Origin of the sequence: Polyangium spumosum, assembly GCF_009649845.1 — a bacterium.
Classification (GTDB): Bacteria; Myxococcota_A; Polyangia; order Polyangiales; family Polyangiaceae; genus Polyangium; species Polyangium spumosum.
Genome location: NZ_WJIE01000019.1, coordinates 1 through 115,343, shown reverse-complemented (window position 1 = coordinate 115,343; position 115,343 = coordinate 1). Strand labels below are relative to the sequence as shown.

82 protein-coding genes, 5 tRNA genes and 1 pseudogene (1 of these 88 running past the window's edge) are annotated in these 115,343 nt (G+C 70.0%); 47 read left to right on the top strand and 41 right to left on the bottom strand.

Annotated features, from left to right (window positions below):
* From GF068_RS37985 to GF068_RS47505, 5 genes are all read left to right on the top strand, one after another.
* Positions 1 to 986: the 3' portion of an ATP-binding protein gene (locus GF068_RS37985; RefSeq protein ID WP_153824445.1), read on the top strand. It extends 121 nt beyond the left edge of the window; only the last 986 of its 1,107 coding nucleotides appear in the window; its start codon lies off the left edge, out of view; its stop codon occupies positions 984 to 986.
* An 86-nt stretch (positions 987 to 1,072) separates the two neighbouring features.
* Positions 1,073 to 1,154: transfer RNA gene (locus tag GF068_RS37980), tRNA-Leu, on the top strand.
* Positions 1,155 to 1,295: 141 nt separating this feature from the next.
* Positions 1,296 to 1,790 carry a hypothetical protein gene (locus tag GF068_RS37975; RefSeq protein ID WP_170319919.1) on the top strand — a complete coding sequence of 165 codons (495 nt, stop codon included), beginning with the start codon at positions 1,296 to 1,298 and terminating at the stop codon, positions 1,788 to 1,790.
* A 138-nt stretch (positions 1,791 to 1,928) separates the two neighbouring features.
* Positions 1,929 to 4,310, top strand: coding sequence for a M36 family metallopeptidase (locus tag GF068_RS37970; RefSeq protein WP_153824443.1), 2,382 nt, complete (start codon positions 1,929 to 1,931; stop codon positions 4,308 to 4,310).
* A gap of 180 nt (positions 4,311 to 4,490) precedes the next feature.
* Positions 4,491 to 5,246, top strand: a complete 756-nt coding sequence (locus GF068_RS47505) for a class I SAM-dependent methyltransferase (RefSeq protein WP_420814147.1) — start codon at positions 4,491 to 4,493, stop codon at positions 5,244 to 5,246.
* Between the two features lie 25 nt (positions 5,247 to 5,271).
* Here GF068_RS47505 and GF068_RS37960 read toward each other — a convergent pair whose 3' ends face one another.
* From GF068_RS37960 to GF068_RS37945, 4 genes are read right to left on the bottom strand one after another with little or no spacing between them, the layout of a single operon-like run.
* On the bottom strand, positions 5,272 to 5,919 hold the full coding sequence (locus GF068_RS37960; RefSeq protein ID WP_153824441.1) for an HAD family hydrolase: 648 nt from the start codon (positions 5,917 to 5,919) through the stop codon (positions 5,272 to 5,274).
* A 43-nt stretch (positions 5,920 to 5,962) separates the two neighbouring features.
* Positions 5,963 to 7,522: a serine/threonine protein kinase gene (locus GF068_RS37955; RefSeq protein ID WP_153824440.1), complete on the bottom strand. Its 1,560-nt coding sequence runs from the start codon at positions 7,520 to 7,522 to the stop codon at positions 5,963 to 5,965.
* Positions 7,523 to 7,581: 59 nt separating this feature from the next.
* Positions 7,582 to 8,517 (bottom strand): NAD(P)-binding domain-containing protein, encoded by a 936-nt coding sequence (locus tag GF068_RS37950; protein ID WP_338046741.1) that lies wholly within the window; start codon positions 8,515 to 8,517, stop codon positions 7,582 to 7,584.
* On the bottom strand, positions 8,514 to 10,196 hold the full coding sequence (locus GF068_RS37945; RefSeq protein WP_153824438.1) for a 1-acyl-sn-glycerol-3-phosphate acyltransferase: 1,683 nt from the start codon (positions 10,194 to 10,196) through the stop codon (positions 8,514 to 8,516). The genes GF068_RS37950 and GF068_RS37945 overlap by 4 nt, the downstream gene beginning before the upstream one ends.
* 597 nt (positions 10,197 to 10,793) lie before the next feature.
* Between GF068_RS37945 and GF068_RS37940 the strand changes: the two genes are divergently transcribed.
* Complete coding sequence (locus GF068_RS37940; RefSeq protein WP_153824437.1) at positions 10,794 to 11,903, top strand: transposase; 1,110 nt, start codon at positions 10,794 to 10,796, stop codon at positions 11,901 to 11,903.
* 20 nt (positions 11,904 to 11,923) lie between these two features.
* On the opposite strand, the gene GF068_RS37935 is transcribed toward GF068_RS37940, so the two are convergent.
* Positions 11,924 to 12,541: a hypothetical protein gene (locus GF068_RS37935; protein ID WP_153824436.1), complete on the bottom strand. Its 618-nt coding sequence runs from the start codon at positions 12,539 to 12,541 to the stop codon at positions 11,924 to 11,926.
* Positions 12,542 to 12,567: 26 nt separating this feature from the next.
* Between GF068_RS37935 and GF068_RS37930 the strand changes: the two genes are divergently transcribed.
* Positions 12,568 to 12,717 carry a hypothetical protein gene (locus GF068_RS37930; RefSeq protein ID WP_153824435.1) on the top strand — a complete coding sequence of 50 codons (150 nt, stop codon included), beginning with the start codon at positions 12,568 to 12,570 and terminating at the stop codon, positions 12,715 to 12,717.
* Positions 12,718 to 12,799: 82 nt separating this feature from the next.
* Here the strand turns inward: GF068_RS37930 and GF068_RS37925 are convergent, their stop codons facing one another.
* Positions 12,800 to 13,057, bottom strand: a complete 258-nt coding sequence (locus GF068_RS37925; RefSeq protein ID WP_153824434.1) for a hypothetical protein — start codon at positions 13,055 to 13,057, stop codon at positions 12,800 to 12,802.
* Positions 13,054 to 13,413 (bottom strand): hypothetical protein, encoded by a 360-nt coding sequence (locus tag GF068_RS37920; protein ID WP_153824433.1) that lies wholly within the window; start codon positions 13,411 to 13,413, stop codon positions 13,054 to 13,056. Before GF068_RS37920 ends, GF068_RS37925 begins: the two co-directional genes overlap by 4 nt.
* Positions 13,414 to 13,697: 284 nt before the next feature.
* On the opposite strand from GF068_RS37920, the gene GF068_RS44600 reads away from it, so the two are divergent.
* On the top strand, positions 13,698 to 14,738 hold the full coding sequence (locus tag GF068_RS44600) for a hypothetical protein (RefSeq protein ID WP_206079639.1): 1,041 nt from the start codon (positions 13,698 to 13,700) through the stop codon (positions 14,736 to 14,738).
* 105 nt (positions 14,739 to 14,843) lie between these two features.
* Positions 14,844 to 16,553: a hypothetical protein gene (locus tag GF068_RS37910; RefSeq protein ID WP_153824432.1), complete on the top strand. Its 1,710-nt coding sequence runs from the start codon at positions 14,844 to 14,846 to the stop codon at positions 16,551 to 16,553.
* Between the two features lie 21 nt (positions 16,554 to 16,574).
* Here the strand turns inward: GF068_RS37910 and GF068_RS37905 are convergent, their stop codons facing one another.
* From GF068_RS37905 to GF068_RS37895, 3 genes are read right to left on the bottom strand one after another with little or no spacing between them, the layout of a single operon-like run.
* Positions 16,575 to 16,856, bottom strand: coding sequence for a DUF5985 family protein (locus GF068_RS37905; RefSeq protein WP_338046740.1), 282 nt, complete (start codon positions 16,854 to 16,856; stop codon positions 16,575 to 16,577).
* A complete protein-coding gene (locus GF068_RS37900; protein ID WP_153824431.1) occupies positions 16,853 to 17,110 on the bottom strand; it encodes a DUF5985 family protein in 258 nt (85 codons plus the stop codon). Before GF068_RS37900 ends, GF068_RS37905 begins: the two co-directional genes overlap by 4 nt.
* Positions 17,103 to 17,486 (bottom strand): winged helix-turn-helix domain-containing protein, encoded by a 384-nt coding sequence (locus GF068_RS37895; RefSeq protein ID WP_170319918.1) that lies wholly within the window; start codon positions 17,484 to 17,486, stop codon positions 17,103 to 17,105. The genes GF068_RS37900 and GF068_RS37895 overlap by 8 nt, the downstream gene beginning before the upstream one ends.
* A 258-nt stretch (positions 17,487 to 17,744) precedes the next feature.
* On the opposite strand from GF068_RS37895, the gene GF068_RS37890 reads away from it, so the two are divergent.
* Entirely contained in the window at positions 17,745 to 23,231 is a 5,487-nt protein-coding gene (locus tag GF068_RS37890) for a HAMP domain-containing protein (protein WP_153824429.1), read from the top strand.
* 32 nt (positions 23,232 to 23,263) lie between these two features.
* The gene (locus tag GF068_RS37885) at positions 23,264 to 25,390 is read left to right on the top strand and encodes a response regulator (RefSeq protein WP_170319917.1); all 2,127 of its coding nucleotides are present in this window, start codon (positions 23,264 to 23,266) and stop codon (positions 25,388 to 25,390) included.
* Here the strand turns inward: GF068_RS37885 and GF068_RS37880 are convergent.
* Positions 25,387 to 26,463: an NnrU family protein gene (locus GF068_RS37880; protein ID WP_170319916.1), complete on the bottom strand. Its 1,077-nt coding sequence runs from the start codon at positions 26,461 to 26,463 to the stop codon at positions 25,387 to 25,389. The two genes, GF068_RS37885 and GF068_RS37880, sit on opposite strands and share 4 nt — an antisense overlap.
* 94 nt (positions 26,464 to 26,557) lie before the next feature.
* On the opposite strand from GF068_RS37880, the gene GF068_RS45795 reads away from it, so the two are divergent.
* The 4 genes from GF068_RS45795 to GF068_RS47500 all read left to right on the top strand — a co-directional run bounded on the left by GF068_RS45795 (position 26,558) and on the right by GF068_RS47500 (position 28,661).
* Entirely contained in the window at positions 26,558 to 27,028 is a 471-nt protein-coding gene (locus GF068_RS45795; protein ID WP_170319915.1) for a hypothetical protein, read from the top strand.
* Complete coding sequence (locus GF068_RS45790) at positions 27,025 to 27,996, top strand: hypothetical protein (protein WP_153824425.1); 972 nt, start codon at positions 27,025 to 27,027, stop codon at positions 27,994 to 27,996. The genes GF068_RS45795 and GF068_RS45790 overlap by 4 nt, the downstream gene beginning before the upstream one ends.
* 183 nt (positions 27,997 to 28,179) lie before the next feature.
* Positions 28,180 to 28,302, top strand: coding sequence for a hypothetical protein (locus GF068_RS46660; protein ID WP_275939328.1), 123 nt, complete (start codon positions 28,180 to 28,182; stop codon positions 28,300 to 28,302).
* A gap of 80 nt (positions 28,303 to 28,382) precedes the next feature.
* The gene (locus GF068_RS47500) at positions 28,383 to 28,661 is read left to right on the top strand and encodes a hypothetical protein (protein ID WP_240808019.1); all 279 of its coding nucleotides are present in this window, start codon (positions 28,383 to 28,385) and stop codon (positions 28,659 to 28,661) included.
* On the opposite strand, the pseudogene GF068_RS47495 reads toward GF068_RS47500, so the two are convergent.
* Together GF068_RS47495 and GF068_RS37860 are read right to left on the bottom strand one after the other, a co-directional pair.
* A pseudogene (locus GF068_RS47495) lies at positions 28,548 to 28,781 on the bottom strand (UDP-N-acetylglucosamine 2-epimerase); the annotation flags it as partial. The gene GF068_RS47500 and the pseudogene GF068_RS47495 sit on opposite strands and share 114 nt — an antisense overlap.
* Before the next feature lie 153 nt (positions 28,782 to 28,934).
* On the bottom strand, positions 28,935 to 31,946 hold the full coding sequence (locus GF068_RS37860) for a radical SAM protein (RefSeq protein ID WP_170319914.1): 3,012 nt from the start codon (positions 31,944 to 31,946) through the stop codon (positions 28,935 to 28,937).
* 73 nt (positions 31,947 to 32,019) lie between these two features.
* Between GF068_RS37860 and GF068_RS37855 the strand changes: the two genes are divergently transcribed.
* Together GF068_RS37855 and GF068_RS37850 are read left to right on the top strand one after the other, a co-directional pair.
* A complete protein-coding gene (locus tag GF068_RS37855; RefSeq protein ID WP_170319913.1) occupies positions 32,020 to 33,855 on the top strand; it encodes a radical SAM protein in 1,836 nt (611 codons plus the stop codon).
* Positions 33,856 to 33,861: 6 nt separating this feature from the next.
* Entirely contained in the window at positions 33,862 to 35,151 is a 1,290-nt protein-coding gene (locus GF068_RS37850) for a 6-phosphofructo-2-kinase/fructose-2,6-bisphosphatase (protein WP_153824422.1), read from the top strand.
* Here GF068_RS37850 and GF068_RS37845 read toward each other — a convergent pair.
* On the bottom strand, positions 35,133 to 36,278 hold the full coding sequence (locus GF068_RS37845) for a hypothetical protein (RefSeq protein WP_153824421.1): 1,146 nt from the start codon (positions 36,276 to 36,278) through the stop codon (positions 35,133 to 35,135). The genes GF068_RS37850 and GF068_RS37845 overlap by 19 nt on opposite strands.
* Before the next feature lie 84 nt (positions 36,279 to 36,362).
* On the opposite strand from GF068_RS37845, the gene GF068_RS37840 reads away from it, so the two are divergent.
* The 6 genes from GF068_RS37840 (at position 36,363) to GF068_RS37815 (ending at position 49,968) form a co-directional block, all read left to right on the top strand.
* Positions 36,363 to 37,835, top strand: coding sequence for a DUF2330 domain-containing protein (locus tag GF068_RS37840; protein WP_153824420.1), 1,473 nt, complete (start codon positions 36,363 to 36,365; stop codon positions 37,833 to 37,835).
* A 20-nt stretch (positions 37,836 to 37,855) separates the two neighbouring features.
* Positions 37,856 to 40,414: an alpha-amylase family glycosyl hydrolase gene (locus GF068_RS37835; protein ID WP_153824419.1), complete on the top strand. Its 2,559-nt coding sequence runs from the start codon at positions 37,856 to 37,858 to the stop codon at positions 40,412 to 40,414.
* 90 nt (positions 40,415 to 40,504) lie between these two features.
* Entirely contained in the window at positions 40,505 to 40,975 is a 471-nt protein-coding gene (locus GF068_RS43920) for a hypothetical protein (protein ID WP_170319905.1), read from the top strand.
* 154 nt (positions 40,976 to 41,129) lie between these two features.
* Positions 41,130 to 45,215, top strand: a complete 4,086-nt coding sequence (locus tag GF068_RS37825) for a VIT domain-containing protein (protein ID WP_153824417.1) — start codon at positions 41,130 to 41,132, stop codon at positions 45,213 to 45,215.
* A 15-nt stretch (positions 45,216 to 45,230) separates the two neighbouring features.
* On the top strand, positions 45,231 to 46,526 hold the full coding sequence (locus tag GF068_RS37820; RefSeq protein WP_153824416.1) for a hypothetical protein: 1,296 nt from the start codon (positions 45,231 to 45,233) through the stop codon (positions 46,524 to 46,526).
* 67 nt (positions 46,527 to 46,593) lie between these two features.
* Positions 46,594 to 49,968: a hypothetical protein gene (locus GF068_RS37815; protein ID WP_153824415.1), complete on the top strand. Its 3,375-nt coding sequence runs from the start codon at positions 46,594 to 46,596 to the stop codon at positions 49,966 to 49,968.
* Positions 49,969 to 50,025: 57 nt separating this feature from the next.
* Here the strand turns inward: GF068_RS37815 and GF068_RS37810 are convergent, their stop codons facing one another.
* The 3 genes from GF068_RS37810 to GF068_RS37800 all read right to left on the bottom strand — a co-directional run bounded on the left by GF068_RS37810 (position 50,026) and on the right by GF068_RS37800 (position 56,005).
* Positions 50,026 to 51,882, bottom strand: coding sequence for a Kelch repeat-containing protein (locus GF068_RS37810; protein ID WP_153824414.1), 1,857 nt, complete (start codon positions 51,880 to 51,882; stop codon positions 50,026 to 50,028).
* A gap of 107 nt (positions 51,883 to 51,989) precedes the next feature.
* Positions 51,990 to 55,322 (bottom strand): serine/threonine-protein kinase, encoded by a 3,333-nt coding sequence (locus tag GF068_RS37805; protein WP_170319912.1) that lies wholly within the window; start codon positions 55,320 to 55,322, stop codon positions 51,990 to 51,992.
* A complete protein-coding gene (locus GF068_RS37800; protein WP_153824412.1) occupies positions 55,319 to 56,005 on the bottom strand; it encodes an RNA polymerase sigma factor in 687 nt (228 codons plus the stop codon). Before GF068_RS37800 ends, GF068_RS37805 begins: the two co-directional genes overlap by 4 nt.
* 151 nt (positions 56,006 to 56,156) lie before the next feature.
* Between GF068_RS37800 and GF068_RS37795 the strand changes: the two genes are divergently transcribed.
* The 3 genes from GF068_RS37795 to GF068_RS37785 all read left to right on the top strand — a co-directional run bounded on the left by GF068_RS37795 (position 56,157) and on the right by GF068_RS37785 (position 59,097).
* Positions 56,157 to 57,014 carry an STAS domain-containing protein gene (locus GF068_RS37795; protein ID WP_170319911.1) on the top strand — a complete coding sequence of 286 codons (858 nt, stop codon included), beginning with the start codon at positions 56,157 to 56,159 and terminating at the stop codon, positions 57,012 to 57,014.
* Between the two features lie 115 nt (positions 57,015 to 57,129).
* Positions 57,130 to 58,011 carry an STAS domain-containing protein gene (locus GF068_RS37790; RefSeq protein ID WP_170319910.1) on the top strand — a complete coding sequence of 294 codons (882 nt, stop codon included), beginning with the start codon at positions 57,130 to 57,132 and terminating at the stop codon, positions 58,009 to 58,011.
* A gap of 339 nt (positions 58,012 to 58,350) precedes the next feature.
* Complete coding sequence (locus tag GF068_RS37785; protein WP_170319909.1) at positions 58,351 to 59,097, top strand: TrmH family RNA methyltransferase; 747 nt, start codon at positions 58,351 to 58,353, stop codon at positions 59,095 to 59,097.
* A gap of 2 nt (positions 59,098 to 59,099) precedes the next feature.
* On the opposite strand, the gene GF068_RS37780 is transcribed toward GF068_RS37785, so the two are convergent.
* The gene (locus GF068_RS37780; protein WP_153824408.1) at positions 59,100 to 59,660 is read right to left on the bottom strand and encodes a hypothetical protein; all 561 of its coding nucleotides are present in this window, start codon (positions 59,658 to 59,660) and stop codon (positions 59,100 to 59,102) included.
* The gene (locus GF068_RS37775) at positions 59,657 to 60,709 is read right to left on the bottom strand and encodes an AAA family ATPase (RefSeq protein ID WP_153824407.1); all 1,053 of its coding nucleotides are present in this window, start codon (positions 60,707 to 60,709) and stop codon (positions 59,657 to 59,659) included. The genes GF068_RS37780 and GF068_RS37775 overlap by 4 nt, the downstream gene beginning before the upstream one ends.
* Before the next feature lie 287 nt (positions 60,710 to 60,996).
* Between GF068_RS37775 and GF068_RS37770 the strand changes: the two genes are divergently transcribed.
* The 5 genes from GF068_RS37770 (at position 60,997) to GF068_RS37750 (ending at position 67,333) form a co-directional block, all read left to right on the top strand.
* A complete protein-coding gene (locus tag GF068_RS37770; RefSeq protein WP_153824406.1) occupies positions 60,997 to 62,832 on the top strand; it encodes a serine/threonine-protein kinase in 1,836 nt (611 codons plus the stop codon).
* Complete coding sequence (locus GF068_RS37765) at positions 62,832 to 63,899, top strand: PEGA domain-containing protein (RefSeq protein WP_153824405.1); 1,068 nt, start codon at positions 62,832 to 62,834, stop codon at positions 63,897 to 63,899. The genes GF068_RS37770 and GF068_RS37765 overlap by 1 nt, the downstream gene beginning before the upstream one ends.
* Positions 63,881 to 64,492, top strand: a complete 612-nt coding sequence (locus tag GF068_RS37760; protein ID WP_153824404.1) for a hypothetical protein — start codon at positions 63,881 to 63,883, stop codon at positions 64,490 to 64,492. The genes GF068_RS37765 and GF068_RS37760 overlap by 19 nt, the downstream gene beginning before the upstream one ends.
* A gap of 162 nt (positions 64,493 to 64,654) precedes the next feature.
* Entirely contained in the window at positions 64,655 to 66,931 is a 2,277-nt protein-coding gene (locus GF068_RS37755) for a (Fe-S)-binding protein (protein ID WP_240808015.1), read from the top strand.
* Positions 66,932 to 67,090: 159 nt separating this feature from the next.
* Entirely contained in the window at positions 67,091 to 67,333 is a 243-nt protein-coding gene (locus tag GF068_RS37750) for a hypothetical protein (protein WP_153824402.1), read from the top strand.
* On the opposite strand, the gene GF068_RS37745 is transcribed toward GF068_RS37750, so the two are convergent.
* A complete protein-coding gene (locus GF068_RS37745; RefSeq protein ID WP_170319908.1) occupies positions 67,334 to 69,604 on the bottom strand; it encodes an autotransporter assembly complex protein TamA in 2,271 nt (756 codons plus the stop codon). It lies immediately after the preceding gene.
* An 81-nt stretch (positions 69,605 to 69,685) separates the two neighbouring features.
* On the opposite strand from GF068_RS37745, the gene GF068_RS37740 reads away from it, so the two are divergent.
* A complete protein-coding gene (locus tag GF068_RS37740) occupies positions 69,686 to 70,255 on the top strand; it encodes a QcrA and Rieske domain-containing protein (RefSeq protein ID WP_240808013.1) in 570 nt (189 codons plus the stop codon).
* Complete coding sequence (locus GF068_RS37735) at positions 70,252 to 72,003, top strand: cytochrome b N-terminal domain-containing protein (RefSeq protein WP_338046739.1); 1,752 nt, start codon at positions 70,252 to 70,254, stop codon at positions 72,001 to 72,003. Before GF068_RS37740 ends, GF068_RS37735 begins: the two co-directional genes overlap by 4 nt.
* A 239-nt stretch (positions 72,004 to 72,242) precedes the next feature.
* On the opposite strand, the gene GF068_RS37730 is transcribed toward GF068_RS37735, so the two are convergent.
* A complete protein-coding gene (locus GF068_RS37730) occupies positions 72,243 to 75,572 on the bottom strand; it encodes a GAF domain-containing protein (RefSeq protein WP_153824399.1) in 3,330 nt (1,109 codons plus the stop codon).
* Positions 75,573 to 75,762: 190 nt separating this feature from the next.
* On the opposite strand from GF068_RS37730, the gene GF068_RS37725 reads away from it, so the two are divergent.
* Both GF068_RS37725 and GF068_RS37720 read left to right on the top strand, forming a co-directional pair.
* Positions 75,763 to 76,986 carry a thiolase family protein gene (locus GF068_RS37725; protein WP_153824398.1) on the top strand — a complete coding sequence of 408 codons (1,224 nt, stop codon included), beginning with the start codon at positions 75,763 to 75,765 and terminating at the stop codon, positions 76,984 to 76,986.
* Between the two features lie 36 nt (positions 76,987 to 77,022).
* Positions 77,023 to 77,592, top strand: coding sequence for a peptidylprolyl isomerase (locus tag GF068_RS37720; protein WP_153824397.1), 570 nt, complete (start codon positions 77,023 to 77,025; stop codon positions 77,590 to 77,592).
* 59 nt (positions 77,593 to 77,651) lie between these two features.
* Here the strand turns inward: GF068_RS37720 and GF068_RS37715 are convergent, their stop codons facing one another.
* From GF068_RS37715 to GF068_RS37700, 3 genes are all read right to left on the bottom strand, one after another.
* On the bottom strand, positions 77,652 to 78,635 hold the full coding sequence (locus tag GF068_RS37715) for a hypothetical protein (protein WP_206079638.1): 984 nt from the start codon (positions 78,633 to 78,635) through the stop codon (positions 77,652 to 77,654).
* A gap of 83 nt (positions 78,636 to 78,718) precedes the next feature.
* On the bottom strand, positions 78,719 to 79,657 hold the full coding sequence (locus GF068_RS37705; protein WP_153824395.1) for a CHAD domain-containing protein: 939 nt from the start codon (positions 79,655 to 79,657) through the stop codon (positions 78,719 to 78,721).
* Entirely contained in the window at positions 79,654 to 81,360 is a 1,707-nt protein-coding gene (locus GF068_RS37700; protein ID WP_240808011.1) for a ribonuclease J, read from the bottom strand. The genes GF068_RS37705 and GF068_RS37700 overlap by 4 nt, the downstream gene beginning before the upstream one ends.
* Before the next feature lie 186 nt (positions 81,361 to 81,546).
* Here GF068_RS37700 and sppA point away from each other — a divergent pair, with 186 nt between their 5' ends.
* The 3 genes from sppA to GF068_RS37685 all read left to right on the top strand — a co-directional run bounded on the left by sppA (position 81,547) and on the right by GF068_RS37685 (position 87,762).
* Entirely contained in the window at positions 81,547 to 83,277 is a 1,731-nt protein-coding gene (gene sppA / locus GF068_RS37695; RefSeq protein ID WP_153824393.1) for a signal peptide peptidase SppA, read from the top strand.
* 578 nt (positions 83,278 to 83,855) lie between these two features.
* Positions 83,856 to 87,185: a vitamin B12-dependent ribonucleotide reductase gene (locus GF068_RS37690; protein WP_153824392.1), complete on the top strand. Its 3,330-nt coding sequence runs from the start codon at positions 83,856 to 83,858 to the stop codon at positions 87,183 to 87,185.
* Between the two features lie 109 nt (positions 87,186 to 87,294).
* Positions 87,295 to 87,762: a hypothetical protein gene (locus GF068_RS37685; RefSeq protein ID WP_153824391.1), complete on the top strand. Its 468-nt coding sequence runs from the start codon at positions 87,295 to 87,297 to the stop codon at positions 87,760 to 87,762.
* A gap of 15 nt (positions 87,763 to 87,777) precedes the next feature.
* Here the strand turns inward: GF068_RS37685 and thiL are convergent, their stop codons facing one another.
* The 6 genes from thiL to GF068_RS37655 all read right to left on the bottom strand — a co-directional run bounded on the left by thiL (position 87,778) and on the right by GF068_RS37655 (position 94,711).
* Positions 87,778 to 88,740, bottom strand: a complete 963-nt coding sequence (thiL, locus tag GF068_RS37680; RefSeq protein WP_153824390.1) for a thiamine-phosphate kinase — start codon at positions 88,738 to 88,740, stop codon at positions 87,778 to 87,780.
* Positions 88,741 to 88,749: 9 nt separating this feature from the next.
* The gene (locus GF068_RS37675) at positions 88,750 to 90,204 is read right to left on the bottom strand and encodes an ATP-binding protein (RefSeq protein WP_240808009.1); all 1,455 of its coding nucleotides are present in this window, start codon (positions 90,202 to 90,204) and stop codon (positions 88,750 to 88,752) included.
* Positions 90,201 to 90,932 (bottom strand): GTP-binding protein, encoded by a 732-nt coding sequence (locus tag GF068_RS37670; protein WP_338046737.1) that lies wholly within the window; start codon positions 90,930 to 90,932, stop codon positions 90,201 to 90,203. Before GF068_RS37670 ends, GF068_RS37675 begins: the two co-directional genes overlap by 4 nt.
* A 45-nt stretch (positions 90,933 to 90,977) precedes the next feature.
* Entirely contained in the window at positions 90,978 to 92,747 is a 1,770-nt protein-coding gene (locus GF068_RS37665; protein WP_153824389.1) for a dynamin family protein, read from the bottom strand.
* 9 nt (positions 92,748 to 92,756) lie between these two features.
* Positions 92,757 to 93,650, bottom strand: a complete 894-nt coding sequence (locus GF068_RS37660) for a M48 family metallopeptidase (RefSeq protein WP_153824388.1) — start codon at positions 93,648 to 93,650, stop codon at positions 92,757 to 92,759.
* An 86-nt stretch (positions 93,651 to 93,736) separates the two neighbouring features.
* Positions 93,737 to 94,711: a homoserine kinase gene (locus tag GF068_RS37655; protein ID WP_153824387.1), complete on the bottom strand. Its 975-nt coding sequence runs from the start codon at positions 94,709 to 94,711 to the stop codon at positions 93,737 to 93,739.
* 135 nt (positions 94,712 to 94,846) lie between these two features.
* On the opposite strand from GF068_RS37655, the gene hflX reads away from it, so the two are divergent.
* On the top strand, positions 94,847 to 96,682 hold the full coding sequence (hflX, locus tag GF068_RS37650) for a GTPase HflX (protein WP_153824386.1): 1,836 nt from the start codon (positions 94,847 to 94,849) through the stop codon (positions 96,680 to 96,682).
* A gap of 60 nt (positions 96,683 to 96,742) precedes the next feature.
* Here hflX and GF068_RS44590 read toward each other — a convergent pair whose 3' ends face one another.
* The 3 genes from GF068_RS44590 to GF068_RS37635 all read right to left on the bottom strand — a co-directional run bounded on the left by GF068_RS44590 (position 96,743) and on the right by GF068_RS37635 (position 99,620).
* The gene (locus GF068_RS44590; RefSeq protein ID WP_206079637.1) at positions 96,743 to 97,702 is read right to left on the bottom strand and encodes a hypothetical protein; all 960 of its coding nucleotides are present in this window, start codon (positions 97,700 to 97,702) and stop codon (positions 96,743 to 96,745) included.
* Positions 97,703 to 97,715: 13 nt separating this feature from the next.
* A complete protein-coding gene (locus tag GF068_RS37640) occupies positions 97,716 to 98,837 on the bottom strand; it encodes a PEGA domain-containing protein (RefSeq protein ID WP_170319906.1) in 1,122 nt (373 codons plus the stop codon).
* 177 nt (positions 98,838 to 99,014) lie between these two features.
* Positions 99,015 to 99,620, bottom strand: a complete 606-nt coding sequence (locus GF068_RS37635) for a precorrin-2 dehydrogenase/sirohydrochlorin ferrochelatase family protein (protein WP_338046736.1) — start codon at positions 99,618 to 99,620, stop codon at positions 99,015 to 99,017.
* 175 nt (positions 99,621 to 99,795) lie between these two features.
* On the opposite strand from GF068_RS37635, the gene GF068_RS37630 reads away from it, so the two are divergent.
* Entirely contained in the window at positions 99,796 to 102,030 is a 2,235-nt protein-coding gene (locus tag GF068_RS37630; protein ID WP_240808023.1) for a sigma-70 family RNA polymerase sigma factor, read from the top strand.
* A 27-nt stretch (positions 102,031 to 102,057) separates the two neighbouring features.
* Here the strand turns inward: GF068_RS37630 and GF068_RS37625 are convergent, their stop codons facing one another.
* The 6 genes from GF068_RS37625 to GF068_RS37600 form a co-directional block, all read right to left on the bottom strand.
* The gene (locus GF068_RS37625) at positions 102,058 to 102,741 is read right to left on the bottom strand and encodes a hypothetical protein (protein WP_153824382.1); all 684 of its coding nucleotides are present in this window, start codon (positions 102,739 to 102,741) and stop codon (positions 102,058 to 102,060) included.
* Positions 102,738 to 104,228, bottom strand: a complete 1,491-nt coding sequence (locus GF068_RS37620; RefSeq protein ID WP_338046735.1) for a BamA/TamA family outer membrane protein — start codon at positions 104,226 to 104,228, stop codon at positions 102,738 to 102,740. The genes GF068_RS37625 and GF068_RS37620 overlap by 4 nt, the downstream gene beginning before the upstream one ends.
* Positions 104,225 to 106,156, bottom strand: a complete 1,932-nt coding sequence (locus GF068_RS37615) for a hypothetical protein (RefSeq protein WP_153824381.1) — start codon at positions 106,154 to 106,156, stop codon at positions 104,225 to 104,227. Before GF068_RS37615 ends, GF068_RS37620 begins: the two co-directional genes overlap by 4 nt.
* 48 nt (positions 106,157 to 106,204) lie before the next feature.
* The gene (locus GF068_RS37610) at positions 106,205 to 107,101 is read right to left on the bottom strand and encodes a hypothetical protein (RefSeq protein WP_153824380.1); all 897 of its coding nucleotides are present in this window, start codon (positions 107,099 to 107,101) and stop codon (positions 106,205 to 106,207) included.
* A 66-nt stretch (positions 107,102 to 107,167) separates the two neighbouring features.
* Entirely contained in the window at positions 107,168 to 107,830 is a 663-nt protein-coding gene (hisIE, locus tag GF068_RS37605) for a bifunctional phosphoribosyl-AMP cyclohydrolase/phosphoribosyl-ATP diphosphatase HisIE (protein WP_338046734.1), read from the bottom strand.
* A 3-nt stretch (positions 107,831 to 107,833) separates the two neighbouring features.
* Entirely contained in the window at positions 107,834 to 109,273 is a 1,440-nt protein-coding gene (locus tag GF068_RS37600) for a prolipoprotein diacylglyceryl transferase (RefSeq protein WP_153824379.1), read from the bottom strand.
* A 96-nt stretch (positions 109,274 to 109,369) separates the two neighbouring features.
* Here GF068_RS37600 and GF068_RS37595 point away from each other — a divergent pair, with 96 nt between their 5' ends.
* Positions 109,370 to 110,134, top strand: coding sequence for a hypothetical protein (locus tag GF068_RS37595; protein ID WP_206079636.1), 765 nt, complete (start codon positions 109,370 to 109,372; stop codon positions 110,132 to 110,134).
* A gap of 4 nt (positions 110,135 to 110,138) precedes the next feature.
* Positions 110,139 to 111,599, top strand: coding sequence for an MXAN_5187 C-terminal domain-containing protein (locus GF068_RS37590; RefSeq protein WP_153824378.1), 1,461 nt, complete (start codon positions 110,139 to 110,141; stop codon positions 111,597 to 111,599).
* Between the two features lie 134 nt (positions 111,600 to 111,733).
* On the opposite strand, the gene GF068_RS37585 is transcribed toward GF068_RS37590, so the two are convergent.
* Positions 111,734 to 112,000, bottom strand: coding sequence for a hypothetical protein (locus GF068_RS37585; protein ID WP_153824377.1), 267 nt, complete (start codon positions 111,998 to 112,000; stop codon positions 111,734 to 111,736).
* Positions 112,001 to 112,293: 293 nt separating this feature from the next.
* Positions 112,294 to 114,225, bottom strand: coding sequence for a protein kinase domain-containing protein (locus GF068_RS37580; protein WP_153824376.1), 1,932 nt, complete (start codon positions 114,223 to 114,225; stop codon positions 112,294 to 112,296).
* A 282-nt stretch (positions 114,226 to 114,507) separates the two neighbouring features.
* On the opposite strand from GF068_RS37580, the gene GF068_RS37575 reads away from it, so the two are divergent.
* The 5 genes from GF068_RS37575 to GF068_RS37555 all read left to right on the top strand — a co-directional run.
* Positions 114,508 to 114,583: transfer RNA gene (locus GF068_RS37575), tRNA-Thr, on the top strand.
* 131 nt (positions 114,584 to 114,714) lie between these two features.
* A tRNA-Tyr gene (locus tag GF068_RS37570) sits at positions 114,715 to 114,797 on the top strand.
* Positions 114,798 to 114,885: 88 nt separating this feature from the next.
* Positions 114,886 to 114,958: transfer RNA gene (locus GF068_RS37565), tRNA-Gly, on the top strand.
* A gap of 19 nt (positions 114,959 to 114,977) precedes the next feature.
* A tRNA-Thr gene (locus tag GF068_RS37560) sits at positions 114,978 to 115,053 on the top strand.
* Between the two features lie 64 nt (positions 115,054 to 115,117).
* Positions 115,118 to 115,343 (top strand): GTP-binding protein (locus tag GF068_RS37555; protein ID WP_240808005.1); only part of this gene is annotated, 226 nt, incomplete at its 3' end.

Genomic DNA, 115,343 nt, shown 5'->3' with positions numbered 1-115,343 from the left:
TCACGGTCGTGCTTGGATGGATCGACCGCGCGCGTGGTGAGATCGACTCGATGCCCACCGTCGAGGACGCGCTCACCGTCGCGGCTTCGCGCGCGCGCCATGCGCGTCAGATCGTCCGGCGCGCGATCGGCGCTGATGTACCGGACGACGCGCCGGCCTCGGTCGCGTCGATCCTCGCCGAGGCTGCGAAGGGCTGCGAGCCCGAGGCCAAGCGCGGCGGCGTCGAGCTCCGCACCTCGCTCGACCCTGCGCTCGAGGCGGCGCACCTGCCGGGCACCTCGACCATCTTGCAGATCCTCACGAACCTCCTGCTCAACGCCGTCGCTGTCTCGCCTGCGCGGGGCTCGGTGCTGCTCGACGCCTCGCTCGACGGCCCTGACGACGTCGTCTTCGGCGTGACCGACGAAGGCCCGGGCGTGCCTGTCGAGCGTCGGGCGAACCTGCTCGACGCGGGCGTGACCACGCGCGCTGGTGGCGCGGGCATCGGGCTTCGTTATGCGGCTGCGCTCGCGCGTGAGTCGGGCGGGATGCTCTCGCTCGTGCGGGCCGAGCCTTCGGCGCGGTTCGAGCTTCGCTGGCCTCGCCGCCCCTCCTCGCCGCCCACGCCGCCGCGCTCGAGCCGCAAGCCTGCGATGGTCTTCGCGGGCAAACGTTTCCTCGTCGTGGAGGACGACGACGCGGTCTTCGACCTGCTCGAGGCTGCGCTCACGAGCCGCGGCGCGACTGTCGTGCATGCGCGGACGCGGGCCGAGCTCGCCGTCGCCTTGAAGAGCGGCGGCGTCGACGCGGCGCTCTGCGACCTCTCTCCCTTCGGCGCGGACGTGCTTGGTGCGCTCGGCGAGATCCGCGAGACGAACCCTGGTGCGCGGATCGTCCTCATCTCGGGCAACGTCTCCGACCTGCCGGGTTTGCCTGCGTCCTTCCGGGCCACGGCGGTGCGCAAGCCCTTCGAGATCGGGGAGATCGTCGCGGCGCTCACGGCCTGACGGTCCGTTCTGCGTGCTCTTGAAAAAAGTGTTTGACATCGGGGGCGAAACGGGTAGGTTCCGTCGCCCGAAGCAAGCGGTTCCGAGCGAAGGTGGCGGAATTGGCAGACGCACTAGCTTGAGGTGCTAGCGGGTAACACCGTGGGGGTTCAAGTCCCCCCCTTCGCACCCCGACGCGGTTCATTCGAGCCGCGTGTCCGAAAGAAAGTGAAAAGGGCCGGTCGCCGTAAGGTGCCGGCCTTTTTCGCGTTTGGGGGTTTGATCATGTCCTCGTGTCCTCTTCGTCTGGCGTCGTGCCTGCTCGCTCTCGTGCCCCTCGCGCTCGTCGCGTGTGCGGCGTCCCCGCCGCCTGCGGCGTCCTCGGAGGTGGCGCCCGCGGGAGCGGCTGCCGAGCCCGAGCCTCCTCCGCCGCCCACGGCGCCGGTCACCTCCAAGGAGGAGCTCAGCTCGCCGGAGGCGGCCGAGGCCGAGCTCCTTCGCGCCGAGACGGCCCTCTTCGGCGCCATGCCCGTGACCGGGGACATGCGCGTGGCGGAGGCGGGCGCCGGCGCCGACGCGGAGCAGAAGGCGCCGCGCAAGCCTGCTGCGACGCCGGCGCAGCCGAGCCCCCTGTCGGCGAGCGGCGGGGCTTCTGCGTGTGAAGGCGCGTGCCGCGCTTACTCGTCCATGCAGCGCGCGGCGTCGCGTCTCTGCGAGCTCGCTGGAAAAGAAGACGCCCGGTGCGCCGCTGCGCAGGGCAAGGTCGAGCGCGCGACCGAGCGCCTCAAGGCGAGCTGCCCCGCGTGCGAGGGCATCCGCGGCTAGTCAATTCTCCGTCGCTACATTCTCGTCGGACGATTCCAATCGTTGCCCTCGCTTTCGGGGCTTCCTAGGATCGCATTCGGACACGTCCTTTCCCGTGCGTGTGCCACGTCCTCGGACTTCCCAAAGCAAGGGTCAACGATGCGCTTTTTTTCCTCCTTCTCGGCAAGCTTGATGGTCCTCGCGCTCGGCGGGACGGCGTTCGCCGCCTCCGGGCCGCGCACACTGCTCGAGGTGGGCTCCTTCTCGCCCGCGCAGAAACCGCTCGCCTCGGTCAAGGGCGCCGAGCCCGGGGCGCTCGACGCCTCGGCGCGCTCCATCCTCGCGGAGCGCGCGCCTTGGTCGCAGGGCCTCTCGCTCGGCCCCTCGCGTGAGGCCACGCTGCGTGACGGCCGGCGCATCGTGAAGATGCCGCAGATGCACCAGGGCGTGCCCGTGCTCCATCGCGGCGCCACCGTCTCCTTCGACGGGGCCGGCGTCGCGCGTATCGTCGCGGCGCGCCTCGCCGAGGACCTGCCTGCGGACGTCGTGCCTGCGCTCTCGGCCGAGGACGTCGTGGAGAAGGCCTCCAGGTCTGCCGGCCTCGACATGAACGCCAAGACCGCCAAGCTCGTGATCTGGCCTTCGGGCGGCGGCAATGTCCTCGCCTGGCATTTTTATGCGCCGGGCCTGACCATCCCGTATGCGCCCGTCGTCGTCGTCGACGCCCAGACCGGCGATATCGTCGCGCGTTACAACGCCGCGGTCTCCGTCCACCAGGCGAGCGTCTTCCCCACGAACCCCGTCAAGTCCCCCGACGTGCAGCCCGTCACGCTCGGATTGCCGGACGGGGAGACGAAGCTCTCGGGCCCCCTCGTCGTCGCCCGCAATTGCATCGACATGAAGACGACGAAGACCCTCATGGGCTTCATCACCGTCCATACCTGCGAGCTCTTGCAGACGTCCGTCGCCGACCCGGGCTCGCTCGATTTCACCGACGCGCCGGCCGAGGACACCGCGCCCGAGGATCCCTTCGCCGAGCTGCACATGTATGCGCACACCGAGATCGCGTACAAGTTTTTCCGGACCTTCCGGGCCGATTTCAAGGTCCAGGAGGGCCCGATCGACGCCGTCGCGAACCTCCGCCTGCCGCAGGGCCTCGCCACGTTCGACCTCCAGAAAATGGCGGACCCGAACCTGCCGCTCGAACCCTTCCAGAATGCGTTCTTCTCGCCGGCGGATCCCGCGAACCCCTTCGGCCAGCTCTTCGGCATCACGGGCGGCGCCATGATGTTCGGCCAGGGCCCGATCAAGGACTACGCGTATGACGGCGACGTCGTGTATCACGAGTTCACCCACGCCGTCGTCAATGCCACGATCCAGCTCGTCGGCACCCCGCACCGCGACGCGTTCGGCATCGTCATGTCGCCCGGCGGCATGAACGAGGGCCTCTCCGATTATTTCTCGTCCGCGATCACCGGCGACCCCGACGTCGGCGAATACGCCATCCTCGACGCCGACCCGAGCAGCAAGGCCATTCGTAGCCTCGCGGCCGCCGACGCCTGCCCCACCTCGATCGCCGGCCAGGTCCACCAGGACGCGACCCTCTTCTCCGCCGGCCTCTGGGACGTCCGCACGGCTCTGTCCGAAGAGCAGAGGCCCGAGCTCGACCTCGCGGTCTTCGCCGCCATGGAGGCCGCGCCCTCCGGCGACCTCCATTATCACGACATGGCGGCGCTCATCCTCGCCGAGGTCAAGACCTCGCCGCTCGGCGACGCCGTGGCGACGCAGCTCGAGGCGGCGTTCACCGCGCGCGGCGTCCTGCCCCATTGCCAGCGTATCCTCGAGTTCACGGGCGACACGATGCAGGGCCCGCTCAAGGCCGGGCTGGGCAGCGGCGGCGCCCTCGGCGTCTGGTTCGCGCCGAGCGTCCCTGCGGCGAACGTCGGCCAGAACTCCCTCGGCTGGGTGCCCGGCGTCATCCAGGTGCGCGTGCCGATCCCGGAGAACACCGAATCCCTCACCGTCGATTTCGACGGCGCGAGCATCAGCACCGGGCTCGGCGGCGGCGGCGGCGCCTTCGCGCCGAGGGTCCTCGTCCGCTTCGGCGAGGATCCCGTGCAATTCACCTACGGGCCCTTCAAGGCGACCGACGACCTCGTCGTCCTCACGCCCGACGGCGGCGGCCAGCAGGGCCTCAATGCGTACAACACCACCGCGACGGTCCCCGCGGGCGTGAAGACGGCTTACGTGATGATCGCCAACTCCGGCGAGGGTGACGGCGCCTTCACGAACCTCACCTTCACCACCATGCAATCGTCCGGCAATGGCGGCGCGGGCGGCATGGGCGGCATGGGCGGCATGGGCCCGGGTGCAGGCGGCACGGGCGGCACGGGCGCGAATCCGGCCGGCCCCGATGTCAACACCGACGCTGGCTGCGGCTGCGCCGTCCCTGGCACCTCCAGCGTGCCCGCGGGCGCCTCGCTCGCCGCCTTCGCGGCCATTGCGGGGCTGCTCGCGCGTCGCCGCCGCGCTGGGCGCTGACGCTCCGCGCCGCGGCGGGATCACCTCTCCCATCCCGCCCGAAAAACTCGCCGATCCGATAGAAATCCCCGCCCTCCTGCGCGGGCCTCCTCCACGCTACGACCTCCCCGTGGCGTGGGTGGAGGCCCCGCCGGGGTGGCTCGTGGGTTTCTCACGTCGGACACGAAAGGCGAATTCGAAATGCTCGACCGCGTTGGAAAGATGACCGAACGACTGCTCCGCGATGCGGGTGTCGGCGCCGGCATGCGGGTGCTCGATGCTGGTTGCGGGCGGGGTGATGTGACGTTTCTGGTCGCTCGCCTCGTCGGTGATGGTGGCCGCGTGCTCGGCATCGATCGAGACACGGGGGCCCTGTCCATCGCGCGCGAACGGGCGCGAGAGCTCGGGCTTTCGAACGTCGAATTCATGGAAGCCGATCTCGCCGCGCCGGATCCTGATCGTCATGGATTCGACGCGGTCGTCGGACGGCGCGTGTTGATGTACCAAGCGGATCGTGTCGCCGCGGTCCGAGCGCTCTCTGCCGCGTTGCGCCCCGGCGGCGTCATGGTCTTTCACGAAGTCGACGCGACGATGGTGCCGGCGTCGCGGACGCCGCTCCCGCTCCACGCGCAGGTACATCGCTGGATGTGGGAGACCGTGGCACGCGAGGGAGCCACGACCTCCATGGGATTCGAGCTGCCGTTCGTCCTCGAGGAGGCGGGGCTCGTCGTGGAGGACGTGCGCGCCGAGGCCGTCGTGCAAACGGCGAAGGCACGTCACGGGGGAGCGCCCATCCTTCGCGCCATGATGCCGCGGATCGTCGGCCACGGGGTCGCGACGGAGGCCGAGATCGACGTCGACACGCTGGACGAACGCCTCGCCGACGAACTCCGACGCTCGAACGCCGTTTACATCGGCGACATGGTCTTCGGCGCATGGGCGCGTAAACCCGGATGAGTCACGCGCCTCCCGGCGCCGGCCGCTACGGCAACCGCACGAGCCCCCGCGCCTCCTCGAGGCTCCTCACCACCACGTCCGCGATCTCCTCGAACGCCACGAAATCTCCCTCTGGCACCGCGATCACGCGCATCCCCGCGGCCTTCGCGGCCCGCGCCCCGTTCTTCGAATCCTCCAGCGCGAGGCACGCTGCCGCCTCGACCAGAAGCCGCTCCGCCGCGCGCTGATACACGTCCGGCCACGGCTTTGCCCGCGGCACCTCCTGCCCGCTCACCGTCACGTCGAAATGGTCCGTGATGCCAAACCGTTTCAGGCTCGCGTCGATCAGCCGCCGCGGCGACGACGACGCGAGCCCGATCGGCAGCCGCCCGCGCGCCTCGTCCAGGAAAACGCGGGCGAACGGCTTCAGCGAGAGCGTCTCCACCTCGGCGAGGAAACGATCCTCGAGCTCGGCCACGTCGCGCGCCTCGTCCACCTCGAAGCCGAATCGCTCCCCCATGATGTGCACGATCCGCCCGATCCCTTGCCCCGTGCAGGCGAGCGCCATCTCGTCGGTCCAATCGCCCCCGCGCGCCGCGCAGAACGCGCGCTCCACGTGGTGCCAGAGCGGCTCCGAGTCGACGAGCAGCCCGTCCATGTCGAAGATCAGCGCGCGCGGGGAGAATCGGCTCATGTCGAGCCGGCGAGTAGCACGGCGCGCCGCCCCGGCAAGCGCTTCATCTCGGCGGCGTGTTCGTCGCGGCGGGCGAGACCGGCCCGGGGCTCGGCTGTTTTGGATCTTGTGACGCCGACGCCGCCGGCGGGGGCGGCGGCGCCTGGGTTTGTCGGAACCTCAAGGCCACGAACGCGCCCACCGCCGCGGCGAACACCACCACGAGGGCCACGATCAGCCGCAATCGATCGGAACCTCGCTTCGACTCGGGCTCGGCCTCGGCGAGCTCCGCCCCCGGCGCGGCGGGCGCTTTTTCGTTCGTCTTCGCCCGCGGCGCGGGCGGATCGGTCTTCGGCAAGACGTCCGCCCGCCGGTCCAGCGTCGGCGTGACCGGCGGCGGCTCCATGGCGAGCGCGGCGGGCAGCCCCGGCGGCCGCGGGATCTCCGGCGTGAGCACCTCGGCCGACTCCCCCGAAGGCGGCATGCTCCGCAGGTTCGGCAAGATCGACGCCCCCGCGTCGCTCCCGCCGTGCGCCGTATCCATCCGCAGCACCCGCATCGACGACGCCGGCACCTCCTCGGGGGCCGGCGCGGCGGCCTCGATCTCGATCTCGCTCTGCTTCAGCTTGGCGATTTGCTTCTCGATGACCTTGCGGATCTCGGCGCGTTTGTCCGCGTAGACCGTCGAGACGTATTTGCCGATGTCCTCCGGCGTGACCCAGAGCCCCGCGCTGTCGAGGTAATCGAGGATCGCGGCCCGCATCTTGGCCGCCGTCGGGTATCGATTCACTGGATCGTACGAGAGCGCCTTCCCGCAGATCTTCGCGAGCTCCGGGGCGACGTCCGGGCGGACCGACTCGATCGTCGGCAGATCCCCCGTCGCCAGCTTGTGGAGCACCTCCATGTCCGGCGCCTTGTTGTCCCACATCTTGCGGCCGGCGAGGATTTCCCAGAGCACGATCCCCGCGACGAACACGTCGGCCCGCCGGTCGAGCGGCCGGCAGCGCACTTGCTCGGGCGCCATGTACCCGAGCTTGCCCTTCATGATACCCGTGCGCGTCTCCATCATCCGCACGTCCGATTTCGCGATCCCGAAATCGAGCAGCTTGGCCTGACCGTCGTACGACACGATCACGTTGTGCGGCGACACGTCGCGGTGGACGATGTTCAGCGGTTTTCCGTCGTAATCGCAGAGCTCGTGGGCGTAGTGCAGCCCCGCGAGCACGTCCGCCAGGATCCGCAAAAGCACCCCGGGCGGCGGGGCCGCCTTCGTCCGCGCGCGGTTCACGAGCCGGTTCAGCGGCGCGCCTTCGAGGTACTCCATCGTGATGAAGTACGTGTCCTTCTCCGCGTGCACCTCGAACGTCTGCACCACGTTCGGGTGATTCAGCCGCGTCGCGATCCGCGCCTCGTCGAGGAACATCTCGAGCCGCTCGGGATCCTCGGCGAACTCGGCGCGCAGCCGCTTCACCACCTGCAGCTTGTTCACGCCGAGCGGCCCCGCGACGACCGCGAGGAACACATCGGCCATTCCTCCGCGCCCGAGGTTCGCGATGAGCTTGTACTTACCTATGCTCACCGGCTGCTTGTCGGGGAGGCTCTGCGCGGCAGACACGCAGCCCATGTTCGGTCCGATCGCGCGCCCGTGCAAGCGGGATCGGACCGACGAGGGTTTGCGCGAGATCAGCCCGAGAACATGCGATCCAGCATCGCCTGTGGACGGCCGCCGGCGAGGATGTCCGAGAGCGCACGGAAGGTCGCGGCGTCCACCTTCCGTTCCTCCGCGAACCGCGCGATCCGCGGGATCAGCGGGATCGCCTCCACCCGGAGCTTCGCCATCCCGATCGCCTGCTCGAGCGGCACCTTGCGCGCGAGCGCCTTGCCGAGCACCACCTCGGGCCGGTCTTCGAGCGCGATCGACGCGAGCAGGTCGCCGTAGCCGCCGAGCCCGAACATCGTCCGCTCCTCGCAGCCCGCGGCCGCCATGAGCCGCGCCGCCTCCTCGACCCCGCGCGAGATCAAGGCCGCGAGCAGCCCCGGCCCCGCGCCCGCCTCCTCCGCGTAGCCGACCCCGATCGAGAGGCAACCGACGAGCGCCGAGGCCCACTCGAGCCCGCGCAGGTCGTTTGTCCCGTACACGCGCAGGCTCGGGCCCTGGAAGGCCCGCGTCACGGCCGCGATCACCTCCGGGAACCGCGACCCGATCACCATCGCCGACGGCCTGCCCTCGATGAGCTCTCCGGCCTGCACCGGGCCTCCGAGCGCGCCGAGGCGCCGCGCGGGCGTCTCCTCGCGCACGAGATCGCTCACCGTCTCGAGCCCCTCGGCGCCGAGCCCGCGCACCCCGTGCACGACGAGGTGCTGTCCGCCGAGGTGATCCCCGAGCGCCCGGAGCACGCCCCGCGCGACCGGCGACGGCACCGCGATGACGACGAGCCGCGCCCTCGCGACCTCCGCGTAATCGACCGTCACGGAGAGCCCCGGATCGTCGTCCTTCTGATCGCGCCGCGAATGCAGCACGACCTCCGCGCCCGCCCTTCGCGCCGCCGTCGCGAGCGCCCGTCCCCAGGGCCCGCCGCCCACGACCCCCACGCTCGGCGCCTGCTTGTGCTCCGTCACGACGCGCCTCCTTGCGCTGCCTCCTGCGCCGTGGGTTTGTCGAAGACCGGCGGCCGCGCGGGCGGCATGCCCGGCGGGGCGATGACGTCCCAGGCCATCCCGTGGGCGGCGAGCCGGTTCTGGTAATAAAACAATAAATTCGTGTCCACGATGGCGATCCCGTCCGAGCGCGGCGCGAGCACGGGCGAGGCGTGGTAGCCGGCGAAGGCCCGGAGCGCGCGCTCCACGATGTCGCCGCCCGAGGCCGTGCGCAAGTAACCTCCGACCACGATCCCGCCGCGATCCGCGAGCTCGACGAGCCTGTCGCGTAGCTTCACCACGTCGCGGGCGAGGTCGTCGCGTGGCACGACCACCACGTCGCGCTGCCGGAGCACCGTGAAGAGATCCCCGGCGGGCGAGGCGCGCCGCAGCCGCTCGAAGCTTGCGGCCGCCACGACGTGTGTCTCCAGCACCACCGTGTCGCGCAGGTACGCCTTGCAGATCTCCTCGCCGAGCTCACGCGTGTACTGCGCGTCGCGCACGGGATCGAGCGTCACGCGCCCGGCTTCGTCCTTCACGTAGCTCGCCGGATCGACCTCGCGGCCGCGGCGATCGAACGACCGGCAGCGCTCGTCGACCACGTTGCCGAACGGATCGATCGGCTTGCCGAAGCGGATCACCACGGCGCCCTGCATGTCGAACATCTTGCGCATGAACGCGGTCACGCGGCCGAGGCGCGACGACTCGTCGTCCTCGATGATGAAGCGCCCCTTGCCTGCCTCGGCGAGGAAATCCGCGATCAGCGTCTCGGCCTCGAGCGTGATGAGGTAGTTGATCGTGGCGGGCACGAAGTAGACGCGCCGCTCCTTGTTCGCGAGCAAGGTCCGCGCGTACGCCTCGATCGCCGTGCCCATCAGCCCGAGCTTGAGCCGCCGCTCGACCCCGCCCGATCGCGAGCGTGTCCCTCCCGGGAAAAACAGCGAGTGGTAGCCGCGCTCGAGCAGCACGCACGAGTACGTCTTCAGCACGTCCTTGTACAGGTTGTGCCGGATCCGCCGGTCGACGCGGTAGGCGCCGAGGTTGTGCATGAAGAACGAGAGCACGGGGTTCGTGAACAGGTTCTTGCCTGCGCCGTAGGTGGCGGGCGGCAGCCCGGCGCGCTCGAGGGCGTAGCCGAACACGATCGAATCCATGTTCGAGAGGTGCGTCGGGACGTACACCGCCGTCCCGCGCCGCGAGAGCTCGCGCAGCTCCTCGACGGGCCCTTCGACGCGCACCTTGTCGTCGAGCGCGGACAGGCTGACGAGCCGCCGCGGATCCCGGGCCAGGCGCGCGAGCGTGCGCGGCGCGAGCAGGTAGGTGACGATCGGGGGCAGGAGCTTCGACGAGACCTTGAACACGCGGGGATCGAAGTTGCCGGCCACGTCCCAGCCGATGTGCTCGACGAAGGAGGCGAGCTTCTCGCGCCGCTCGCCGTCGTCCATGCGGCCGAGGGCGCGGGCGAGCCTCTGCCACTCGGCGAGCTCCTTGTGCTCCTCGGGCGAGCGCTTCTGCGCCTCGAGCCGCTTGGTCTCGTGGTAGGCCGCGTCGTTCAGCGCGAGCAGCGGATCCTTCGTGGAGAGCACGACGCGCGAGACCACGGCCCGCACGATGTCCTCCCGCGCCGCGTTGAACCCGAAGATGGGGGCGTCGTCCTGCATGGCTCATCCTGTGTAGGAAATTTCGCGACCGGGCGCGAGAGAGATGTGCGCGGGGAACCCTCCCACGCGACCCCGAGGTCTCGCCCGCGCGACCTGGAGACGCGCCGGGTGAGCTTCCATGCCTTGCCCACGCGTCTCCAGGTCTCGCCCACGAGACAAAAAGTCTCGTCCACACGACCTGGAGACGCGCGCGGTGAGCTTCCATGCCTCGCCCACGCGTCTCGAAGTCTCCTTCACGAGACAAAAAGTCTCGTCCACACGACCTGGAGACGCGCGCGGTGGTGGTGGGGTAAGTACCCCACTCCGCGTTCAAAAGGGCCCACTCTAAGAGCGCCGATCGGGCCCACCTCGGAGCCCTGAACGGACGGCGCGGACGGCCATCGTCCGATCGGCACGGCTGGCACGCTTGACCCCGCCGAGATCCCATACCACGTACCCGGACGAACCATAGCGCTAGGACAATGCGTGTCCTACCTATGACAGAAAAACCCGCGAAACCTAGGCGTTTCGTGGTAGATTGGTCTCATCACTTGAACCGCTCCGATGAGTCGGGCGCCGCGAGACGCGGCCCGATGCCGGAGCGCTGGCGAGGGGACCATGGCGAACGTCCTGGATCCGGAGAAGCGTCTCCGCGTGCTTGCTGCTTTGGTCGACGGCAACTCTGAACGTGCCGTCGAGCGCATGACCGACGTGGATCGGAAGACGGTCCGCCGCCTCGCGCTGACGTTCGGGCAGGGCGCCTTGAATCTGCACAACGCGCTCGCGCGTGACCTCCGGTGCTCGCTCATCCAGTGCGACGAGATTTGGAGCTACGTCGGGAAGAAGCAGGCGCGCGTGACCGAGGAGGACGGGCCCGACGTCGGCGAGGCGTACACGTTCACGGCCTTGGACGCGTCGAGCCGCTTCGTGATCGGCTGGTACGTGGGGAAGCGCGACGAGCAGAGCGCGCGGGAGTTCATGACCGACGTCCGGGCCCGGCTCGTCGTGATGCCCATGGTCGCGACGGACGGGTTCGCGCCCTACGTGGCCGCGGTGGGCGCGTCCTTCGGGCCCGGCGTCGACTACGCCGTCATGTCGAAGAACTACACGAGCAAGCGGCGCCGCGACGATGACCACCGCTACGAGCCGCCCCGAGACCCCTTCATCACGAAGAAGCCCATCTTCGGGGCGCCCGACATGGGCAAGGTGTCAACGGCCTACGTCGAGCGCCAGAACGCCACCATGCGGCACACGATCGGTCGGCTGCGCCGGCTCTGCTACGCGTTCAGCAAGAAAGCCGAGAACCACCGCGCCGCGATCTCACTTGCCTACGCGTACTACAACCTCTGCCACGTGGTCTCGACGCTGCGGGTGACGCCTGCGATGGCCGCGGGCGTCACCTCTCACGTGTGGTCGCTGGAGGAGTTCATGCAAGCGATCCTCTCGGCTGCGCCCGTCGAGAGGCCCGAGAAGAAGCCGCTGGCCCCGCGCGTGCCGGAAGGCCCGGCGCGAGAGCTTCCGAACGGTCGAGGTTTCTTGCGGGTTGTGGACGGCGGCAAGGCCAAGCCGAGCGAGGTGCAGAAGCCTCCCCCGCCGTCTCCCGTTCCGGTCCGGTATCCGACGCCGCACGTGGAGGACTACGAGGAGCGGTGGGAGCAGATGGATCTGCTTCTGTGGCGGAAGAAGGAGCGGCAGCTTGCGTTCTTCAATGAAGACGACGACTCGTAATGCGCGCATTGGGCGGGCAATTACCCCGAATTCTTTGCGCACAGTTCAACGAGTGTGGAGATCGTTGGACCGTACGCGAGTAGATATTCGTTGAGCGTGTTTGCATAACTCCTAATCAGAGCCATCTTGGGCTTCGCAGACGTAGCTTGCTCTTGAAAAGCATCCACAATCTCCTTCGCCTCTTCCCGCTTTTCCGGCGGAAGGTCCTGGAGTCCGGCTCGCAACTTGTCGAAAAGTGCCAAGACGTCCGAGGTCGCCGCGGCGTTTACCTGTTGAGCGACGCGATCGATGTTTCCTCGGCCGGTGTGAATTGCACCGACGTTGCCGCCGTAAATATTCATATTGACAATCGGGGCAAAGTGCTCCGTCTCCTTCTCCGGATGGCGTAACGAGTCCTCGATCTCGTCTGCGCCATAGCGAGTAAGTTCAAAATAGCCTGTCGCGAACCGCGCTAACAAATCGCGGTCGACGAGCCATTCAAAGGCGGAATCGGTCTCCTCTCGGGAAAGCCCGATCGATTCGCTGCACTTGTAGAGCCCCTCGTAACTGTAGGATCCCGGCTCACCGTTGGCCATTTCGTATACGGCGCGGAGCAGGGCATGTCGTTGCGCATCTCGCTTTTGCACTAGGTTCTGCATGTAACCCCATGGAGGTAGATAGTCCGATGAATGAACAACGTACGGAACGTTTGGTCGAAGTGATCGAGACCGCGCGCAACGAGGTGAGGGAGGCTCGAAAAGTTCTGGCGACGAAGTTGATGACGTTGGAGGTCTTGGTCGAACAAGCGTTGAAGAACGCCAAGCCGAGCGAGTAGACCCGACGAGCCCGGGATGGGCGCGCCGACCGAGCGGCGAACCGCCCGGCGCGGGCATGGATGGTCGGTTACAGACGGGGCGTCAAGAGGCGGGAGACGGGGCAGGCGCGGCGGCGTCGATCCGGGCTTCCAGTTCGCGGATCCCGCGGAGGATCTCCCGGCGCAGGAAGGCACGGGCGTGGACGCGTTGCGACGGCGCAGTGGTCGCATCTTCGGCGAGGGCCCGAAGGTTCGCGACAACGGGGCGCAACTCGCCCGCGTAGGCCGCCAGCGCGGCCGGGTCGGTCGTCTCGACGGGCGCCCGAAGGCGCTCACGTTCCCTCACGCGGGAGCGCTTCATGCCGCCCTCCCGATGACGGGCGTGGTCACGACGAGCTTGCCGCCGAGAAGGACCTCGACCGCGACGCCCGCAGCGGCGGCGATGCGGATCGCGAGCGTGCCAGTGGGGGAACTCTTCGGGTTCGCGGCGCGGCGCAAGGTGCTCGCCGGGATCCCGGTCATGGCGGAGAGCGCGCGGAAGCTCCCGAACGCGCGGCGGAGCTTGCGGACGGCGACGCGCACGTGGCGCGCTTCCTCCGCGGAGAGCATGAGCGCGCCCGACTTGCGGCGGCGCGGCGTCTCGGTTTCGGGTGCGTCGGGCGGGCAGGGCGGATCGTTCTCTTGGCCGTACGAGCCGGGCCATGACAGATCGTGCATGGGCGTGACCTCGTGTGAGCGTGGTTGCGTCAAGTCGCCCCGGACGGTTCCCAGACCTTCCGGGGCGGCGCCTTTTCCAGGCCCGGCAAACCTACGACGTCACGCAAGGTTTGTGGGCAAAAGGGCCCACTTTGCCCGAAAGTACCCCACTACCCGCGCGGTGAGCCACCATGCCTCGCCCACACGCCTCGAAGTCTCCTTCACGAGACAAAAAGTCTCGTCCACACGCCCCGAAGACGAGCCCGAGCGACCCCGTGGCCCCTGCTTGCGGTATGTTTTCTCGCATGCGCCGCGCCCTCCCCGCGCTTTTCCTGCTCGTCTCCTGCGCGAAGCCCCCCGCGCCCCCCGACCCGGCGCCCGCCGCCGCGACCGCTCCCGCCGCGACCGCTCCCGCCGCGACCGCTCCCGTTTCCGCTCCCGCGTCCGCTCCTGCGCCGGCCGCCCCCGCCCCGCCGGCCATTTCGGCCAATGACGCCGTCATCCTGCTCTTCCCCGACGTCGTACCGCCTCCGAATACCTGCCTCGAAGCCGACGAGCCCGCGCGGATTCGTTGCCTGCTCGCGAGACGCTACGAGGGGCACGCCTCCGCCCTCGCCACCGTGCTCTCCCTCTACGAGAAGACCGGCAGCGTCGTCGGCGTCGAGCAGGCCTACGTCATGGATGGCGGGTTTCGCGGCGCGATCCGTATCGTCCCGGAGCTGCCCGTCGGCCGCCACGAAAAACACCTCGCCTGGATCGCCGCGTCGAGCGCCGATTTCGATGCCTTCTTCAACGGAATCGCCGCCCGCGCGAAGACGAGCGTCCAGTATCGACATCGCCCCATTGCATGGAAGTTCTTCCGCTCCGTCGGCCGCACGACCCCCTCGGCCTACGCGAGCGGCTGGAGCATCGGGTACAACGTCTCGGGCTCGCTCCACCACACCGCCGAGGCCGTGCGCGAGACCCTGTTCCACGAGATCTTCCACCTGAACGACGCCACGCGCCTCCCCGGGCCCACGTCCTGGTCACGAAAGACGCTCGGACCGATCCACGACGCCATCCTCCAGAAATGCGGCACGCGCGCCCCTTGCCTCGCGCCTTATGCGCCCATGCCCACGATGGTCCGCGGCGGCACCTATTATGCCTTCCAGCCGAACAACGGCGACGCCGTGAACGAGTACGGCGCCGACCTCGCCGCGCGGTATTATCGCGAGACCCGCGCCACGCTGCGCGGGGAGAAGCTCGGCAAGCCCGCGTTCAAATGTGGGCCCGAGGAGAACACGCGCGCCTGGAAGAGCCTCGTCGACGCGTTTTTTGGTGGCGTGGACCTCGTCCCGGAATGCTAGCTGACATTCCGTTTCGTTACCGCTTTTCCCCTCCCGCCTGCACAATACGATCGCCTCGTGCGCGCCGGTCTGGTTTCATGCGGCTGACGGATCGGAGGGATGGCCATGAACGTGACGAACAGCCGACGCGTGCTCCGCGTGAGCCTCTTGCTCTTCCTTTTGCCGGCCGGCGTTGCTTGTGGGGAGACGCAGCCGGGCGGGGGGGCTTCGACCGGGCCCGCGCCCGAGCCCGAGGTGGTGCTCCCGCCGCCGCTCGACCCGCTGCCGCCCGGAGAGCCCGCGAGCACCGATCGCTTCGCCACGAGCGGCCAGTGTGGGCAATGCCATCTCGCCGGGCCGGAGACGACCGTGATGCACGACGCCGCGGGCAACGACATCTCCCCGGTGTACCTGTGGCGCAGCTCGATGATGGCCTTCGCCGCGCGGGATCCCTATTACCTCGCGGTCTTCGGCGAGGAGCTCGTCGAACACGCGGGGAAGGAGGCGTTCGTCGAGCAGACGTGCACGCGTTGCCACGCCCCCGCCGGGTCCGAGGAGCACGCGCAGGGCGGCGGACACTTGAGCTACGAGGCCCTGGTCGCGGGCGACGGCGAGGAGGCGCTGCTCGCCCGCGACGGCGTGACGTGCACGTTATGCCACCAGATCGCCGACGAGGGGCTCGGCAAGACGTCGAGCTTCGGCGGCGGCTTCGTCATCGGATACGAGCGGGAGATCTATGGCCCGCACCTCGTGCCCAAGGTGGACCCGATGCAGCTCATCGTGAATTACACGCCCACCGCCTCCACGCATATCACCAAGAGCGAGGTCTGCGCGACGTGCCACACCGTCCTCGTGCCCGTCATGAAGGGAAACCAGAAGGTGGGTGATTTCCTGGAGCAGGCGCCGTACCTCGAGTGGAAAAACTCCACCTTCGAGCCCGGGGTCCCTTGCGGGACGTGCCACATGCCCACGCAGGACGGCGCGAAGATGGATATCTCCTCGCCCATCGCCAAGTGGCCCGAGGGGCTCGGCGCGCGCAAGCCGTTCGGGCAGCATCGGTTCAGCGGCGGCAATGCCTACATGTTGCGCATCCTCGCCGACAACACGGAATGGACGGGCGGGGGCGTGCCCAAAGAAGAGCTCGAGCAGGCCGCCGCGCGGGCCGAAGAGCACATTCGAGAGGGCGCGGTCGTCAGCATTCTCTCGGCGTCCCTCTCGGGCACGGCGCTCGCCGTCGAGGTGCAGGTCGAGAACCACGCGGGGCACAAATTCCCCACGGGGTATCCGAGCCGGCGCGCGTGGCTCCACCTGCGCGCCGAGGGCGCGGGCGGCGAGCTGCTCTTCGAATCGGGCGCCTTCGACGCGGCGGGCGCACTCGTCGACCGTCATGGCGCGCGGCTCGACCGCGGAGATACGGTCCTGCCCCATCGAGACGTCATCACGAACGAGTCCGAGGTGCAGGTCTACGAGGCCGTCCCCAGGGACGCCTCGGGCGCGCCCACGCACAGGCCGCTCGCCGCGGTGGGGTATACCAAAGACAATCGCCTCTTGCCGCTCGGCTGGTCCAGCGCGGACACGTGGATCGAATGGATCGGGCCGGTCGGCGTCGCGGGGGACGCCACGTTCCAGGCCGGCTCCGACCGGGTCCGGTACGAGATTGGCGGCGGCGCGGCCGTCCGGCGCGTGACGGTGGAGCTGCTTTATCAGACGGTGCGTCCTTCGGAGCTCGAGGCGCTCGCGAAGGTGCCTCAGCCTGCGGCCGTGCGGTTCTCGGGCATGGCGAGCGCGCGCCCGCCCGTCCCCTCGGTCGCGGCGCAGGCGTCGATCGACCTCTGAAGGAAATGACGGAATGCCCCGTCAACGCGGCCGCGGCCCGAAGCGGCGGGGCTGTCCGCGGTTCTTGTCGACGATGCCCACGATGAGGAGCACGAACGCGAGCAGCCGGACGAGGAAGATGAGGTGCCGGCTCTCGTGCCCGGCGGGGACGAACGCCAGCACGGAGCGCTCGATCGAGAGGAGGGCGAAGATCAGCGCGAGCAGCGCGAACAGCCGCTCGTGGCTCTTTCGCCAGAATTGAAAGAAAAAGAGGCTGATGGCCAGGGCCATGCCGACGAAGGCGCCCGACAGGACCTGGATCACGTGACCTCCGTGATCATGCCGTACAGCAGCAGCCCCGCGGCGATCACGGCGGTGGCGACGCGCGGGATCGCGAGATCGGCGAGCTGCCCGATCAAGAGGTCCGTGAGGAGCAGCAGGTTGTTCAGGGCGAGCGCGGAGAAACAGAGCCCCGTCCACAACATGAGGCGCAGCCGGGTGTGCCGGTAATTCTTGAGCAGCAGCGCTGCGCAGACCAGGCTGGCCACCAGGCAGAGGGAATAGACGAACTCAGCCATCCCGATCCTTTCTGAACCGGAACCCCTCGGCGTAGACGTGCAGGTTGGAGATCGGGTTCGAGAAGATGCTGTCGAGCACCTTGTAACGCAGCTCCGTGTAGGCCGACGATAGGTTCGTGACGCCGTCGCGCAAAGCGTCCGTCGCAGGAGCGTACTGGTAGACGCGTTGCGCGGAGCCCGGGCGGGAAGCGACGAGGCCGCCCGACTCCAGATCGGCCAGGCGGCGGCTCACCGATTGCTCGCTCGTGCGCAAAGATTCGGAGATCGCGCGGGCCGTCCACTCCTCCTCGGGTGTGCTGCGCAGGAGCAACAGGATCTCCAGTTGCTCCACCGAAGTGATGTGGTCGGCGATGAACCGCGCGACCTCGTCAGGCAATCGCCGCTCCTCGGTCAATTTCGCTCCCGGGGCGAGTGCGTACCACCCGCGTGCATACCCTGCAACCGAGCTGCGGAGCGCGGCGAGGCAGGCGGAGGCGTGCATTCTCGTGTCACGACGTGACGGCCTCATGCATTAAGGTGCGGGCACGGTGTCTCGAACCAAGCTAAGCCTGTGCCCTTGGCCACACTGGGTCAGGACCGCTCACTCCGAGGAGTGGTCGTGTGGCGGACCAAGCATGTCCCGGGGGAACGAGGAATGAGCACAAAAGAGGTCGTCGTCTCGAAGCAGAGCCGGACTGCGCGTCTCCATGGCGCGCGCAAGACCCCGAATGGCGAGAGCGGGAGCACGCGGAGCCGCGGAGCTGCCTCGGCCATCGCGGAGTGGGAGCGGCTCTCGGACGACAACCGCGCCGAGGTCGAGCACCTCCAGGAGGTCCTGAAGGCCGTCAAGCAGGGCGATTTCACCGTCCGCTTCGAGTACCAGAAGGACGGCATCCTGAGCCGCACGGGCGAGCTCCTGAACGATATCATCGGCCTGAACGAGCACATGACGAGCGAGCTCGTTCGTGTCGGCAAGGTCGTCGGTCAGGAGGGCAAGATGCACGAGCGCGCCTCCGTCGGCCCCGCGAAGGGCTCGTGGGCGAGCTGCATGTCGTCGGTCAATCAGCTCATCTCCGACCTCGTCGCCCCGACGAACGAGGTCGCCCGCGTGATCACCGCCGTCGCCCGCGGCGACCTCTCGCAGAAGATGGTCCTCGAAATCGACGGTCGCCCGGTCCGCGGCGAATTCCTCCGCATCGGCACGACCGTCAACTCGATGGTCGATCAGCTCAACTCGTTCGCCGCGGAGGTCACCCGCGTCGCGAAGGAGGTCGGTAACGAAGGCAAGCTCGGCGGGCAGGCGGACGTGAAGGGCGTCTCCGGCACGTGGAAAGACCTGACGGACAACGTCAACGGCCTCGCGGCCAATTTGACGGCCCAGGTGCGTAACATCGCGAAGGTGACGACGGCGGTCGCGAAGGGCGACCTCTCGCAGAAGATCACGGTCGACGCGCGTGGCGAGATCCTCGAGCTCAAGAACACGATCAACGTCATGGTCGACCAGCTCTCGTCGTTCGCCGCGGAGGTCACGCGTGTCGCGAAGGAGGTCGGCACGGAGGGAAAGCTCGGCGGCCAGGCGGACGTGAAGGGCGTCTCCGGCACGTGGAAGGACCTGACGGACAACGTCAACGGCCTCGCGGCCAATTTGACGGCCCAGGTGCGCAGCATCGCGAAGGTGACGACGGCGGTCGCCAATGGCGACCTCTCGCAGAAGATCACGGTCGACGCGCGCGGCGAGATCTACGAGCTCAAGAACACCATCAATACGATGGTCGACACGCTCCGCTCGTTCGCGGCGGAGGTGACGCGCGTGGCGAAGGAGGTCGGCAACGAGGGCAAGCTCGGCGGGCAGGCCGAGGTGCAGGGCGTCTCCGGCACGTGGAAGGACCTGACGGACAACGTCAATGGCCTCGCGGCCAATCTGACGGCCCAGGTGCGTAACATCGCGAAGGTGACGACGGCGGTCGCGAAGGGTGATCTCTCGCAGAAGATCACGGTCGACGCGCGCGGCGAGATCCTCGAGCTGAAGAACACGATCAACGTGATGGTCGACCAGCTCTCGTCGTTCGCGGCGGAGGTGACGCGCGTGGCGAAGGAGGTCGGCAATGAGGGCAAGCTCGGCGGTCAGGCCGAGGTGCGCGGCGTCTCCGGCACGTGGAAGGACCTGACGGACAACGTCAACGGCCTCGCCGCCAATCTGACGGTGCAGCTCCGCGACGTCTCCAAGGTCGCGACCGCCATCGCGAACGGCGATCTGACGCAGAAGATCACCGTCGACGTCAAGGGCGAGATCCTGCAGATCAAGGACGTCATCAACAAGATGGTCGACCAGCTCAATTCGTTCGCCGCGGAGGTGACGCGCGTGGCGAAGGAGGTCGGCACGGAGGGCAAGCTCGGCGGTCAGGCCAACGTGAAGGGCGTGTCGGGCACGTGGAAAGACCTGACCGATAACGTCAACGTGCTCGCGGCCAATCTGACGACGCAGGTCCGCAACATCGCGAACGTGACGACGGCGGTCGCGAAGGGTGATCTGTCGCAGAAGATCACGGTCGACGCGCGCGGCGAGATCCTCGAGCTGAAGAACACGATCAACGTGATGGTCGACCAGCTCAATTCGTTCGCCGCGGAGGTGACGCGCGTCGCGAAGGAGGTCGGCACCGAGGGCAAGCTCGGCGGGCAGGCCGAGGTGAAGGGCATCTCCGGCACGTGGAAGGACCTGACCGACAACGTCAACGTGCTCGCGGCCAATTTGACGGTGCAGGTGCGCAACATCGCGAACGTGACGACCGCCGTCGCCCGCGGGGACCTCTCGCAAAAGATCACGGTCGACGCGCGCGGCGAGATCCTCGAGCTGAAGAACACCATCAATGTCATGGTCGGACAATTGCGCTCGTTCGCCGCGGAGGTGACGCGCGTGGCGAAGGAGGTCGGCACCGAGGGCAAGCTCGGCGGGCAGGCGGACGTGAAGGGCGTCTCCGGCACGTGGAAGGACCTGACGGACAACGTCAACGTGCTCGCGGCCAATTTGACGACGCAGGTCCGCAACATCGCGAAGGTGACGACGGCGGTCGCGAAGGGGGATCTCTCGCAGAAGATCACGGTCGACGCGCGCGGCGAGATCCTCGAATTGAAGAGCACCATCAACACGATGGTCGACACGCTGAACTCGTTCGCCGCGGAGGTGACGCGCGTGGCGAAGGAGGTCGGCACCGAGGGCAAGCTCGGCGGGCAGGCCGACGTGAAGGGCGTCTATGGCACGTGGAAGGACCTGACCGACAACGTCAATGCAATGGCGTCGAACCTCACGGTCCAGCTCCGCGACGTGTCCAAGGTCGCGACGGCCATCGCGAACGGCGATTTGACGCAGAAGATCACCGTCGACGTCAAGGGAGAGATCCTCCAGATCAAGGACGTCATCAACAAGATGGTCGATCAGCTCAATTCATTCGCCGCGGAGGTGACGCGCGTGGCGAAGGAGGTCGGCACCGAGGGCAAGCTCGGCGGGCAGGCCGAGGTGAAGGGCGTCTCCGGCGTCTGGAAGGACCTGACCGACAACGTCAACGTCATGGCCGCCAATCTGACGAAGCAGGTGCGCGGCATCGTGAAGGTCGTGACCGCGGTCGCCAATGGGGACCTCAGCCAGAAGTTCGTCCTCGAAGCAAAAGGCGAGGTCGCCGCGCTCGCCGAGACGATCAACAACATGACCGACACGCTGCGCACGTTCGCCGATCAGGTGACGACGGTCGCGCGGGAGGTCGGTATCGAGGGCAAGCTCGGCGCGGAGGCGAAGGTGCCGGGCGTCTCCGGCGTCTGGAAGGACCTGACCGACAACGTCAACATCATGGCCTCGAACCTGACGAAGCAGGTGCGCGGCATCGTGAAGGTCGTGACCGCGGTCGCCAATGGCGACCTGAGCCAGAAGTTCGTCCTCGAAGCGAAGGGCGAGGTCGCCGCGCTCGCCGAGACGATCAACAACATGACCGACACGCTGCGTATCTTCGCCGATCAGGTGACGACGGTCGCGCGCGAGGTCGGTATCGAGGGCAAGCTCGGCGGTCAGGCGAAGGTGCCCGGCGCGGCCGGCACGTGGCGCGACCTGACCGATAACGTCAATCAGCTCGCCGGCAATCTGACGGCGCAGGTGCGCGCGATCGGCGAGGTGTCCACCGCCGTCGCGCAGGGCGATCTCACCCGATACATCACCGTCGAGGCGCAAGGCGAGGTCGCCGCGCTGAAAGACAACATCAACCAGATGATCGGCAACCTCAAGGACACGACCCACAAGAACCAGGAGCAGGACTGGCTCAAGACGAACCTCGCCAAGTTCTCCAGCATGATGCAGGGCCAGCGCAGCATCGTCTCCGTCGGCCGGCTCATCATGTCCGAGCTCACGCCGCTCGTGGACGCCCAGCACGGCGCGTTTTACATGATGGAGAGCGACCCGAGCGGCGAGTCCGGCCTGCACCTCATCGCGAGTTATGGCTTCGGCGGGCGCAAGAACCTGTCGAACTCGTATCGAATGGGCGAGAGCCTGATCGGGCAATGCGCGTTCGAGAAGAAGCGCATCATGCTCCACGACGTGCCCGACGGGTTCATTTACATCGCGACGGGCATGGGGGAGGCGCCGCCGCGCAGCGTCGTCGTCCTGCCCGTGCTCTTCGAGGGCGAGACGAAGGCGGTCATCGAGCTCGCCTCGTTCAAGCCGTTCATCGCGAACCACCTCGCGTTCCTCGATCAATTGATGGATTCGATCGGCGTCATCCTCAACATGATCTCCTCCAGCATGCGGACGGAGGAGCTCTTGCAGCAGCTCAAGAAGTCGAACGCGGAGCTCGAGGCGCAGGCCGCGGAGCTCAACGAGAAGGCGAAGTTGCTCGAGATCAAGAACAACGAGGTCGAGCTCGCGAGCCTCTCGCTCGAGGAGAAGGCCGAGCAGCTCCAGCTCATCTCGAAATACAAGTCGGAGTTCCTCGCGAACATGTCGCACGAGCTCCGGACGCCGCTCAACAGCCTGCTCATCCTGTCGAAGATGCTCGCGGACAACCAGGCCGGCAATCTCACGGCCGAGCAGGTCCGCTTCGCGCAGACCGTCTACACGTCGGGCAACGATCTCCTGGCGCTGATCAACGAGATCCTCGACCTGTCGAAGGTCGAGGCGGGCAAGATGCCGATCGATCCGAGGACCTTCCGCCTCGCAGACGTCCGCGATTACCTGGAGCAGACGTTCCGACATGTCGCCGACCAGAAGGGGTTGTCGTTCGAGGTGCGCATGGATCCGCGGCTGCCCGAGACGCTTTACACGGACGTCAATCGGCTCCAGCAGATCTTGAAGAACCTGCTCTCGAACGCATTCAAGTTCACGAGCGAGGGCGGCGTATCCATGACGATCGCCGTGGCGCCGGGGGATCGAGGCGAGACGATGATCAGCTTCTCCGCGCAGGACACGGGTATCGGCATCCCGCCGGAGAAGCAGAAGCTCATCTTCGAGGCCTTCCAGCAGGCCGACGGGACCACGAGCCGCAAATATGGCGGGACGGGCCTCGGGCTCACGATCAGCCGCGAGATCGCGCGCCTGCTCGGCGGGACGATCGACGTCGTGAGCGCGCCGAACCGGGGCAGCACGTTCACGCTGTACCTGCCGGCGAATTACGTCGGCCCGGAGATCCCGGACCGCGAGGAGTCGAGCTCGGCGCCGCCGTCCACGGACAACCTCGTCCGGCTCTTGCCGCCGGGCGCCGATTTCGGCGGGATGAAGGTGCTGCTCGTCGACGACGACAACCGCAACCTGTTCGCCCTGCGCACGGTGCTGGAGGCGCGGCAGATCGAGGTGCTCCACGCGGAGAACGGGCGCGTCGCGCTCGAGTTGCTCCAGGAGCACCCGGACGTCGACCTCGTGCTCATGGACACGATGATGCCGGAGATGGACGGCCTCACCGCGACCCGCGCCATCCGCGACATCATCCAGTTCCAATCGCTGCCCATCATCTCCCTCACCGCGAAGGCGATGAAGGGGGATCGCGAGAAGGCGCTCGCGGCCGGAGCCTCCGATTACGTGACGAAGCCCGTCGACCCGGAGCGGCTGCTCGCCGTCATCCACGGCTGGCGCTTCAAGAAGCATGTCTGCCCGAGCCCCACGGGTTGATGGGATTGCGAATGTTGGCCCCCCAGGAGATCATGAACGCGGAACAACGCACGCCGCTGGCGAGCGTCCTGCTCGTCGACGATACCCCCGCAAACCTGCTCGTCCTCGCCGCGGTGCTGAAGCCCCTCGGGGCCCGGCTCGTGGAGGCGAAATCGGGGATCGAGGCCCTGGAGTGCGTGCGTCGTGAGCCGTTCGCGGCCGTGCTGCTCGACGTCCAGATGCCGGACATGGACGGCTTCGAGGTCGCGCGCCGCATGCGCGAGACCGAGTATGGCCGCGAGGTGCCGATCCTGTTCTTGACGGCCATCCACCGCGACGAGGCGTACGCGCGCCGCGGGTATGCGAGCGGCGCCGCCGATTACATCACGAAGCCGTTCAACGTCGACGTGCTCCGCGCGCGGGTGAAGGCGTTCGTGGATCTCTTCCAGCAGAGGGAGGAGATCCGCAAGGCGCAGGTCGAGCTCCGGACGCGGGAGCGCGACGAGGCCGTGCGCCGGCTCGTGGCATTCGAGCGGATCGCGACGGCGGCGCTCGAGACGGACGAGCTCGGCGTGCTCTTGCGCGAGCTGCTCGATGTCTTCCTGGGCGCGGCGGACGCGGCGGATTCGGCGATGGTCTTGCTCCGCGAGGGCGAGGACCTCCGCGTGCGCGCCGTCGTGGGCCCGCACGAGGTCGACGAGGGTTTCTCCGTGCGTATCGGAGAGGGCTTCTGCGGGACGATCGCCGCGGGCAAGCAGCCGGTCGAAATGGAGGGCGCCCTGTCGTTCCCGGATTGCGCGTGCGTGAAATCCAGGGGCACGCGGGCGCTTTATGGCGTGCCGCTCCTCCATTTCGGGGAGGTCGTCGGGGTGGCCGTCATCGGATCGAGCCAGGCGAGCCGGTTCGCCGATCTGGACAAGCGGCTCTTCGCGGCGATGGCGGAGCGCGCGGCCTGGGCCGTGGCCCGGCACCTCCAGCGCTCGGCGCACGAGGCCGAGCGCGCCGCGCTGCTCGAGCGCGAGCGCGCCGCGCGCGCCGAGGCGGAGCTCGCGAGCCTGGCCAAAGACCAATTCCTCGCGACGGTCTCGCACGAGCTCCGGACGCCGCTCAACGCGATCCTCGGCTGGGCCGTCCTCGCGCGCCAGAAGGCGCCGCCGCAGGTCGAGCGGGCGCTCTCGGTCATCGAGCGGAATGCGCGGGCGCAGGCGCGCATCATCGACGACGTGCTCGACATCTCGCGTATCGTGAGCGGCAAGTTCCGCCTCGATATGGTGCCGACGAACCTCGTGGAGGTCACCCAGGCCGCCGTCGAGTCGCTCCGGCCCGTGGCGGAGTCCCGCGGCGTCAAGCTCGTGGTCCGGCTCGGGCCGCTCGGCTTCACGCTCGGTGATCCCGAGCGGCTCCAGCAGGTCGTCTGGAATCTTCTGTCGAATGCGATCAAATTCACGCCGAAGGACGGCGAGGTCGAGCTCAGCGCGTGTCTTCGCGGCTCGAAGCTGCTCCTCCGGGTGCGCGACACCGGGCAGGGGATCGATCCTGCGTTCATGCCGCATCTCTTCGAGGCCTTCCGGCAGGCGGACGGATCGACGGCGCGGCGGCATGGAGGGCTCGGGCTCGGGCTCGCGCTCGTCAAGCAAATGGTCCAGGCGCACGGCGGGACGATCCGCGCCGCGAGCGACGGCGTGGGCAAGGGCGCGACATTCACGGTGGAGCTGCCCATCCGGAGCACGCCGGCGACGCGCGCGTCCGAGGACGAGAGCGCCGCGCCGACCGAGAAGCAGGTGCGTTTGTCGGGGCTCAAGGTGCTCGTGGTCGACGACGAGGAGGACGCGCGTTCTCTCTTGCGGCGTGTGCTCGAGGAGCGGGGCGCGACCGTGACGCTCGCCGCGTCGAGCGACGAGGCGCTCGACGACCTCTCGCGCTCGCGGCCCGACGTGCTCGTGAGCGACATCGGCCTGCCGGGGATGGATGGTTATGCGCTGATTCGCAGCATTCGCACGTTGCCGCCGGAGGTCGGCGGGCGGACCCCGGCGATCGCGCTGACGGCTTATGCCCGCAGCGAGGACAGCCAGCGCGCGTTCGCCGCGGGGTTCCAGCGGCACGTGCCGAAGCCGGTGGACCTCGGGCGGCTCGTGTCGCTCATCGCCAATCTGTGCGGGATTCCGCTGACGGAGGCTTAAGGCATCGCCGACACGCCGATCAGCATCCGGTGCCCGTGCAGCATGCCGACGTAAAGCAAGATCACCACGACGAACCGCACGATACCGATCTCGGCGAACGCCTTGCCCACGCCCCCGCGGGCGAACGGCACGATCGAGGTCTTCTCGGCGAACGGCGCCCACGCCTCGCCGAGCGTGGCCTTGCGGCGGCTGTCGATGTGCAACATCCCCGCGATCGCGAGGCAAACGATCCCGCCGAAGAGGCAGACCGACGCCACGTCCCCGTTCGGCGGGATATGGGCCAGGCCCCAGAGCGCGAACGACCATAACCCCGGGTGCCGCGTGATGCGCACGATCCCGCGTGGCTCGGCGCCGATCGTCTTCTCCTGGCCCGCCGCGGTGGGGTTCTTCGTGGTGAAGCCGCAGACCATGAAGAAGAACGCGATCGGCATGACGACGAGCGGGATCCCGCGCGTCCACGGCGGCGCGCGCCAGAGCTCTTCGTGAGGCGCCGCGCGATAAGCGAAGATCATCCAGACGAACGCCGCGAGGACGAGGATCGAATAGATTCCCTGGAATCCCTTGTCGCCGAGCTTCTGGATGAGCGGGCGCCGGATCGTCAGGCTCGACAGCCCCACATGGCCGAGGAAAAAGGCGAGCGTCGCGGCCGCGAGCACGCCGAGGCTGCCGTCCTTCGCCTTCGTGGCCACCTCCGCGGGTTTCTCGGGCGTGCCGATCTCCACGATCGCGGCGACGAGGTGATCGACGTCGCCCTCGCGCATCGCGAGCCCCGGCATGGCGCCGGGCATGTACCCCTCCACGATGTCGTGGTTCGGCTCGAGGATGCTGCGGCGGATGTAGGCCGCGTCCGCGACGAGCTCGCGGGGTTTTTCCTGGGTGATGACCTTGCGGGTCTTGCCCACGAGGCCCTGATAGGTCGGGCCGGGGCGCGCGGAGCCGTCGAAGGAATGGCAGGCCGCGCATCCGCGCTCGAAAAGGAGCTGCTTGCCGCGCGCGGGGTCGCCCTCGGCGAGGGCGCCGGGGGCGAAGAGCAGGGCGACGCCCGCGAGGGCGAGAGCCGGGAGGGTACGCATGGGGCGGGAGGTTACGCCGGGCGGAGCCGATGTGCCAGCGCCCTCGCGAGGGAGGTGTTGCGCGCGTCGATCCGTGAATGGTAGGCTCCCGCCAATGTCGCTCGCGGGCGGGCATCGGGACGAACGCCACAAGCTCGCCATGGTCGCTGCGTGGGCGATTGCGATCGCCTATCTGCTCGCGGCGAGGGGCGTACGCAATTTCTTCCCGCTCTCGGTCTTCGACATGTACCAGGGGCGCTCGCCCGACGTCGCGTCGCGGGTCCTCGTGGTGATCGACGCCTCGGGCGAGGCCGCGGAGATCACGGCGTTCGACGCCTTCTCCTGCGCGCCCGCGTGGCCGAAGCTCGACGACGTCCGGCACTGCGCGCACCATGATCAAGGGCGCGTCGAATACGTCGCCCGCGACCTGCAGGTCCACTTCGACGCGCACGTGACGTCCGACGCCTCGGGGATGGAAGGCGCGCGCCTCGTCTGGCGGACGTGGAAGCTCGAAGATCGCCCGGGGCCGCCGGCGATCGACGATTGCGAGATCGCCGTTTGCCGCGTACGCCGGAGGGCGCCTTGAGCCTCGCGTACGGCTCCCCGTGGGATGGGTATTCGCGCGCCCCGCTGCGTATCGGCCTCGCCGCGATCGCGGGGCTCGTCTTCCTGGGTGAGGCCTGGTCCGTCGCGCGGATGGCGAGCGACCCCCATTTTGCGCCGAAATCGCCCGGGGTCCTGCAATTCTTGCCGAACACCCCGGCCCTCGCCTGGGCGCTTTTTGGCCTCGCCGCGGTGGGCCTCCTCTTCGTCGCCCTCGGTCGGTGGACGATCGCCGCGGGCCTCTGGGCGATCACGTGGATGGCCGTGTTGAGCCAGTGGCAGATCGAGCTCTTCGGCACGCCGTCGCGGAACTGCTTCTTCCCGGGGGCGATGCTCTTCGGCTGGGTCCTCGGCGCCGTCTGGGCCCGCGTCGTCGCGGGGCCTATCGCCGAGACGCCCGAGGGGCGCCCGTTTCGCGAGTCGCTCGCCGAGGCGGGCGCGATGGCCTGTATCGCGGCCGGGTACGTGGGCTCGGCGCTGAGCAAGCTCTTTGCGTCGGGGTTTGGCTGGGTCAATCCGAGCCAGATTCGCTGGCTCGTCCTCTCGCAGGAGCCACTCGCGGCGTGGCCGTGGCTCCTCTCGTACCGACAAGCCCTCGTCGAGAGCCCGGATCTCGCGCGGCTCTCCGCGCTGCTGACGCTCGTGATCGAGGGGGGCTCGTTCGTCCTCCTGTTCGGCGCGCGCTGGCGCCTCGCGTGGGCGTGGGTGATATGCGCGCTGCACGTGAACATCATCCTGCTCTGCACGATGCCGTATTTCGAGCCGATGTCGCTCCTGCTCCTCTTCGCGCTCCCCTTTCCGCGTATCTTCGGGCGCCCCCGGATCGAGGATCCGCTGCTCGAGCGCAGGCCCGCGTTTGGCAAGGCCATCATCCCGGACGCGATGTGGATCCTCCTCTGCGTGCTGATCGTGCTCGCCTGGATCGCCCCCGTGGGCTGGGGTGCGGGCTGAATCAGGCGGGCTCGGGCAGCGCCGGGCTCGCGCCGGAGGGGGCGGGGCGGACACGCCAGATGCGGTGGTCGAACCAGTAATGGGCGAGGTTGACGCCGATCATGGCCGCGGCCCAGGGAGGAAATACAGATATTGAACATAATGCCCGCTCGCGAGGGCATACAGCGGGACCAGGTGGCCGCCATGTGCGCGAGGTTCAGGCCGACGAAGCTCGAGGAAAAGACGTACAGCGCGGCCGTCTCGCCGACGATGCCGGCGCGCGTGGCGAGGGCGAGGCAGACACCCGGCAGCGCCGAGGCGGCGTAGCAGATCCACTCCGCGGGGCCGGAGGTGGCCGCGGCGCGGCTCATGCGGGGGCTCCGTTTGCGTTCGTGCTCGCGCGCGCGATGGCGCACCCCGTCGGCGAGCGCGCCGAGGACCGTGCTCGCGAGGTGCTGGACGAGCGGACGCGGCAAGTTGCGCTTCGGCGTGAGCAGGCCCTTCGTGGTGACGTTCGGGATGTCCTTGCGGCCGAAGCGATTCGTCTCGGCGCACTCCACGAGGCCGTGCTCTCGAGCGCGCGGCAGCGCGGCGTGCAGCGCGGCGATCATCACGTTGCCGACGAAGCGGATGCGCTCGCGTGGCGTGCCTTCGCGCAGGAGGTTCGCCTCGGCGTCGATCGATGAGGTGAGCAGGAGGTCGGCGACGCCGTCCGTGACCACGCGGTTGATCTCCTCGGGCATCGTCCGATCGAACGAGCGGAGCCCCGCCTCGGCTTCTCCTGGGGATGCGACTGGGATCCCGAGAAACGCGCCGTGTACGCGGCGATCGCCTCTTTCGGGATCCTGCACACGATCGATTACGACACGGGCGCGAGCGTGGACACGACGTGGACCGGGATGGGCTCGTGACGTCGAACGTGGGGGTCGTGGAGATCGAGCTCGGGGCGTGAAGCCTCGTCAGCCGACCCGATCCCGGAGCGGGACCGAGGCCACGCGCTTCGGCTCGGCGGCACGATCAAACGGCGCACCGGAGGCCTCCAGCGCTGTGATCACCTCCGCGGCGAGCCGCATCGCGCGCGCGCCGTCCTCCGCCGTGACCTTCGGCCGATCGCCGCGGAGGACGCTCTCCCGGAACGCGACGCAGAGGCGCGCGAGGTCGCCGCCGCGCGGCGGCGTGCGGGTCCGTTTGCCGCCGGCGTCGCTCACCTCCACGAGGTCCCGGCCCTCGGACCGTATCCACGACACACGCCTTCCATCGGCGAGGCGCGCGCGTACTTCGAGCGCGTCCGCGACCTCGGCGAGCAAGAGCTCGATCGTCACGTCGGGCTGCAGAGGGCCTTGTCCACGCGCGCGGACGGTCACGCGCTCGGGCCTGCCGCCGCCCTTGGCCGAGGCCTTTCGCACCCGCAGGTCCTCGCCGGCCACGGCGCGCGCGAGGTCGCCGAGGTGAATCAGGAGCTCGTAAAGCGCGGTGCGCGACCACGCGTGCAAGCTCGCGGGCGAGGAGGGCGTCGCTCGATGGATGACCTCGATTTCGACGGGACGCGTGGCCCCGCTCCGATCCGCGAGCACCGAGAGGACCTCTTCGAGCCCGCCCGCCGCGCGGAGCTGCTGCGCCACCGTGATGCGCTCCTTGGCCTCGGCGGCGAGCGCTTCGGCCTCCGCGAGCGTCGCGCCGAGCGGTTTTTCCACGAGGCAGGGCAGGCCCCGGGCGAGCGCGTCGCGCGTGATCTCCGCGTGCTCGCGCGTGCTCGTGGCGACGATGACGGCGTCGATCGGGGCGCGCGCGCAGAGCTCGGCGAGCGAGCGCGCGCGTGGAACATCGGCCGCGATCTCCGGCAGGTCCTTGTCGGGCGCGTGTGGCGAGGTGATGCCCGAGAGGACGAACCCGCCCGCTTGCTCCAGGGCCTTCGCGAAGGCGAGGCCGCGCCGGCCCGTGCCGACGATCGCGACGCGCAGGGCCGGCGACGTGGCTTCGGTCGGGGCCACGGGCAGGTGGACACGCTCGCGGGGCGCTTCGGGGAGCGGGATCTCGGCGCTGTGCGGGACGCGGCCGTCGCCGAAGCGCAGCTCGTCGAGGCGATCGATCCCGGGCCGGAAGCGGGCGATACGTGGCTCGTTCAGGCATTTCTCGGGCGTGATCTTCTCGCCGGGGATCGCCCGGAGCTCACCCGTGCCGAAGACCGCCGCATAAGGCTTCCACACGCCCGTGCACACGAGGTCGAAGCGGCAATCGGCGCAGGCCGGGCCTTTTTGCTTCTGCGGGAGGTCCTCCGTCAGCGCGCCGCTCAAGGAGACGAGCACGTCGCTCCACGGCATCATCTCTTCGAGCTGGCACGGCGGCACGCCCTGGCGCGAGCCGACCACGACCTCGACGCCGAGCTCGCTCGCCCGCGCGATCGCGCGCTTCAGGTAGGGCATGACGTCCGAGAAACGCGGGACGTGGTCGGCGAGGCGCTCGAGGGCCTTGTATTGCGGCGTGACGTACGCGAACGAGATGCCGATCCGCGCGCCGAACTCGGCGTGTATCCACTCGACGAAGCGCACGAGGTGGCGGAAGTTCTGCGCGGAGACGACGTGGTTCACGTCGAGCCGGAGCTCGTCGTGGCGCGCGAAGAGGTGCAAGGCCCGCAGGGTGCGCGCGTGGTCGCCCATCTTGCGGGTCATCTGCCGCGCGAGCGCCTCGTCGTGCGCGTGCAGCGAGACGAAGACGTTCGTGAGGCCCGCGCGGACGAGCGCGTCGACCTTCTCGGGTTTGTCGAGGAGGACGGCGTTCGTGACGAGCTCGATGCTGCGGACGCCGGTCCGCTTGGCGACGGAGACGTAATCGACGAGGTGGCGCGAGAGCGTGGGTTCGCCGCCGCTGAACGAGATCTGCTCGACGCCCGTCCGGCCGAGCCGCGCGATCCTGCGCATCATCCGGCCCGGATCCTCCTCGACGTTGTGCGAGGTCTCGTTCGCGCTGCAGAACCAGCAGTCCTGGTTGCAGTGGACCGTGGGCCGAAGGACGGTGAAGAAGGCCGCGCGCGCCGCGTTTTTCCGGGTCTCGTCCCAGCGCTCGCGCGGGCGCTGCTGCGGGGCGCGAGGCAAGGGGGACAAACCCGCGGCGCCGTGCGTGGCGAGGTAGAGCGTCGTCGTGCCAGGACAGGCGCGCGAGGCGCCGCAAGAAGCCTCGCAGCTCGGCGCGAGCGAGGAGGTGGCGTGGCGCGGGATCGGCCGGCCGCCGCGATCCGCGAGCAGGCGCTCGGGGATCACGACCGAGCCGTCGGGGTCCTTCGTCGCGACGGCGCAGAGCGGGATGCCGTCCCGCTCGGTCAACGTGATCTCGAGGCCTCTTTCGCGGGCGAACGTGATCGCCGCGAGCAGCGCCTCCCGCGCTCGATCCCAGCGCGGCGGCGAGAGCTCACGCGGCGTGCGACCATCCACGGGGCGGAGCGCGGAGGGCGTGTACAGGCGGACGCGACGCGTGCTCGGCGCCGTGGTCGCGAGCAGCGCGATCGTCCCGCGGAGATCCTGGATCGACGGGTCGAGCACCGGCACCTCGAACACGACGTCGAGCCCGGTCGCCGCGATCGCGCCGAGGCCCGCGAGCCCCGCGGAGAAGGCGCCACGCACGCGGGCGATCGCGTCGTGTACGGCCGCCCGGTCGCTCGCGAGGAACAACACGACGCCCGTGAGGCCCGCGGCGCGGAGCTCCTCGGCGCGCCCCTGCGCGGCGTAGGCCACGCCGTTCGTCCGCGCGTACACCGCGCCCCAGCCCGCGTCACGCGCGGCTCGTACGGCCTCGCCGAGATCCTTCAGGCGTGAAGCTTCTCCGCGCAGCTCGAGCACGCCGCCGCCGCGCCGGAGCTCGCGCTGCCGCGTGCCGAGGTCGGCCGGTTTGCCGCGGCAATCACAGACGGGGCAAGCGAGGTTGCAACCCGGCGCGAGCAAGAGGCTCGTGTCGGTCGTGCCGGCGCGGGGGCTCATGCGTACCCGCATTCTTCGCCGCAGCAGAGGTCGCGCGCAAGAGGCACGGGCTTGGGGTAGGATGATGCCCTCGATGCGCGTCGCGCGGGTGCTCACCAACGAGACCTGCAACCAGGGTTGCAGCTTCTGCTCGGCGCGAAGACCGGCCGAGCGGCCGGAGCTCGTTCGCCCGAGGTCCGTGCTCGCCCGCATCGACGCCGCGCTCGCGGAGGGCGCGCGCGAGGTCGTCCTGACGGGCGGCGAACCCACGATGCGCCGGGACCTCGCCGCCCTCGTGAAGCACGCCCGCGCGCGCGGGGCCGAGCGCGTCGTGCTGGAGACGAACGCGGCGCTCGTCACGGAGAGCCTCGCGCGCTCCCTCGTGGACGCGGGCCTCTCGATCGCGCGCGTGCACATGCCGGCGTTTGGCCCCGAGGCGGACGTGATCACGCGGGACGAGGGCGGGTTCTCCGCCACGCTCGCGGGCGCGCGTGCCCTCGTCGCGGCGGGGATCCCGCTCGAGATCGCGACGCCGATCGTCCGGGAGAACCTCGAGCTCGTCGCGTCGATCCCGGGCCGCCTGCGCGCCGCGGATCTCCCGGTCTCGCGCCTCGTCGCCTCGGTCCCCGTGGACGCGCCCGATCCCGCGACGCTCGCGCCCCTCGAAGGCGCCGCGCGCGCGCTCGAGCGGCTCGATCAAGCCGCGCGTGAGGCCGCGATCCCGCTCTCGCTCGACCCCGGCGCGGCGATCCCTCCTTGCTCGTTCGAGCGCCCCGCGCGCCTCGCGCACCTCTACGCGTTGAGCCCCGGCGGCGCCACGCGCCCGGGCCACGCGCGCGTCGCCGCGTGCAGCACGTGTGTCGTCGCGGATCGTTGCCCCGGCGTGCCGAGCCCGCTCCTCTCGCGTGAACCCGCGTCGCGCTTCCGTCCCCTCACGGAGGACCGGGTCCGCCGCAAGCTCACGGTGATCTCGTCGATCCGCGAGCAGATCGATCGCGAGCTCGTCACGCGTGACGTCCACCGCACGCCCGACGGTCACCTCGTGCCCTCGTACATCGTGCGGATCCAGTTCCAGTGCAACCAGGCCTGCGATTTCTGCTTCGTCTCGACGCACCTGCCGGCGCCCGAAGAGGAGGACGTGCGCCGCGCCATCCTCGAGGTCGGCCGCGCGGGCGGCGTGTTGCAGATCTCGGGCGGCGAGCCGACCTTGAACGGCCGCCTCCTCGCGTACGTCGAGCTCGCGAAGCGTGAGGGCGCGATCACCGTGGAGCTGCAGACGAACGCGGTGCGCCTCGCCGACGCGGGGCTCACGCGCAGCCTCGAAGAGGCCGGGCTCGATGTGGCGTTCGTGTCGCTGCACGGATCACGCGCCGAGGTCTCGGACGTGATCACGCGCGCGCCGGGCACGTTCGAGAAGACGGCGCGGGGCCTCGACGCGCTCGCGCAGACGAAGATCCAGGTCCGGCTGAACTTCGTCTTTTGCGCGCCGAACAGGGCGGATTTCCCGGATTTCGTGCGCCTCGTCGCGGCGCGCTGGCCGGCCGCGCAGATCAACGTCTCGGTCGTCGGAGGGTTCACCGACCTCGTGCCCCGCACGGAGAGCCTGATCCCGCGGTACGGCGATCTCTTGCCCGCGATGCGAGAGGGCCTCGAGATCGCGCGCGCGGCCGGCATTTCCGTGCTCGGGTTCGAGTCGATGTGCGGGATCCCGCTCTGCCTCGCGCCCGTCGATCCGCGTGGTTTCTTCGACCTCGCCGAGATCCCCGCGGGGCACGACGGGGGCGAGTTCGTCCGCGCCGAAGCGTGCGGGCGGTGTGAGCTGAATACACGCTGCTTCGGGTTTCGGCGGAGTTATGCCGAGCTTCATGGAACGGCGGAGGCGAGAGCGGTCGTGCGTGGAGCGCATTCGTCCTTCCCGCCTCCCTCGTAGGGCGGTATGGAGCGTGCCGTGTCGGGGGTACGGAGCAAAAGGGTGCCGGGCGAGCGAGACAAGGCGACGACCGTTCTGTCCATGGTCGGCCTCCCCGCGCGGGGAAAGACGTACATCGGGCGCCGCGTGGCGCGTTACCTGAGCTGGCTCGGCCATCCGACCCGCGTGTTCAACGTGGGCAGCTACCGCCGCCGGCAGATCGGGGCGAGCCAGCCTGCGGATTTTTTCGCGCCGACGAACAAGGAGGGCCGGCAGGTCCTGCACGACCTCGCCATGACGGCGCTCGACGACATGCTCGCCTGGCTGCGCGAGGGCGGCGAGGTCGGCATCTTCGACGCGACGAACAGCACGAAGGAGCGAAGGCGCTTCGTCGAGGAGCGGTGTCGCAAGGAGGGGCTGCCGGTCGTCTTCATCGAGTCGTTCTGCAACGACCCGGCGGTGATCGAGGCGAACGTCCGCGACACGAAGCTCAAATCACCCGACTACGTGGACATGGACCCGGACGCGGCGGCGCAGGACTTCCTGCGGCGCATCGCCCACTACGAGTCCATGTACGAGACGCTCGACGATCCGAACCAGAGCTACATCAAGATCATCGACGTCGGCCGGCAGGTGATCCTGAACCGGATCCACGGCTATCTGCCCGCGCGCCTGGCGCCGCTGCTCATCGACCTGCACGTCTCGCCGCGGCCGATATGGCTGACGCGGCACGGGCAGAGCGCCTACAACCAGCACGGCCGCATCGGCGGCGACCCCGAGCTCTCGCCGGCGGGCGAGGAGTACGCGAAGCACCTGGCGGAGTTCGTTCGGAAGAACGCGAAGCGGGATCAGGAGGTCGCGGTCTGGACGAGCACGCTCCGGCGGACGATCCAGACGGCGACGAAGATCACGCGCTCGCCGCGGACGTGGCGCGCGCTCGACGAGATCGACGCGGGGGTCTGCGACGGGATGACGTACGACCAGGTGCGGATCGAGATGCCGGACGTGTGGGCCGCGCGGAGCGCCGACAAATTCCGGTATCGTTATCCCCGCGGGGAATCGTACGAGGACGTGATCCAGCGGCTCGACCCGCTGATCATCCAGCTCGAGCGCCAGCGCTCGCCGACGCTGGTGATCGCGCACCAGGCGGTGCTCCGGTCGATTTACGCGTACCTGATGGACCGGCCGCCGGGCGAGTGTCCGTCGATCAGCGTGCCGCTACACACGGTGATCCAGTTGACGCCGACGGCGTACGGCTGCGAGGAGAAGCGGTTCGCGTTGCCGCCACACGTGGAGGATCAGGGGGCGGGGGGGTAGGGCTCGAGGGGCTCGGCCGGGCCGCCGGGGTGCGCGGAGAGGCGGCGCTCCTCGTTCGCGAGCGCCTCGACGTGCCTGAGCGCCGCGCGCGTGGGGAGCACGAAGAGGGCCGGCGCGAGCGCGAGTAGCAGCGTCACAAGCAGGGAAGGGCGCGCGCGGGAGAGGGCCACTCGTAGCCCACGCGGCGGCATCGCGGCGAACGTCGTGAGGACGAGCGGAAGCACGAAGATCACGCCCGAGGCCGCGAGGTCGAGGCTCTTGCCGCGGAGGTCGTGCGCGGCGCGCGCGAGCTCTTCCAGGGGGGTGCCGGGCGTCGAGAGGGTGATGGCCTCGCCCATCGCCGGCGCGAGCGCCGCGAGCAGCACGCCCCCGATGCCCGCGCACGCCGCGGCGAGCAGGCGCGTGGCGGCGTAACCATCGCCGCGGTTCGTCCGCGAAGCGCCGAGCACCACGGCGACGAGGCCCATGCCCGCGGGCAACGCCGCGACCCAGCTCCCGACCGCGTACCGCCCGAGGTCCTCCTCGCCGAGCAGACGCGCCACGAGCGCCGCGCCCGGGAGCGAGAGCGTCGCGACGACGAGCGCGGCGAGCGGGCGTTTGTCCTTGTTGATCGAGGCCGTGGCGCGGGCGGGGCGGAGCGCGAGCGCGGCCGCGCCGAGCGTGATCGCCGCGGCGAGCAGGCCCGCGTCGTAGACGGCTGCGCGGACCGTGAGCGCGAAGGCCGCGGCGCGCGCGCGCTCGCCGAAGGGGAGGTCGGGCAAGGGCGAAAGCGGATCGGGCAGCCACGAGAGGCCGGCGGCGAAGGTGATCGCGGCGAGCAGCGCGGGCGGCAGGCAGACGAGCGACGCCGGGGCGCGCCGATCGGCGACGAAACGCGCGAGCCCGGCGGTCGCGGCGAGCGCGAAGCCGATCGCGAAGCCCACGGCGAGGGCGGCGCGTGGCTCGGCGAGGTGCAGGTTGAAGAGCGCGATCCGCGCGAGGCCCGCCTCGGACTCGGCGAGCAGGACGAGGGCGACCGTGATGGGGACGAGGAGCGTTATCGTCGCGACGGCCAGGTTTTGCCGCGTGCGTCGTGATGCGCGGCGGGCTCGCACTTCGGGGCTCGCCGCGGCGTCCTTGTCAGCCACGTCGCGCAGCGTATCCGGACCGGGCCCTCTCTCGCGAGGGAAAAACCGTGACAACGCGCCGCGGCCATCGATACCCTGCGGGGCATGCGCGCCGCGGGCGTCTTCGCGTGGGCCTTCTCGACGTCGATGGTGCTGACGTCACCGGCCGACGCGTTCCCGGGTTTTTACGTGGGCCGCGCGGAGGCGAAGCTCGAGAGCGGCGCGGCGAGCGTGGTGCTCGCGCGCAGCGGGACGCGCACCGTCGTTTCGATGCAGAATGACTACGCGGGCCCGGCCGAGGCGTTCGTGATGGTCGTGCCCGTGCCGGTCGTGCTCTCCGCGGACGCGGTGAAGACGCTGCCGAAGGGCCTCTTCGAGCGCCTCGACGTGATCAGCGCGCCGCGGCTCGTCGAATCGTGGCAGCAGGACCCTTGCACGTACGCGGACATCACGTCGGGGCTCGCGTTTGCGCCCAGCGGCGAGGGCCCGCCGCCGGACGTGGGCCTCGTGGGCGCGGGCATGCAAGGGCGCCGCGTCGAGGTCGAAGCAAAATTCACGGTCGGCGAATACGACGTCGTGATCCTCGGCGCCGAGGATCCACGCGGGCTCGACGCCTGGCTCGTGGATCACGGCTATCCCCTTCCGAGGGACGCCGCGCAGGCGCTGCGGCCCTACGTCGAGGCGGGAATGAAGTTCTTCGTGGCGAAGGTCGACGCCTCGAAGATCGATCTGCGGGACGGCCGCGCCGTGCTCTCGCCGCTCCGGTTCGAATACGACGAGGAGACGCTCCGGCTGCCCGCGCGCCTCGGGTTCGTCAACGCGGCCGGCGCGCAGGACCTCGTCGTGCACGTGCTCGCGCAGGACCGATACGAGGTCGCGAATCATCGGAACGTCACGATCCCGACGAACATCGAGGTCGAGGAGGCGGCCCGCGCGCGTTTCGGCGAGTTTTACGCGGCGCTCTTCGACGCGACGCTCGAGAAGAACCCCGGGGTCATCGTGACCGAATATGCGTGGGACACGGGGTCGTGTGATCCGTGCCCGGGCCCCGTGCTCTCGGCCGAGGAGCAACGGCTGCTCGGCGCGCCGCCGGGCATGCTCGTGCATACACGTCTCCACGCGCACTATGGCAAGGACGAGCTCGGGGAGGACCTCGTCTTTCGGGTCGCGCCGCCGATACAAGGAGGGCGCGGCGGCGAGGGCCAGGCGGCGGTGCCCGCGGAGGTGAGCACGTTTCAGGGGCGCTACATCCTCCGTCATCGATGGCAGGGCCCGGTGACGTGCCCGAACCCCGATTACGATATCTGGGGCGGGCCGCCGAGCGGGGATCGGGCGAGCGTGAAGGTGGCCGCGGGGCCCTTCGACGTGACGCGCGGAGAGGTCGATCTTTCGACGATGGTGCTCGACTCCGTGCCCGCCGCCGGGATCGTGGCGGCGCCGCGGCCCGAGCCCGTCGGGGCAGGGAGGCGATTCTTGCTCGGCCTCGGCCTCGGCGCGGGCGCGGGGCTCTTCGGCACGATCGGCGTGGTGCTCGCGGCGACCCGGTCGAGGCGTGGTCTGCGCAGGAATGCGCAATAACGATGGAACGGGAGCTCACGATGAGACGATATCTTGGTTATTCGGTCCTCGCTTCGTTCGCTTGCCTCCTCGCGATCTCCGCGGGGTGTGAAGGCGAGGATCTCAACACGGGCGGCGCGGGCGGGAGCGGGCTCACCCCGAATACGGGCGGCGGCGGCGCGGGCGGGGGCACGGGCGGCGCCGGCGGCGCGATGCAGGAGAGCTTCATCCGGATCCATTACCGCCTGCAGGACGGCGGGGATCCGAAGACGTGGGGCGTGCATTTCTGGGGCGCAGGCTCGGCCTCGCCGATGTGGGGCTCGCCGCAGATGTTCGACGGGACCGACGCGTTCGGCGTGTACACCGACGTGCGGGTGACCGTGACGGGCGAGGCCGACGACGCGTGGCTCGGGCTCATCCCGGTGCAATGCTCGAACGGCGATTGCAAGAAGGACGTGGAGACGGGGGTTCGTTTCGCCGACCTCACGAAAAACGCCACGGATCCGAGCATCGCCGAGTGCTGGATCACGCAGGGGCAGGCGGTCTCCGTCGCGCCGCCGACGGCGTCCGGGCCGGCCTACGAAATCTCGCGCCCGAAGGATTTCATCGACCTCGGCGATGGCAGCGTGCGCCTGATGTTCCGGGTGGCGAAGGGCTCGACGGGCACGGTCGAGTACGGCGCGGCCGCGGGCACGCTCGACCAGACGGCGACGTGGACGGCCGCGGACGACATCAACAAGGATGGCCTCGTGATCACCGGCCTGACGCCGGGCCAGCCGGTGTATTACAAGATATCGACGTCGCTCGACGTGAATGGGGAGCTCCTCGCGGACACGTCGGAGGTGCTCGACCTGACGCCGATCTCCTATGCGCCGATCACGGACGCGGCCGACTGGGCGTCGTGGGGCGGCAAGGGGATCATGTATCAGCTCATCGTCCGCACGTTCGCGGACGGCGGCGCGACGAAGGCGGTGGGCGATTCGAAGACGGAGAGCGGCATCGACGAGACGAAGACCGACGGCGTGGGTGATCTCGTCGGGTTGCGCAAGGCGCTGCCGTACCTGAAGGACCTCGGCGCCGACGCCATCTGGATGACGCCGGTGTTCAAGGCGAAGAGCTACCACGGCTACGACACCACGGACTTTTACGACATCGATCCGTCGGTCGGCACGATCAAGGATTTCACCGACCTCACGGAGGCGGCGCACGCCGAGGGGATCAAGATCATCCTCGATCTCGTGCAGAACCACGTGGCCGACGTGAACCCCTGGTTCGTCGCGGGCGCGGACCCGAAGCACGCCGATTACACGAAGTACCACGACTGGTTCGTCTGGTCCGATCAGTATTCGAACATGCTGGCGGACGGGCACCCGTGGGACGGCTCGGCCGTGATGTGGGCGTGCAAGAATTACCAGTGTTACCACCAGATCTTCGGCGGGCCGATGCCGGAGCTCAATTACCGTAACCCCGAGGTCCGCGCGGAGATGAAGAAGATCGCCGAGCACTGGATCGACCTCGGGGCGGACGGGTATCGCCTCGACGCGTCGAAGCACATCGACCAGTTCGACGACAACAACACGATCGCGCTCGACAAGCACGGCACGCACGTGTGGTGGAGGGAGTTCAACCATTTCGTCAAGAAGGACGTCGTCCGGCCCGCGGGCTCGGCGGCGGTGCTCCTGACGGGCGAGAACCGCTGGGACGACCCGGCCCAGTACGGCAAGATGGTGCCGTACGGCAGCGGCATGGATTCGCAGTTCGACTTCCCGTTCCGCAGCATCGTCGGCAATTTCGTGAACGGGGGGACGGGCGACGCCGTCGATTTCGTGGGGTACGTGAAGAAGCTCCAGGCCGAGCTCGCGGCGGGCGGTAATGGCGGCAGCCCCCACCATTACTTCGAGCGTTTCCTCTCGAACCACGACCTCGAGCGCCCGGCGACGCAGTTCGAGGGCGCGGGCGCGGCGCTCTCCGCGAAGCTCGCGCAGGCCGCGACGATCGTGCTCACGGTGCCCGGCATGCCGGTCGTCTATTACGGCGAGGAGTTCGGCAAGAAGGGCAAGCGCGACAAGTACATCGGTGACGAGGCGTGGGACCGCGACGAGTTCATCCGCGAGCCGATGAGCTGGTTCCAGAAGAACGTGTTCGTCGGCGACAAGACGACGGGCTGGAACATCGACGCCGCGGCGACGAACACGATGAACGACGGCGTGCTGCCCTTCGCCGGCGTGGGCATGACGGTGGCGCCGAACCCGGATTATCCGTTCGTGAAGTTCATGTCGGAAGAGGAGCCGGCCTCGTGGGCCGCGCAGGAGGCCGACACGTCGAGCCTCTTGCACCACTACCGGAAGCTCATCGGGATCCGGAAGGCGCACGCGGTGTTCACGGACCTCGACGCGACGATCACGCTGGTGAAGAACGCGGAGGACGTCTACGAATACAGGCTCGAGAAGGGCGCGGCGTCGATCTCGGTCGTGCTGAGCCGGACGTCGACGCCGCAGACGATCACGTGGCCCGCGGCGGCGACGGAGCTGCTCTCCGGCGCGACGGGAACGTCGTTCGAGCTGCCGGCGTACGGGGCGATCATCGTCCAGAACAACTAGAAACGTACCGCTGAGAAAAACGGAATGGCGGGGGGCTCGACGTCGAGCCCTCCGCCATGATACGGTCTGCGCGTCGATTGAAGCCGCATCATGAGTGAAGGATCACGGGTCTTCGAGCGGGTCGCGGACGAGCTCGAGCGGCTTTCGAAGCTGAGCCGCCTGGAGGCGCGGGGGACGTTGCGGTTCGCGCTGCGGGAGGCCGGGTTTTTGCCGAGGAACGTGACGCCTCGGCAGATGATCGTCGTGCTCGAAAAGACGCTGTCCTCTTTGCTCGTGAAGCGCGGCGTGCGGGAGGGCGCGACCATCTGTCACCAGATGGGGATCCTCGTGCGCGAGACGATGGGGATGGAGTCGTCCGAGGGGGAGACGTCGGAGCGGGTGGCGGCCCGGATCGCCCGCGCCTCGGTCCCGCCGTCCATCCCGCCGTCCATCCCGCCATCCATCCCGCCATCCATCCCCCCCTCCGCGCCAGGGCGGGGCTCGGCGGCGCCGGAGGGCGTGAAAATCCCGACCGGCAGCTTCGCGCCCCTGCCCGGGTACGAGAAGAAGACCGACGAATAAATTGCCATAACCTGGCCCATTCGCGCGGCGACACGAAAGAGTTCTTTCCCCCGGGGCGCGGAAGGCGCGAACATGGTCCGCGCGGTCGGGGGATCACGAGGTGTCAGCTCCGAGCCCCCAGGGCCGTTCGTGCCTTCGTCGGCTCCGGAGAACCATGACCTCGCTGGATCGAATCAGGGCGCTCGCCAAGAATCACCCCCTGCCGCTGCGCGCGGCGATCGGACTGCTCGTGCTCGTCGCGAGCCTCGTCGTGTTCATCACCACCCAGCGCGTCCCGCCGGTGCGCGCAGGTGTGGTCGACGCGCGGCTCGAGCTCGCCGCCGGGGAGGTGCGGCTCGTCGAGACGGGCAAGACGAGTACGGTGATCTCGGGCGCGCCGCTGCCCGCGGGCGCGGAGCTCGCCACGGGCGCCGGGGCGCGGGCGCTCGTCCGGCTCTCGGACGGATCGTCCCTGTTTTTGCGCGGGGATTCGACGGTGCGCCTCCAGCCGGAGGGCGCCGAGATCGTGGCGGGTGAGGTCTGGCTCGACGCGCCGCCCTCGGAGCGCGGGGGCCTCGAGCACAAGGCCGGCGACGCGACGATCGCCGCGGCGGACGCGGGCCTGTCGATCCGGCGCGCGGGCGCCGAGGTCGTGGTCGTGGTGACGCGTGGGCTCGCGGTGCTCACGTCGCCGGGCGGGCGCGTAGAGGTGAGCGCCGGTGAGCAGGCGCTGGCCGCGGGCAAGGACAAGCCCAAGGTGAGCCCGGTCCTCTTCTGGGACGACTGGACCGGCGGCATGGGCGACGGCCGTCCGCTCGCGGGCGCGGGCAGCGGCGCGGGCAAGATTTACGGCGTGAGCCCGAATCTCCCTGGCGAGAAGGCCAAGGTCCTCGAGGTCAGCCGCCAGTCCGTGCGGGCGGTGGTGCGCGAGGGGCTCGCGGAGACCGAGGTCGATCAGACCTTCGGCAACCCGGGCGGCGGCGTGCTCGAGGGCTGGTACTGGTTCAGCGTGCCGGAGCGGGCGATCGTGACGTCGTTCGCGGTCGAGACGGACGGCGTGCTCGTCGAGGGCGAGGTGACCGAGCGCAAGGAGGCGGCGGCGAAGTACACGACGGCCGTCTCGACGGGGCACTCGCCGGCGCTGCTCGAGTGGGTCGACGGGCGCACGTATCGCTCGCGCATCTACCCGATCCCGGCGTCGGGCTCGCGGCGCGTGGTGCTGCGGTACCTCGAGGTCTTGCCTTCGCAGGGCGGGAAGCTCGAGTACCTCTATCCGATGCGCTCGGAGGATCCGCCGCGGATCGGCGAGTTCTCCCTGGTGGTCGATCTCGGCGCGGCGGGCGCGAAGATGCGGATCGCGAGCCTCGCGGACGCGGTGATCGAGGAGGGCGGGCGGCGCGTGACCATGCGCCGGAGCGGGTACCTGCCACGCGCGGATTTCCAGCTCGAGGCGACGCCGATCGAGCAGGAGAAGCGCGCGCCGCTGACCGTCGGGCGGTTCGCGGCGGGCGCGGATCGGGCCGATTACGTGATGGCGCGCTACGTGCCCGACATCGACTGGAGCGGGGTGCCCGAGCCGCCGGGGGACGTGGCGGTCGTGGTCGACACGTCGGCCTCGGGCGACGAGGCGGTGCGGCAGCAGAAGGCGGCCGCGGCGGAGGCGATCCTGCGGGCGCTGTCGCAGAAGGACAGGTTCGTGCTCATCGCGATCGACTCGGCGCCGACGGTGCTCTGGCCGAAGGAGGGGCTCGCCGAGGCGACGGAGAAGGAGATCGCGTCGGCGCTGGCGCGGCTCGCCGAGCACGCGTCGGGCGGGGCGACGGACCTCGGCGCGCTCTTCGACGCGGCGCTCGGGCGGCTGCACGGCGCCGAGCAGCCCGCGGTGGTCTACATCGGTGATGGTCTGCCCACGTCGGGCGAGGTGAACGGCGACCGGCTCTCGGAGCGGTTGCGCCGGAGTTTGTCGACGTCGCGGGCGCGTCTCTTCACGGTGGCCGTCGGGACCCAGAGCAACGTGGGGCTCTTGCGTGAGCTCGCGCGGCAGGGCGGGGGGCAGAGCTTCCGGATCGATCGGATGGAGACGGCGACGAGCGAGGTGCTCAGGCTCGCGAGCGCGATCAAGACGCCGACGATCACGGAGCTCGCCATCGACCTCGGCGCGGGGCTCGACGAGGCGATGCTGACGGCGAGCGGCAAGGTCTCGCGCGGCGAGGAGGTGCTCCTGTTCGCGCGGACGCACCACGCGTTGCCGGCCGAGGCGACGGTGAAGGGGCGCGTGGGCGGCAAGGACTTCGAGAAGAAGTACCCGCTCACGCTCGCGCAGGGGACGAGCACGAGCCTCGTGCCGCGGCTGTGGGCCGCGGAGAAGGTGCGGCGCCTGCTCGGCGAGGCGACGGACCCGGAGGAGCTGCGCGGCAAGATCGTGGAGATCGGCCTCGAATACGGGCTGATGACGCCGTTCACGAGTATCCTCGCGCTGGAGAGCGAGGCCGCGTATACGCGGCAGGGCATCCGGCGGAGGCACTCGCCGCTGCGGGGCGTGCGGCTCACGGCGCTCGAAACACGCACCGAGCGGGCGCTCGTGGATGCGGCGCTGAACCCGGCGTCCGCGAGCGCGCTCGGCTGCTCGAAGCGGGAGGACGCGCCGGCGTCCGTGGAGACCGTGGCGGTCGAGCCTGCGCCGTTGCAGCAGGCGCCCACGCCCACGCAGCTGTCGACCGAAGAGAAGCCGGCCGAGGATCAGGAGCAGAAGCGTGAGGCCATGCCGGTGATGGCGGCGGCGACGGCCACGCCCGCGGAGCTCGCGACCGCGACGGGTTACGTCGCGCCGCCGCCGCAACCCCTGAGGCCCAGGTCTCTCTCGAACGACGAGGATCTGCCCGCGGCGCCCGCGCCCCCGAAGTCCCGCGCGCCCGCGCCCGCCCCCACGCTCCAGGCCGAGGCGACGCGCAAGCCCGAGCCCCCGAGGGCGCCGCCGCTCACGCCGTGCAGCGACGTGGCGCGGCGGCCGCTCGCGGACCGCATCGTGATGTGGTCGAAGCGCCTGCGCGGCGAGCTCGACGGCAAGACGCTGGTCTCGCGTTACCAGGCCGCGCGGGGCGCGTGCGAGATCCCCGACTGGCGCGCCGAGCAAGCGCTGCTCGACCTCCTCCAGCAGAAGGCCCGCACCGAGGACGCCGTGATCACGCTGCTCGCGCACTTCGCGGGCGCGCCGGACACGCGGGCCTACGTGGCGCAGGCGATCCTGCGTCGCACGGTCGATCCGCGGATCGCCGCGTCCGTGCGGCGCACGCTCTTCGGCGAGACGATCGCCTGGGATCAGGTCGACGCGGAGCTCGCGGCGATCGACGGCGTGGACGCGAAGCTCGCCAAGTTACGCGAGCGCATGCTCGTCGCGCCGGGCGATCCCGAGGGGGATCTGCGGGTCGTGCGGCTGCTCGCGGAGGCGGGCAAGAAGGACGACGCGCTCGCGCATGGTCGGAGGTTGCGCGACCGCGGGTTCATGAGCCCCGACCTCGCGCTCGCGCTCGGCGATGTGCTCGCGGCGCAAGGGTTCCCGGACGAGGCGCTGCGCACGTACTCGGAGATCGTCGAGTTCGACGCGCAGAGCCCGGCGTCGCGGCGGCTGCTCGGCGACGTGTTCCTGCGGCACGGCTGGTACGGCGCGGCCTACCGGCAGTACAAGACGCTCACGGACGCGCCGAGCGCGGACGCGCCGAGCTTCTTGCGCCTCGCGCTCGCGGCGGCGGGCAGCGGGCGCGTGGACGAGGCGCTGCGTATCGAGCGGCAGGTGGCCTCGGCCGAAGGCACGCCGGGGCCGCGGGATCCGCGCCTCTGGGCGAGGCTCTGGGCCGCGGCGCACCTCGCGCGGCTGCTCGAGGGTGAGGGCAAACCGGTGGAGCCCGGCCTCGCCGAGGGCCTCTCGCGCAAGCTGAAGGAGCTCTCGCTCTTCAGCGGCCCGAGCGCGCTCGTGATCCTGACGTGGGAGGACCTCGACGCGACGCTCGGGCTCGTGGGCAAGGAGGGCGAGGCCGAGGCGACACTCGCGGAGCTCTCGGACGCGGCGTCGATCGGCGTCTCGGCGGCGGAGCTGCCGCTCGGCGACGAGGGGCGCCTGTTGTTCCTGGCGCGCCTGCGCAAGGCGCGCCCCGGGCGCGAGGTGCCCGTCGTGCTGCACGCGATCGCCTGGGATGGGAAGGCGTTTCGTGTGACGATCCGCAAGGCGAAGCTCGGGGCGAAGGACACGGAGGTCGCGCTCTAGTTCGAGGAGACGCGCATGATCGAGATCACCTTTCTCGGGCAGATCGTGGCGACGCTCGCGGGGGCCGTGGCGTTCGTCTCGTTGCTCCTCGTGCTCGCGGCCGGCGCGTACGTGCTCGCGGCGGCGGCGGAGGGGCTCGAGCGGCTCGCCGCGCCGCCCGGCGTTCGTCCGGAGCTCGTCGCGGGGCGCGCGCGGATCCTGCGCGCGATCGCCGCGGTCCTCGGCCTCGGCGCGGCGGGCCTCGTGATCGCGACGTCGACCGTCGGGGGCACGCTCGGCACGCTCGCGTTTGCCGTCACGCTCGGCGCGCTCGCGCGCGGCGGGACGCTCGCGCTCTCGATGCTCGGCATGCGCACGGCCGCGAAGCTCGAAGGCGCGCGCGCGGGCCGCGTGAAGGCGCTCTCGGCGGCGAAGGTGAAGGAGACGGCGGCGCTCGAGGCGAAGGTGAAGAAGCGGCTCGCGGGGGACGATCTGCGCGCGGAGATCACGACGGCGGACGCGGCGCTCGGGCGGCTGCGCGAGGCGCTCGGGACGCTCGTCGATACACGCGCGGCGCTCGGGCAGAAGCTCGCGATGGTGAAGGGATCCAGCGGCGTCGCGAAGCTCGAGCCGGAGGTGGCGAAGCTCCGGGACGAGCTCACGTTGCGGATCGAGCTCGGCGAGCGGGTGCTCGCGGCGGGCGAGGCCGCGGCGTTCCGGCTCGCGTGCGCGATGCCGATCAAGAAGCTCGTGCGCAGGCGGCCCGCGGAGATCGCGGGGCTCGACCCGAGCGCGCCGGGCGATCCGGAGGCGCGCCTCGCGGCGGCGACGTCGGCGATCGACGGGTATCTCGTGGCGATCGCGGAGGCGCGGGCCGAGCTCGAGGAGGTCGCGACGCGGCGGCCCACGGTCCCGCCGGCCGCGGTCGACGATGACGATGATGACGACGACGACGACGATGTGCGCCCGAAGGATCCGCTCTCGCACGCGCGTGCGGACCTCGACGTGATCGAGTCGGCATACCGGTCATTGCGGGAGCGAGCGGAGCTCTCGCGGCTCGGCCAGCGCGCGCAGCGGGGCCTGGCAGAGGTGGCGAGCGCGGCGGGGGCGATCTCGAAGCAGGCGCGGGCGTTTGGCCTGGACGAGCGCGAGTTCGGGCTCCTGCTCGACGACGTGGCGCGGGCCGAGCGGGTCTCGTCGATCGAGCCGCCGGTGCGCGACGAGGATTTGCGGGCCCTGGTGGAGGCGCTCACCCGCGGGACGAGCGCGCTCGATCAGGATGATCGGGCATCGCTGGGAGGCGTGGTCGCGGCGCTCAGGTCGATCGGATAACGTCGCCTCGTCGAATTTGCGTCTTTCGGGTTCATCTATTTCATCTTTACAATGTAAGGTCAAATAGATGAACAAGCCAAACGTTCCCAGCATCCGATCCCTCACGAAACGCACGGCCCTTCTCCTCGTCGCGGGCGTCGTGGTCGCGTGTACGAAGGCCCCGGATCCGGGCACTTCGGCGGCGCCGCCTGCGCGGGCGACCGGGGCGCGGGTCTCTTCGCCCGTCGACCTCGGCGCGGAGGCGCGTGTTGCGCGGCGGTCGTTCCGCGCGGAAGGGGGCGGGTGGGTCGGCGCCGGGCCGGCGCATCGCGTCTCGGCCACGGTGGAGGGCGTCGAGGTCGCGCCCGTCGTGCCCTCGCGTGCGGCCGGGGCGAAGGCGCGTGCGGGCGCGGCGTTGCGGATCAAGCGGGCCCGCGTCGAGCGCGGCGGTCGTGATCTCCTGGGCGAGGGCGCCACGGGGCGCATGGAGCGGGCAGACCACCTCGCCATCACGGCGGGGGACGTCACCGAGCACATCGAGAACCGCGAGGAGGGCGTGGAGCTCTCCTGGGCGTTCGCGCGTGCGCCCGAGGGCGAGGGGGATCTCTCGGTCGTGCTCGACACCGAGGGCGAGCGGTACGTCGGCGCGACGCCGCGCGGGTTGCATTATGCGGACCCGGCGACCGGGCTCGGCGTGCGGTTCGGGCGGGCGACGTGGATCGACGCGCGTGGCAAGAAGTCCAGCGTCGAGGCGCGCGCCGAGGGCAGCCGGATCGTCCTGCGTGTCCCTTCCCGCGTGCTCGCCGCGTCGGCCTATCCGGCGGTGCTCGATCCGCTCTTGAGCTCCGAGATCGCGATGGACGAGCCCGTCAATGGCCTCGGCACGGGGAACCACGACGATCCGGCCGTGGCCTGGAACGGCACCCAGTACCTCGTGGCCTGGCAGGTGCGCCGGTTCCTCGATCCGGTCATGGAGAATCATATCTATGCCGCGCGTGTCGGCGCCGACGGCAACGTGCTCGACCTCTCGGGTTTCCCTCTGGGGAGCGGGAGTTATCCGCAGCTCGCGAGTGATGGGGCGGGATTTTATCTCCAGGTCGGCACGACCGGCCGGCTGCTCGACGCGAATGGCCAGCCCATCGGCGCGCCGATCTCCGTGGCGCCGAGCGGCGGCGGCAGCTCGGTGGTGTTTGACGGGACGAACTATCTCGTCACCTGGGGCGGCGCGAACGCCACGGGTTATTATGCCCGCGTCACGCCGTCCGGGCAGGTCCTCGATCCCGGCGGCGTCGCGTTCGGGGCGGGGACGGTCCAGCACCTGCGTGTCGCGTCGAGCGGCGCGGGGGCCTTGCTCGCGTGGGACACCCCTGGATTCCCCCGAGCGTATGTCGCGCGGATCGACGCCCAGGGCGCTCTGCTCGATCCGATGGGCATCCCCTTCATGCACGACGCCGTCGGTCAGAATACCCCCACGCCCGTGTGGACGGGGGAGTCGTACCTCGTGGGGTACATCGTGGAAAACAACGACGCTGAGCGGAACGTCGTCGGGGCGCGCTTCGACGCGCAGCAAGGCGTGGCGCTCGACGCGACGCCCATCCAGGTCGCTGGTCCTTTCGGGAACTCGATCTACGAGATCGACGTGACGACCGACGGCACGAACGCCGTCATGACGTGGAGTGATTACCTCGACGACCTGGTGGTCCATCCGCTCTTGCGGGCGCGCGTCACGCCGCAGGGGACCGTGCTCGACCCCGATGGCTTCCAGTATGCGCCGCTCGGCACCGTGGCGCGGGGCGCCTCGAATGGCGCGCACGCGTTCCACGTGTGGAGGAATGGGTACTTCGACAATTTCGCCCCCTCTGCCCTCACCATCGAGGGCAGGCGCTTCGATCCGAATGGCCAGGCGCTCGACGCCGCGCCCATCGTCGTCTCGCGCGGGGCGAGCGAGCAGCGCGTGCCCGCGGCGGCGTTCGACGGGCAAAACTTCGTCGTGGGCTGGCAGGACAGCCGCGATTTCACCGCGAAGAAGGAGACGAACCTGTACGCCGTGCGCGTCGCTCCCTCGGGGATGGTCCTGGATCAGAACGCCATTCAAATGGAGAATGGGGCGTACGACGTGGTCCATCCGATGGCCGCGTTCGACGGGACGAACACGTTGTTCTCGTGGTTCGAGTGCGACATTTATTACGACGGTCAATTCTGCGACCTGCGCGCGAGCCGGCTCAGCCCGCAAGGCGTCGTGCTCGACGCGGATCCGATCGTGATCCCGGACTTCCAGGAGGGCGGGGAGCACGTGGCGCTCTCGGCGGGCGGCGGCGCGACGCTCGTGGTCGGGGGCAACTACGAGAGCCTGATCGCGACGACGATCATCGGCGCCACGCCTTCGGGCTTGTCCACGCCGGTCTCGCCGGACCTCCGCGCGCCGGCGCTCAGCGCGTCGTTCGACGGCGTCCATCACCTCGTCGTGTGGCAAGACGAGGCAAAACAGATCGTCGCCAGGCGCGTCACGCCGCAGGGGAGCGTGGTCGATCCGGCGCCGATCGTCCTCTCGGGTGTCCTCGCCGCGCCGGCCGGGGTGTCCGTGTCCTTTGACGGGACGAACCATGTCGTCGTCTGGGTGGACGGGGAGGGCCTCTTCGGGGCGCGCGTGGATCCTGCGGGGACCGTGCTCGATCCCGTGGCCGTGCAACTCGCGAGCACGCCGGGCTGCGCGTACGTGGGCCTCGCGGGGCGCGGCGCTGTCGCTGACGGGGGCCGCACCGTGATCGGGTATCGCACGTGTGCGCAGGGCCTCACGGACGTGCTGGCCATCGTCGTCGACGGCATGCTTTCGCCGATCACGTCCCTCCCGATCACGAACGACGCTCGGCCCGAGGGCCTGCCCGCGCTCGCGTCCACGAACGCGGGCAAGGTCCTCGTGGCTTACCCGCAATTCGTGACGGAGGCGCCTCTCGGGACGTCGCGGGTCCTCGCGAAGATCGTCGACTTCACGTCCTGCACGATGGACGCGGAATGTAATGGCGGCGTTTGCACCGGCGGGGTCTGCGTGGGTGAAGGAAATGGATCCGGCGGGATGGGCGGCATGGGCGGCGCTGGTGGCTCCGGTGGTTCCGGTGGTTCCGGCGGCGGCGCTGGTGGAATGGGCGGTGCCGGTGGTTCCGGTGGCGCCGGTGGAATGGCGGGCGCCGGTGGAATGGGCGGCGTGGGCGGCGTCGGCGGCGTGGGCGGCGCTGGTGGAATGGGCATGACGGGTTCCGGCGGAATGGTGGCTTCCGGCGGAACGACGGGCACCGGCGGCGCGGGCGGCGTCGCGACCGTGCCGGGAGGTGGCACCGAGTGTGGTTGCCGCGCCGCGGGCAACGGTACGACCTCCGATATGCCGTTCGCCGCGACGGCGATCGGGCTCCTCGCGGCGCTGGCCAGGCGTGCAGGCCATCGACGCAAGGCGCGCTCGTCGAATTGAGCGGTCGTCACCCCGCCTTCCCCCGGGGCGCCTCGAGCGGGCGCCCCGGGGGAGGGATCACCATATCGGACACAGCATCTTGCAGGCGTACCCGCCGCAATCCGCGCTGCTCGAACATGGGAATCCTGTCTCCGGCCCGCTCGAACAGCACATCTCCTGCGGGATGAGGCATGCCTTGAACTCGTCGACGAGTCCATCGCAGTCGTTGTCGAGCTCGTCGCAAACCTCGATGCTCGGCTCCTGAACCTGCGCGCAACTCTGCACGCCGTTCACGCACTGCGTGACCCCCTGGGCGCAGACGCCCTGCTTACCAGGCACGGTGCACGGGTCCCCGCCCTTGCAGCCCGACGTGATGGAGAGCTTGAACGAGCCACACGTGTTCTGCGGCGGCGCCCCATACCCCTCCACGACCGCGAGCACCCGCTGGCCGCTCGCGAGGTTCACCGTGACCTTCGATTGCTTGGTGCCGGGCGCATCGTCATTACACGCGAGCCCCCCGCCGCTGCTCGCGAGCGGCGCGTCCGTGCGCGCGTCGAGCACGTAGAGGATCGTGTCCAGCGTGAACCCCGCGTCGATCGTGCTGAACACGTATTCCCCCGCGGAGGGGGCCTGCCAGAGGTAGGCGCGCTCCTCGTGGCTGTACGAGGTGCACGACGGCGTGAAATCATGGTTCCCGCCGCAGGTATTCCCTGTCACCGCGACCGTCGCGCTGGAGCCGAGGTTCGCGTCCACCGAGAGCCGGGAGATCTCCACGCTGGTGAGCGCGGTCGTCCCCGCGCCCAGGCCGCCGATGAAGAGCACGCGGTCCCCCTGGAGGTTCAGGGCGATATGGTTGCTGCGGGCGTTTTGCAGCAGATCCGTCGTCTGCCACGTGTTCGTCGCGGGATTGAAGAGGTGGGCGCTGCTCAGCGGCGATCCGCTCGCGTTCCGGCCGCCCGCGAGCAGCACCCGGCCGTCCGGCAGCAGGCTGGCCGAATGTGCATACCGTTGCGCGGCCGAGCCGACGATGCTCGTGAACGCCCCCGTCGCCGGATCGAAGATCCGGGACCCGATGGCATTGCCATCAAAATCGAGCCCGCCCGCGATGAGGACCTTTCCATTGGCGAGCCGGGTCGCCGTGTGCGAGTGTCGCTCGCCGCTCGACCCGCTCACGAGGCTCCAGGTCCCCGTCGCCGGATTATAGATCTCCGAGGTGTAGCTGACGTCGAAGCCACTCGTGGTGGCCCTCCTCCCGCCCGTCACGAGGACCCTGCCGTCGTCGAGCAGCACGGCCGTGTGCAGGCGGCGGGCCTCCGCCATGCTCCCCGTATTCGCCCAGGTGTTCGTCGCCGGCGTGTAGAGCGCCGCGGTTTTGTGGTTCGTCGCCCCGCTCCCGCCGCCGACGACGAGGACCTTGCCATTCGCGAGCAGCGTCGCGGTGTGCTCCTCGCGCGCCACGGACATGCCCGCGCCGGTGGTCCATGCATTCGTGCTCGGGTTGTAGAGGTACGACGTGCTGGCCGTGTTGCTCCCGGTGCTCCCGCCTGCGACGAGGACCCGGCCGCCTCCGAGCAGCGTCGCGGTGTGCCGGGTGCGGGCCGCGGGCAGGTTCGCCGCGGACGACCACGCATCCGTCGCCGGATTGTAGATCTGCGCCGACGAGAGCGCCGCCGAGCTGCTGTTCCGCCCGCCGGCGACGAGCACCCGGCCATCGGGGAGCACGGTCCCGGTCGCGGCGTATCGCGCCGTGCTCATGGCCTTGGCGCTGTAGGTGATCGCCTCGATGGACGTGGCGGTCTCCCCCTCCGCGAGCTCGTTCCACCCGGCGTCACCACACCCGGAGGCGAGGCACGCCGTCATCAGCGAAGCAAACAGGACGCCCGTGGAGACACGCGTCCGACCGAGCCGCGCGTACGCGGCGAATGAAGCACCCATGCGACAACCTCTCGATGGTCCATGCCGTGCGTCGCGCACGTCATGTCCCGGTAGTCGCCGATCCCCCCGCCCGGGATTTGAAAATCAGCACGCGGGTTCGTCCTGCATCACCGCTCACACCCCGACGCCCGCGCCGCCGCCGCCGTCGCGTCCTCCCCGAGCAGCTTCATGCGTTGCCGCGCCGACAAACACGCCCGCGTCGCCTCCCGCAGGCGTTTTTGCAGGCGCTCCACCGGCTCCTCCGTCACGTCCCAGCTCCGGACCGTCCCATCCATCGACGCCGTGATCACCCGCCGCCCCTCCCGGGCGAATGCCGCATATCGCAAGGGGCCCCAGTGACCTCGCAACACGCGCGGCGTCGTGGGCTCGTCCAGGTTCCATAGCCGCGCCGTCCCGTCGTACGATGACGTCACCACGCGCCGCCCCGCCCCGTCGAATTCAGCCCATACCACCCAGCCCTCGTGCCCCTTCAGGACAACCGGCGCCTCTTCCCCCTCGATCGGCCATATCCGCGCCGTCCCGTCCGCCGAGCTCGTCACGAGCCTTCGCCCATCCGGGCTGAAGCGCGCGTGATACACCGCGCCTTCATGCCCCACGAGGTCCCGCGGCGCCGTATCGAATGCCGGGTCCCATACACGCACCTTCCGATCCCGGCCCACGCTCACCAGCCTTCGCCCATCCGGGCTGAACGCGAGCGCCTGCGCCACGTCGCCGTGCGCCGGGATCACCCGGGGCGCGCGCGAGACCTCCGCTCCGCCATTCTCCCACAGGACGAGGTGACCACTCGCCAGCGCCGCCACCCCGAGCCGCCCGTCCGGGCTCAGCGTGATGTGATTGACCTGCGTCGGGATCCCCTGCTGGCGCGCCTGGCAATGAACGATCTCCGGCGCGCCGCCCTCGACACGAAAACGCCGGATGCAGCCGCGCTTCGACCCGGTGAACAACGCGCGGCCGTCGGGCGCGAACGAGAGCGCATACGCCCACTCCTCGTGCCCGTCGAGCACCACCGCCGCGCCGCTCCCGTCCGTGTTCCAGAGACGCGCCTTGCCGTCGTTCGAGCTCGTCGCCACCCGCCTGCCATCCGGGCTGAACGTCGCGAGAAACACGCGCGTCGCCGGAGCGCTCGGTAAAACCGCCGCCTCGCGCGGCGCGCCCGCCTCCCCGATGTGCCAGATGCGCGCCGTCCCGTCCTGGGACGCCGTCGCCAGCCGGTCGCCATGCACCTCGGCCGCCCAGATGGGCGCGGCATGCCCGAATGCGTGCGCCGTCGTGGCCGAAGCGAGCCGCCAGGCCCGCGCCGTGTTGTGAATCGAGCCGCTGAACGCCCACGTCCCGTCGGGGCTCAGCGTGACGTGGCCCCCGTCCTCGGCGTGACCCCGGAGCACCACGACCTCCCGCGTCGCGAGGTTCCAGGCCCGCGCCACACCCGTCTTGTCCATCGACCCCGACAGCAACACCCGGCCCTCCGCATCCATCAGCGCTCGCGTCGCCTCGTGCGCGGGCAGCACCGTGGGCGTCTCCCGCGATTGTGGGGTTTTCACGTCCCATACACGCGTCGTCCCGTCCTCCGCCCACGCCGCGAGCCGCTCTCCCGCGTCGCTGAAGCGGACGTGCCGGATCTTGCTCGTGTGCCCCCGGATCGTGATCGGCGCGCGAGACCCCGCGAAGAAGAGGCGAAGGCTCCCATCCTCGAAGCCGACGGCCGCGTCTCCCGAATTCGAGAGGGACGCGGCGGAGAACCCCTCGCGCCCGACCTCCAGCCGACGCGGAGGCGCGCTCCCTCGGAGAGGCCAGACGTCGATCGATTGTCCCGGCCAGAACACGCCGACCACACCCGCCTCGGGCAGGATCGCCGTCGACGCGATCGTGCTCGTTTTGCCCACCGTCCGCAGCACAGCCGGCGCCGCGGGGCGCGTCTCGTCCCAATGCAGCACCGAGCCGTCGGTCGCGACCGCGAAGAGCTCGCGCCCCTGCCCGACCGACACCGCGGCGAGCTTCGGGCTCGCGCCGCGCCACGACGGCGCCTCCGTCGTTCGTCCGAGGGGCCACGCCTCCAGTCCTTGCCGCGTCTGCACGAGCAGCTCGTCGCCCCGCGGATGGACCATTCCCCACACCCCGCCGCTTCGCCGCAAGAGCTCCCGCCCGCTGTCCGGGGAGCGCGCGAGGAGGGCCCCGTTCAGGTCGTGCAGCAAGACCACGTCCTTGCCCGGCGTCGTCGTCGAGAGCCGCGTGTCGTTCCAGATGAATCGAGCGAGCGGCTGGGAAAGCACGTCCGCCGCCAGCGCCGACCATTCCCGATGCCGCTCCGGCGCCTCCACCTCCAGAAGGAGCAGCGCCGCCACCGTCGGATCCCTCGGCGCCACGCGCCGCGCCGCCGAGAGGAGGGCCGCGTCGCGCGGCGCATCGGCGTACGTGAAGGGCGGCGCCTCCTGCGGGACGGGGACGTTCGTCCTGCCAACCATCATCGCGACCCCGAGCCCCAGGGCGGCTGCGAGCGCGCCGCCCGCGAGCGACGCCCCGCGGGGAAAGGCCGGCCGCCCGGCCGCTTCGAGCGCGTCGAGCAGCGCGTCCATCGACGGATAGCGGGCCTCGGGATCGGCCGAGAGCCCTCGACGGACCACCTCGATCACCCGGCGAGGCGGGGTTCGGCCCTCCGCGGGCGGCGTGACGTCCCCTTCGTGGATGCGCCGCCGCCGCTCCGCCCGCGCCTCGCCGGCGAAGGGCGAGGCCCCGCAGAGCGCCTCGTAAAGGGCCACGCAAAAGCTGAATTGATCGGCGCGCGCGTCGACACGCGCGCCCTCCAGTTGCTCCGGCGCCATGTACGCCGGTGTGCCGAGGACCGCGCCCGTCGCCGTCGAGAACATGTCCGCGATCGCCGGGCTCTCTCCTTCATTCGACGAGCTCTCCCCCGTGAGCCGCACCAGACCGAAATCGGCGACCCGCGGCCGTTCGTCCTCGCCCACGAGCACGTTTCCCGGCTTGAAATCGCGATGGATCAAGCCACATGTGTGCGCGGCCGCGAGCCCCCGGCCCGCGGCCAGGAACATCCCCAGCGCCTCGCGTGCGCCTCGCGGCCGCGCGTCGAGCCATTCCTGGAGCGTCCCTCCGCGCACGAGCTCCATCGCCACGAAGAGCCCGCCCTCCCAGAGCCCCGCCTCGTACACCGTGATCACGTGGGGATGGGAGAGCCGCGCCAGGGCTCGCGCCTCGCGGAGCAATCGGTCCGTGCGCGCGTTCGCCTCGTCCTCGCGCCGCACGAGCTTGATCGCCACCAGCCGATCGAGCTGCGCGTCGTGCGCCTCGTACACCGCCCCCATGGCGCCGGCGCCGATTCTCCTCCGCAACATGAACCGACCGATCCGCGGAGCGTCGTGCGGCTCGCCGAAGAGCTTCGCTTCGAGCACGGCCTTGCGAAGGCGCTCCTCGGCGTGCTCGTTCATGAGGCGCGCTGGAGGGGCTGCTCGGCCTCCGTCGTCGAGGGGCGCTCGCCTCGGGTCTTTTCGAGGCGCGGACGCACCCGCGCGGCCCATTGTTCGAGATCGTCGAGCGTGCTCTGGAGGGACTCCCCGGACGCATCGATCCTGGAGATGGCGATTTCGAGCGCGTGGCGGCCTTCGCGGAGCCGGGTCTTGGCCGTGCCGAGCGGTATGCCGAGGGCGACGCCGATCTCGGCCGCGGTGAGCTGCTCCCAGTAATGCAGCTCCAGCGCGACCTGATGACAGAGCGGGATCCGGCGGAGGGCTTCGAGCAGGATTCGTTGCTCCTGCCGCTCGACCATCGGCCTCTCCGGCGATTGCCCCAGATCGTGGACGGACATGCTGTCGACGTCGAGCGCCGGATCCTCGCGCCGGCCTTTGCGGGCGCGCGTCCGCAGGTGATCCCCCAGGACGTGGTGGGCGATTCCGAAGAGATACGTCTTGAAGCTCGCCTCTCCGCGAAAGCGACGAAGGTTCTCCAGACAACCCAAGAACACCCGCTGGACGAGCTCGTCGCGGGCTCCGTCGTCGACCTTGTTGTGGAAGAACCGGGCGATGGCGGCGTAGTGACGCTGGAAGAGCATCGCGCCGGATGGGCGGTCGCCGTCCCGCCATCGCGCGAGCAGATCGGAGTCGGTGGGCAGCATGAGCGATGAAGAGGCCGAAAGCGCCGAATTTGTCCAGAAACCTGCCAAATCCATCGTTCGCGGCCCTCACGACGGGGCGCGCGGGTACAGTCCCACTGTCCTTATCATGTGGGTATGGACAGCGCGCGCTCGCTGGGGGATGTACGAAACGATGGGCGCTCAGTTCGACCAGGGCGGAGAGGTGGCGGAGCTTCGTGCACGGCTCGAGGCCGTCGAGAAGGAGCTCGCGTCGGCGCGTGAAGCCGAAGCGGAGCTCCGGGCCATGTTCACGGCCATGACGGACATCGTGATCGTCATGAGCGGGGAGGGGCGGTACCTGAAGATCGCGCCCACCGTGCCGGATCTCCTCTACAAGCCGAGCGACAACCTGCTCGGCAAGACGCTGCACGAGGTCATGCCGAAGCCGATGGCGGACTTCCTCCTGTCCAACGTCCGCGCGGCGCTCGCGCGGAAGGGGCTCGTCACGGTGGAGTACACCCTGCCGGCGGGTGATCGGGAGGCCTTCTTCAGCACCAACATCACGCCGATGTCGGACGACGTGGTGGTCGTCGTCGCGCGCGACATCAGCGATCGGAAGCGGGGCGAGCAAGCGTCCGTCGAGGCCGCGCGGAGGCAGGCGGTGATCGAGGCGCAAGCGGCGGCCCTCGCCGAGCTGTCGACGCCGCTCATCCCCATCACCGACGAGATCATGGTGATGCCGCTGATCGGCATGCTCGACTCGCAGCGGATGCAACAGGTGATGGACGTGTTGCTCCGAGGCGTCACCGAAAAGAGCACGCGGACGGTGATCCTCGACATCACGGGCATCGCGGTGGTGGATACGCAGGTGGCGGATGCGCTCGTCCGGGCCGCCCGCGCGGTGCAGCTCGTCGGGGCGCGGGTCGTGTTCACGGGCATCCGCCGTGACGTGGCGCAGGCGCTGGTGGGGCTCCAGGCCGACATGGGCGGCGTGGTCACGCGGGCGACGGTGCAGAGCGGGATCGCCTTCGCGATGAGCGCATCGCGTTGATTTCGGGAGTCCTGCGAGGCCGCTCGGCAATCGCACGCACGCCATATCATTGACATGCCTGCGCCTTGTTTTCTCGGGCTTTACAAGCTGTGCGGCGTGCGGGAAGGACATGATCATGACGTCCTCGACGGAGCGCTGCGTGCACGACGAGAAGGATTGTTCGGCGGAGCTCGAGGCTCTGCGCGCCCACGTCGCGGCGCTCCAGGCCGAGCTCGTGACGGCGCGCGCCGCCGCGTCGGAGCTCCGGGCGATGTTCCTGGCCATGACGGACGTGGTGATCGTCATGAACGGGGAGGGGCGGTACCTGAAGATCGCGCCCACGTGCCCCGATCTTCTCTACAGGCCGAGCGAGGACCTCGTCGGCAAGCGCCTCGACGAGGTCATGCCGCCGGAGATGGCCACGTTTTTCCTGGAGCACATCCGCGCGTCGCTCTCGGCGAAGGCGCTCATGACGGTGGAGTACTCGTTGCCCATCGGCGACAAGGAGATCTTCTTCAGCGGCAACATCTCGCCGCTGTCCGACGACGCCGTGATCTTCGTCGCGCGTGACATCACCCTTCGCAAGCAGGCGGAGCAGGCGCTCGTCGACGCCGCGCGGAGGCAGGCGGTGATCGAGGCGCAGGCGGCGGCGCTGGCGGAGCTCTCGACGCCGCTGATCCCGGTGACGGACGAGATCGTGGTGATGCCGCTCATCGGCGTGCTCGACTCGCAGCGGATGCAGCAGGTGATGGACGTGCTCCTCCGGGGGGTGACGGAGCGGCGCGCGCGGACGGTGATCCTCGACATCACGGGCGTGGCGGTGGTGGACTCGCAGGTGGCGGACGCGCTCGTCCGCGCGGCGCGTGCGGTGCAGCTTTTGGGCGCGAAGGTGGTCTTCACGGGCATCCGCCGCGACGTGGCGCAGGCGCTCGTCGCGCTGCAGGCCGATCTCGGCGGCGTGGTGACGCGCGCGACGGTGCAGAGCGGGATCGCGCATGCGATGAACGGGGGGCGGTGAGGCTGGTCGGCGAGGCTCGGGGCTGACCCGGGTGAGGTCGAAGGCTGGTCGACAGGGCTCGGAGATGGCTCGGGCCAGCTCGAAGGCTGGTCGGCGAGGCTCATGAGCTGACCCGGGTCATCTCGAAGGCTGGTCGGCGAGGCTCGGAGATGACTCGGGTGAGGTCGAAGGCTGGTCGGCGGGGCTCGGAGATGGCTCGGGCCATCTCGAAGGCTGGTCGGCGGGGCTTGGGGGATGGCTCGGGCCATGTCGAAGGCCTGTCGACAGGGCTCGGGGATGGCTCGGGCCATCTCGAAGGCCTGTCGACCGCCGCTCCCCCCGTGCTATCCCCGCCCCGCGATGCGCCGCAGGACCCCTCACGCCATCCAGGTCGAGCTCGCGCAGAAGCGCCTCCTCGCTCGGCTCGCCGGCCTCGACCATGCCGCGATCGTCCGCGTGCTCGGTCCTTTCCTCACGCCCGAGCGCAAGGCTCGCTTCGACGCGGTCTTCTCCTCCCGCCTCGGCTCCGTCACCGTGCTCATGGACGCGCCCTACGACCCGCACAACGGCGCGGCCGTCCTGCGCTCCTGTGACGCGTTCGGCGTCCAGCGCCTGCACGTCGTCGAGCGTGGCGGCATCTCCTTCCTCGCGGCCCGCCAGGTCGCCCGCGGCTCCGAGCAGTGGGTCCACGTCCGCACCTACCCGACCAGCCACGCCGCCCTCGACGTGCTCGCCGCCTCCGGCCACGAGCTCGTCGCGACCCACCCGCAGGGCGAGCTCTTGCCCGAGGACCTGCGCTCGATCCCCAAGCTCTGCCTCGTCCTCGGCAACGAGCGCGACGGCATCCACGAGGAGCTCGTCGCCGCCTGCAAGCGCAGCGTGCGCGTCCCCATGCGTGGCTTCGTCGAGAGCCTGAACGTCAGCGTCACCGCCGCGATCCTCCTCCAGCACGCGACCTCCTCGCGGCCCGGCGATCTGCCCGAGGACGAGCAACGCGCTCTGCAGGCCCGCGCGATGATCCTCACGATCGATCATGCGGCGGAGATCCTCCTCGCGAACGGGATTTCGCTCGGGGAGGATGCGCTCGCGGTCGAGGAGGCGGGGTAGTGTCAGCCGGGGCCGCCGCCGACGCCCGGTAGGTTTTCGGCGTCCACGTCTGCAAGAACCGCGGGTTCGAGTCGGCTCGCCACGTGGACGCGGGGCGTGAGCCAAGCGAGGCGCTGGCGGAGCTCCTTGGCCCGCGTGTTTTGCCACATGAGCCTCTTGCCGAGGGGTTCTGGCGCGCGAAGGTCCGGGTCCTCGATCCAGGCGATCACGTGGACGCGCCGCTTGGCGTTCAGGAGCAGTTGGGCGCAGGTCTCGACCCACGACTCTCGACCCTGCCTGTTTGCTCCGACCAGGCCGGCGACGGTGTCGCGGACCTTGCAGCCGATGGCCAGGGGGAGCTCTTTCGGCTGGCGCTTCTTCGTCTCGATGGCGTGGCCTCGGAAGTCCTTCACCTCGATCAGGTAGAGGTCGCCGCCCCGCACGCCGACGATGTCCACGGCCTTCGTGCCGTCGAGCCCATGGATGCCCTTGCGGTACGGAGGGCTGTCGTCCCACTTCTCGACCACCGTCCAGCTCTCGCCGAACGAGAAGCGGATGCGCTCGACGTCGATGGTCCTCTTCACTGCGCCGCTTTCTCGTCTGCGAAGAGGGCCTCCTGCTCCCGTGCGTGCAGCGACGCGAGCGCATCGAGGATGGCGTTGTTCTGGAGCTCGGCGAGCTTCTCTCCACGCTCCGCGACGACCGAGGGGCCTTCACCAGCGCGTCGGAGCGCGTGGAACGCGGCTTCGCCTGCCCCGAGCGCTCCGGTGTCGACCTTCAGGGAGAGCTCGGAGGTGAGCGCATAATCGTGCGTCGCGAGGAAGACCTGCGCGCCCGCGTGGGCGAGGCCCGCGGCCGTGTCGCTGGTCAGGCGGGCGCGCTTCGGGTTGAGGTTCGCCTCGGGCTCGTCCCAGAGCAGGTAGGCATTCTCCGAGAGCGAGCCGTTCATGAGGAGCCAGGCGATCATCGCGAGCTTGCGATCCCCCTCGGCGACCATGGGCATCTCCATGGGGAGCCCGTAGTCCAGGTAGAATCGTCCTTCCTGCATCACGACCTTGCCTCCGAGCTCGTCCTCGATCGGGTCGAGCAGCGCTTTCGGCCCTCCCTTGCGGAGCGGCTTGAGGCCAAGCGCGACGCAGAGATCGAAGTACGTCCGATCGAACGCCGACTCGCGGTTGAGCCAAGCCTCGACGAACCCCGGGAAGATCGAGAGCACCTCGCGTGGCGGGATGAAGAGGGGCCGGCCCACCTCGGCGATCGAACCCTCGGCGGTCGCCGTCACCGTGGATCTCGGACCGGCGTCCAGCGTGACCTCCAGCCGGGCGCGCTCCCATTCGAGCGTGAGGGTCGAGTGGCCGGGGACCGTCTGGAGGAAGCTACTCAAGGCGTCCGGCTGGAAGACGCCCATCAGCATGCCCTGGACCAGGTGGGGAAGCGTCGGTTCGAGCCCGTCTTCCAGGCTTCCACGCGCGGCAAAGCGGCGGGTCGCCTCCGTGAGCGCATAGATGAGCTTGAGGACGTGGGACTTGCCGGTCCCGTTCTCGCCGATGAAGACGTTGACCCCAGGGGCGAACTCGAAGGTCACGTCCGAGAACACCGTGAAATTTCGCAGTCCGAGCCGGGTCACCTTCATCTTGCGCGCCGAGTCTAGTGAACTCGGAGGGCCCTCGCGAGAGCCGCGCAACGGAAAGAGCGCCACGAGGCGAGGCGCGAGCACCTCGCTTGCCCCCTTCGTCGAAAACCTATAGCCTCTGCGGAACGACGATTGTCGGCTGCTTCGATCGTCCGGGAGTCCTCGTGCCTGCTCCTCCGCCGCCGAAACCGCCCGCGCCGCCTCGCGCTTCACCCGCCGCGCCCGGTACTCCTTCGCGTCCGCCGCCGCCTCCCAGGCCGGCCTCGGCACGTGGGGGGACGGCCCCGATGCCCGCCGCGCCGGCAGCGCCCGCGCCGCCCGTCTACGCCGCCGCGCCCGTGCCCTCCGCCGTCGCCACGGTGCCCTTCCCGAGCGCCGCGGACGCCGCTCCGGAGCCAGCCGCCGCGCGCCCCGCGCCCCGCCCCGCCGCCGGCGCTCCGGCCGTGCCCGACGTCGGCGAGCCCGTGAACCCGCAGGCAGGGGATCTCCAGCCCGGGCTCGTGATCCAGGGCCGTTATCGCGTCGAGAAGCTCATCGGCCGCGGCGGCATGGGCGCCGTCTACGCCGTTCGTCACACGAACACGGGCGAGATCTGCGCGCTCAAGCTCCTGCACCCGTCGGTCGCGAACAACCCCGGCGCCGTCGAGCGCTTCCGCACCGAGGCGCGCGCGCCCGTCAGCATCGGCAGCGAGCACGTCGTGCGTGTCATCGACGCCGACGTCGCCCCCGAGATCGGCGGCGTGCCCTTCATCGTGATGGAGCTCCTCAAGGGCCGCGATCTCGGCTCGGAGCTCAAGCAACGTGGCGCCCTGCCCGCCGGCGAGGTCGTCGTCTACCTGAAGCAGGTCGCGCGCGTGCTCGACAAGGCGCACGCGCTCGGCATCGTGCACCGCGATCTCAAGCCGGCGAACCTCATCGTCACGCAACGCGAGGACGGCACGCCGCTCGTGAAGATCCTCGACTTCGGCATCGCCAAGCTCGTCGATCAGAGCGACGCCAAGGAGCTCACGCAGGACGGCGCGATCTTCGGCACGCCCTGGTACATGTCGCCCGAGCAGGCGCGCGGGCAGGCCTCGAAGGTCGGGCCGGCCGCGGATCTCTGGGCCCTCGGCCTCATCGCGTACCGCTTGCTCACCGGGAAAAACTACTGGTCGGCCGAGGGCATGGCCGCGCTCATCGGGCAGATCCTCTACGAGCCGATGGTCCCGCCGAGCACGATGGCGCCGCACCTCGGCCCGCGCTTCGACGCCTGGTTCGCCAAGGCCTGCGCCCGCGAGGTCGAGCATCGGTTCACGAACGCGGTCGAGCAGACCCAGGCCCTCGCCATGGCGCTCGGGGTGAACTACGCCGCGCAGCCGACGAGCCTGGACATGCCGAGCCCGGGCGATCTCTCGGCCTCCGCGCAGGTCCGGCAAGCGCTGCAAGGCATGCCGATGTACGGCATGAGCGTGGCGGGCGGGTCGATCCCGCCGGGCATGTCGATCCCAGGCACGAGCGTGCCCGCCGCGGGCCTGTCGCAGTCGGGCATGCCCTTGCCGCCCGGCATGAACCCCGCGGCGGTCTCGCAGTCGGGCGCCACGGCCGCGCAGCTCGCGGCGATGGGCCTGTCGCAGTCGGGCGGGCCCATGCCCCGCGTGACGATCCCGCCGGGGACGACGGGCGCGCCGCTCTACTCGACGCAGGCCGGCGCCACGACGCAGTCCTCCAAGCCGAAGCTCGGCGCCGTGTTCGCGGGTTTCCTCATCGTGCTCGGCCTGGCGGGCGCAGGGGGCCTCTACTTCGTGTTCAAGGGCAAGGCCGCGGGGCCCGCGCCCGCCGCGCAGGCGACGACGACGCAGACGGCCGCCGCGCCGACCGCCGAACCGGCCCCGCCGCCACCCGCGCCGCCGCCCGCGCCTTCGCCGACGACCGAGGCCACGGCCGCGCCGACGGCCGAACCCGAGGCGACGGCCGAGCCCGAGGAGATCGAGCTCGAACCCGCGGCCACGGCCGAGCCGTCTGCCACGGCCGCGCCCACGACCAAGCCCACGGGTGTGGTGGCCGCCACGGCCCCCAAGATCGGCGGGGTCAAACCGAAGCCTTCTAGTACCGTCGCTCCGAAGGTCGGTAACATCAAGTTCTGATGAACGAGCTCTGCCGGCGTTCGCTCGCCATTGCCTTCGTCGCCACTGCCTGCCTCGCCGCGCCGCCGCTCGCACGACCGGCCGCGGCCGACACCCCGCAGGCCCAGATCCAGCTCGCGCGGCAGGCCGCTTCCGAGGGGCTCCAGGAGTACCGCGCGGGCCAGTTCGAGAAGGCGCTGAACCTCTTCGAGCAGGCGAAGGCGCTCTACCCGAGCGCGCAGATCATCCGCATGATCGGCTACTCGCTACTCGCGCTGGAGCGGTGGATCCCCGCGGCCGAGGCCATGGAAGCCGCGCTCGCCTCGGACGTCGCGCCCTTGTCGGAGGAGGACAAGACCGACGTCAACGCCGAGCTCGCGAAGGCGATGGCGCACATCGGCGTGCTCGAGGTGACGTCGAAGGTGCCCGGGGCGAAGCTCGCGGTCGACGACAAACCGGCCGTGGATCTGCCGCTCTCGAAGCCGCTCTGGATGGAGCCCGGCAAGCACAAGGTCGTGGTGAGCGCGCCGGAGCACGAGGACGACGTGCAGGAGATCGAGCTCGAAGGCGGCAAGCCGCTCGCGCTCTCGATCGATCCGAAGGAGATCAAAAAAGAGCCGCCGCCTCCGCCGCCTCCGCCGCCTCCGCCGCCGCCGGCCAAGAAGAACTGGATCCCGCATCAACGCACGATCGGGATCGCGACGGCGGGCGCGGGCGTGGGGCTCGGGCTCGGCGCGCTCGGCGCGGGCCTCGTGTCGATGCACCTCGCGAACAACGTCGCCCGCGACATCGAGATCCACACGGCGGAGTACGGGGCGAACTGCAACCGCGGGGACGCGGCGTTTTGCCAGCTCGATCGCCAGGTGATCGAGGCGGATGGAAACGACGCGCGGACGTTGCGCACGGTCAGCCTGGGCCTCGGCATCGGCGCAGCGGTGCTCGCCGCGGGGGGCGTGGTGCTGACGATCTTCGCCGTGGATGAGCCCGCGAAGCCGAAGGACGAGGCTTTGCCGGCAAAGACCGGGATCCGCTCGTTCGGCTGCGGGCCGCTCGGGGGCCTCGGGGTGTCGTGCGCGGGCACGTTCTGACGAGCCGCCGCCTGGGCGCGGCGCTCGTGTTGTTTGCGTTCGTGGCGCCTGCTTGTATCGAGGTGCCGCCTCCGCCGCCGCGGGACGCGCTCAAGGTGCGCGACGTCAAGGCGAGCGAGGGCGTGGTGCTCGAGACCGCGTGTACGCCGACGGGCGTCGAGATGTGCTTCGACGCGCGGGACGACAACTGCAACGGCGTCATCGACGAGGGCTGCGGGCTGCACACGGGCATCCTGCAGTTCGTGATCGCGTGGGAGGTGGTGGAGGCGGACGTGGACCTCAACGTCTACGACGTCGGCGGCGAGCTCGCGCGGGTCGGGGAGCCGACCTCGACGGGCCTCGTGAAGGACCGGGATTGCCCGCAGTCCGAGAACGAGTGCCAGGGCCAGAACGTGGAGAACGTCTTCCTCTCCGAAGGCGAGCCGAAGCGCGGCCGGTATCGCGTGGTCATCCGCCTCGACAAGCTCAACGGCGCGGCCGCGCCGGTGCGGGTGCGCCTCGGCGCGCGCGTGGGGCAGCGGCCGTTCGGCATGGTCGTCGAGCTCTCGCCCGGGCCGGGCACCGAAGAGAAGTCGTTCGAGTTCACGCTCTGATCGCGGTCCGATTTGGTCAACGCTTGGGGGCTACGCTCGGACAAGCCGAGCTACGCCCCCAAACCCCCGTGACGCGCGGCATCGCTCGGGTTGACGCGCCGCCGCTCCGCCACCTACAACAGGGACCGTTTCCCCGGGAGAACGCGCGCCATGAATCCGCTCATGATGTTTCTCATGATCCTCGGCCTCGCCGGGGCCTTCGCGTACAGCGCAGGCCGGCGGTGGGAGCTGCTCCGTGTCGGGCGGCCGGAGGATCGTTTCGACGACGTCCCGGAGCGCGTGAAGGGCACGGCCATCTACGCGCTCGCCCAGAAGAAGATGCATTATTACCGGCTCGCCGGGGCCGCCCACATGCTCATCTTCCTGGGCTTCGTGGTGCTCCTGGCCCGGTCGATCATCCTCTGGGGGCGCGGCTTCGACCCGTCGTTCAACCTCTTCATCCTCGGGCCCGAGGGCTTCCTCGGCTTGCCCCTCGGCCACGCGTACGAGTTCCTGAAGGACGTGATCGCGTCGCTCGTGATCGTCGGCGCGCTCGTCTTCCTGTACTTCCGCGTGATCAAGGTCGACCCCCGCATGACGAAGTCGGGCGAGGCGATCCTGATCCTCGGCATCATCATCACGATGATGGTGGCGGACATGCTCTACGACGGCGCCGCCATGGTCCTGCACCACAAGGGCCTCGCGGGCTGCACCGGCTCGAACCTCGAGCCCGAGTACTGCGCGAAGGTGCGTGACGTCGTGGCCCCGCTCGGGCCCGCGCCGACGCAGGCGCTCGGCTGGGCGCCGTTCCCCTCGCCGGCCGGCTCGCTCTTCGCGACGCTGCTCGCGGGCGTGCCACGCGACACGCTGATGATCCTCGCGAAGGCCGGGTTCTGGACACACGCCACGCTCGTCCTCGTCTTCGCGAACATCCTTCCGTACTCGAAGCATTTCCACGTCATCACGGCGGTCTTCAACGTCTTCTTCCGCGACGTGACGCCGCGCGGCCGTCTGCCGCTGATGGCGCCGAGCGCGGAGGCCATCGGCGAGATGGTCATGAAGACGGCCGAGGAGCCCGAGAAGGCCGAGCCCGTCGGCGCGAACAAGATCCAGGACTTCACCTGGAAGGCGATCCTCGACTTCTACACGTGCACGGAGTGCGGGCGTTGCTCCGACAACTGCCCCGCGCACAAGACGGGCAAGCTCCTCTCGCCGAAGCAGTTCACGCTCAACCTGCGCGACCACCTCTACGAACACGACAACGAGCTCATCGCGCAGAAGCACAAGAAAGACGTGATCGGCGGAGCGCTGCCGCGGCCCGAGGGCGAGGTCTCGGAGGAGGCGCCGGCCGAGGCGAGCGGCGAGAGCAAGGCGAACCAGGATCTCGTGGCGAACGTGATCCACCCGGACGTGCTCTGGGCCTGCACGACGTGCCGGGCCTGCGAAGAGCAGTGTCCCGTGATGATCAGCTACGTCGACAAGATCGTGGAGATGCGGCGGCACCTGGTGCTCGTGAAGGGCGAGTTCCCGGCGCAGCTCAACGGTCCGTTCCAGGCGATGGAGGTCAACGGCAACCCGTGGAACCTCGCCCGCATGGATCGCGCGAACTGGGCCGAGGGGCTCGACGTGCCGATGATGAGCGACAACCCGAAGGCCGAGGTCCTCTACTGGGTCGGCTGCGCGGCGAGTTACGACGACCGGGCGAAGAAGATCGCGCGGGCGACGGCGCGGCTGCTCCAGGCGGCGGGCGTGGACTTCGCGATCCTCGGGCAGGAGGAGACGTGCACGGGCGACCCGGCGCGGCGCGCGGGCAACGAGTACCTGTTCGCGATGCTGGCCGAGCAAAACGTGGCCACGCTGAACGGCTACAAGGACCAGGGCGGCGTGAAGAAGATCATCACGGCCTGCCCGCACTGCTTCAACACGATCCTGAACGAGTACCCCGACTTCGGTGCGAAGTTCGAGGTCGTTCACCACACGGACTACCTGCTCGGGCTGGTGGCGGAGCGGAAGCTCAAGCCGAAGAACGCGGTGAAGGGCAAGGTCGTCTTCCACGACTCCTGCTACCTCGGCCGCTACAACGACGTGTACGAGCAGCCGCGTGACATCCTGAAGAGCATCCCGGGCGTGGAGCTCGTCGAGGCCGAGGGCTGGAACCGCAGCAAGGGCCTGTGCTGCGGCGCGGGCGGCGCGCAGTTCTGGATGGAGGAGCAAAACAAGGACCGCGTGAACGTGAAGCGCACGCTCCAGCTCCTGCAGACGGAGGCGAAGACGATCGCGACCGCGTGCCCGTTCTGCACGACGATGATCTCCGACGGGCTCAAGGCGCACGGCAAGGAAGAGAGCGTCCGTCAGCTCGACGTCGCCGAGCTCCTCCTCGAGAGCTGCCTCGAAGGCGGGACGAAGAAGGAAAAGTCGAAGAAGGCTGCGCCCGAGGCGGAAGCTCAGGCCGAGGCCTGATCACGCAAGCTCCGCGATTCCCTCGATTCCAACCAGGAATCGCCTGGTCCACCCCCCCTCGTTCCGGAGCACGTGCGTCCGACGAGAGCCTGAGCTAGATTCGGGCGGTCGCCGGACCGAGGGAGGCAGATGGAGCAACCGCGAAACATGGTTTTTTCCATGGCCATCGATTCGCTGGCCGACGTGGCGCTGAAGGCGCGCGAGACGCCGGAGGATGCGAGCGAGCTCCGGTGCGACGCCTGCTCGGAGCCCATCGAAGGCGAGCCGGCAGGGCGAGGGCTGTACGTGTGGACCCGAGGAGACGAGGTCCGCTACGAGGAGCCGCCGCTCTGCGTGTTGTGCGCGACGGCCATCGGGATCACCGCGCTCGCGACGTGGAGCGTCGAAGAAGAAGAAGGCTGATCAAAAAGCCTCGCCGATCGCGATCGTCGTGACGATCGGAAATCCCCCCGTATAACCGAAGACCCCGACGTCGTAGCCGAGCTCGGCCTCGTCGCAGATCCCGATCTGCTGGGCGCAGGGGACGCGGTAGCCGACGTCGACACGCACGGGCCCGACCGGGGTCGCATAACGCAAGCCGAGGCCCGCGGACAGGTGCGGGCGGTCGAGGCGAAGCTCGGCGAGCCCTGGCCGCACGTCGCTCGCGTCGAGGAAGAGGATCGCGCCGAGGTTCTCGGTGAACGAGAGCCGCAGCTCGAGCGCGGATTCCCACAAGGTCAGGCCACCCGTCGCGGCCCACGGAGGCACCGAGCCACGCGCCGTGTCCCGCAGGGGCACGCTCGCGTGCATGCCGACGCCGTTGTAGACGTAGCCCCGGTTCGAGTTGGGGCCGCCGCTGTAGAAGCCGCGGAACTGCAGGAGCTGCAGGGAGCGGCGCAGGTCGTCGAGCGGGATGTTCGTGCCGTCGACGACGCCGTCGTCGTTCGCGTCGGGCCGTTGCCGGGCGCGGGCCTTGGGCTCGATGATGGAGAGGGCCCGGGCGAAGTCGTCCGAGCGCGGGATGAGGAAGCCGCCGCCGAGGCGGAAGGCCAGGGTGACGCGCTTGGCGACGGGCACGTAGGCCCGGAGCTCGGGGCGCAGGCGGACGTCGTCGGCGTCGCCGGGCAGGAAATACCCCGCGAGCTGGGCGTTGAGGTTCAGGTACACGCCGCGCCGCGGGGCGATACGATCGACCTCGCCGCGGTCGTTCTGCCGGAAATCGAGGGTGCCCACGGTCTCGAGGTAGGTGAAGAGCAGGCGGGTGAAGCCCTCGGGGACGGCGTCGTTCCAGTAGAGGAACGGGTCGTCGTATTGCACGTGGATGAACTGCCCGAGGTAATGCGTGAAGTCGGAGAAGCGGCGCTCGAGGCCGAGGGTGACGGCGGCCTCGCGGTAGCCGAGGGGCGGCTCCTTGGCCTCGGGTGAGCCCGGCGCGGGCGCGGAGATGATGTTGAGCGGGCGATAGACGTTGGCCGCGCCGCGGAGGACGGCCTGCGTGCGTGGCTCGAAGACGCCGGGCTGGCGGAGCTCGAAGCGCAGGCGGATCTCGGGCAGGACGTAACTCGGGCGCGCGACGACGAGGTTGTAGAGGGCGTTCGGGTAGAACACGAGCCCCGGGCGGGCCTCGATGGCGAAGCGGCGCAGGCCGCCGAGGAAGTTGCGGTCCTCCCAGCTCGCCGAGCCGTGCGCCTCGACGCGGCCGCCGGCCTCGGCGCCGAAGCCGAGCTTGACGGCGCGTAACGCGGCGGGCTCGACGAGGATGGTGATGGGGATCGTGCTCGTGCGGGGCTCACCCTCGGGCGGCAGCTCGGGGCGGACGTCGATGGCGCCGAAGATGCCGAAATCGGCGAGGGCGCGCTCGGCGGAGGCGAGGGTCTTCGTGGAGAAGGGGTCGCCTTTTTTGAAGCCGAGGGCGGCGCGGATGGGTTTTTCGGGCAGCTCGCCGAGGCCAACGATGCGGATGTCGCCGAAGGTGGCGCGGGGGCCGAGCTCGATCGTGTACGTGACGTCGGCCTTGTGCGCGACGAGGTCGACGTTCACGTCGCCCCGGACGCTCGTGTAGGGGAAGCCGCGGTCGGTGAGGGTGCGGGTGATGGCCTTCTTCGTGGCCTCGTAGCCGTCCTCCTCGAAGCGCTTGCCGGGGTCGAGGGTGTTCTTCGCCTCGGTGACGGCGCGGGTGACGTCGGCGGCCTCGGGCAGGCGCCAGTCGACCCAGGCGAGGTCGACCTTGCGGATCGTGACGGGTTTGCCCTCGCGCACGACGATCTCGACGCGTAGCTTGCCGTCGGACTTGCGGCGCATGACGCGCCCGGCCGTGACGTGGGCCTCGTAGAAGCCGCGGGTGCGGTAGTAACGCTCGATGCGGGCGAGGTCGCGCTCGAGGACGAAGCGGTCGAAGCGCTCGTACTCGACGGCGAGCACGTCGCTGAGGCCGAGGATGGGGATGCCCTGGAGGACGCCGCCGAGGGGGTGCGAGCTCTCGGCGGTGGCGATACGCTCCTTGATGGCGGCGTCGGGGATGGTCTCGTTGCCGAGGACGTCGACCTCCTCGATGATGCAGCCGGAGAGGTCGCGCGGGTTACACGTCGGGGTCTTGGGCGGCGTGGTTTGGCACGCCGTGGACGTGACGAGGAGCAGGGCGAGCGGCGGGAGCCTGCTCGAGGCGACGCGGGACCTCTTCCTGTTCTGCGTCAAGTGGCCTCCCCCTCGGTTATCCTTCGGGCTGCCGCGCGAGAGCGCGCGTGGCGGAGGAGAGCCTACGAGATGGCGGAGCCAATGCAAAACGACCTCGGCGTCGAGCCGCCGCGTGCCGATCGCCCGGACGAGCCGTCGCGCGTGGACGGCGGCAGGCGTGGAGCGCTGAAGGTGCTCTGCGCGCTGGGCGGCGCGGCTTATGCGGGCGCGATCGTGGTCCCGGCCGTGAAGATGCTGGCGCCGTCGTCCGAGGGTGGCGCGGGCGCGGCGCGGTGGATGCGGGTTTGTCGCCTCGCGGACCTGACGGAGGGCGAGCCACGTCGGGTCGTGGTCGTCGGCGACGAGCGCGACGCGTACACGGTGACGAGGGACCAGCTCCTCGGCTCGATCTGGCTGACGAAGAAGGGCGAGGGCGTGACGGCGCTCAGCGCGGTGTGTCCACACCTCGGCTGCTCGATCGACCTGAACGCCGACAAGAAGAGCTTCTTTTGTCCGTGCCACACCTCGAGGTTCTCGCTCGCGGGCGCCGCGGAGGCCGGGCCGAGCCCGCGCGACATGGATCCGCTCACGGTGCGTGTCGTGGAGGGCAACGTCGAGGTGGACTTCAAGCTCTTCCGCCAGGGGATCGCGGAGCGAAAGGAGGTCGGGTGAAGCTCGGCGATTGGCTCGACGAACGCACGGGCTACCGCGCGATCGTCCGCAAGCTGGTGGAGGCCACGGTGCCCGGCGGGGCGCGCTTCGCGTACGCGTGGGGCGCGGCGCTCGGCTTCGTGCTCGTGCTCGTGGCGGTGACGGGCGTCCTGATGATGACCGTGTATTCGCCGAGCGCGACGACGGCGTGGGCGAGCGTCTCGTACCTGCAGCAGAAGGTGCCTGGGGGCTGGGTCGTGCGAGGCCTGCACCAGTTCGGCGCGCAGGCGGCGATCGTGCTCGGGGTGATCCACGTGGGGTACGCGATCGTGCGGGGCGCGTATCGCAAGCCGCGCGAGGTGACGTACTGGCTCTCGCTCGCGCTCGTGGGCGTGATCGTGGTCGCGGCGCTGACGGGTAACCCGTTGCGCTGGGATCAGCGGGGCTTCTGGGGCCTGCGCGTCGAGACGGGGATCATCGGGACGGTGCCCGTGGTCGGCGGCGTCTTGCAGCAGCTCCTGCTCGGCGGGGGCACGCCGGGGCACATGACGCTCTCGCGCCTGTACACGTTGCACACGGTGGTCTTGCCGCTCCTGCTCGGCGGGATCGCGGCGAAACACGTGTGGCTCTCGCGCAAGCACGGGCCGGCGCTGGCGAAGCCTGCGGACGCGGTGAAGTCGGACCGGTACTTCCCGACGCAGGCGGCGCGGGACGTGATCGTGGCGCTCGGCGCGCTCGGGGTGATCGTGGCGCTCACGTGGATGAAGCACGGCGCGCCGCTCGACGCGCCCGCGGATCCGACGAGCGACTACCCGGCGCGGCCCGAGTGGTACTTCCTCGCGCTCTACGAGATGCGCAAGCCCTTCCCGGGCAAGCTCGAGCTCATCGCGACGGTGGTGATCCCGGGGCTCGTGGCGGGGTACCTGTTCGTGTTGCCGCTGCTCGACAAGAAGGCGGATCGTGGCGTGATGAAGCGGCTGCCGCTGCTCGTGCCGGTGGGCCTGTTTGGCCTGGCGGCGGGTGTGTTGACGTTCGCGTCGATGCGCACGGACGCGGCCGACGCGGCGTTCGGCAAGGCGGTGGCGAAGGCCGAGGCGCAAGGCGCGAAGTCGCTCGTGCTGGCCGCGGAGGGCGTGCCGCCGGAGGGCGCGCTCGCGATGTTGCGCAACCACCCGGAGACGCGTCGTGTCGCGCTCTTCGAGCAGCACTGCGCGAGTTGCCATCGCATGGGGGATCTGGGTCCGCCGCAGGGCAAGGACACGGCGCCGGATCTGACGGGCTTCGGGACGAAGGCGTGGGCGAAGCGGGTGATGGAAGAGCCCGACCACGACACGCTCTTCGGCAAGACGCCGTTCAAGGGCGAGATGCCGAGCATGACGAAGCCACCGGCGGACCCGGAGGCGGCGGCGGCGTTCACGGCGATGAAGCCGGAGGACCTCGAGGCGATCACGGACTTCCTCGCGGCGCAGGCGCAAGGGAAGAAGGGCGAGGGCATGCCGGGCGAGAAGCTCGTGTCGCAACGATGCACGAGTTGCCACCGGCTCGACGGCAAGACGGACGACGAGGACACGCTCGGGCCGGAGCTGCGCGGCTGGGCGTCGGTGCCGTGGATCCTCGCGCAGATCGATGATCCGGGCAGCGGCGCGGCGTACCCGAAGGGCGCGATGGATCCGAAGCTGGAAGGGCACATGCCGGCGTTCAAGGAGAAGCTTTCGGAGAAGGATCGGAGGCTGCTCGCGGCGTTCGTGCAGGAGCAGGCGGGGAAGTAGGGTGGCGGCGGGGGGGGGTTTTGAGCCCCGGGAGGTTGTCGAGAGGCGCCGAAGGCAAGTTCGTTAGCCCCGCTGGGCTGTCGAGAGGCGCCGCGGGGGGGTTTTTGAGCCCCGTGTGGGCTGTCGCGAGGCGCCTCGGGGGGGGTTTTGAGCCCCGGGGAGGCTGTGGAGAGGCCCCGAAGGCAGGTTGTTTAGCCCCGGGTGGGCTCTCGAGAGGCGCCGTGGGGGGGTGGGTGAGGTCAGGCGAGCAGCGTCCGCAAACTCGCGATCGTCACCACGAGCTCCGTCGGGTCCACCGGCTTCGGCACGTGCATCTGAAACCCCGCGTTGAGCGCGCGCACCCGATCCTCGGGGCGCGTGTACGCCGTCAGCGCGATCGCCGGCACCGTCGCGATCCGATCCGGCGTGCGGCTCCGGATCTTGCGGATCAAGGACAGGCCGTCGTCGCCGGGCATCGCGAGGTCCGAGACGAGAACGTCGGGCACGAAGTCCGACAGGATGCGTAACGCCTCGGCCGCGTCGGCGGCCGTCTTCACGTTCGCCCCCGCGAGGTCGAGGATCTCCGAGAGGATCTCCCGCGCGTCCGGTTCGTCGTCCACGACCAGGATCGACAGACCCGCGAGCGCGCGTTTTTCGGCGCGGCGCTCGTCCGCGGGCGGGCCCTGCGCCGGGATCGAGCGCGGCTTGGCGAGCGGGAGCTTCACCGTGAACTTCGCCCCCGTGTCCGGCCCGTCGCTCTCGGCCCGCACCGTGCCGCCGTGCGCCTCGACGAGGTGACGCACGATCGACAGGCCGAGGCCGAGGCCACCCGAGGCGCGCGTGAGCGTGCCGTCGCCCTGCCGGAACCGCTCGAAGATGTGCGGCAAGAGCTCGGCCCGGATGCCACGGCCGCTGTCGGTCACGACGAGCACCGCCTCGTCCCCCGCGCGCGCGAGCCGCACGTCGATGCGCCCACCCTTCGGGGTGAACTTGATCGCGTTCGAGAGCAGGTTCCACACGACCTGCTGCAGCCGGCTCGGATCACCGAAGATGGGGACGCTGCTCGGGTCGACGAAGGTGTGCAGCGTGATCTCGCGGTTCGTCGCGCCAGGCGTGACCGAGTGGACCGCGGCCTCGACGACGGGCCCGAGCTCGAGGATCGAGGGGTCGAGGCGGAGCTTGCCCGCCGTGATACGCGAGGCGTCGAGCAGGTCGTCGATGAGCTTGGCCTGATGCACGGCGTTGCGCTCGATCGACTCGAGCGCGCGAGGCTGGTTGCCCTCGCGGACGGCGCCGGTGCGCAGCATGCGGGCCCAGCCGAGGATGGCGTTCAGCGGCGTGCGCAGCTCGTGCGAGACGACCCCGAGGAACTCGTCCTTCACGCGGCTCGCCTCCTGCGCCTCGTGGAAGAGGCGCGCGTTGTCGAGCGCGAGCGCGGCGCGCTGGCCGAGCTCCTCGGCGAGGGCGAGGTCGGCCTGCCCGTAGCGGCTGCGCGCGCCGCAGACGCCAAACGAGAGCACGCCGAGGGCGTGGCCCCGCGCGATGAGCGGCACGACGATCGAGGAGGTCGTGTCGACGTGGCGGAGGAGCTCGAGGTGCTCCGCGTCGGCCGCGATGGCGCGATGGACGCTGTCGTCGATGACACGCGAGAGCTTGGCCTTGCCCGTGCGCGCGGCCTCGGTGATCGGGTGGTCCTTGCCGAAGGGGTACCGCGTGCGCATGTCGCGGAGCAGCGCCTCTTTCTCGGGATCCTCGTGCAGCGCGTTCACGAACTGCGGGGTGCTGTCCTCGTCGAGGCTGCAGACGATGCAGTAACTCGCGAACGTCGGCACGGCGACGCGCGCGAGCGCCTCGGAGATGGCCGCAGGGTCGAGGGAGGCGGCGAGCACGGCGCTCGCCTCGGCGAGCAACGCGAGGCGCCTGCGCTCGACGTCGGCCTCGGCGCGGGCCTTCTTCTCGGCCTCGTAGAGGTAGGCGCGCTCGAGCGACTGGGTGCAGGTGCGGGCGAGGTGCAGGATGAAGGCGTTGTCCTCGATCGCGCGCTGGCCCGATCGGTGGAACCGGAGCGAGAGCCCGCCGATGGCGCGGTCCTCGACGACGAAGGGCACGGCCGCGATGCAGATGGGCTCGTCGACGGCCCCGCTCACGAGGTGCGGGTAACGCGCGCGGTAGGCCTCGAAGTCGTCGAAGAAGAGCGGCGCCTGGGTGCGGACGGCGTCCGTGAGCGGCGAGGCGAACGCGAGCTTCGTGGAGTCGTAGCGGTCGAGCGTGTCGCGCGTGTGGCCGATGGCGCGGACGAGGTCGAGGTGGGCGCCGTCGGCGGACACGGTGGCGACGATGGCCTTGCAGTTCGGCAGCATGTCGCGCACGTGGTCGACGATGGTCTCGGCGACCTTGATGCGGCTCATCGTGTCGGAGAGCGCCGCCGTCATGCGCTGGAGGGCGACGAGGCGCGAGGTCGCGAGCTCGGCGGCGGCGCGGGCGCGCTCGGTGGCCTCGTAGAGGCGCGCGCGCTCGATGGCCTGCGACGACTGGCGCGCGAGCGTGAGCAAGAACGAGCGATCCTCGTGCGAGAGGGCGCGCGGCTCGCGGAAGCAGAAGGCGATCGCGCCGATGGCGCGGTCCTCGAGCAGGAGCGGCAAACAGGCGACGGCCCTCGGCGGATCGGGGCCCTCGGGGTCGAGCTCGGCGCTCGGGCCGAGCTCGGCGAGCGCGGCCTCGGACTCGAGCCAGAGCGGCTGCTTGCGGCGGACGGCCTCGGCGAGCGGGCCACGCGCGTCTTCGGGCAGGCGGGCGCCACGCGAGAACCGGCCGGGCGAGACGCCGAGGGAGCCCGTGACCTCGAGGCCGCCGTCCTGCGTGCGCAAGGCGAGCACGGCGGCGCGGGCGTCGACGGCGACGAGGCCCTGTTGCAGCACGGCGTCGGCGACCTGCGCGGGCGTGAGGGCCGCGGAGAGGCTCGAGGTGAGCGTCTGCAGGCGCGAGGTGCGGGCGGCGGCGCGCTCGGCGACCTCGCGGGCGTGGTGCTCGGCGGCGTGCTGGCGCGCGTTGTCGATGGCGAGCGCGGCGCGCCGGGCGAGGTCCTGGGCGATCGCGAGGTCGGCCGGGCCGTAGCGCCGGCCCGAGTCGGCCGTGGCCAGCGTGAGCACGCCGAGCGCGCGGCCGGAGGCGACGAGCGGCGCGCAGATCGAGGAGATCGTCCCGAGGGTGGTCGCGGGCAGGAAGGGGTGGCTGCGGGGGCCGGGGCCGCCGTCGTTGCTGGGCGTGAGCAAGAGCTCGCCACACGTGAGCAGCCTCGGGCCCACCTCGGCGAACCAGGGGCCGCTCTCGCGAGGCGACGGCGGGCCCGCGAGGAGGTGCTCCTTCGCGGGGTCGACGTGGATGGCCTCGACGCGGCGCAGGTGGCCGTCTTCCTCGAGCAGGTCGATGACGCAGTAGTCGCAGAGCGTCGGCACGCTCAGGCGGGCCAGGTTCGCGAGCGTGGTGCGCAGATCGAGGCTCGTCGACAGCCGCTCGCCGGCTCGCGCCAGGAAGGCGAGTTGCTCCTCGGTCGGACCGGGCTCGCGCGCTCGATGCTCGGTGCTTTGCATGGCGATCCGTCGTTGCGCGGCGCTCCCCCCACGCGTTGACGTCTCGAAAGCGTACCCTCATTCGCACCGAAATACGCGGCAAAAAGGCTCGTCGGAGGCGTGCCGCGGCCGCACCATCCGTCTCCGACGTTCGATGGGTCTCGTCACGAAGCTTTGCGAAGCTTCGGGGCTTGGGACTAGAGTCCCTCCCATGAGCACGCGATCGACTCTTTTGCCTCGGCCCGTCTACGTCGTCGACGCCGTCCGCACGCCGATCGGCCGGTACGCCGGGGGCCTCGCGAGCGTGCGTCCGGACGACCTCGCGGCGCACGTCGTGTCGGCGCTCGCCAGGCGCAACGAGGCGCTCACGGCGCGGCTCGATCACGTGGTGTTCGGCGCGACGAACCAGGCGGGCGAGGACAACCGCAACGTGGCGCGCATGGCGCTCCTGATCGCCGGCCTGCCGTACGAGGTGCCGGCGGTGACGGTGAACCGGCTCTGCGGCTCGGGCCTCGAGGCGGTGGCGGACGCGGCGCGGATGATCGCGGTGGGCGAGGCGTCGTGCGTGATCGCGGGCGGGGTCGAGAGCATGACGCGCGCGCCGTTCTCCATGCCGAAGCAGGCCCAGCCCTTCGACCGCAACCCGCCGCCGGTCTACGACACGACGCTCGGCTGGCGTTACGAGAACCCGCGCATGAAGGCGCGTTTCCCGCTGATCTCGATGGGCGAGACGGCCGAGAACGTCGCCGAGAAGTACGGCATCGGCCGCGAGGATCAGGACCGCTTCGCCGTCGAGTCGCAGCGCCGCGCCGCCGAGGCGTGGAAGAGCGGGGCCTTCGCGGCGGAGGTCGTGCCCGTGCCGATCCCGCAAAAGAAGGCGGATCCCGTGCTCTTCGAGCGCGACGAGTCGGTGCGGGAAGGCACGACGCTCGAGGCGCTCGCCAAGCTGCCCGCGGTGTTCAAGAAGGGCGGCAGCGTGACGGCGGGCAACGCGTCGCCGATCAACGACGGCGCCTCGGCGCTCTTGCTCGCCTCGGCGGAGGTCGTGGAGCAGCTCGGCGTGACGCCGCTCGCGCGTCTGCTCGGCAGCCAGACGGCCGGCGTGGACCCGAGCCTGATGGGCGAAGGGCCGATCCCCGCGGTGAAGAAGCTGCTCGCGCGCGCGGGGCTCTCCGCCTCGGAGGTGGACCTCGTCGAGCTGAACGAGGCGTTCGCGGCGCAGGCGCTCGCGTGTGTGCGCACGCTGGAGCTCGACCCGTCACGCGTCAACGTGAACGGCGGCGCGATCGCGCTCGGTCACCCGATCGGCTCGTCGGGCGCGCGGATCGCCTGCACGCTCGTGCACGCGATGAAGGCGCGCGACAAGAAGCTCGGCCTCGCGTCGCTCTGTATCGGCGTGGGGCAGGGGATCGCGGCTCTGTTCGAGAAGGTCTGAGGGGGACGACCCCGGGTAGAGGAAGAGGAGAGAGACATGGAATTTCCGGCCATCAACGTGCCCGGCCAAGGGCAGCTCCACGCGCGGCTCGTGACGACGCAGGGCGAGATCGTGCTCCGGCTCGAGGAGGAGCGCGCGCCGAAGACGGTGCAGAACTTCGTCGCGCTCGCGACCGGGGCGCTCGCCTGGAAGGACCCGAAGACCGGGCAGACCCAGCAGGGCCCGCTCTACGACGGCGTCCGCTTCCACCGCGTGATCCCGAACTTCATGATCCAGTGCGGCGATCCGCTCACGCGTCACGCGGACATGGCGCCGCGCTGGGGCACGGGCGGGCCGGGCTACCGCTTCGAGGACGAGTTCCACCCGGAGCTGCGCCACGACGGGCCGGGCGTGCTCTCGATGGCGAACAGCGGGCCGGCGACGAACGGGTCGCAGTGGTTCATCACGGAGAAGGCGACGCCGCACCTCGACCGAAGGCACTCGGTCTTCGGCAAGGTCGTGAGTGGCCTCGACGTGGTCAACAAGATCGCGAACGTGCAGCGCGGGCCCGGGGATCGGCCGGCGCAGGACGTGATCCTCGAGCGGGTCGAGATCTTCCGGCAGTAGTCGCAGCGCGAGCGAGCGCCGGGCCTCCGCGGAGACCCGGCGCCGCGTCGCCTACGTCGTCAGGGCGCGCAGGTCTTGTTCGCGCCGCCCATGCAGTTGCCGCTCGCGCACTGCCCGCCGTTCGTGCACGTCTCCCCATTCGCCAGCTTGCACACGCCGGCGCCGTCGCAGGCCATCGTGCCCATACACGCGGGCGTGTCGTCGGTCATGCCTTGCGGGACGTTGGTGCAGGTCCCCTCGCTCCCCGTGAGCTTGCACGACTTGCAGTCCCCGTCGCAGGCCGCGTCGCAGCAGACGCCGTCCGCGCAGAAGCCGCTCTTGCACTCGGCGTTGGCCGCGCATGCCTCGGCGGGGCACTTGCCGCACTTGCCGCCGCAGTCGACGGCGGTCTCGTCGCCGTTCATCTCGCCGTCGCTGCACGAGATGCAGGTGTTGTCGGGCAGGCAGGTGGGGTTGTCGCCCGTGCAATCGCCGGCGTCGACGCACTCGACGCACATGCCGGTCCCGTTGCAGACGCCGTCGGGGCAGGTGTCGCCCTGCGGGTCGTTCACCTGCATCGGGATGCCGGCGACACAGGCCGCGGTGGTGCAGGGGTTGCCGTCGCCGCCCGGCGGGTCGGCGTCGTCGACGACCTCGACCGCGTTGCCCATGCCGTCGCACTCGAGGTCCTTGCAGTCCCCAGCCATCGGGTCGGGCAGGCCCGTGCCTTCCGCCTCGTCGTCGGCCGCGCACATCCCCTGGACGCAGCTCCAGTCGCGGCAAGCCGTGTCCATCGGGCAGTCCGCGGGAGATTGGCAGGGCATGCCGCCCATGCCGCCGGCGCCACCCATGCCGCCGGCGCCACCCACGCCGCCCATGCCGCCGGCACCCCCCACGCCGCCCATGCCGCCCATGCCGCCGGGGCCGCTCATCGTGCTCGACGAGCTCCCGCCGCCTCCAGGGCTGCCGGTGGGCTCGAACTGGTTGAAGTCTTGGGTACAGCCCAGGTAGGTCAGTCCGAGGGCCGACAGAAGCGTTGCGGTCAGGATCGCGGAGCGTTGCACGGCATCACCTCGCTCGGGCGCGCGGGCCCGACTGGAAAGGATGCGCCGACGGTACCACGTCGAGAACGGACGCAGGAGAGCGCTCACACGGCGACAGGAGGCTCGTCGTCCGGCACACGATCCGCGAGGGTCCGCGCCTTCACGAGGTGCGGCTCGACCTTCGAAGCACACGCGACCCGAGAGGCGTGGAGCGCCGCGACGACCGCGCCTTTCGTGGCCGGGCCCAGGCCGCGCGCGCGAGAGAGCGTGAGCCGCGCCTGGTCGATGTCGTGCAGCTCGCCGAGGTGCTTCTGCATGCGCGCGGCCTGCTTGGCGAGGCGCGTCGCCGTCGCGCCGAGCGGCGCCGCGAAGAGGTCGGCCGTGTACCGCAGCCGCTTGTAACGGATGCGCAGCTCGTGCATCGCGTCCGCGTCGGCGACGTCCCGCAGCGCCCACTTCGCCACGTCACGCGCGGCGCGATCGAGCACCACGTGCCCGAGGTCCGAGGTGGGCACGAGGCGCGGCGCGTCGCCGTCGAGGCGCGCGGCGAGCGCTTCGAACGAGCGCTCCAGGCGACGGACACGTTTGCCGCCGGGGAAGGCCAGGACCCGCTCGCGTGGGCCGTCGCGGAGCAACCGCGTGACGGCGGCGTGCTCGTTCTTCACGGCGCGGGCGCGACGGGCGAGCCAGGCGTCGAGCTCGGCGCGCGCCTCCGGGGAGAGGTCGAGCGCGCCGAGCGTCTCGCGCAGGACCTCCTCGTCGCGCAGCGCGCCCGTGGCCTGCGCGTGGTACCGGATCTCGCCCTCGATCCGCGCGAGCCGCTTGCGCCGGAAGAGCTCACGCGCGACGCGGAGGATCGTGCGCATCCGCCGGAGCGCGACGCGGAAGTCGTGCAGCGCCTCCTCGTCCGCGCCGCTCTCCGCGGACCCTGCCGGAGGAGAGGCCGACGTCAAAAGCACCCGCTCCCGCGCGGCGCGCGCGTCGCTCATGAGCGCGTGGAGCGCCGCGGCGACGAGCTCGTGGGCGAAGCCTTCCGTGTTCATACCCGCGACAGCGTGACCAGCACGATCGGCCTGCGCCCCGTCTTCGCCTCGATGACGCGGCGCGCGGCGAGCCGCACGACCTCGGTCATGCCCTCGTCGCTCGCCCGCGTTCGCCCGTCCGCGTCCGTCACCGCGCGCGAGACCGCGAGCGACGCGGCGCGCATCACCTCGGAGGCCCCTTCTTCGTGATCGACGACGCCGCGCTGCACCGCGCGGGGCGGGGCGGCGACGCCGCCGCGGCGGTCGAGCACGAGCGACACCATCACCACGCCCGACCGACCGAGCTGCGCGCGCTCGCGGATCACCTCGTCCGGCAGCTCGTCGCCGCCGTAGGTCGCGACCTTGCCGACGGTCACGCGCGCGGCCTTGGCGAGGGACCGCTCCTCCCCGAGCTCGACCACCTCGCCGTTCTCGGCGACGAGCACGTCGGAGACGCCGACCTCGCGGGCGAGCGCGGCGTGCCGCACGAGGTGGTGGTAGGTGCCGTGCACGGGCACGAACGAGCGCGGCCGGCAGAGCTCGATCATACGCGTCTGCTCCTCGCGGTGCGCGTGCCCGCTCGCGTGCACGCCGCGGTCGGTCAGCCACGTCTTCAGGTCGACGCCCATCCGCAAGAAGTCGCCCATCATCTCGAAGACCGGCCGGTCGTTGCCCGGGATGATGCGGCTCGAGAGCACGACGACGTCGCCCGGGTCGAGGCGCAAGAGCGGGTGCGTGCCGGCCGCGAGGCGGACGAGCGCGCTCATGCGCTCGGCCTGCGTGCCACTCGCGACGATGAGGACGCGGTCGCGGGGCATCGAGCCGAGGTGCTCGGGTGGCACGAGCAGGTCACTCGGGAAGCGGAGGCGGCCGACGATCTCGGCGGCGCGGACGTGGGCCTGCACGCTGCGGCCGAGCAAGCAGATGCGCCGCCGCGTGGCGACGGCGACCTTCGCCAGCACGGCGAGGCGCTGCACGTTCGAGGCGAACATCCCGATCACCACGCGGGTCTTCGCGCGCGTGACGATCTCCTCGAGCGTCTGGCCCACGGAGAGCTCGCTCGTCGATCGGCCGGGCGAGTCCACGTTCGTGCTGTCGGAGAGCAGGAGCGAGACGCCCTCGTCGCCGAGCTCGGCGAGCCGCGCCTCGTCCGTCAGCTCGCCGTCGGGCGGCGTGGGGTCGAGCTTGAAGTCGCCCGTGTGCACCACGAGGCCCGCCCTCGTCCGGAACGCGAGCGCCACCGCGTCGACGATGGAGTGCGTGACGCGGATGGGCTCGAACGAGAACGATCCGGCCTCGTACGTCTTGCGCGGGGCGACCGGGATGAGCTCGACCTCGCCCTCGCCATACCCGTGCTCCGCGAGCCTGTGCTTGACCAGCTCGAGCGCGTGCGCCGGCCCGTAGACCGGGACGTCCTCGTCGAGGTGCGCGAGCAGATAAGGCAACCCGCCGATGTGGTCCTCGTGCCCGTGGGTGAGCACCACGGCGCGGACGCGGTCCTTGTGTCCGATGACGTAATCGAAGCGCGGGTGGTACGTGTCGATGCCGAGATCGGTCGTCGGGAACGTGACGCCGCAGTCGACCAGGACGACGTCGTCGCCCTGCTCGAGCGCCATGCAGTTCATCCCGATCTCGCCGAGCCCGCCGAGGGGGATGACGCGCAGGGATCCGTCGCCTTTTCTGCGCGGGGGAGGGGGGGCTGTGCCGCTCTGCGGGTCGTTCAACGAAAAGCGCTCCTTCTCGCCAGGTCGCGTTCGAGCGCCGCCATCGGCCCGCTCGCCGCCGCCGAGCATAACGCGCCCTGGGCGGTCTGGCCCTTCCTTCCCACGACGAAGCGCCGGCCGATCTACCGCCTCGGCCTTCGAGGGTCTACGTTGCGCCGGTCCCTGCCGAAGGATGCGAAGGCCCCCTTGCTGCGCTCCGTCCTCACGAACCTCCTGCTCCTCCTCGTCTTGCCCCTCGCGTGGCTGCGGCGCGCGTTCGCCATCCCCAAGGGTGGTTACGTCGTGCTCGACCTCGACGGGCCCGTCGTCGACACCTTGCCCGTGCGGCCACGCGGGCTCGCGCGGCTCGTCCAGCGCGCGCGGCATCCGCTCTCGGTGACGCGGGTGCAAGAGCTCTGCGGGCTCCTCCGCGACGACGACCGGGCGGCGGGGCTCTTCGTGCGGCTCGACGGCTTCGGCGCGGGCCCGAGCGTGCTCGCCTCGTTGCGCAAAATCTTCGCGGACCTGCGCGCGGCGGGCAAGGACGTCGTCTTCTACCTGCCCATGGGCGCGGACAACGACGCGATGTACCTCGCCAGCGCGGGGCGCCGCGTCGTGGTCGGGCCGGAGACGCTCGTCGCGCCGATCGGGTACGCGGCGACGGGGCGGTACTTGCGCCGGGCGCTCGCCGAGATCGGGGTCGAGCCCGAGGTCTTCGCCCGCGGCACGTACAAGGCCGCCGCCGAGCCGCTCGTGCGGGACACGATGAGCGAGGCGCAACGCGAGCAGCTCGGGGAGGTGCTCGGGGCGCGGCATGACGCGCTCGTCCGGGCGCTCGCGGAGCGCTGCGGCGGAGACGTCTCCGCCGCGTCACGCTGGGTCGACGAGGCGCCGTACCGAGCGACCCGCGCCGTCGAGCTCGGCCTCGTGGACGCGGTCGCGTACGAGGACGAGGTCGAGACGTTGCTCGGCAAGCAGCCTCCACCCTCGGCGCGCTGGGTGCCTGCGGGTCGGTACTTCGCGGCGCGTCGGAAGCTCGCCTTCCGCCCGCTCTTGCCGAGGCCGGTCGTGGGCATCGTCGAGGTGCACGGGCCCATCGTCTCGCGCAGCCGCTTCGCGCTCGGCAAGCTCGCCGTCGAGGAGCGTATCGTCCGGGCCTTGCGGGCGGCGCGGCAGAGCCCGCGTGTCGCGGCCGTCGTCCTGCACATCGACTCGCCTGGGGGCAGCGCGGTCGCCTCGGACCGCATCCACCACGAGGTCGAGCTGCTCGCGAAGGAGAAGCCGGTCGTCGCGTACCTCTCGAACGTCGCGGCGAGCGGCGGCTACTACGTGGCGGCGGCGGCGCGCGTCATCGTCGCCGAGCCCCAGGTCATCACCGGTTCGATCGGCGTCGTGTCGGCGCACTTCGTCTTGCGGGGGCTCCTCGAGAAGGTCGGCGTCTCGACCGACGTCGTGAAACGTGGCGCGCGCGCCGACCTGTTTTCGCCGGTCCGGCCGCTCGACGCGTCCGAGCGTGGGGTGCTCGAGTCCGAGGTCGACGCCTTCTACCGGACGTTCGTGGGCGTCGTCGCGCGGGGGCGGGGCCGGAGCTTCGAGGACATCCACAAGCTCGCGCAGGGCCGCATCTACAGCGGGTCGCTGGCGCGGTCGCACGGGCTCGTGGACGAGCTCGGGGGGCTCTCGGACGCGGTCGCGCGGGCGTCGTCGCTCGCGGGGGTCGGGGCGCTTTTGCCTCGGCTCGTGCAGCCGCCGCGGGGGGAGGTGCCGGCGCGGGCGGCTTCGCGTGTGGCGCGGGCGGCGGCCTCGGCGCTTGGCGTCATCGGCCTCTCGGCGCTGGCCGAGCGCGCCTTGCTCGGGTTGAACCTCGCGTCGAGCGAGCGGGTCCTCCTCTACGAGCCGTGGGGTTCGGATGGACGAACCTGGCTCGACGTCACGTGAGATTTCCCAACGGATCCCGCTGGATCCGCGTTTTTCTGGTTCCGCTCCGTGTGCGGGTGGGAACGACGCTACGCACGTCACGCGCGAAAACGTCCACGCATCGTGTTGTCAATGCGAAGTTTCCCGACACTCGTCAGGTCCACACAAATCAACCGAATTGGAATTGGTGTGGGATGATAAACGGAATTTTCCTGCCAAGCGGGGCCACCTGAAGTGAAACCGAGGCGCTCCAGATCTCGGTCTTTGTTCAGAAAAACCAGGGTGGAGCGGGACAAATCCACAGGGGCGCAGCGGTTCATGTGGTTTCGTGTGTGAAACCGGCGCCTCGCTCGTGAGGGCTTGCCTGGACGCTAGGGGTTGGGCTACGACGGCGACCTGGACACTGCCTGTGGGGTTCACCCCTCGGCAGCGGGGCAGCCCGCCGGGTCAGACGAGCCCGGCGCGGCAAACGAATTCGAGTTCCTCCTGAACAAACGCAGAGGCAGGGCCGCGGGCCTGCCGAAGCAGCGTCGCCACTGTACGATTCTCGGAGCGGTTCGTACGGACGGGCGACGTTTTCCATCTTGGGAGACAGGTAGATGGCGCAGCCGACGATCGGTGAGGATGACGGGAAGGTGGCGAAGGCGTCGGGGGAGGGCACGAAGCGCGCGGCCCGGGCCTCCGATCGGCCCAGCAAGCCGGGCAAGGCCGCGGCGGCCGCGCCGGCGGTCGGGTCGAAGGAGGCGAAGAAGGCGACGCGGGCGCGTGGCCTCGCCTTCGACCGGGTCTTCACGCATCGGGGCCAGAGCCCGCTCGACGAGGTCACCTGGGAGCGCCGCTCGAGCGTCATCAACAACCCCGACGGCTCGGTCGTCTTCAAGATGGAGGGCGCGGAGGTGCCGGCGGGCTGGTCGCAGCTCGCGACGGACATCGTCGTCTCCAAGTACTTCCGCAAGGCGGGCCTGCACGGCAAGAAGGAGCTCGGCGAGACGAGCGTGCGTCAGGTGGTCGAGCGCCTGGCGAAGACGATCCGCGAGCAGGGCGAGGCGTTCGGCGGCTACTTCGCGAGCGCCAAGGAGGCGGACACCTTCGAGGCGGAGCTCACCTTCCTGCTCGTCCACCAGTACGGCGCCTTCAACTCGCCGGTCTGGTTCAACTGCGGCCTGTGGCACCGCTACGGCATCACGGGCGCGGGCGGCAACTACGCCTGGAGCGGCGACGACACGGACGGCGACATCGCGGAGATTTCGAACGCGTACGAAAAACCGCAGTGCTCGGCGTGTTTCATCCAGTCGATCAACGACGACCTGATGAGCATCTACGAGCTCGTGAAGAGCGAGGCGCGGCTCTTCAAGTACGGCTCGGGGACGGGCACGAACTTCAGCACGATCCGGGGCAAGCAGGAGAAGCTCTCGGGCGGCGGGACGAGCTCGGGGCTGATGAGCTTCCTCGAGGTCTTCGACCGCGCGGCGGGGGCGACGAAGAGCGGCGGTACGACGCGGCGCGCCGCGAAGATGGTCTGCCTCGACATGGACCACCCCGAGATCGTCGACTTCGTCCAGTGGAAGGTCCGCGAGGAGCGCAAGGCGCAGATGCTCATCGCCGCGGGCATGTCCTCGGACTTCAACGGCGAGGCCTACCACACGGTGAGCGGCCAGAACTCGAACAACTCGGTGCGCGTCACGGACGAGTTCATGCGCTCCGTGTCGACGGGCGGGGCGTGGGAGACGCGGGCGCGGACGACGGGCGAGGTCGTCGAGACGCTGAACGCGAAGGACCTCTGGCGGCTGGTGGCGGACGCGGCGTGGGCCTGCGCCGACCCGGGCGTGCAGTACGACTCGACCATCAACCGCTGGCACACCTGCCCGAACTCGGGGCGCATCAACGCCTCGAACCCGTGCTCCGAGTACATGTTCCTCGACGACACGGCCTGTAACCTCGCGAGCCTGAACCTCACGAAGTTCTTGCGCGCGGACGGCTCCTTCGACATCGAGGGCTTCCGCCATGCGACGCGGGTCTTCTTCGTGGCGCAGGAGATCCTCGTGGACTTCTCGTCCTACCCGACGAAGTCCATCGCGCGGAACTCGCACGATTACCGTCCGCTCGGGCTCGGGTACGCGAACCTCGGCACGCTGCTCATGCTGCTCGGCATCCCGTACGACTCGGACGAGGGGCGTTCGGTGGCGGGGGCGATCACGGCGATCATGTGCGGGCATGCGTACAAGGTCTCGGCCGAGATGGCCGGTTCACGCGGGCCTTTCCCGGGGTACGCGAAGAACCGCGAGCCGATGCTGCGGGTGATGGGCCTGCACCGCGACGCGGCGTACGCGATCGATCGGGAGAAGTGCCCGGAGCCGCTCTGGCGTGCGGCGTGCGCGGACTGGGACGAGGCGGTGCAGCTCGGCCAGCAGAACGGCTACCGCAACGCGCAGGCGACGGTGCTCGCGCCGACGGGGACGATCGGGCTGCTCATGGACTGCGACACGACGGGCATCGAGCCCGACTTCGCGCTCGTGAAGTTCAAGAAGCTCGCGGGTGGCGGGTACTTCAAGATCGTCAACCAGTCGGTGCCGGAGGCGCTGCGCCGGCTCGGCTACAGCGAGCACGAGGTGCAGGAGATCGTCGCGTACGTCTCGGGCACGAACACGCTGCTCGCGGCGCCGAACGTGAACCGCGCCTCGCTCAAGCAGCGCGGCTTCACGAACGAGGACCTCGCGAAGATCGAGGCGGCGATCCCGGGTGTCTTCGACCTCGGTCTCGCGTTCAGCCCGTGGGTGCTCGGCGAAGAGGCGTACGTCCGGCTCGGCATCACGCCCGAGCAGCGCCAGACGCCTGGTTTCTCGTTGCTCCGCGCGCTCGGCTTCTCGGCGGCGGAGATCGCCGAGGCGAACGAGGTGATCGTCGGTCGCATGACGGTCGAGGGCGCGCCGCATCTGCGCGAAGAGCACTACGCGGTGTTCGATTGTGCGAACCGGTGCGGCAAGATTGGCAAGCGTTTCCTCGCGCCGATGTCGCACGTGCGCATGATGGCGGCGGCGCAGCCGTTCCTCTCGGGCGCCATCTCGAAGACGGTCAACTTGCCGAACGAGGCGACCGTCGAGGAGGTGCAGAAGATCTACGAAGAGGGCTGGCGCCTCGGGCTCAAGGCGGTCGCGCTCTACCGTGACGGTTGCAAGGCGTCGCAGCCGCTCTCCTCGTCGAGTGATTCGAAGGAGGAGAAGGCCGAGAAGGCCGAGCGTGCCGAGAAGGCTTCGGCTCCGGCTGAGGTCGTGGTGTCCACGCAGGCGCCGGCGGGGCCTGCGCTCCGGCCGACGGGCGCGCGTGTGCGACTCCCGAAGAAGCGCACGGGCTTCACGCAGGAGGCCACGGTGGGTGGGCACAAGATCTACGTGCGCACGGGTGAGTACGTCGATGGCACGCTCGGCGAGATCTTCATCGACATGCACAAGGAGGGCGCGGCCTTCCGTTCGCTCATGAACTGCTTCGCCATGAGCGTCTCGCTCGGCTTGCAGTACGGGGTGCCGCTCGAGACGTTCGTCGATCAGTTCACGTTCACGCGTTTCGAGCCGCAGGGCATGGTCGAGGGGCACGACTACGTGAAGCTCTCGACCTCGATCGTCGACTACATCTTCCGTGTGCTCGGCATCGAGTACCTGCACCGGTACGACCTCGCGCACGTGCAGCCGCAGCCGACGGCGGCGATCCAGGATCCGACGGAGACGCGGGCGCAGGAGAGCTCTTCGGCTGCGCCGGTGCTCCCTGCCTCGCCTCGCGCCGAGGCGCACGAGCGCGTCACGAGCGCGCTCGATGCGCAGCTCGAGGACATGATGGGCGACGCGCCCGTGTGTGATGGCTGCGGCCACATCACGGTCCGCAACGGCGCCTGCTACAAGTGCCTCAACTGCGGCAACAGCATGGGTTGCAGCTGAGCCTCACCCCGAACCCCCTCTCCCTCGCGGGAGAGGGGGCAAAGAGGCCCTGCTCGCGCGACCTGGCGCAGAAGTAGCGGCCGCTCCGAAACACGGCTAAACGGCGGACATGCTGACTTCCGCTCGCGTGTGCTCTGCTCTGCTCACGTTCGCCCTTGGCGCGCTCCTCCTCGCTGGTTGCAAGAAGGAGGAGGAGGCGCCCCAGGCCGTCCCGATTCCCACGGGCGCTCCTGCGCCGGTCAAGGCCACGGAAGACACGCCGCAGGCTGCGGAGGGCTCGGCGGCTGGTAGCGCTGCGCCCGCGGAGGCTGCGCAGGCGCAGCCGGTCGCTCCCACGGCCACGGAGGCCCCGAAGCCGGCGGGTCCGCCGCCTTCGATTGATGGGTGTTGCTCGGCTCTCACGGCCTTGTCGAAGGACGCGAAGGCCAGTTCGACCGTGAAGGCGAAGGCCGCCGTGGCCGCTTCGATGTGCACGAGCACCTCGAAGCTCGTGAAGGAGGGCAGGGCTCCGCGCTCGAGCGCCCTCGCCCAGATTCGCGCCACCATGGCCGGGAGCGCGCCGGCGGCTTGCAACTAGTTTGAGGGCGTACGATCAGCCGAAGTGGTCGTAGCCGCGCTCGTCGATGGGGACGAGTGTCCCGTCGGGCTGCTCGAGCGTGACCAGACGCGCGCCGGGTTCGGCCGGAAGAACGCGCCCGATCCGCTCGAACTCCTTCTCGGGGAGACGGTCCTCGGGGACGGTGATCACGACCGCGTAGTCTTCGCCTCCGTGAAGCGCGAGGGCGAGGGGGTCCGCGCCCGCGAGCGTGGCTGCCTTCGCGAGCGCGGGCCGGACGAGCGCTGTCGGATCGAGAGCGATGCGCACCCCGCTCGCGCGCGCCAGGTGGCCCACGTCTCGCGCGAGTCCATCCGAGACGTCGATCGCCGCGCTCGCCACGTCCCGCGCTGCGAGCCCTGCTGCGATACGCGCGACGGGCCTGCGGTAGGCGCGCACCGCTGGGGCTGCGTCTGCCTCGCCTTCGCGGCCTCGCTCGATCAGCACGAGCCCTGCCGCCGAGAGCCCGAGCGGTCCTGCGATCGCCACGACCTCGCCGGGCTTCGCGCCCGATCGACCGAGCGGGCGCGGCGTCTCGCCGAGCACGGTCGTCGTGATCGAGAGCTCCCGGCCGCGCGCGAGGTTGCCGCCGATGATATGTGTACCAACTTCTTGGGCCGCCTCGTGTTGTCCCTCGGCGATGGCGCGCAGATCGTCGTCGGAGACGTCCTCCGGCAGCACGAGGCCCGCGAGCATGCCGAGCGGCGAGGCGCCCATCGCCGCGAGGTCACTCGCCGCGGCCATCGTCGCGCGGTAGCCGAGGTCTGCCATCGAGACGAGGTCGCGCCGGAAGTGCACGCCTTCGACCTGCGCGTCGACGGTCCACACGAGGGGCTGCGATCCGGGCGTGATCACGGCTGCGTCGTCGCCGATGCCGAGCATCGTCCGGCCCGAGCCGTCCGTGCCGAACACGCGCGCGAGCAGGTCGACGCGTGCTCGCTCCGAGCTTCGAGCTGTCATGCCTCGACTTTACGCGAACCGGACCGAGATCGCCGCCTTCGACGGCGGCGCCGACGGGCGTGACGCGGGCAAACGCACGACGAAGACGGCTCCGCTCGGCTCGTTGCCCTCGATGTGCACCGTGCCGTGGTGCGCCTCGACGAGGCGCTTCACGATCGACAGGCCGAGCCCCGTGCCGCCGTGCTCGCGCGTCGACGACTGGTCCACCTGGTAAAACGGGTCGAAGACCTTGTCTCGCTCGGGCGCCGGGATGCCGATGCCCGTGTCGGTCACGCGCACCTCGACCATCTGCCGCAGCGGCGCGAGCAGCACCATGCCGGGCTCGTCGTCCGCGCCGTCGTCCGCGTGCGTGGCCACCTGCCGCGCGATGAACTGCACCGTGCCGCTCGGGGGCGTGAACTTGATGGCGTTCTCGCCGAGGTTCACGAAGACCTGCCGGAGCCGCTCCGGATCGCCGAGCACGAGCGGCAGATCGCCGGGCGCGTCCACGGTGAGCGTGACGCTCTTCTTCGTGGCCGTGGGCGCGACCGTCGACGCGGCCTCGGCGAGCACCGCGCCGATCGCCACGTCGCTCCTCCGCATCATCACCGTGCCGCTCTCCAGCTTGGAGAGGTCGAGCAGGCTCATGATGAGCTTGAGGAGCTGATCACTCTTCGAATGGATGATCTGCACGAAGTCGAGCTGCGGCCCCGTGAGCTCGCCGGCGATGCCTCCCACGAGCATCTCGCTGTAGCCGAGGATCGAGGTGAGCGGCGTCCGGAGCTCGTGCGAGATGGTGGCGAGGAAGTTCGACTTGAGCTTGTCGAGCTCCTGCTGCCGCTCGTAGGCCTGCTCGAGCGCCGTGTTTTTCTGCGAGAGCTCGCGGTAACTCTCGCGCATCGAGGCGATGTGCATCTTCGACGTGAGCAGCGCCTTGTGGCCGCTCCAGAGGATCACGTCGAGCACCGAGACGAGGTGCCTCGCGACGGTCTCCGCGGTCGCCTCGCTCGCCCGCGCCATGTGCGGCAGGAGCTCCGCCGCGCGGGCCGGGTCGACGCCGTCGATGGCGAGAAGCGTGTCGGGCACGCTCTCGACGGAGAGAGGCAGGTACGGGCCGAGGATCGCGCGGCCGATGGTGCCGCCATCGTACTCGATGGGCACGACGCGGTAACGCGCGCCGGTGAAGCAGCCGTGCGAGGCGCCGTCGCTCGACGTCACGCGCAGGCGCTTCACCTCGGAGACGATCGCGCCGCACGCGCGGCGGCCCGCGGGCTCCTCGTTGATCATCGCGCAGAGCGGGGCCTCGTGGGTCGAGCTCGCCAGGCTCACGCCCGAGTTCGAGACGATGCGGAGGGGGAGGCCGAAGACCTGCTCGATCGAGGCGACCATGCCGCGCATCGCCTCGCGGTCCACGAGGTCCTCGAGCCTGAGAGGTCCGAGCCCGAGGCCGAGCGTGTCGACGTCGACCGAGCGCTCGTCACTCAAGGAGCGCCTCCGGGCGCGGCGCCTGCCGCCCGCCCGCCCATCCGCGCCGCGATGAGCTCGCGGAACGGCGTCGTCACGCCGAGCTGCTGCGCCGCGGTCGAGACGAGATCGTCGCCGTCGATCGAGAGCTTGCGCGAGAGCTGGTGGCTCTGGTCGAGCGAGCGCCACGTGAGCCAGAGCAGACAGATGAACGTCTCGACGACGCCGATGCCGCGGGTCGCGACCGCGCGGAAGACGGGCTCCTTGCCGCGCGCCGCGAGCCTCGCGAGCTCCTCGTCGCTGCGGATGTCGGGCAGGTCCCGCTTGTTGAACTGGATCACGAGCGGCATCTTCGAGATCTCGATCCCGTTGTCGCGCAGGTTCTGGCGGAGATCGAGGAACGCGTCGGCGTTGCGTTGCGTCTCGGAGACGCGCGAGTCGGCGATCAGCGCGACGCCGTCGGCGCCTTGCAGGACGAGCCTGCGGGTCGCGGCGTGGATCGGCTGGCCGGGGACGGTGAAGAGCTTGATGCGCAGCGAGGTGTCGCCGTCCTTCGACCGGAACGTGAGCGGCAGGAGGTCGAAGAAGAGCGTGCGATCGTCCTGCGTCTCGAGCGTCATGAGGCGCCCGCGCGCGTCGGTGCCGGCGCGGCCGTGCAGAGCGACCAGGTTCGTGGTCTTTCCGCTCAGCGCAGGACCGTAATAGACGAGCTTGATCGAGATCTCGCGTGATGCGAAATCGAGCTGCACGGCTTCAATATCGCATGGCCCGAGGGCCCAAGTCCCCCGGGATCGTCACGTCGCGGCCACGTCCGTGGCCCAGAGCGCGCGGCGGAGCGACTCGAGCCGCTCGACCACGGCGCCGAGCTCCTTCGCCTCCGCGTCGCAGACCTGCGTCGCGGCCTCCACGCCCGGCGCCTTGCCCGCTCGCTCGGTGCGCGCGGCCTCGAGCACCTCGATGACCTCGCGGTGCAGCTCCTCGCCCGCCGTGACGACCCACGCGTCGAGCCGCTGCGCGAACTCGCCGATCATCTCGTCGAGCTTGGGGCCGACGCGCGCGGCGGCCTCGCGCAGCGCTGTCGGGGCGAGCTCCTTCGCGCGTTTCTTCGTCTCGACGTCGATCCTGCCCTTCACGTACATCGCGAGCACGGGCGAGGCGGCGATGAGCAGGCCGCCGAGCAAGACGTTCGTGAACAGGACGCCGATGCCCACGGTCATGAGCGCGAAGATGCCCACGTCGTAGCCGAGCCTGTCGACCTCCACGCTGGGCGCCCGGACATCCGCGCCGAGCGCTTGTCCCACGCGTTTGGCGACGTCGTGCGCGTCTTCGCGAACGAGCGCGATCGTCTTCTCCGCGAGCGCCTCGAGCGCGGTCGCGATCTCCTTCGTCTCGGCCTGCGCCCAGTCCGCGAACGTCTTCTCCAGGAAGGGGCCGAGCCATGTCTTGAGCTCGTCCGGGTCGGCGTTGTCCACGATGTCGGGGATCTGCCGCGTCACGTCGTCGACGAAGTGATCGAGGTCGCGCCGCACCCAGGCGCGGATCGCGGCGACCTCCTCGCGGATGCCCGCGCGGCGCTCCTCGATCGTGCGCGACTGGCCCGCGAGGTCCTTCTCGAGCAGCTCGATCCTCCGCGCGAGCTCCTCGCTCGACATCTGCGCGGCGCGCCTGCGCGCGTCGATGCCCTTGCTGAGCATCCGGGCTGCTTCGAGGCCCTCGCCGAGGGCGTTGTCGAGCAGGATGCGACCTCGCTCCTCGGCGAGGAACTTCGTCAGGTGCGAGAGCAGCTCCGGCATGCCGCTCTCCGCGGCTTGCCCCTCGGCCGCGCGCTTCGCGCTGACGGCGAAGACCATGGGCGTGCGGATGAGCTTGGCGAGCTCGGTGCGGATGTACGCGAGCGCCTCCTCTTCCTCGTCGTCGCTCCAGATGTCCTTCTTGGTGACGACGAAGATGATCTTGTCGCGCGACTGTCCGAGCAGCTTCTCGTTGAGGAAGACGCGCTCGCTCTCCTTGAGCGGCTGGCCCGCGTCGATGAGGAAGAGCACGGCGTCCGAGCGCGGGATGTAGCTGTAGGTGATGTCCGCGCGCTGGAGCGAGAGGTCGTTCACGCCTGGGGTGTCGACGAGCACGACGCGCTCGCGCAAGAGCTCCGCCGGGTAGAAGACCTCGAGGTGCTTCACCTCGCTCGTCGCGCTCTCGGAGCCTTTTTCCTGGCCGACGGCGAACTTGCGGACCTCCTCGAAGGGCATGTTCGTGCGTTCGCCCGAGACACGCACGAGCTCGGCGCGGGGCTCGGGCGCGTACTCGAGGTGATGGATGACCGCCGTCGTCGGCGTCACGCCGACGGGCAGCACCTCGGCGCCGAGCAGCGCGTTCACGAAGGTGGTCTTGCCGTGGTTGAACTCGCCGACGACGACGAGGTGGAAGCGATCGGCCTCCAGCTTGTCGACGACATCGCCGCCGAGGCGGCCCGCGAGCGATCGGGCGCCGACGCGTCCGGCGATCGAGAGGATCCCACGGAGGGCTCGGGTGACTTCGACCTGACGTGTGCGGAATGTCTCGAGCATCGTGCGCTCCTACCCAACCACCTTGATGATTTCGTGCACCTTCTCGTCGACCTCTTCCATCGTGAGGCCGGGGCCTTCCTGGCCGACGTGCTTCTTGTAGAGCTCGCTCTCGGCGAACGTGCGCAGGGCCATCACGCGCTTCGGCAGGTAGGGGTGGCTCGCCATCAGCTCGCGGTAGCGACCCACGCCGTCCTTGCCCTCCTCGTACTGCGCGAGGAACGCGTCCATGTTGAGCTCGGCATAAAGCTTCGTGGATCCGAGCGCGAGCTTCGCGAAGGTCCGCGTGGCGACGTCGAGGCTCTTGCAGCAGAGCAGCCCCGCGCGATCACACGTCACCTCGGCGCGGCGCGACCAGCTCGAGAGCGCGATCATCGCCGGCTCGACCAGCGGGCCGAGCCAGCGCGACGCCATGACCTTCAGGTAGTGCATCGCCGTCAGGTACACGACGTGGCTGTTGTGGATGTGGCCGCACTCGTGGCCGATGACGTTGCGCAGATCCTCGTCGGAGAAGTGATCGACGAGCGCCGAGTGGACCATGATGAACGAGTCGTCGTTCGTCCCGTACGTCGCGGCGTTCATGCGCGGGTCGTTGACGATGTAGACGGTGGGCGTCGTGATGCCGAGCGTCTGCGCGCACTCGGCGGCGATGCCGTGCACGCGCGGGAACTGGTTCGGCCCGACCTTCACCGCGTGGCCGAGCAGGTCGCTCTTGCCGACGGCCTTGAAGAACCGGACCGAGGCGGCGACGGCCAGCTCGACCGGCTTCATCTTGTCGAACGCGGCGCGCGTGTTCCGATCGGAGACGTACGCATACGCGTGTCCACCCCCGTCCACGCCGCCGGCGCGCTTCTCCTTGCGGTCCTCGATGAAGCCCTTGAAATCGAGCGTCCCCACTTGTGCCATGGTCCTCGAAGGTAACGGGGCGCCTCTCACGGCGCAACCGCCGCCCCGGGATCGAACCAGAAAATCAAGAGAGCTTTACACGTCCTTCACACATCGAGCATCTCGACGAGCCCACGCGCGGAGAGCGCATCGATCGCCGCGGCGCGCGCCAAGAAGCGACGGTAATCCCTGAACATCGATCGTCCACGCGGGCGCAGCTCGTAGTCCGTGATGCGCGTGATCGTGAAACGAAGCGCCGCGAAGAGCGCGGCGTCGAGGAGCGCCGCTCGCTCGTCGTCCGAGAGGGCGCGGACCGCGGAATATCCGGACGCGAGCGCGCGCGCGAGGCCTCGATCGAGCTCGTCGCCGAAGCACCACGCGAGCACCGTGACCATGAGGTCGAACGCGGCCGAGCCGCTCGACGCGCTCTCGAAATCGAGGACCGCGGCGAGCGCGCCGCCCTGGAAAAGCACGTTGTCCCGGAACAGATCGGCGTGAATCACGGGCACGGTCGGGCCGAGGTCCGACGGCGAAGAGAGACGTTCGAGCCGACGATCGAGCTCGGGGAGGACCACGCGGACGTGCCCCGGGACGTCCGTTCGTTCGTGCAGGCTCGCGAGCCGCGCCGCGAGGTCCGCGGGGCCGAAGCGCGTGACGAGCGGCTCGGCGAAGCTCGCGCCTGCGAGGTGCACACGCGCGAGCGCCTCCCCGACGGCGCGCGCGTGCGCGTCGGTCACGCCGCGCTGGCAGATGGACGCTCCGTCGATCCACGGCAAGACGATCGCGGGTTTGCCCGCGTGCTCGGCCACGAACGACCCGCTCGTGCAGGCGAGGGGCAAGGGCGCGGGCGTGGGCACGCCGTGCGTGGCGAGGTGCACGAGCAGGCGCGCCTCCTGCGCGGCGACGCCCGCGCTCGCGCCCTCGTAGATCCGCAAAAAGACCCGGCTCCCGCCTTCGATCGTGAGCTCGTAGCTCGTGTTCACGCTGCCCGCGTCGAGCCCACGCGCGCCCGTGACCACGAGGCCGAAGCGCGCGCCGAGCGCCCGGGCCTCCTCGAGCGACAGTGCCGTGAAAACACCCATGTCCGGCTGCACGGTACCAAGGCGCTGCCTCTCGCGCGCCGGGGATCCGTGCGTTATGTAAGGAAAGGAAGCACGAAGTCATGCTCGGGGGATCTGCTCCGTCGCTCGGAGCTTCGGCCCTCGAACCACCCTCGAATGCAACAGATCTACGGAAACACCACGGGCCTGAGCCCGCACGCGGTTCGATTGCTCGAGCGTATCTACCGGCGCAGGGTGCCCCTCGAGCACGTCGCCACGCCGGAGCTCGTCAAATCCCTCGCCGAGGCCTCGCACGAGACGGGCCGTCAGGTCGGCGCGCTCGTGCATCGATCGGGCGTCATCGACTACGTCATCGTCGGTGACGCGACGAAGCTCATGCTCCCCGACATCGGCCGCCTGCGCGCCGCCGAGGGGCGCTTCCGCGCGCTCCGCCTCGTCCACACGCACCTCTACAACGAGCAGCTCACGCGCGACGACATCGTCGACCTCGTGCGCCTGCGCCTCGACCTCGTGGCCGCGATCCAGCTCTCGCCCGAGGGCGAGGCGAAGACGATGGATCTCGCGTACAACACGCCGCCGTCGCCGGTCGCGGAGGGCGAAGATCCTCGAAATGGTTTGCCCTATCGGCGCGTGGATCCGCTGCCGATCGGCCGCATCGATCTCAACTTCGGCGAGCTCATCAGCGCGCTCGAGGACGAGTTCGCCCGCCGGTCGCGCATCGTCACGCACGCGAAGGACGGCCGCGCGATCCTCGTGCACGTGGCGGAGAAGTCGAAACAAGGCGCCTACGCGGAGGCCGAGGACAGCCTGCGCGAGCTCGCCGAGCTCTCGCGCACCGCGGGCGCCCTGGTCGTCGACTCGGTCGTGCAGCTCCGCGAGAAGATCGATCCGCGCCTCGTCGTGGGCAAGGGCAAGCTCGACGACATCGTCTTGCGCGCGGCCGAGCTCGACGCGACGACGCTCGTCTTCGATCGCAACCTCACGCCCTCGCAGGCCTCGGCGATCGCCAAGCACTCGGACCTCAAGGTCATCGATCGGACGCAGCTCATCCTCGACATCTTCGCGCAACGCGCCGAGTCCGCCGACGGCAAGCTCCAGGTCGAGCTCGCGCAGCTCAAGTACGCGTTGCCGCGCCTCGCGATGAAGGACGACTCGCTCTCGCGCCTCACGGGCGGCATCGGCGGGCGCGGCCCCGGCGAGACGAAGCTCGAGATCGGCCGCCGCCGCGCCAAGGAGCGCGTCTCCTTCCTCGAAGCGCAGCTCAAGAAGCTCTCGCGCCAGCGCGAGCAGCGGCGCCGCAAGCGCGCCCGCAAGGACGTGCCGATCGTGAGCATCGTCGGCTACACGAACGCGGGCAAGAGCACGCTGCTCAACACGCTCACGGGCTCGGACACGATCGCGGAGAACAAGCTCTTCGCCACGCTCGACACGCGCTCGCGCCGCATCCGCTTCCCGGAGGAGCGCGAGGTGATCCTCACGGACACCGTGGGCTTCATCCGCGAGCTGCCGAAGGACCTCTTCGCCGCGTTCCGCGCGACGTTCGAGGAGGCGGCCGACGCGGACCTGATCCTGCACGTCGTCGACGCGAGCGACCCGGCGTACGACCAGCACATCGCGACGACCGAGGAGCTGCTCGGCGAGCTCGGGCTCTCGTCGATCCCGCGGATCCTGGTCTTCAACAAGGTCGACCTCGTCGAGAAGGGTGAGGCGAAGAGGCTGCTCTTCGGCCACAAGGGCGCCGTGCTCGTGTCCGCGACGAGCCGCGAGACGACACGCGCGTTGCTCGCGACGATCGCCGATCGACTGAAGGATCGCTGGGAGCAGGCGAGGACGGTGCCGGCCTACGACGTGGAGGAGGACGCGGCGTCGGAGGAAGCTCCGGGCAACGAGGCCGCGGAGGGCGAGTCGGCCGAGCCAGAGGCGACGTCGCTGACCACGCTCGCCGAGCTCACGTCGGGGAAGCGATACCGGCGGACGACGCTGCGGGTTTGAAGGGAAAAACGCGGGGGGCTCGCTCAACTCGTCCGAGCGCAGCCCCCGCGCGTCAACAACTCACGGCTGGCACTCGTTGTTGAGGCACTGGTTGGAGATGCACTCGTCGTTCGTCGTGCACTGCGAACCGGCGATCTTGAGGCACGTCGTCGCGTCGCTGCACGCCTCGCCTGCGCCGCAGGCCGGATCGGGCGTGTTCGCAGGGACCGGCGTGCACATGCCCACCGTGCCCGCGACGTTGCACGCGAGGCAGAGGCCGTCGCACGTGCTGTTGCAGCAGACGCCGTCCGTGCAGAAGCCGCTCTGACAGGCGTTCGACATCACGCAGGCGGCGCCGTTCGTCGCCTTGGGCGCGCACATGCCGCCGTCGCAGTACGCGTCGGCCGCGCAGTCGCCGTCCACCGCGCAGACCGTGTTGCAGGCGGTCGCGCCGCACGCGTAGGGCGCGCATGCGACGTCGTCGTTCGCCTGGCACGTGCCTGCGCCGTCGCAGGTGTCGGGCCCGTTCGCGACGCCGTTCGCGCAGGACTGCGTGGCGTCTCCGCACGTCGTCCCCGCGGCCTCGTCGGTGACCTCTTCGGCGCCTGCGCCGTCGCACGTGTGCTGCTTGCAGTCGCCCGCCGCCTCGTTCGAGGAGGGCGAGCCTTGCGGCGCCGGATCCTCGGCGCAGTTCTGGTTCGCGTCGCAGATCGCGGCCACGCACGGGCCCGAGGGCGCGGGACAATCGAGCGCGGGATCCACACACGATCCCATGCTGCCACCCGCGCCGCCCATGCCGCCGGAGCCACCCACGCCGCCTTGGCCGCCCTGACCGCCCTGACCGCCCTGACCGCCGGAGCCACCCACGCCGCCTTGGCCGCCCTGGCCGCCCGTGCCACCGGCGCCGCCCGCGCCGCCTTCGCCGACCGGGATCTTCTCCCGATCGACCGACGCGACGAGCTCGCAGCCCGTGCCGACGGAGAGGGCAAAACCCGTGGCGAGCGCGAGTTTTGCCCAGGTTCGAGTGCTCCGTGCCTTCATGGCGCTCGCTCGATCAGAACTTGAACGACACGACGCCGCCGCCGCCCGTCGGGCCCACGAAGGGCGCGACGATCGGCTTGTAGAGCTTCGTCGTGGCCGTCTGCTGCGCGGGCTTGTCGTCGCCGCCGAAGAGCAGCACCGCGCCCGTCACGCCGAACGTGAGGGCCACGGCGAACGACATGTCCGCGATGAGCGCGTTGCGATCGGTCCTGTCGGCGTTGTCGACCGTCGGGTCCGATTCGAAGTCGCTCTTCGCGCTGAGCGCCGAGACGCCGAAGATCGTGCCGACGACCGCGCCCACGCCCGCGAGGCCGAGCGTCACGTACGCCGGGACGTACGACTTCGGCGGCGGCGGCGGGACGGCCGGCTCGGGCGGCGGAGGCGGCGGAGGCGGCGGAGGCGGCGGAGGCGGCGGAGGCGGCGGCTCGGCTTCGAGCGCCGGCGCCGGGAGCTCCTTCGTCTCACCGAAGGCGACGTCGACCTCTTGCGGCTGCGACGTGATGAAGCCCTTGGCCGAGTACACGAGCGTGTGCTTGCCCGGATCGAGCTTCATCTCGCCGGCGGGCACGGGCTCCTTGCCATCGACCGCGACCATGAGGCCCTGCGCCGTCTCCGGCGTCGTGGCGAACTTGACCGTCGCGGGCGTCTTCTGCAGCGCCTCGATCCGGCCCTTCGCCTCGTTGACGCGGTCCTCCCACTTCTTGGGATCGAACTTCTTCTTCTTGTCGGCGGTCTGCTCGTCGATCGCCGCGATGAAGCCCTGGTAGGCCGCGACGGCCTCCTGCACCTTGTTGAGCTTCTCGAGCGCGACCGCGGCCTTGAACTTCGCGTTGAGGCCCGGCAGCGTGTCGTCCGCGCCCTTGTACGCGTCGTACGCGGCCTGGTACTCGCCCTTCTCGAAGGCGGCGTCGCCGTCCTTCATGAGCTTCGTGGCGAGGTCCCTCTTCTGCTTCTCGGTCAGAGGCTTCGCTGGCTTCGCGTCCTTCGCGGGAGCGGCGGCGGCCTTCGCGTCCTTCGCGGGAGCGGCGGCGGCGGCCTTCGCGTCTTTCGCGGGCGCTGCGGGCGCGGCGGCAGGAGCCTTGGCCTGCGCGAACGCCGCCGGAGACGCCGTGAGCGCCAACAGACTCGTGAGCACTGCTGCCGTGTGCAACGACGTCAGCCGGCCCGAACTCGATCGCATATCTAAGCCCTCCTCACTCGTCTCTGCTTGGAACTCTGAGTTTCGCTGAGATAACTCCCGCGGCCCGCGCGACACAAGAGGTTTGAGCAGCCCTGGACGCATGGTCCGTGGCCTTTCCACCAGGCGGGTGCGTCAGGGCTCCTCGCCCCGATCGATCCATTCGGGAAAACGAAGCCTCGCTTCCACGGCAAACCCCTTCACGGCCTCGGCCATCCGCGCCGCGCGTTCGCCTCGGGGGAGCCGCTCCCGCAGGCCCGCGAGGGCCTCGAGGAACCGCGCGAACCTCGGATCCGCGAAGAGCGCTTCGAGGTCCTCGCGGATGCGCCGCAGCGCCCCCGGGCTCGTGCCGCCGGTCGCGAACGTCATCGTGAGGCCCGCGGCGCGCACGACCGCCGGGTTCACGAACGTCGACAGCTCGGGCCTGTCGAGCGTGCACACGAGCCGCCCCTCCACGAGCCCGCGGGCGTGAAACGGCGCGGCGCGGCCGTCCTCCGTGGTCGCCACGTACACGATCACCTTGCCGTCGATGTCGGCCGCGGAGGCCTCGCGCCGCTCGAGCGTGACCCGCCCCTCGGCCGCGAGCCGCGTGATCGCCGGATCGACCTCCCCCGACGCGACGACCACGACCCGCGCCCCCGCCTCGAGCAGCCGCTCGACCTTGGACACGACCTCGACGCTCGCGCCGACGACGAGCGCCTCGCGCCCCTGAACATCCACTTCCACCGGCAAGTACCGCACGAGGTCCCGTTTACCACACCTCCCGGTTGTACAAGCTTGGTTCAACCTTTGCGCAATCTTAATAATTTCCGACTTGACACTGGAGGGTGCGTGCCTTCAGCCTTTGTATAACGTTGACGAGACGCGAGTATGTTTGTCTAGTGTTCAGGTGGGGGCAGGGAGGTCGGTCGTGGAGATGAGCGTGACGATGCCGGCGGCGATTGCAGACACGCCCGAGCGGATCCCGGGCGCCGCGTTCCGAGCTGCGGCGGCCCTGCACCTGCAGCGGAGCCCGAGCCTGTCGCGAGAGGCCCTCGCGCGTGAGCTGCGCGAGCGGCTCGCCGGGCGCGGGATCCGCTACCACCTGCGCACGCTGAAGCGGCAGCTCTCGGGCTCCGTGGCGACGGTGCCGCCCGAGGTGGAGCGCGCGCTGCGCGAGGTGATCGCGGACGCCGGCGGCGAGGACGCCGTCACCGCGATCGAGCAGGCCCTCGCCGAGGCCGGGCTCTCCGGCGCGTCCGCGGCGACGACGCCGACGTACATCGCCTGCGAGCGGATGTTGCCCCTCGCGCAGCTCTGGCTCTACCTGCACCCCGAGCGATCGAAGCGCGCGCTCGCCTTCCGCCTGCGCGAGGAGCTCGAGCAGATCGGGATCCGCCTCAACGTCGATTCGCTGCAGAGCATCCTCGCCGGCAAGCAGCGCCTCGTCCGGCGCGAGATCCAGGACGCGCTCTTCTCGCTGCTCTGCCACGACGGGGTGACGTCGCCGGCCGACGCCGAGGCGCGGATCGAGAGCATGTCGCGCGAGATCCGCGGCGCGCAGGAGGGCCGCGCCTTCGAGAACGCGCGCCGGATCCACGAGCTCGCGAAGGCCTGGAAGATCGAGCGCAAGGAGCCGTCGTCACGCAGGCTCGCGATCCTGCTGAAGCAGAGGCTCGCCGAGCGAGGCATCGTGATCGGGCTGCCGCACGTCCAGAAGCTCGTCGACGGCCGCGCGCGTCGCGTGAGGCGCTCGATGTCGAGCGCGATCGAGTCGATCCTGCGCGCAGACACGGCGACGAGCGCGTCCCAGGACCTCGAGACGAAGGCCCCGCCGCCGGCCGGCGCCGAGCTCGATCTCGCGTGGGTCAAGGCCGCGCCCATCGCGGAGCTCGCCCGCAAATACGTGGTCACGCACCCGGGCATGACCATGCGCAAGCTCGCGATCCAGATCTCGCGCGAGGTCGAGGCGCTCGGCTACACGACGAGCCCGAACACGATCCAGCCGATCCTCGGTGGTCACAAGAAGCGGACGCGCGGCTTTATTTACCGCGCCCTCTTGCACCTCGACGGCGCCCCGGCGACACGCGTGCCGAACGAGCACGTCTTCGGAGCAGCGGCGCGCGACGAACGCGCAGCCGAGCCGCCACCCTCGTCGGATCCACCTGCGGACTCCGAGGTGCGCCCAAGGAGCGGCCTCGCCCCAAAAGCACCGCGCCCTGATTCGGCGCTGCAGAGGCCGCGGTCCGAGAGCTCGCTCTCGGCCTCGGCGCAGTCGCCGTTCGGGGCATATCGCGCGGCCATTCAGCGGTATCAGGTGCTCGATCGCGAGGCCGAGCTCGAGCTCGCCTGGCGTTATCGGCGCGAGGGAGATCATGCGGCAGGGAACGCGCTCGTGGAGAGCCACCTGCAGTTCGTGGTGAAGGTGGCCTCGCAGTACCGGGGCTACGGGATGCAGCTCGCGGACCTCGTGGAGGAGGGCAACCTCGGCCTCCTGGAGGCGGTGCGGCGCTTCGAGCCGTCGCGCAACCTGCGCTTCAAGACGTACGCGATCTACTGGATCCGCGCCTATATCGTGGACCACCTGCTCCGCGAGTGGAGCATCGTCGGCGGCGGGACGGGGGCGCTCGTGTCGAGGACGTTCTTCCGGCTGCGGCGCGAGCGGGCGAAGCTCGAGATGCAGCTCGGCGAGGGCGACGCGTCGATCGACGCGCTGCTCGCGACCCGGTTCCAGACGACGGAGGACTCGATCCGCTCGATGTCGCAGAGGGTCGGGGCGCGCGACGCGTCGCTCGACGCGCAGTCGCACGCGGATGGAGGGCCCACGCTGCTGGAGACGCTCCGGGATCCGTCGTCGGATCCGGAGCACCTCACGGCGAGCGCGGAGCGCGACGCGTTCGTGCGCGGCGTGGTGGGCCGGGTGTGGAAGGCGCTCGATCCACGAGAGCGGCTGATCGTGGAGGAGCGGCTGCTCTCCGAGGACGACGAGGTGAGCCTCGCGGATCTCGGCCGCCGCCTCGGCGTCTCACGCGAGCGCGTGCGCCAGCTCGAGGCCCGCACGAAGTCGAAGCTGCGCAGCGCGTTCGAGGCCGTCGTGCGGGGAGGCGACGAGGCCGCCGAAGCGCCCCACAGGATGGAACGAGAGCCCGAGATCGCGGCGCTCTGCGCCTGAGCGCGCTCCCAACCGACCTTCCTTTTTTCAAGGCTTCTTCTCGGGAGGCGGCGGGTTCGGCGGGGTGAACACCTGCGTCCGGAACGCGAGCTTCCGATCCGCGTCGCCGATCCGCGCGACGAAGAGACCCACGAACGAGCCGAAGAGCGAGTCGCCCGGGCCGATCGCGGCCGAGCCCTTCGGGCGCGTCACCCAGCGCTTGATGCGCTCCTGCGTCTCCTGGCTGATCGGGTTCACCTCGACGAGCGCGGCCACGAAATAACGGCCCGCGTCGTCGAGCTGCGAGCGCTCGATCAAGCGAAGCTTCCGGGCCTCGGCGCACTGGCGCAGCACGCCCTCGATGTTGACGGCGACGGTGTCGACGAGGCCTCCGGGCTGCGTGATCTGCACGCGGAACACCTCGTCCCAGAGATCGTAGACGACGCGGCAGGTCTTCGCCGTGAGCGCGACGGGCTCGGCGCCGCCCTCGCGGAAGATCCAGGCGCGGAGCACGATCACCGTGGGCAGGCCGCTCGAGAGCTTCTTCTGGATCTCGGCGTCGACCACGTCGCGGAACGCCACGCTGATCACCGCCTGCTTGGCCTCGAGCGCGAAGGTCGCGCTCCTCGACGGCAGCGACGCCGGCGTCTTCGGCGGCTCCGCGCGCGCGGTCTCTGCCCGGGCGAAGAGGGCGGCGAGGGCCAGCGCGAAGAGCGCCGCCCGCCGCGTCATTTGCGTTCCCCGTTGCGCGCGGCCACGAGCCCGAGCACGTTCGAGAACGCGAGCGAGACGCCGCCGAGCTTCGTGTCGAGGCGCAAGCCGAGGTTGCCCGTGACGTCGACGGGCAGGCGCGACCAGCCCTCGTAACCCGTCGGCGGGTTCGTGATCTCGCGATGCGTGGCCACCGCGTAGAGGCCCGCCGAGGCGAAGAGGTCCACGCCGTAGACCGACTCGCGCCCCGTGTAGAGCGGGATGCGGTACTCGCCCTCGATCTTCGCGGCGAGATCGCCGTAACGGACCTCGATGATGTCCGTGCCGAGCAGGTTCGGCGGCTGCCTGCGATCGGGCGCCAGCGCGAGCAGGCGATCGGGCAAGAGGTCGGTGAAATCTCCGACGTAGAACTGCTCGAAGAAGGGCGCGTCGCCCGCGATCGCGCCGGCGTACACGTCGAAGCGCACGACGTGCCGCCACGGCAGCCGCCACCAGCGCCGGAGCGTCGCCTCGAACTTCTGGAAGCTGTAATCACTGCCCGGCAGCCCCACCGTCACGGAGGCCTGCGCGAGCGTGCCACGCGCGGTCAGGAACGGCGCGTCGCGCGTGTCGTACGTGAGCGTGCCGCGCACCGTGGAGAGCACGCTGCGGCCCGGCTGGATCGAAAAGTCGATCGGCTCGCGCGAGAGGCCGCGCATGTGCGAGGCCGCGACGGGCACGGTCGCGTCGATCTGCTCGAGGTGGTAGTCGAACGCGAAGGACGAGGAGACGCCGAGATCGTGGCCCGTCCCGACCGTGGCGCCGAAGCGGCGATAGGCCACGACGGCGTAGTCCGTCACCTCGCGTTGCGCGATCTGCGGCGCTTCGAAGAGGACCTCGCGGTTGCCGAAGAAGTCGCGCGCGTCGTTGTAGAGCACGGTGAGCGCGGCCGACCAGCCCGTCCCGACGAACGAGGGATCCACGAAGCTCGTGCGCAACGCGTACTGATCGGCGGCGAGCGCGACGCCCGCGCCGAGGGTGATGCCCGTGCCCGCGAGGTTCGTCTCGGCCACCTGCACGCCGAGGAAGGCCGAGAGCGGGCGGGCGTTGCCGGCCGTGTCCTCGTCCGCGGCGACGCCGGCCCACAGGTTCTGCACGACGAGCGTGTTGCGCTCGACGACCTCGATGATGAGCACGGCCGCCCCGCGCCGCGATCCCTTGCGCAGGCTGAGATCCACCTGCGCGAAAAACCCCGTCCCGAGCAGCCGGTAGCGCGTGAGCTCGAGCTCCGGGTCGTCCACGTCGAGCAGATCCCCCGCGCGGAACTTCACGTAGCGCAGCACGACGCGCCCCGCGGTGCGGACGTTGCCGCGCAGCTCGATCCCTTCGAGCGTGTACCGGAGGCGCGCCCGCTGCGGCGCCTCGGGAGCAGCCGTCGCGCTCGCGGGAGGATCGGCCGCCACGGCGAGCGAGGGCGTCGCCGCCGTGATCACGAGCGCAGCGATGAAGACGAGCGAACGCGCGCTCACTTCACCTTGGGGATGTACTGCGGGATGACGAAGTACACGAGCTTGATCCCGTTCTTGCCGCCGAGGACCTGGCCCTCGGGCGTGCGCACGCGGATCAAGGCGCGCATCACGAGCAAGGTCGCGGGCTTGATCGTGGTGTTCTCGGCGTGGACGCGGAAGCTCACCGGCGCGTCGCCCTGCAGCGCGTAGAACGTGCTCTCCGTGCGGCTCGCGTAGGGCAGGGGCATCGCCGGGCTCTCGAGCGTCTCGATCTTCGTGATGAGCGTGCTCGCGTCGAAGGGCGCCATCCCCTGATCGACCGGCGGGTTCTGGTAGGCGAGGTCCGGCACGCCGTCGCCCGTGCAATCCACGCCGCCGTCGCAGGCGTAGTTCTCGTGCGCCGTGGTCACGTCGTGCAGGCCCGAGCCCGCGAGCAGGCCGAGCAGCCGCACGATCTCCGTCGACACCGAGCCGCTGCCCACGTCCGTCTTCGGCACGAGCGGGTAGTCTTTCCCGCCAAACGCGGGGTCGTGGTAGAGGCTGCCCGTCTTCGTGGCGAGGTCCGTGAGGTCGGCCCGCGCCGCGCCCGGGCTGCCCGTCGCGACGGGCACGCCGACGACCTTCGCGTTGATCGTGTTCAGCGCGCTCACCGCGTCGCCGTACGTCTTCACGGTCCCGCCCACCTTCGCGCCGTCGTACTGGTTCACGGCGTTTGGCCCGTTGTGGAACGCGGCGTCCGTGACGAGCACGAAGATCGGCAGCGACTCGGGCCGGAAGCAGGGCGCGCCGAAATGGCCCGCGAGCGGGCAGGTGTAGTGCGGGTAGTTCCAGATCCCGCCGATCGTGAGCGCGTAGTTGTTCGGGTTCGTCGCCGCGAGCCAGAGCGCCTGCGTCGTGCCCTCCGGCGCGTCGCCGCCGCCCCCGGCCGTGAGCGTGCCGAGGATCTGCTTCGTCGCGGCCGGCGCCGTGTACTTCTGCCCGTCGAACACGGGCGGCGCGACGTCCCCGGCGATCGTTTGAGCACCAACCTGGAAGCGGTACCGATAGAGGGCATCCCCGTCCTGCCCGTACGGGAGCCAAGGCACGTCGCGCACCTCGCCCACGCCGATCCACGCGTCGCCGATCGCCGGGATCGGCGGGCTCGCGGCCGGGTCGCCGTTCAGGATCGTCGGGATGATCTCGGTGTCGATCGACGTCTTGAGGTTGTCGATCGCGGGCTGCATCGACGCCGTCGTGTCGATGAGGAAGTAGATGTCGGCCTTGGCGACGCCGGTCGAGAAGGTGAAGTCCTTGCTCTGCGGGCCGCCCTGGTACGGCAGGACGAAGTAGAGCCCCGCGTCCGCGGGGACCGAGCCCTTCTCCGTCGGGCTCGAGCCTGCCGCGATCTCCACGAGATCGATGACGCCATCCTCGTCGCAGTCGATGCGCACGCGGCAGCCCTTCGTGCCGTCCGCGTCGTAGCTCGACTCCTGCGTATCCGAGACGCCGTCGTTGTCGCTGTCGAGGTCCCGCACGTCGGGATCGCCGTCGCCGTCGGAGTCCGCGAGCGGATCACAGGCGTCGTCGCGGGTCTGTCCAGGCTCGTCCGGGAGCAGGAAGGGGTTCGCTGCTTCGTCCGCGTCGAGCACGCCGTCGTCGTCGCTGTCGTTGTCGAGCGCGTCGGGCGTGCCGTCCTCGTCGGTGTCCTTGTCCGGGCCGAGCTCGAGGAAATCGGCGATGAGGTCCTTGTCCTTGTCGGTCGGATCGCCGCACGTCCCGCCCGAGTCCACGAAGAGCGAGCCGCCTTCGCCGCCCGCGCCCGCGCCGGACGAGGACGACGACGCGCCGCCGCTCGCGCCCGCGCCGTTCGGCGTGATGCCGGAGTCGGGCGAGCAGGCCAGCGGGATCGAGGCGGCGGTCGCGAGCAGCGAGAGCCCGAGGCCGAAGGAGCGCAAGCGGGGGAGCTTCATCGTGCACCTGTGCCGGCAGAAGGCAGAAGGAAGGAGCAGAGCGCCGGCTCAGGGTATCACGTCGGCCCGCCGTTCCCTCAGTCGCCTCGCCCGCGCGTGGTTCTCTTCGTGCTGGGCCTCTTCCTCGGCCGCGCCCTCGTCCACCACCCCGCGCGGCTCGGACGCGAACCTCTGCCGCGAGCGCCGCCGGAGCGGCTCCCTGCCGCGCGCGCCCGTCGCCTCGTCCTTCGGCGGCAGCGGCGCCGCGTCGAGCGCCACGAGGTCCGCTTCGGCCACGGACGGCTCGTCGAGGTGCTTCGTCGCCCGCACGAGCAGGCTCCGCACCTCGGCGCGTAGGGCGGCGTCCCGCGTCCACCCGGGGCGCGCCTGCGCCACGATGGCCCGCGCGAGCAAGAGCTCGGCCCGACCCCGCACGTCGTCGGGGATCCACGTCGCGAGCGCGGGCTCTGCGGCCGCCGCGAGCGCGCGCCGGAGCGCGTTGATCCGCCTCGGCCCGAAGCGCGCGGCGTCCTCGGTCGCGCACGTCGAGAGCCGCGCGAGCCTCTGCGCCACGAGCCGCGCGGCGTGCCCCACCGGCTCGCCCTCGCAGGTGGGCAGAGGCCGCGCGCGATCCAGCGCGCGGAGCACGGCCGCGAGGCAGGCGCCGGCCGCGATCACGGTGGCCACCACGATCGCGACCTCGAGGTGCGAGCGCGGCAGCCACCCCGTCGTGACCGCGATGAACGCGGCGCTCGCGGCGAGCACGAGCCCCGTGCACCCGAGCGCGCCTTGCGTGTGCGCCGCGCGCCGCGCGGGTGCTTGCCGCACGATGCGCCCTCCGCTCGGCAGGCGCTTCATCACGCGTGACGCGGCTTGATGCAGCCCGACCGACAAGGGTCCGAGCTCCAGCTTCGGAGGCTCACGGAAGGGGGATTGCGGCGCCCCCGCGGGCCGAAAGCCGGTCATCGCAGACCGACACTACCAGACCCGCGGCCTCTTCCGGCAGCATGGTCGAGCCTCACGTCGCGTCTGTCAGCGAGGCTCGGATCGTTTCGCTTTTTCCTCGTGCCCGCTCGTGCCCGCGCGCGCCGCGAGCACCTGCACGACCTCGCGCATCGCGACGCCTCGCGACGCGAGCCCCACGAGCACGTGGTACACGAGATCCGCGGCCTCGCTCGCCACGCGCCCGTCGTCCTCGCCCTCGATCGCGCGGACGAGCTCGTCCGCTTCCTCGCGGATCTTCGCGCCGATCTTCGCCGGCCCTCCGTCGAGCAGCGAGCGCGTGTAACTCCTCTCCGCGCTCGACGTGCGCCGCGCCTCGATCTCGCGCTCGAGCACCTCGAGGAACGCCGCGGCGTCCACGCCGGTCTCCGCGGCGCCCCCGCCCTCGCCCACGCGGCGGAAGAAACACGCGGGTTTGCCCGTGTGGCACGTCGGCCCTTTTGGATCGACGAGCACGAGCAGCGCGTCGGCGTCGCAGTCCGCGACGATCGCCGCGACGGCGAGCGTGTTTCCGCTCGTCTCGCCCTTCTCCCAGAGCGCGCCGCGGGATCGGCTGAAGAACGTCGCTCGCCCGGTCTCGATCGTCCGTTCGAGGGCTGCGCGGTTCATGTACGCGAGCATGCGCACCTGCCCCGTGAGCCTGTCCTGCACGATCGCGGGGATCAGCCCCGCCTCGCCCCAGGCGAGCTCCACGTGTCAGCTCTCCTCGGACGGCGGCGGCTCGGAAGAGCGCTCTTCCTCCACCGGCTTCTTCTTCTTCTTCTTTTTCTTGGTCGCGACCACCTTCGGCGCCTCGTCTTCGTCCTCGTCCTCGTCCTCGTCCTCGTCGGCGACCTTGCTCTCGGACTTGTCCTCGTCGGCTTCGTCGTCGACGATCGTCGGCAGCGGGATCGCCATCGCGGCCTCGGGGTGGGCGAGCGCGGCCTGGTGATACACCGAGAACGCGAACGCCGCCGCGACGCCCGTGCCGAGCGCCACCGCCTGGGACGTCGAGAGCTGGATCGTCTCCGATGTGCCGAACGACTCGGGCCGGAGCGCGAAGAAGAGCACGACGGCCGGCACGAACGCGAGCACCTGCGTCAGGCGGCGCATCGTCGGGTTCTCGACCATCTTCGAGACGCCGACCACGTAACCCACGCCGAAGAGCACGAAGGCGAGCGGGATGAGGATGTGCTCCGGCAGCGAGGGCGGGATCCAGCCGCGCTCGTCGTCCGCGCGCAGCATCTCCAGCGAGAAGCGCCCGACGCCGTAGGCGAACGTGAAGATCAGAAAGATTTGACCCCGAAACTTCTGGTACCGCCGCGAGACGAGCAGGAGCACGAGCAGCGACACGCCCACGAGCGACTCGTAGATCTGCGTCGGGTGCACCGGGAGCGACGCCGTCGCGTCGTCCTCGATGAGGTGCTTCTTCACGTGCTGGATCCACGCCGGCGAGCCGCCGGGCGCGCCGGTCGGGGTCGGGATCAGCGAAGGATCCCAGCGCGGGAACGTGCCGAGCTTCTGCAGCCACGCGGGCGCCGTCTTCGAGAGCGTATGGCCGAAGTCGCAGCCGAAGAGGTAACAGCCGACGCGCGTGATCATCAGGCCCGAGGCCAGGCTCGGCACCGCCACGTCGGCCCACGGCAAGAGCGGGATCCCGTGCCGCCGCAGGAACACGAGCGATCCGATGAACCCGCCGAGGAAGCCGCCGTACGCCACGAGCCCGCCCTTGCGCACGTCGAGCATCGCGCCGAGCGACTCGAACTCGCCGAGGTTCGTGACGATGTACAGGATGCGCGAGCCCACCACCGCGGCCACGGCCGTGACCACGTAGTTGTTCGCCATCAGCTCCTTCGGCAGGCCATCACGCTCCGCGAGCCCGAGCGTCAAGTACCAGCCCACGACGAGCGACAGGCCGAGCATGACGCCGTAGCTGTAGATGGGCAGCGGGCCCACGGGCACCGTCGTCTCGCGAAACACGAACCCGGCGGCGCCGAGGGCCAGCGCCGCGCCGCCCGCGCCGATCGCGAACGACCTGTTCTTCGTCACGAGCTGGTAGATCGCGACGATCGCCGCGACCCCCGCGAGCGCGCAGAGGACCCAGAGGAGGGGCAGCGTCGTGCTCGGGAGCGGCACGCGAAACAGGATCGGATGCATGGCCGCCCTTCCTTACGCTTGCCCCAAGGGCCGGGCAAGCGTCGCCGCCGATCGCGGCCCTTTTGGTGGAGCCCCACCTGCTGCTACGATGCCGCCGTGCTCAGACGAGCGACCACGTTCGGCGCGTGCGCCCTCCTCTCGCTCACGCTCGTTTCGTGTGTGCCCGAAGGGCCTCCCACGACGGCCGACGCCGGCGCCGCGCAGCCCGCCCGTCCGGCCTCCACGCGCCCACAAACCAAGGCTCCGTCCGCTCCCCTGGTCCCGCCCGGCCCGCCGATCACCGCGCCCTGGGAGGACACCTTCGACCGCGCCGAGCTCGGCGAGGACTGGAACGCGCTCTCGCCCGGCTGGCGCATCGACGGCGGCAAGCTCTGCGGCAAGAACGCGCGAAACCGCGGCGTCTGGCTGCGCCGCAGGTTGCCCGTGAACGCGCGCATCGAGTTCGACGCCTACGCCGAGAGCCCGATCGGCGACCTCAAGGTCGAGCTCTGGGGCGACGGGCAGAGCGGCGCCACGAGCACGTCGTACACGAACGCCACGAGTTACCTCGCGATCTTCGGCGGCTGGCGCAACTCGAAGCACGTCCTCGCGCGCATCGACGAGCACGGCGACGACCGGCTCGAGATCGACGTCGACCCGAAGAGCGACGACGAGCGCGAGCGCCCCGTCTCCGCGGGGCAATCCTATCGGTTCAAGATCGAGCGCGCGGACGGCAAGACGATCGTGTGGTCGATCAACGGCGTCGAGTACTTCACGTTCACCGATCCGGAGCCGCTCGCGGGCCCTGGGCACGAGCATTTCGGCTTCAACGACTGGGAAGTCCCGGTCTGCTTCGACAACCTGAAGGTGACGCCGCTCTGACCGCATGGAACACGCCGAGGTCGAACGAGCCCTGGAGGATCTCGACAGCCGACTCGAGCGGGTGCGGGCGCTCTACGAGCAGTACTTCCTCGGCATCGAGAAGCTCGAGCCCCTCGTCCCGCGCAAGGAGCTCGAGCGGCGCATCATGCTCCTGCGCCGCGCGCAGATCCGGAACACGGCGCTGCGCTTCAAGTTCCAGACGCTGATCCAGCGCTACAACACCTTCCAGCAGTACTGGGGCCGCGTCGCGCGCGAGATCGAGAACGGCACCTACCAGCGCGACGTGCTCCGCGCGGCCGCGCGCTTCGGCGCGAAAGACGCGCTCACGATCCTCGGCAAGAAGCAAAAAGAGAAGTACACGAAGCTCGCCGCCGCGCAGGAAGAGCGCCGCGCCCGCATCCGCAAAGAGGCGCTCACGATCGACGAGGAGATGCTCGCCGACGAGGACCTGCTCGCCGACGACGCCGAGGAGCTCACGGACGAAGAGCTCGCCGACGACGCGCTCGAGATCACGACCGCAGAGCCTCCGCCCGCGAGAGCCGCGCCGCCGCCGCCCCCTCTGCCCCCGAAGCCCGCCGCGCCGCCGCCGCCGCCCGTCGGAAGGCCGCCGCCGCCGCCACCCGCGCCCAGCCGACCGGCCGCACCACCACCGCCGCCGCCGCCCGCGGGCAAACCGGCCGCGCCGCCGCCTCCCGTGCCCGCGAAGAAGCCCGAGCCCGTGCCGCTCATGATGATGATGCGCCGCCCCGTCGAGGCGCCGTCCGCGGCCAAACCCGTGGAAATGAAGCCCGCCGAGGCTCTGCCGCCGGCCGAAACGCCGGCCGCGCGACGTCCGCAGCCGTCCTCGCCCGACCTCGGCAAGCGCCGCGTCGCCGAGCTCGCGGCCCAGGCCAAGCAAGGCAAAGCGGCCATGGCGGGGCCGGCCTCTGCGCGCCCGCTCGACCTCGATTTCGACCTCGACGCCCGCGAGCCGAAAGCGCCTCCCTCGCGACGCCGGCCTTCGAGCACACGCACGCGGGCCGTCCAGATCCCGACCGTCTCCGACGAACCCGCGCCGAGCGTGGCGGCGCCGTCCTCGCGTCGAAAGAGCAGCCGCAACATGCGCGCGGTCGTCGCGCCGCCGCCGCCCGAGCCCCCGGCCGAAGCGCCGCCGCCGCCTCCGGAGGCCTCGGCCTCACCCGAGCCGCGCCCGCAGCCTGGACCTCGCCCCGCGCCGCAGCGTCCTCGCCCGCCCCAGGGTTCGTCCGAGGACCTCTCCGACGCGCGGATCCGCCAGATTTACGCGCAATACGTCGAGGCCAAGCGCGCGGCGAAGGAGTCGACCGCGGGCGTCACCTACGAGGGGCTCGCCAAGCAGCTCCGCCAGCAGGCCGAGAAGCTCAAGGCCTCCCACCCGCAGAAATCGGTCGACTACAGCGTGGTGATGAAGGACGGCAAACCCACGCTCAAGCCGATCCTTCGTTAGAGCCACCATCGCTGGAGCTCAAACGATCGACCCGACGCGCTCGGGGGAGCGTCCTTCGGGGCGGCTTCTGATTTCGGGGTTTCGGAGGAAAAAAGGAGGGGGAGTCGAGGCGGGATCTCGGCCGATCTGTCTGTCTACCGGTGCGCTGCACCTCGCGTCGGCGCGGCGGCCCGCCTGGGGGCGGGCGGCGCGAACGAGTCGTCTTCGCAGTACAGGATCGCGCAAGCCGTCCGGTCGGACTCGCGCATCCTGCTGCATAACTCCCCGAGGTCCTCGTCGCTGTCGACGACGTCGGCCTGCTGGGGTTGGGACGACCCGTCTTCGTAGTCGATGTTGTCGAGTGCGACCCACCGCCCCCGATATTCGTCGGAGCGGCACATGTCGAGCCACGTCATCCGCATGGCTCCGCGGCGTCTACTGCCCATTGCCCGTGAACGACCTTCTCCTCTGCCGCTCGGCATCGGCGCCGACTTTGGCTGCGATGTGCAGCTCGTCGCCTTTGACACGCTGCGCCGAACCGGCGAACAGAGGCTTTTGCCGAGCGTCATCGCTCGCAAGATCCATCTAGCACCCGCGTCGAACGGGCGTCAAGCGCGTCAAAACGCGGCGACACGAGGGCGAATTCCTACCTAGGGCCGGCCGACGTGCCTGTCGAGGGAGGGGGAGGTGATGGGGGAGGGGCGCGCCCTTGCCGCTACTTGCACTTCGTCGGGAGCGCGTTTTTTCCGCTGCTCGCGCCGATCGCCGCCGCTTGATCCGCGATGGGCTTGGCCGCGCAACCCTTGGCCCTCACCTCACGCGCGGCCGAAGCGTCGATCGCCGAGAGCGCCTTGCTCCGCTTGGGCCCGGTGCACGAGCGATACTGGCTGATCGCGAGCGACGTGTTGCCGCCGTACGCGTACGCGATGGCCGCGTCGCAGGCCTTGTCGGCCGCGGGGTCGACCTTCGGGGCGGTGCTGCCGCCGCCCGCGGTCGTGGTCGGGGTGCCGGTGGTCGATCCGGTGTTCGATCCCGTGGTTTGTCCGGACTGCGCCGAACCTCCGGCCGACGAGGCCGTCCCCGCGACGCCCGCGCTGTCGGCGGGGTTCGGCGTCGGATCCGAGGCGACCACGACGGTCGTGGGGGCCGCGGACGGCATGAGGAGCACCTCGCCGTCGCCGTCCGAGCTCTTGCCTCGTGTCGCGACGATCGCGATCACGATGCCGAGCACCACGAGCACGCCGATGCCCGCGATGATCGGCATCGGGCTGCTCTTTTGTTGCTGCCTCGCGCCGATCGGCGGCGGGGGCGGGGGCGCGGGGTAGGCCGGTCCGCCCATCGGCATCGGCGCGTGACCGTGCTGCGGCGGCATCTGCATCGCGGGCATCGGGCCGGGCGTGACCGCGGCGGCGCTTGGCCCCGTGTCGACCATCGTTCGACCCCCGGGCGCGCTCGGCGCTCCCTGCGCGAAGAGCGGCTCGCCGATCTGCGTCCCGCCGGGACGCGCCGGCATCGGGCCGCTCGGCATGCCTTGCATCTGCCCGCTCGGCATGCCGTATTGCCCGCTCGGCATGCCGTATTGCCCGCTCGGCATGCCTTGCATCTGCCCGCTCGGCATGCCGTATTGCCCGCTCGGCATGCCCGGCATGCCCGCGACCTGCTGCTGACCCGTCGCACCTGCGACGAGCGACGCGCGCCCTGCGCCGATCGAGAGCTCCTCGTAGAACTCGCGCACGGACGACTGCCGCTTGTTCTTGTCCTTCTCGAGCGCGCGCAGGATCGCGGTCTTCATCTTCGGCGGCACCTGCGCGCCGAGGGCCGTCACCTCGAAGGGCGAGGGCTGCGCCGTGAGGTGCTGCGTGGCCCAGGCCCAGGGCGTATCTGCTTCGAAGGGCAGCCGCCCGGTGAGCATCTCGTACGCGACGATGGCGAGCGAGTAGACGTCGCTGCGCGCGTCGAGCTCCTGCCCGCGGAACTGCTCGGGGCTCATGTACGGCGGCGTGCCCAGCACCGTGCCTTGTTGCGTGAGCTTCTGCTCCTTCGAGTCGGGCCGCTCGCCGCGCTTGGCGATGCCGAAGTCGAGCACCTTCACGAAGTCGTCGCCGTCGATCTTGGTGAGGAAGAGGTTCGCGGGCTTGAGGTCGCGGTGCACGATCCCCTTGCTGTGCGCCTCCTGGAGCGAGCCTGCGGCTTGCCCGATGATCTTGTCGACGCGCTCGGCCGGCATCGGCCCCTTCTGCGCGAGGTCGTCCTCGACCGTCTTTCCTTCGAGCAGCTCCATCGCGATGTAGAGCTCGCCGGTGTTCGTTTGCCCGAAGTCCCAGACCTGGATCGTGTTCGGGTGCTTGAGCTCGGCGACGGTGCCGCACTCGCGGTTGAAGCGCGCGAGCACTTGCGGATCCTTCGCGTACTGCGCGAGGAGCGTCTTGACCGCGGCCTTCCGGACCGTCGTGCCCATCTGCTGCTCGGCGGTGTAGACGCGGCCCATGCCGCCTTCACCGAGCACACCCGTGATGCGGTAGCGACCGCCCACGATCGAGCCGATCAACGGGTCCTCTTCGGAAGGCGCCGACGGCAGCGGCGCTCCACACTTGGCGCAGAAGCGCGCTCCATCGATGTTCGCGTGTTGACAGGCGGGACACTCCATGACGCGCCGCGAGCATCGCAAGATGCGTGCGTGTGGTGCAAGAAGATGCGGAAGAACGCGTCGCGAGGATCGTGCCTCGGCCGGGCTCCTGGCTTCGGGAGCCGCGATCCAGGCTGCCTCGGTTCGGGCCCTGCCGTGTCTCCCATGGATTCCGGGCTCTCCGTGGGGCCGGGGGCCGAGCGCGGATCACAAAACCTCCCAACCGGCTTGACATGTCAAAAGCAAGGGGCTAAGAGCCTGCTCCCCTTTGACGGGACACGTCTGTCTTCGAGGGAGGAACTCGCTGGCGTAGCTCAACCGGTAGAGCACCTGCCTTGTAAGCAGGGGGTTAGGGGTTCAAGTCCCCTCGTCAGCTCCACCGGACCGTCGAGGGCGAAGTATCAGGACGGCTCGGACGAACGGGATCCAAAAATCTCAGGAGACGAACCGACCGAAACAGAGTAGAGAGGGGACCCGCGAGCCCTTGGATCTCGCGAGCTGTGACAATCTGGAGGGTTGCCCGAGTGGCCAAAGGGAGCAGACTGTAAATCTGCCGGCAATTGCCTTCGATGGTTCGAATCCATCACCCTCCACCGAGACGCTGATTGGCGTCTCGACCCGCGGAGCCAAGACAGTCGGTTACGTGGAACGAGAACGGGGGACTCCCCCCGAGCTCTATCTGCGGGCGTAGCTCAGTTGGTAGAGCGTCAGCCTTCCAAGCTGAACGTCGCCGGTTCGAACCCGGTCGCCCGCTCCGCCGGAATCGGCTCCATGCCCACCTAGCTCAGTCGGTAGAGCACGTCCTTGGTAAGGACGAGGTCGTCGGTTCAATCCCGATGGTGGGCTCCAGTAAACGCAGGGAAAGGACAGCGAGCGCGACCGCTTCGGTCGGCAACCGTCAGGAGACAGAACGATGGCCAAGGAGAAATTCACTCGAACCAAGCCTCACGTGAACGTCGGCACGATCGGTCACATCGATCACGGCAAGACCACGCTCACGGCGGCCATCGTGAAGGTCCAGTCCAAGCAGAAGCTTGCGAAAGAGATCAAGTACGCCGACATCGCCAAGGGCGGCACCGTTCGCGACGAGACGAAGACGGTCACGATCGCGGCTGCGCACGTGGAGTACGAGTCGAAGA

Bases quoted from the DNA above. Each gene is read 5' to 3' on its own strand.
- GF068_RS37890 (WP_153824429.1), top strand. From the start codon at position 17,745: ATGAGCACAAAAGAGGTCGTCGTCTCGAAGCAGAGCCGGACTGCGCGT.
- GF068_RS37970 (WP_153824443.1), top strand. From the start codon at position 1,929: ATGCGCTTTTTTTCCTCCTTCTCGGCAAGCTTGATGGTCCTCGCGCTC.
- GF068_RS37580 (WP_153824376.1), bottom strand. From the start codon at position 114,225: ATGGAGTGTCCCGCCTGTCAACACGCGAACATCGATGGAGCGCGCTTC.
- GF068_RS37660 (WP_153824388.1), bottom strand. From the start codon at position 93,650: ATGGCACAAGTGGGGACGCTCGATTTCAAGGGCTTCATCGAGGACCGC.
- GF068_RS37730 (WP_153824399.1), bottom strand. From the start codon at position 75,572: ATGCAAAGCACCGAGCATCGAGCGCGCGAGCCCGGTCCGACCGAGGAG.
- GF068_RS37600 (WP_153824379.1), bottom strand. From the start codon at position 109,273: ATGCATCCGATCCTGTTTCGCGTGCCGCTCCCGAGCACGACGCTGCCC.
- hflX (WP_153824386.1), top strand. From the start codon at position 94,847: ATGCAACAGATCTACGGAAACACCACGGGCCTGAGCCCGCACGCGGTT.
- GF068_RS37590 (WP_153824378.1), top strand. From the start codon at position 110,139: ATGGAACACGCCGAGGTCGAACGAGCCCTGGAGGATCTCGACAGCCGA.
- GF068_RS37820 (WP_153824416.1), top strand. From the start codon at position 45,231: ATGATCGAGATCACCTTTCTCGGGCAGATCGTGGCGACGCTCGCGGGG.
- GF068_RS37665 (WP_153824389.1), bottom strand. From the start codon at position 92,747: ATGCTCGAGACATTCCGCACACGTCAGGTCGAAGTCACCCGAGCCCTC.
- GF068_RS37880 (WP_170319916.1), bottom strand. From the start codon at position 26,463: ATGCGTACCCTCCCGGCTCTCGCCCTCGCGGGCGTCGCCCTGCTCTTC.
- GF068_RS37940 (WP_153824437.1), top strand. From the start codon at position 10,794: ATGGCGAACGTCCTGGATCCGGAGAAGCGTCTCCGCGTGCTTGCTGCT.
- GF068_RS37775 (WP_153824407.1), bottom strand. From the start codon at position 60,709: ATGAAGGTGACCCGGCTCGGACTGCGAAATTTCACGGTGTTCTCGGAC.
- GF068_RS37750 (WP_153824402.1), top strand. From the start codon at position 67,091: ATGGCCATCGATTCGCTGGCCGACGTGGCGCTGAAGGCGCGCGAGACG.
- GF068_RS37920 (WP_153824433.1), bottom strand. From the start codon at position 13,413: ATGCACGATCTGTCATGGCCCGGCTCGTACGGCCAAGAGAACGATCCG.
- GF068_RS37765 (WP_153824405.1), top strand. From the start codon at position 62,832: ATGAACGAGCTCTGCCGGCGTTCGCTCGCCATTGCCTTCGTCGCCACT.
- GF068_RS37720 (WP_153824397.1), top strand. From the start codon at position 77,023: ATGGAATTTCCGGCCATCAACGTGCCCGGCCAAGGGCAGCTCCACGCG.
- GF068_RS37885 (WP_170319917.1), top strand. From the start codon at position 23,264: ATGAACGCGGAACAACGCACGCCGCTGGCGAGCGTCCTGCTCGTCGAC.
- GF068_RS37755 (WP_240808015.1), top strand. From the start codon at position 64,655: ATGATGTTTCTCATGATCCTCGGCCTCGCCGGGGCCTTCGCGTACAGC.
- GF068_RS37705 (WP_153824395.1), bottom strand. From the start codon at position 79,657: ATGAACACGGAAGGCTTCGCCCACGAGCTCGTCGCCGCGGCGCTCCAC.
- GF068_RS37785 (WP_170319909.1), top strand. From the start codon at position 58,351: ATGCGCCGCAGGACCCCTCACGCCATCCAGGTCGAGCTCGCGCAGAAG.
- GF068_RS37625 (WP_153824382.1), bottom strand. From the start codon at position 102,741: ATGACGCGGCGGGCGGCGCTCTTCGCGCTGGCCCTCGCCGCCCTCTTC.
- GF068_RS37805 (WP_170319912.1), bottom strand. From the start codon at position 55,322: ATGAACGAGCACGCCGAGGAGCGCCTTCGCAAGGCCGTGCTCGAAGCG.
- GF068_RS47500 (WP_240808019.1), top strand. From the start codon at position 28,383: ATGGCGCACCCCGTCGGCGAGCGCGCCGAGGACCGTGCTCGCGAGGTG.
- GF068_RS37825 (WP_153824417.1), top strand. From the start codon at position 41,130: ATGACCTCGCTGGATCGAATCAGGGCGCTCGCCAAGAATCACCCCCTG.
- GF068_RS37630 (WP_240808023.1), top strand. From the start codon at position 99,796: ATGAGCGTGACGATGCCGGCGGCGATTGCAGACACGCCCGAGCGGATC.
- GF068_RS37655 (WP_153824387.1), bottom strand. From the start codon at position 94,711: ATGGGTGTTTTCACGGCACTGTCGCTCGAGGAGGCCCGGGCGCTCGGC.
- GF068_RS37930 (WP_153824435.1), top strand. From the start codon at position 12,568: ATGAATGAACAACGTACGGAACGTTTGGTCGAAGTGATCGAGACCGCG.
- GF068_RS37610 (WP_153824380.1), bottom strand. From the start codon at position 107,101: ATGACCGGCTTTCGGCCCGCGGGGGCGCCGCAATCCCCCTTCCGTGAG.
- GF068_RS37945 (WP_153824438.1), bottom strand. From the start codon at position 10,196: ATGCAGGACGACGCCCCCATCTTCGGGTTCAACGCGGCGCGGGAGGAC.
- GF068_RS44590 (WP_206079637.1), bottom strand. From the start codon at position 97,702: ATGAAGGCACGGAGCACTCGAACCTGGGCAAAACTCGCGCTCGCCACG.
- GF068_RS44600 (WP_206079639.1), top strand. From the start codon at position 13,698: ATGCGCCGCGCCCTCCCCGCGCTTTTCCTGCTCGTCTCCTGCGCGAAG.
- GF068_RS47505 (WP_420814147.1), top strand. From the start codon at position 4,491: ATGCTCGACCGCGTTGGAAAGATGACCGAACGACTGCTCCGCGATGCG.
- GF068_RS37725 (WP_153824398.1), top strand. From the start codon at position 75,763: ATGAGCACGCGATCGACTCTTTTGCCTCGGCCCGTCTACGTCGTCGAC.
- GF068_RS37690 (WP_153824392.1), top strand. From the start codon at position 83,856: ATGGCGCAGCCGACGATCGGTGAGGATGACGGGAAGGTGGCGAAGGCG.
- GF068_RS37855 (WP_170319913.1), top strand. From the start codon at position 32,020: ATGCGCGTCGCGCGGGTGCTCACCAACGAGACCTGCAACCAGGGTTGC.
- GF068_RS37585 (WP_153824377.1), bottom strand. From the start codon at position 112,000: ATGCGGATGACGTGGCTCGACATGTGCCGCTCCGACGAATATCGGGGG.
- GF068_RS45795 (WP_170319915.1), top strand. From the start codon at position 26,558: ATGTCGCTCGCGGGCGGGCATCGGGACGAACGCCACAAGCTCGCCATG.
- GF068_RS37840 (WP_153824420.1), top strand. From the start codon at position 36,363: ATGCGCGCCGCGGGCGTCTTCGCGTGGGCCTTCTCGACGTCGATGGTG.
- GF068_RS37935 (WP_153824436.1), bottom strand. From the start codon at position 12,541: ATGCAGAACCTAGTGCAAAAGCGAGATGCGCAACGACATGCCCTGCTC.
- GF068_RS37955 (WP_153824440.1), bottom strand. From the start codon at position 7,522: ATGGGCTGCGTGTCTGCCGCGCAGAGCCTCCCCGACAAGCAGCCGGTG.
- GF068_RS37810 (WP_153824414.1), bottom strand. From the start codon at position 51,882: ATGGGTGCTTCATTCGCCGCGTACGCGCGGCTCGGTCGGACGCGTGTC.
- GF068_RS37770 (WP_153824406.1), top strand. From the start codon at position 60,997: ATGCCCGCCGCGCCGGCAGCGCCCGCGCCGCCCGTCTACGCCGCCGCG.
- GF068_RS37900 (WP_153824431.1), bottom strand. From the start codon at position 17,110: ATGGCTGAGTTCGTCTATTCCCTCTGCCTGGTGGCCAGCCTGGTCTGC.
- GF068_RS46660 (WP_275939328.1), top strand. From the start codon at position 28,180: ATGTGCGCGAGGTTCAGGCCGACGAAGCTCGAGGAAAAGACGTACAGC.
- GF068_RS37835 (WP_153824419.1), top strand. From the start codon at position 37,856: ATGAGACGATATCTTGGTTATTCGGTCCTCGCTTCGTTCGCTTGCCTC.
- GF068_RS37815 (WP_153824415.1), top strand. From the start codon at position 46,594: ATGAACAAGCCAAACGTTCCCAGCATCCGATCCCTCACGAAACGCACG.
- GF068_RS37800 (WP_153824412.1), bottom strand. From the start codon at position 56,005: ATGCTGCCCACCGACTCCGATCTGCTCGCGCGATGGCGGGACGGCGAC.
- GF068_RS37910 (WP_153824432.1), top strand. From the start codon at position 14,844: ATGAACGTGACGAACAGCCGACGCGTGCTCCGCGTGAGCCTCTTGCTC.
- GF068_RS37685 (WP_153824391.1), top strand. From the start codon at position 87,295: ATGCTGACTTCCGCTCGCGTGTGCTCTGCTCTGCTCACGTTCGCCCTT.
- GF068_RS37925 (WP_153824434.1), bottom strand. From the start codon at position 13,057: ATGAAGCGCTCCCGCGTGAGGGAACGTGAGCGCCTTCGGGCGCCCGTC.
- thiL (WP_153824390.1), bottom strand. From the start codon at position 88,740: ATGACAGCTCGAAGCTCGGAGCGAGCACGCGTCGACCTGCTCGCGCGC.
- GF068_RS37960 (WP_153824441.1), bottom strand. From the start codon at position 5,919: ATGAGCCGATTCTCCCCGCGCGCGCTGATCTTCGACATGGACGGGCTG.
- GF068_RS37795 (WP_170319911.1), top strand. From the start codon at position 56,157: ATGGGCGCTCAGTTCGACCAGGGCGGAGAGGTGGCGGAGCTTCGTGCA.
- GF068_RS43920 (WP_170319905.1), top strand. From the start codon at position 40,505: ATGAGTGAAGGATCACGGGTCTTCGAGCGGGTCGCGGACGAGCTCGAG.
- GF068_RS37740 (WP_240808013.1), top strand. From the start codon at position 69,686: ATGCAAAACGACCTCGGCGTCGAGCCGCCGCGTGCCGATCGCCCGGAC.
- GF068_RS37850 (WP_153824422.1), top strand. From the start codon at position 33,862: ATGGAGCGTGCCGTGTCGGGGGTACGGAGCAAAAGGGTGCCGGGCGAG.
- GF068_RS37615 (WP_153824381.1), bottom strand. From the start codon at position 106,156: ATGAAGCTCCCCCGCTTGCGCTCCTTCGGCCTCGGGCTCTCGCTGCTC.
- GF068_RS37860 (WP_170319914.1), bottom strand. From the start codon at position 31,946: ATGAGCCCCCGCGCCGGCACGACCGACACGAGCCTCTTGCTCGCGCCG.
- GF068_RS37790 (WP_170319910.1), top strand. From the start codon at position 57,130: ATGACGTCCTCGACGGAGCGCTGCGTGCACGACGAGAAGGATTGTTCG.